General features: G+C 61.4%; 105 protein-coding genes (1 of these 105 only partly in view). 61 read left to right on the forward strand and 44 right to left on the reverse strand.

Annotated elements, in window-relative coordinates; genetic code table 11:
• Positions 1-339 precede the first annotated feature (339 nt).
• Complete coding sequence (gene rhtA / locus AC1Q9F_RS26215) at positions 340-1,227, forward strand: threonine/homoserine exporter RhtA (protein WP_207983505.1); 888 nt, start codon at positions 340-342, stop codon at positions 1,225-1,227.
• A gap of 168 nt (positions 1,228-1,395) precedes the next feature.
• Positions 1,396-1,677, forward strand: coding sequence for a hypothetical protein (locus AC1Q9F_RS26220; RefSeq protein WP_207983506.1), 282 nt, complete (start codon positions 1,396-1,398; stop codon positions 1,675-1,677).
• Positions 1,678-1,687: 10 nt separating this feature from the next.
• Here the strand turns inward: AC1Q9F_RS26220 and AC1Q9F_RS26225 are convergent, their stop codons facing one another.
• A complete protein-coding gene (locus AC1Q9F_RS26225; RefSeq protein WP_007955849.1) occupies positions 1,688-2,257 on the reverse strand; it encodes a TetR/AcrR family transcriptional regulator in 570 nt (189 codons plus the stop codon).
• 91 nt (positions 2,258-2,348) lie between these two features.
• Between AC1Q9F_RS26225 and AC1Q9F_RS26230 the strand changes: the two genes are divergently transcribed.
• Both AC1Q9F_RS26230 and AC1Q9F_RS26235 read left to right on the forward strand, forming a co-directional pair.
• On the forward strand, positions 2,349-3,077 hold the full coding sequence (locus tag AC1Q9F_RS26230; protein ID WP_492621304.1) for an SDR family oxidoreductase: 729 nt from the start codon (positions 2,349-2,351) through the stop codon (positions 3,075-3,077).
• 33 nt (positions 3,078-3,110) lie between these two features.
• On the forward strand, positions 3,111-3,701 hold the full coding sequence (locus AC1Q9F_RS26235) for a 2-hydroxychromene-2-carboxylate isomerase (protein ID WP_207983509.1): 591 nt from the start codon (positions 3,111-3,113) through the stop codon (positions 3,699-3,701).
• On the opposite strand, the gene AC1Q9F_RS26240 is transcribed toward AC1Q9F_RS26235, so the two are convergent.
• Positions 3,698-4,696 (reverse strand): zinc-dependent alcohol dehydrogenase family protein, encoded by a 999-nt coding sequence (locus AC1Q9F_RS26240; RefSeq protein ID WP_492621303.1) that lies wholly within the window; start codon positions 4,694-4,696, stop codon positions 3,698-3,700. The two genes, AC1Q9F_RS26235 and AC1Q9F_RS26240, sit on opposite strands and share 4 nt — an antisense overlap.
• Before the next feature lie 112 nt (positions 4,697-4,808).
• On the opposite strand from AC1Q9F_RS26240, the gene AC1Q9F_RS26245 reads away from it, so the two are divergent.
• The gene (locus AC1Q9F_RS26245; protein WP_492621302.1) at positions 4,809-5,717 is read left to right on the forward strand and encodes a LysR family transcriptional regulator; all 909 of its coding nucleotides are present in this window, start codon (positions 4,809-4,811) and stop codon (positions 5,715-5,717) included.
• Here AC1Q9F_RS26245 and AC1Q9F_RS26250 read toward each other — a convergent pair.
• The 4 genes from AC1Q9F_RS26250 to AC1Q9F_RS26265 form a co-directional block, all read right to left on the reverse strand.
• Positions 5,710-7,518 (reverse strand): aminopeptidase P family protein, encoded by a 1,809-nt coding sequence (locus AC1Q9F_RS26250; RefSeq protein ID WP_492621301.1) that lies wholly within the window; start codon positions 7,516-7,518, stop codon positions 5,710-5,712. The two genes, AC1Q9F_RS26245 and AC1Q9F_RS26250, sit on opposite strands and share 8 nt — an antisense overlap.
• Positions 7,519-7,575: 57 nt before the next feature.
• Positions 7,576-8,742 carry an aminotransferase class V-fold PLP-dependent enzyme gene (locus AC1Q9F_RS26255; RefSeq protein WP_492621300.1) on the reverse strand — a complete coding sequence of 389 codons (1,167 nt, stop codon included), beginning with the start codon at positions 8,740-8,742 and terminating at the stop codon, positions 7,576-7,578.
• 206 nt (positions 8,743-8,948) lie between these two features.
• Positions 8,949-9,563: a LysE family translocator gene (locus AC1Q9F_RS26260; RefSeq protein ID WP_007955835.1), complete on the reverse strand. Its 615-nt coding sequence runs from the start codon at positions 9,561-9,563 to the stop codon at positions 8,949-8,951.
• A 101-nt stretch (positions 9,564-9,664) separates the two neighbouring features.
• A complete protein-coding gene (locus tag AC1Q9F_RS26265; RefSeq protein WP_492621299.1) occupies positions 9,665-9,934 on the reverse strand; it encodes a hypothetical protein in 270 nt (89 codons plus the stop codon).
• 389 nt (positions 9,935-10,323) lie between these two features.
• On the opposite strand from AC1Q9F_RS26265, the gene msuE reads away from it, so the two are divergent.
• Genes msuE through AC1Q9F_RS26285 form a run of 4 tightly spaced genes read left to right on the forward strand, consistent with a single transcriptional unit; the run spans position 10,324 to position 14,368 of the window.
• The gene (gene msuE, locus AC1Q9F_RS26270; RefSeq protein WP_007955830.1) at positions 10,324-10,887 is read left to right on the forward strand and encodes an FMN reductase; all 564 of its coding nucleotides are present in this window, start codon (positions 10,324-10,326) and stop codon (positions 10,885-10,887) included.
• Positions 10,888-10,897: 10 nt separating this feature from the next.
• Positions 10,898-12,043 carry an FMNH2-dependent alkanesulfonate monooxygenase gene (ssuD, locus tag AC1Q9F_RS26275; protein WP_492621298.1) on the forward strand — a complete coding sequence of 382 codons (1,146 nt, stop codon included), beginning with the start codon at positions 10,898-10,900 and terminating at the stop codon, positions 12,041-12,043.
• 10 nt (positions 12,044-12,053) lie between these two features.
• Complete coding sequence (locus AC1Q9F_RS26280) at positions 12,054-13,241, forward strand: acyl-CoA dehydrogenase family protein (protein WP_007955826.1); 1,188 nt, start codon at positions 12,054-12,056, stop codon at positions 13,239-13,241.
• Between the two features lie 23 nt (positions 13,242-13,264).
• Positions 13,265-14,368, forward strand: a complete 1,104-nt coding sequence (locus AC1Q9F_RS26285) for a sigma-54 interaction domain-containing protein (RefSeq protein WP_007955824.1) — start codon at positions 13,265-13,267, stop codon at positions 14,366-14,368.
• On the opposite strand, the gene AC1Q9F_RS26290 is transcribed toward AC1Q9F_RS26285, so the two are convergent.
• Positions 14,365-14,730, reverse strand: a complete 366-nt coding sequence (locus tag AC1Q9F_RS26290) for an antibiotic biosynthesis monooxygenase (protein WP_492621297.1) — start codon at positions 14,728-14,730, stop codon at positions 14,365-14,367. The two genes, AC1Q9F_RS26285 and AC1Q9F_RS26290, sit on opposite strands and share 4 nt — an antisense overlap.
• 90 nt (positions 14,731-14,820) lie before the next feature.
• On the opposite strand from AC1Q9F_RS26290, the gene soxR reads away from it, so the two are divergent.
• Entirely contained in the window at positions 14,821-15,279 is a 459-nt protein-coding gene (soxR, locus tag AC1Q9F_RS26295) for a redox-sensitive transcriptional activator SoxR (protein ID WP_492621296.1), read from the forward strand.
• A 36-nt stretch (positions 15,280-15,315) separates the two neighbouring features.
• Here soxR and AC1Q9F_RS26300 read toward each other — a convergent pair whose 3' ends face one another.
• The 3 genes from AC1Q9F_RS26300 to AC1Q9F_RS26310 form a co-directional block, all read right to left on the reverse strand.
• On the reverse strand, positions 15,316-16,086 hold the full coding sequence (locus AC1Q9F_RS26300) for a MetQ/NlpA family ABC transporter substrate-binding protein (RefSeq protein WP_492621295.1): 771 nt from the start codon (positions 16,084-16,086) through the stop codon (positions 15,316-15,318).
• A 73-nt stretch (positions 16,087-16,159) separates the two neighbouring features.
• Positions 16,160-16,825 (reverse strand): methionine ABC transporter permease, encoded by a 666-nt coding sequence (locus tag AC1Q9F_RS26305; protein ID WP_007955819.1) that lies wholly within the window; start codon positions 16,823-16,825, stop codon positions 16,160-16,162.
• A 2-nt stretch (positions 16,826-16,827) separates the two neighbouring features.
• Complete coding sequence (locus AC1Q9F_RS26310; RefSeq protein WP_492621294.1) at positions 16,828-18,042, reverse strand: SfnB family sulfur acquisition oxidoreductase; 1,215 nt, start codon at positions 18,040-18,042, stop codon at positions 16,828-16,830.
• A gap of 283 nt (positions 18,043-18,325) precedes the next feature.
• On the opposite strand from AC1Q9F_RS26310, the gene AC1Q9F_RS26315 reads away from it, so the two are divergent.
• The 10 genes from AC1Q9F_RS26315 to AC1Q9F_RS26360 all read left to right on the forward strand — a co-directional run bounded on the left by AC1Q9F_RS26315 (position 18,326) and on the right by AC1Q9F_RS26360 (position 26,198).
• Positions 18,326-18,784: a VOC family protein gene (locus AC1Q9F_RS26315; protein ID WP_007955817.1), complete on the forward strand. Its 459-nt coding sequence runs from the start codon at positions 18,326-18,328 to the stop codon at positions 18,782-18,784.
• Positions 18,785-18,926: 142 nt separating this feature from the next.
• Positions 18,927-19,802, forward strand: coding sequence for an alpha/beta fold hydrolase (locus AC1Q9F_RS26320; protein WP_492621293.1), 876 nt, complete (start codon positions 18,927-18,929; stop codon positions 19,800-19,802).
• A 252-nt stretch (positions 19,803-20,054) separates the two neighbouring features.
• Positions 20,055-21,254: a PepSY-associated TM helix domain-containing protein gene (locus AC1Q9F_RS26325; RefSeq protein WP_492621292.1), complete on the forward strand. Its 1,200-nt coding sequence runs from the start codon at positions 20,055-20,057 to the stop codon at positions 21,252-21,254.
• Complete coding sequence (locus AC1Q9F_RS26330) at positions 21,251-21,793, forward strand: PA2404 family protein (RefSeq protein ID WP_492621291.1); 543 nt, start codon at positions 21,251-21,253, stop codon at positions 21,791-21,793. The genes AC1Q9F_RS26325 and AC1Q9F_RS26330 overlap by 4 nt, the downstream gene beginning before the upstream one ends.
• Entirely contained in the window at positions 21,790-22,131 is a 342-nt protein-coding gene (locus AC1Q9F_RS26335) for a hypothetical protein (RefSeq protein ID WP_179694222.1), read from the forward strand. The genes AC1Q9F_RS26330 and AC1Q9F_RS26335 overlap by 4 nt, the downstream gene beginning before the upstream one ends.
• Positions 22,128-22,694 carry a DUF6162 family protein gene (locus AC1Q9F_RS26340; RefSeq protein WP_492621290.1) on the forward strand — a complete coding sequence of 189 codons (567 nt, stop codon included), beginning with the start codon at positions 22,128-22,130 and terminating at the stop codon, positions 22,692-22,694. Before AC1Q9F_RS26335 ends, AC1Q9F_RS26340 begins: the two co-directional genes overlap by 4 nt.
• Positions 22,695-22,729: 35 nt before the next feature.
• Entirely contained in the window at positions 22,730-23,659 is a 930-nt protein-coding gene (locus tag AC1Q9F_RS26345; RefSeq protein ID WP_064598220.1) for a metal ABC transporter substrate-binding protein, read from the forward strand.
• Positions 23,656-24,399: a metal ABC transporter ATP-binding protein gene (locus AC1Q9F_RS26350; protein ID WP_207983521.1), complete on the forward strand. Its 744-nt coding sequence runs from the start codon at positions 23,656-23,658 to the stop codon at positions 24,397-24,399. Before AC1Q9F_RS26345 ends, AC1Q9F_RS26350 begins: the two co-directional genes overlap by 4 nt.
• Positions 24,399-25,298 carry a metal ABC transporter permease gene (locus AC1Q9F_RS26355; protein ID WP_033059198.1) on the forward strand — a complete coding sequence of 300 codons (900 nt, stop codon included), beginning with the start codon at positions 24,399-24,401 and terminating at the stop codon, positions 25,296-25,298. Before AC1Q9F_RS26350 ends, AC1Q9F_RS26355 begins: the two co-directional genes overlap by 1 nt.
• Complete coding sequence (locus tag AC1Q9F_RS26360; RefSeq protein WP_207983522.1) at positions 25,299-26,198, forward strand: metal ABC transporter substrate-binding protein; 900 nt, start codon at positions 25,299-25,301, stop codon at positions 26,196-26,198. It abuts the gene before it with no gap.
• Positions 26,199-26,403: 205 nt separating this feature from the next.
• On the opposite strand, the gene AC1Q9F_RS26365 is transcribed toward AC1Q9F_RS26360, so the two are convergent.
• The 5 genes from AC1Q9F_RS26365 to AC1Q9F_RS26385 form a co-directional block, all read right to left on the reverse strand.
• Positions 26,404-26,628 carry an MbtH family protein gene (locus tag AC1Q9F_RS26365; protein ID WP_007917715.1) on the reverse strand — a complete coding sequence of 75 codons (225 nt, stop codon included), beginning with the start codon at positions 26,626-26,628 and terminating at the stop codon, positions 26,404-26,406.
• An 83-nt stretch (positions 26,629-26,711) separates the two neighbouring features.
• A complete protein-coding gene (locus tag AC1Q9F_RS26370) occupies positions 26,712-28,124 on the reverse strand; it encodes an aspartate aminotransferase family protein (protein ID WP_207983524.1) in 1,413 nt (470 codons plus the stop codon).
• A 142-nt stretch (positions 28,125-28,266) separates the two neighbouring features.
• Positions 28,267-28,752: a GNAT family N-acetyltransferase gene (locus AC1Q9F_RS26375; protein WP_492621289.1), complete on the reverse strand. Its 486-nt coding sequence runs from the start codon at positions 28,750-28,752 to the stop codon at positions 28,267-28,269.
• A gap of 106 nt (positions 28,753-28,858) precedes the next feature.
• On the reverse strand, positions 28,859-30,181 hold the full coding sequence (locus tag AC1Q9F_RS26380) for an ATP-binding protein (protein ID WP_492621288.1): 1,323 nt from the start codon (positions 30,179-30,181) through the stop codon (positions 28,859-28,861).
• The gene (locus AC1Q9F_RS26385; RefSeq protein WP_492621287.1) at positions 30,181-30,861 is read right to left on the reverse strand and encodes a response regulator; all 681 of its coding nucleotides are present in this window, start codon (positions 30,859-30,861) and stop codon (positions 30,181-30,183) included. The genes AC1Q9F_RS26380 and AC1Q9F_RS26385 overlap by 1 nt, the downstream gene beginning before the upstream one ends.
• 302 nt (positions 30,862-31,163) lie before the next feature.
• Between AC1Q9F_RS26385 and AC1Q9F_RS26390 the strand changes: the two genes are divergently transcribed.
• The 4 genes from AC1Q9F_RS26390 (at position 31,164) to dsbG (ending at position 35,307) form a co-directional block, all read left to right on the forward strand.
• Positions 31,164-31,835 carry a hypothetical protein gene (locus tag AC1Q9F_RS26390; protein ID WP_207983525.1) on the forward strand — a complete coding sequence of 224 codons (672 nt, stop codon included), beginning with the start codon at positions 31,164-31,166 and terminating at the stop codon, positions 31,833-31,835.
• Positions 31,836-31,958: 123 nt separating this feature from the next.
• Positions 31,959-33,689 (forward strand): protein-disulfide reductase DsbD, encoded by a 1,731-nt coding sequence (gene dsbD, locus AC1Q9F_RS26395; RefSeq protein WP_492621286.1) that lies wholly within the window; start codon positions 31,959-31,961, stop codon positions 33,687-33,689.
• Positions 33,689-34,561: a TlpA disulfide reductase family protein gene (locus AC1Q9F_RS26400; RefSeq protein WP_179694213.1), complete on the forward strand. Its 873-nt coding sequence runs from the start codon at positions 33,689-33,691 to the stop codon at positions 34,559-34,561. Before dsbD ends, AC1Q9F_RS26400 begins: the two co-directional genes overlap by 1 nt.
• Positions 34,537-35,307 (forward strand): thiol:disulfide interchange protein DsbG, encoded by a 771-nt coding sequence (gene dsbG / locus AC1Q9F_RS26405; protein WP_492621285.1) that lies wholly within the window; start codon positions 34,537-34,539, stop codon positions 35,305-35,307. The genes AC1Q9F_RS26400 and dsbG overlap by 25 nt, the downstream gene beginning before the upstream one ends.
• 31 nt (positions 35,308-35,338) lie before the next feature.
• Here the strand turns inward: dsbG and AC1Q9F_RS26410 are convergent, their stop codons facing one another.
• Positions 35,339-36,151, reverse strand: coding sequence for an alpha/beta fold hydrolase (locus tag AC1Q9F_RS26410; protein WP_207983528.1), 813 nt, complete (start codon positions 36,149-36,151; stop codon positions 35,339-35,341).
• 149 nt (positions 36,152-36,300) lie between these two features.
• Positions 36,301-49,299 (reverse strand): non-ribosomal peptide synthetase, encoded by a 12,999-nt coding sequence (locus tag AC1Q9F_RS26415; protein WP_492621284.1) that lies wholly within the window; start codon positions 49,297-49,299, stop codon positions 36,301-36,303.
• Between the two features lie 379 nt (positions 49,300-49,678).
• On the opposite strand from AC1Q9F_RS26415, the gene AC1Q9F_RS26420 reads away from it, so the two are divergent.
• Positions 49,679-50,233 (forward strand): RNA polymerase factor sigma-70, encoded by a 555-nt coding sequence (locus AC1Q9F_RS26420; RefSeq protein ID WP_207983530.1) that lies wholly within the window; start codon positions 49,679-49,681, stop codon positions 50,231-50,233.
• Between the two features lie 84 nt (positions 50,234-50,317).
• Here AC1Q9F_RS26420 and AC1Q9F_RS26425 read toward each other — a convergent pair whose 3' ends face one another.
• The 3 genes from AC1Q9F_RS26425 to AC1Q9F_RS26435 all read right to left on the reverse strand — a co-directional run bounded on the left by AC1Q9F_RS26425 (position 50,318) and on the right by AC1Q9F_RS26435 (position 52,931).
• Positions 50,318-51,331 (reverse strand): GNAT family N-acetyltransferase, encoded by a 1,014-nt coding sequence (locus tag AC1Q9F_RS26425; RefSeq protein ID WP_492621283.1) that lies wholly within the window; start codon positions 51,329-51,331, stop codon positions 50,318-50,320.
• Positions 51,332-51,418: 87 nt separating this feature from the next.
• Positions 51,419-52,216 carry a substrate-binding periplasmic protein gene (locus AC1Q9F_RS26430; RefSeq protein ID WP_207983532.1) on the reverse strand — a complete coding sequence of 266 codons (798 nt, stop codon included), beginning with the start codon at positions 52,214-52,216 and terminating at the stop codon, positions 51,419-51,421.
• 91 nt (positions 52,217-52,307) lie between these two features.
• Positions 52,308-52,931, reverse strand: a complete 624-nt coding sequence (locus AC1Q9F_RS26435; RefSeq protein WP_207983533.1) for a TetR/AcrR family transcriptional regulator — start codon at positions 52,929-52,931, stop codon at positions 52,308-52,310.
• 194 nt (positions 52,932-53,125) lie between these two features.
• Here AC1Q9F_RS26435 and AC1Q9F_RS26440 point away from each other — a divergent pair, with 194 nt between their 5' ends.
• The 8 genes from AC1Q9F_RS26440 to ppnP all read left to right on the forward strand — a co-directional run bounded on the left by AC1Q9F_RS26440 (position 53,126) and on the right by ppnP (position 62,407).
• Entirely contained in the window at positions 53,126-54,916 is a 1,791-nt protein-coding gene (locus AC1Q9F_RS26440) for an acyclic terpene utilization AtuA family protein (RefSeq protein WP_492621282.1), read from the forward strand.
• Between the two features lie 12 nt (positions 54,917-54,928).
• Positions 54,929-55,798 carry an SDR family oxidoreductase gene (locus tag AC1Q9F_RS26445; protein ID WP_207983535.1) on the forward strand — a complete coding sequence of 290 codons (870 nt, stop codon included), beginning with the start codon at positions 54,929-54,931 and terminating at the stop codon, positions 55,796-55,798.
• 3 nt (positions 55,799-55,801) lie between these two features.
• Positions 55,802-57,418 carry a geranyl-CoA carboxylase subunit beta gene (atuC, locus tag AC1Q9F_RS26450; RefSeq protein ID WP_492621281.1) on the forward strand — a complete coding sequence of 539 codons (1,617 nt, stop codon included), beginning with the start codon at positions 55,802-55,804 and terminating at the stop codon, positions 57,416-57,418.
• Between the two features lie 29 nt (positions 57,419-57,447).
• Positions 57,448-58,605, forward strand: coding sequence for a citronellyl-CoA dehydrogenase (gene atuD, locus AC1Q9F_RS26455; RefSeq protein WP_085700109.1), 1,158 nt, complete (start codon positions 57,448-57,450; stop codon positions 58,603-58,605).
• A complete protein-coding gene (locus tag AC1Q9F_RS26460) occupies positions 58,602-59,399 on the forward strand; it encodes an enoyl-CoA hydratase/isomerase family protein (protein ID WP_492621280.1) in 798 nt (265 codons plus the stop codon). The genes atuD and AC1Q9F_RS26460 overlap by 4 nt, the downstream gene beginning before the upstream one ends.
• 67 nt (positions 59,400-59,466) lie before the next feature.
• On the forward strand, positions 59,467-61,428 hold the full coding sequence (locus tag AC1Q9F_RS26465; RefSeq protein WP_492621279.1) for an acetyl/propionyl/methylcrotonyl-CoA carboxylase subunit alpha: 1,962 nt from the start codon (positions 59,467-59,469) through the stop codon (positions 61,426-61,428).
• A gap of 69 nt (positions 61,429-61,497) precedes the next feature.
• Positions 61,498-62,040, forward strand: a complete 543-nt coding sequence (locus AC1Q9F_RS26470) for a 3'-5' exonuclease (RefSeq protein ID WP_207983540.1) — start codon at positions 61,498-61,500, stop codon at positions 62,038-62,040.
• 82 nt (positions 62,041-62,122) lie between these two features.
• On the forward strand, positions 62,123-62,407 hold the full coding sequence (ppnP, locus tag AC1Q9F_RS26475; protein ID WP_007940055.1) for a pyrimidine/purine nucleoside phosphorylase: 285 nt from the start codon (positions 62,123-62,125) through the stop codon (positions 62,405-62,407).
• A gap of 71 nt (positions 62,408-62,478) precedes the next feature.
• Here ppnP and AC1Q9F_RS26480 read toward each other — a convergent pair whose 3' ends face one another.
• Both AC1Q9F_RS26480 and AC1Q9F_RS26485 read right to left on the reverse strand, forming a co-directional pair.
• Complete coding sequence (locus AC1Q9F_RS26480) at positions 62,479-63,285, reverse strand: MOSC domain-containing protein (RefSeq protein WP_492621278.1); 807 nt, start codon at positions 63,283-63,285, stop codon at positions 62,479-62,481.
• A 90-nt stretch (positions 63,286-63,375) separates the two neighbouring features.
• Positions 63,376-64,311 carry a chemotaxis protein CheV gene (locus AC1Q9F_RS26485; RefSeq protein ID WP_034155209.1) on the reverse strand — a complete coding sequence of 312 codons (936 nt, stop codon included), beginning with the start codon at positions 64,309-64,311 and terminating at the stop codon, positions 63,376-63,378.
• 452 nt (positions 64,312-64,763) lie between these two features.
• Between AC1Q9F_RS26485 and AC1Q9F_RS26490 the strand changes: the two genes are divergently transcribed.
• From AC1Q9F_RS26490 to AC1Q9F_RS26500, 3 genes are all read left to right on the forward strand, one after another.
• Positions 64,764-65,234, forward strand: coding sequence for a hypothetical protein (locus tag AC1Q9F_RS26490; RefSeq protein ID WP_207983542.1), 471 nt, complete (start codon positions 64,764-64,766; stop codon positions 65,232-65,234).
• Between the two features lie 483 nt (positions 65,235-65,717).
• Positions 65,718-66,611 (forward strand): sensor histidine kinase, encoded by an 894-nt coding sequence (locus AC1Q9F_RS26495; RefSeq protein ID WP_007955752.1) that lies wholly within the window; start codon positions 65,718-65,720, stop codon positions 66,609-66,611.
• Positions 66,608-67,267 (forward strand): response regulator, encoded by a 660-nt coding sequence (locus AC1Q9F_RS26500; RefSeq protein ID WP_492621277.1) that lies wholly within the window; start codon positions 66,608-66,610, stop codon positions 67,265-67,267. The genes AC1Q9F_RS26495 and AC1Q9F_RS26500 overlap by 4 nt, the downstream gene beginning before the upstream one ends.
• Here AC1Q9F_RS26500 and yegS read toward each other — a convergent pair.
• Positions 67,251-68,168, reverse strand: coding sequence for a lipid kinase YegS (yegS, locus tag AC1Q9F_RS26505; RefSeq protein WP_492621276.1), 918 nt, complete (start codon positions 68,166-68,168; stop codon positions 67,251-67,253). The two genes, AC1Q9F_RS26500 and yegS, sit on opposite strands and share 17 nt — an antisense overlap.
• Before the next feature lie 314 nt (positions 68,169-68,482).
• Here yegS and AC1Q9F_RS26510 point away from each other — a divergent pair, with 314 nt between their 5' ends.
• Positions 68,483-68,791, forward strand: a complete 309-nt coding sequence (locus tag AC1Q9F_RS26510) for a hypothetical protein (RefSeq protein WP_207983544.1) — start codon at positions 68,483-68,485, stop codon at positions 68,789-68,791.
• Between the two features lie 55 nt (positions 68,792-68,846).
• Here the strand turns inward: AC1Q9F_RS26510 and AC1Q9F_RS26515 are convergent, their stop codons facing one another.
• Positions 68,847-70,073: a molybdopterin molybdotransferase MoeA gene (locus AC1Q9F_RS26515; RefSeq protein ID WP_492621275.1), complete on the reverse strand. Its 1,227-nt coding sequence runs from the start codon at positions 70,071-70,073 to the stop codon at positions 68,847-68,849.
• A complete protein-coding gene (gene moaB / locus AC1Q9F_RS26520; protein ID WP_007955742.1) occupies positions 70,057-70,596 on the reverse strand; it encodes a molybdenum cofactor biosynthesis protein B in 540 nt (179 codons plus the stop codon). The genes AC1Q9F_RS26515 and moaB overlap by 17 nt, the downstream gene beginning before the upstream one ends.
• Positions 70,597-70,677: 81 nt before the next feature.
• Here moaB and mobA point away from each other — a divergent pair, with 81 nt between their 5' ends.
• Together mobA and AC1Q9F_RS26530 are read left to right on the forward strand one after the other, a co-directional pair.
• Positions 70,678-71,280, forward strand: a complete 603-nt coding sequence (mobA, locus tag AC1Q9F_RS26525) for a molybdenum cofactor guanylyltransferase MobA (protein ID WP_492621274.1) — start codon at positions 70,678-70,680, stop codon at positions 71,278-71,280.
• Positions 71,281-71,358: 78 nt separating this feature from the next.
• A complete protein-coding gene (locus AC1Q9F_RS26530; protein WP_007955739.1) occupies positions 71,359-71,580 on the forward strand; it encodes a YgdI/YgdR family lipoprotein in 222 nt (73 codons plus the stop codon).
• Between the two features lie 83 nt (positions 71,581-71,663).
• Here AC1Q9F_RS26530 and AC1Q9F_RS26535 read toward each other — a convergent pair whose 3' ends face one another.
• The 3 genes from AC1Q9F_RS26535 to AC1Q9F_RS26545 form a co-directional block, all read right to left on the reverse strand.
• Positions 71,664-72,557 carry a pseudouridine synthase gene (locus AC1Q9F_RS26535; RefSeq protein ID WP_207983547.1) on the reverse strand — a complete coding sequence of 298 codons (894 nt, stop codon included), beginning with the start codon at positions 72,555-72,557 and terminating at the stop codon, positions 71,664-71,666.
• Positions 72,558-72,625: 68 nt separating this feature from the next.
• Complete coding sequence (locus tag AC1Q9F_RS26540) at positions 72,626-72,943, reverse strand: hypothetical protein (RefSeq protein ID WP_007955735.1); 318 nt, start codon at positions 72,941-72,943, stop codon at positions 72,626-72,628.
• A gap of 165 nt (positions 72,944-73,108) precedes the next feature.
• Complete coding sequence (locus AC1Q9F_RS26545) at positions 73,109-73,345, reverse strand: glutaredoxin family protein (RefSeq protein WP_007955734.1); 237 nt, start codon at positions 73,343-73,345, stop codon at positions 73,109-73,111.
• A gap of 190 nt (positions 73,346-73,535) precedes the next feature.
• Between AC1Q9F_RS26545 and AC1Q9F_RS26550 the strand changes: the two genes are divergently transcribed.
• Entirely contained in the window at positions 73,536-75,248 is a 1,713-nt protein-coding gene (locus AC1Q9F_RS26550; RefSeq protein WP_207983548.1) for a cation:proton antiporter, read from the forward strand.
• Here the strand turns inward: AC1Q9F_RS26550 and AC1Q9F_RS26555 are convergent.
• Positions 75,245-76,453, reverse strand: a complete 1,209-nt coding sequence (locus tag AC1Q9F_RS26555) for an ammonium transporter (protein WP_207983549.1) — start codon at positions 76,451-76,453, stop codon at positions 75,245-75,247. The two genes, AC1Q9F_RS26550 and AC1Q9F_RS26555, sit on opposite strands and share 4 nt — an antisense overlap.
• Positions 76,454-76,771: 318 nt before the next feature.
• Between AC1Q9F_RS26555 and AC1Q9F_RS26560 the strand changes: the two genes are divergently transcribed.
• The 8 genes from AC1Q9F_RS26560 to AC1Q9F_RS26595 all read left to right on the forward strand — a co-directional run bounded on the left by AC1Q9F_RS26560 (position 76,772) and on the right by AC1Q9F_RS26595 (position 88,122).
• Complete coding sequence (locus AC1Q9F_RS26560) at positions 76,772-77,086, forward strand: ElaB/YgaM/YqjD family protein (RefSeq protein ID WP_007955729.1); 315 nt, start codon at positions 76,772-76,774, stop codon at positions 77,084-77,086.
• A gap of 2 nt (positions 77,087-77,088) precedes the next feature.
• The gene (locus tag AC1Q9F_RS26565) at positions 77,089-77,475 is read left to right on the forward strand and encodes a phage holin family protein (protein WP_007955728.1); all 387 of its coding nucleotides are present in this window, start codon (positions 77,089-77,091) and stop codon (positions 77,473-77,475) included.
• Positions 77,472-77,810: a hypothetical protein gene (locus AC1Q9F_RS26570; protein WP_207983550.1), complete on the forward strand. Its 339-nt coding sequence runs from the start codon at positions 77,472-77,474 to the stop codon at positions 77,808-77,810. Before AC1Q9F_RS26565 ends, AC1Q9F_RS26570 begins: the two co-directional genes overlap by 4 nt.
• A gap of 122 nt (positions 77,811-77,932) precedes the next feature.
• Positions 77,933-79,096 (forward strand): EAL domain-containing protein, encoded by a 1,164-nt coding sequence (locus AC1Q9F_RS26575; RefSeq protein ID WP_207983551.1) that lies wholly within the window; start codon positions 77,933-77,935, stop codon positions 79,094-79,096.
• A 68-nt stretch (positions 79,097-79,164) separates the two neighbouring features.
• Entirely contained in the window at positions 79,165-80,493 is a 1,329-nt protein-coding gene (locus tag AC1Q9F_RS26580; RefSeq protein WP_207983552.1) for a deoxyguanosinetriphosphate triphosphohydrolase, read from the forward strand.
• Between the two features lie 358 nt (positions 80,494-80,851).
• The gene (locus tag AC1Q9F_RS26585; protein ID WP_011335284.1) at positions 80,852-81,478 is read left to right on the forward strand and encodes a response regulator transcription factor; all 627 of its coding nucleotides are present in this window, start codon (positions 80,852-80,854) and stop codon (positions 81,476-81,478) included.
• A gap of 8 nt (positions 81,479-81,486) precedes the next feature.
• Complete coding sequence (locus AC1Q9F_RS26590; protein WP_492621273.1) at positions 81,487-85,131, forward strand: transporter substrate-binding domain-containing protein; 3,645 nt, start codon at positions 81,487-81,489, stop codon at positions 85,129-85,131.
• Positions 85,132-85,179: 48 nt separating this feature from the next.
• Positions 85,180-88,122: an HD domain-containing phosphohydrolase gene (locus AC1Q9F_RS26595; RefSeq protein ID WP_492621272.1), complete on the forward strand. Its 2,943-nt coding sequence runs from the start codon at positions 85,180-85,182 to the stop codon at positions 88,120-88,122.
• On the opposite strand, the gene AC1Q9F_RS26600 is transcribed toward AC1Q9F_RS26595, so the two are convergent.
• On the reverse strand, positions 88,123-88,605 hold the full coding sequence (locus tag AC1Q9F_RS26600) for a GAF domain-containing protein (protein ID WP_007955717.1): 483 nt from the start codon (positions 88,603-88,605) through the stop codon (positions 88,123-88,125).
• The gene (locus tag AC1Q9F_RS26605) at positions 88,602-89,492 is read right to left on the reverse strand and encodes an ATP-binding protein (RefSeq protein ID WP_007955716.1); all 891 of its coding nucleotides are present in this window, start codon (positions 89,490-89,492) and stop codon (positions 88,602-88,604) included. The genes AC1Q9F_RS26600 and AC1Q9F_RS26605 overlap by 4 nt, the downstream gene beginning before the upstream one ends.
• 124 nt (positions 89,493-89,616) lie before the next feature.
• On the opposite strand from AC1Q9F_RS26605, the gene AC1Q9F_RS26610 reads away from it, so the two are divergent.
• Complete coding sequence (locus AC1Q9F_RS26610) at positions 89,617-91,980, forward strand: hybrid sensor histidine kinase/response regulator (protein ID WP_492621271.1); 2,364 nt, start codon at positions 89,617-89,619, stop codon at positions 91,978-91,980.
• Here the strand turns inward: AC1Q9F_RS26610 and AC1Q9F_RS26615 are convergent.
• The 3 genes from AC1Q9F_RS26615 to msrB all read right to left on the reverse strand — a co-directional run bounded on the left by AC1Q9F_RS26615 (position 91,964) and on the right by msrB (position 93,405).
• Positions 91,964-92,425, reverse strand: a complete 462-nt coding sequence (locus AC1Q9F_RS26615; protein ID WP_492621270.1) for a MarR family winged helix-turn-helix transcriptional regulator — start codon at positions 92,423-92,425, stop codon at positions 91,964-91,966. The two genes, AC1Q9F_RS26610 and AC1Q9F_RS26615, sit on opposite strands and share 17 nt — an antisense overlap.
• The gene (locus AC1Q9F_RS26620) at positions 92,422-92,907 is read right to left on the reverse strand and encodes a glutathione peroxidase (protein ID WP_207983557.1); all 486 of its coding nucleotides are present in this window, start codon (positions 92,905-92,907) and stop codon (positions 92,422-92,424) included. Before AC1Q9F_RS26620 ends, AC1Q9F_RS26615 begins: the two co-directional genes overlap by 4 nt.
• A gap of 102 nt (positions 92,908-93,009) precedes the next feature.
• Positions 93,010-93,405, reverse strand: coding sequence for a peptide-methionine (R)-S-oxide reductase MsrB (msrB, locus tag AC1Q9F_RS26625; RefSeq protein WP_011335291.1), 396 nt, complete (start codon positions 93,403-93,405; stop codon positions 93,010-93,012).
• Between the two features lie 225 nt (positions 93,406-93,630).
• Here msrB and AC1Q9F_RS26630 point away from each other — a divergent pair, with 225 nt between their 5' ends.
• On the forward strand, positions 93,631-94,842 hold the full coding sequence (locus tag AC1Q9F_RS26630; RefSeq protein WP_007955711.1) for a pyridoxal phosphate-dependent aminotransferase: 1,212 nt from the start codon (positions 93,631-93,633) through the stop codon (positions 94,840-94,842).
• Positions 94,843-95,145: 303 nt separating this feature from the next.
• Positions 95,146-96,033 (forward strand): protease HtpX, encoded by an 888-nt coding sequence (gene htpX / locus AC1Q9F_RS26635; RefSeq protein WP_007955710.1) that lies wholly within the window; start codon positions 95,146-95,148, stop codon positions 96,031-96,033.
• 59 nt (positions 96,034-96,092) lie between these two features.
• Here the strand turns inward: htpX and AC1Q9F_RS26640 are convergent, their stop codons facing one another.
• Positions 96,093-96,746 carry a thiopurine S-methyltransferase gene (locus tag AC1Q9F_RS26640; protein ID WP_492621269.1) on the reverse strand — a complete coding sequence of 218 codons (654 nt, stop codon included), beginning with the start codon at positions 96,744-96,746 and terminating at the stop codon, positions 96,093-96,095.
• 102 nt (positions 96,747-96,848) lie between these two features.
• On the opposite strand from AC1Q9F_RS26640, the gene AC1Q9F_RS26645 reads away from it, so the two are divergent.
• On the forward strand, positions 96,849-97,616 hold the full coding sequence (locus AC1Q9F_RS26645; protein ID WP_207983560.1) for a DODA-type extradiol aromatic ring-opening family dioxygenase: 768 nt from the start codon (positions 96,849-96,851) through the stop codon (positions 97,614-97,616).
• A gap of 77 nt (positions 97,617-97,693) precedes the next feature.
• On the opposite strand, the gene AC1Q9F_RS26650 is transcribed toward AC1Q9F_RS26645, so the two are convergent.
• A complete protein-coding gene (locus AC1Q9F_RS26650) occupies positions 97,694-99,367 on the reverse strand; it encodes a DEAD/DEAH box helicase (protein ID WP_007955707.1) in 1,674 nt (557 codons plus the stop codon).
• Positions 99,368-99,789: 422 nt separating this feature from the next.
• Here AC1Q9F_RS26650 and AC1Q9F_RS26655 point away from each other — a divergent pair, with 422 nt between their 5' ends.
• On the forward strand, positions 99,790-100,581 hold the full coding sequence (locus tag AC1Q9F_RS26655; RefSeq protein ID WP_492621268.1) for a crotonase/enoyl-CoA hydratase family protein: 792 nt from the start codon (positions 99,790-99,792) through the stop codon (positions 100,579-100,581).
• Positions 100,582-100,584: 3 nt separating this feature from the next.
• On the opposite strand, the gene AC1Q9F_RS26660 is transcribed toward AC1Q9F_RS26655, so the two are convergent.
• A complete protein-coding gene (locus tag AC1Q9F_RS26660; protein ID WP_085647568.1) occupies positions 100,585-101,340 on the reverse strand; it encodes a spermidine synthase in 756 nt (251 codons plus the stop codon).
• Positions 101,341-101,490: 150 nt separating this feature from the next.
• Here AC1Q9F_RS26660 and AC1Q9F_RS26665 point away from each other — a divergent pair, with 150 nt between their 5' ends.
• Entirely contained in the window at positions 101,491-102,837 is a 1,347-nt protein-coding gene (locus tag AC1Q9F_RS26665; protein WP_007955704.1) for a class II 3-deoxy-7-phosphoheptulonate synthase, read from the forward strand.
• Positions 102,838-102,854: 17 nt separating this feature from the next.
• Here the strand turns inward: AC1Q9F_RS26665 and AC1Q9F_RS26670 are convergent, their stop codons facing one another.
• Positions 102,855-104,075 carry a winged helix-turn-helix domain-containing protein gene (locus AC1Q9F_RS26670; protein WP_492621267.1) on the reverse strand — a complete coding sequence of 407 codons (1,221 nt, stop codon included), beginning with the start codon at positions 104,073-104,075 and terminating at the stop codon, positions 102,855-102,857.
• Positions 104,076-104,139: 64 nt separating this feature from the next.
• On the reverse strand, positions 104,140-104,355 hold the full coding sequence (locus AC1Q9F_RS26675; protein WP_085700039.1) for a DUF1127 domain-containing protein: 216 nt from the start codon (positions 104,353-104,355) through the stop codon (positions 104,140-104,142).
• Positions 104,356-104,452: 97 nt separating this feature from the next.
• Here AC1Q9F_RS26675 and AC1Q9F_RS26680 point away from each other — a divergent pair, with 97 nt between their 5' ends.
• Positions 104,453-105,307, forward strand: coding sequence for a LysR substrate-binding domain-containing protein (locus AC1Q9F_RS26680; RefSeq protein ID WP_007955701.1), 855 nt, complete (start codon positions 104,453-104,455; stop codon positions 105,305-105,307).
• Here AC1Q9F_RS26680 and AC1Q9F_RS26685 read toward each other — a convergent pair.
• A complete protein-coding gene (locus AC1Q9F_RS26685) occupies positions 105,297-106,046 on the reverse strand; it encodes a sulfite exporter TauE/SafE family protein (protein WP_085744971.1) in 750 nt (249 codons plus the stop codon). The genes AC1Q9F_RS26680 and AC1Q9F_RS26685 overlap by 11 nt on opposite strands.
• 112 nt (positions 106,047-106,158) lie before the next feature.
• Between AC1Q9F_RS26685 and AC1Q9F_RS26690 the strand changes: the two genes are divergently transcribed.
• The 4 genes from AC1Q9F_RS26690 to AC1Q9F_RS26705 all read left to right on the forward strand — a co-directional run bounded on the left by AC1Q9F_RS26690 (position 106,159) and on the right by AC1Q9F_RS26705 (position 109,402).
• Positions 106,159-107,115, forward strand: coding sequence for a LysR family transcriptional regulator (locus AC1Q9F_RS26690; RefSeq protein WP_492621266.1), 957 nt, complete (start codon positions 106,159-106,161; stop codon positions 107,113-107,115).
• Between the two features lie 83 nt (positions 107,116-107,198).
• Positions 107,199-107,663 carry a MarR family winged helix-turn-helix transcriptional regulator gene (locus AC1Q9F_RS26695; RefSeq protein WP_047295464.1) on the forward strand — a complete coding sequence of 155 codons (465 nt, stop codon included), beginning with the start codon at positions 107,199-107,201 and terminating at the stop codon, positions 107,661-107,663.
• Between the two features lie 272 nt (positions 107,664-107,935).
• Positions 107,936-108,355 carry an organic hydroperoxide resistance protein gene (locus tag AC1Q9F_RS26700; RefSeq protein ID WP_034155242.1) on the forward strand — a complete coding sequence of 140 codons (420 nt, stop codon included), beginning with the start codon at positions 107,936-107,938 and terminating at the stop codon, positions 108,353-108,355.
• A gap of 33 nt (positions 108,356-108,388) precedes the next feature.
• Complete coding sequence (locus AC1Q9F_RS26705; RefSeq protein ID WP_492621265.1) at positions 108,389-109,402, forward strand: alpha/beta hydrolase; 1,014 nt, start codon at positions 108,389-108,391, stop codon at positions 109,400-109,402.
• A 65-nt stretch (positions 109,403-109,467) separates the two neighbouring features.
• Here AC1Q9F_RS26705 and AC1Q9F_RS26710 read toward each other — a convergent pair whose 3' ends face one another.
• Both AC1Q9F_RS26710 and earP read right to left on the reverse strand, forming a co-directional pair.
• Positions 109,468-110,037, reverse strand: coding sequence for an elongation factor P (locus AC1Q9F_RS26710; RefSeq protein ID WP_007955690.1), 570 nt, complete (start codon positions 110,035-110,037; stop codon positions 109,468-109,470).
• Positions 110,038-110,085: 48 nt separating this feature from the next.
• Positions 110,086-111,228 carry an elongation factor P maturation arginine rhamnosyltransferase EarP gene (gene earP, locus AC1Q9F_RS26715; RefSeq protein ID WP_492621264.1) on the reverse strand — a complete coding sequence of 381 codons (1,143 nt, stop codon included), beginning with the start codon at positions 111,226-111,228 and terminating at the stop codon, positions 110,086-110,088.
• A 124-nt stretch (positions 111,229-111,352) separates the two neighbouring features.
• On the opposite strand from earP, the gene AC1Q9F_RS26720 reads away from it, so the two are divergent.
• The gene (locus AC1Q9F_RS26720) at positions 111,353-111,760 is read left to right on the forward strand and encodes a hypothetical protein (RefSeq protein WP_492621263.1); all 408 of its coding nucleotides are present in this window, start codon (positions 111,353-111,355) and stop codon (positions 111,758-111,760) included.
• A 2-nt stretch (positions 111,761-111,762) separates the two neighbouring features.
• Complete coding sequence (locus tag AC1Q9F_RS26725) at positions 111,763-112,245, forward strand: GreA/GreB family elongation factor (RefSeq protein ID WP_074687988.1); 483 nt, start codon at positions 111,763-111,765, stop codon at positions 112,243-112,245.
• Positions 112,246-112,253: 8 nt separating this feature from the next.
• Here AC1Q9F_RS26725 and cysB read toward each other — a convergent pair whose 3' ends face one another.
• Both cysB and AC1Q9F_RS26735 read right to left on the reverse strand, forming a co-directional pair.
• Positions 112,254-113,228 (reverse strand): HTH-type transcriptional regulator CysB, encoded by a 975-nt coding sequence (cysB, locus tag AC1Q9F_RS26730; protein WP_007955684.1) that lies wholly within the window; start codon positions 113,226-113,228, stop codon positions 112,254-112,256.
• Between the two features lie 113 nt (positions 113,229-113,341).
• Positions 113,342-113,604 carry the 3' portion of a universal stress protein gene (locus AC1Q9F_RS26735; RefSeq protein ID WP_007955683.1) on the reverse strand. It continues 241 nt past the right edge of the window, so only the last 263 of its 504 coding nucleotides appear in the window; its start codon lies off the right edge, out of view; it ends in the stop codon at positions 113,342-113,344.

Genomic DNA, 113,604 nt, shown 5'->3' on the forward strand with positions numbered 1-113,604 from the left:
TACACGCTGCTGTCAACACCTCTTTTTCTCCGCTTTCGACCGAGAAGATCGAACCGTTGAAAGCGCCAAGTAAACCGACATTTTCAACTCCTTCCAGGCTTCGATGAACTGAAGCGACCCGCCCTCGAAACCTACTTAACTCATTGAATCTCAAGGAGCTTTCCGTTTCGACTGCGCCGGAAGTGGGGCGAATTATAGAGACTCAGAACCTGCCGTCAACCCCTAATTTGCGTTTTCTATCAAGAGAGGGAAAAAGGCCGCTTCTATATAGACGCGAACGCACCGAGTGCGCACTATATTGCCCAACACACCAGCTACCTCTTCGGATGATGCCGCGCAATGAACGACCAACCTCGCAGTCTTGCCTCAACCCTGTTCCCGGTTGGCCTTCTATTAATAGCCATGGCATCAATCCAGTCCGGCGCCTCGCTGGCTAAAAGCATGTTCCCCATCGTTGGCGCTCAAGGCACTACCACCCTGCGCCTGATCTTCGCCAGCTTGATCATGCTGTTATTGCTCAAACCCTGGAGAGCGAAGCTGACAGCCAAGTCGCTGCGCACAGTGATTGTCTACGGGATGGCGCTGGGAGGGATGAACTTCCTCTTCTATATGTCGTTACGCACTGTTCCGCTCGGCATCGCAGTCGCCCTGGAGTTCACCGGACCGCTGGCAGTCGCCATCTATGCCTCGCGTCGCGCGATCGACTTTCTCTGGATCGCCCTGGCTGCCATCGGCTTGTTGCTGTTGATACCGACCGGCGCTACGACAGCGGGTATCGATCTGGTCGGTGCAGGCTATGCACTGGGAGCCGGCGTTTGCTGGGCGCTATACATTCTGTTCGGCCAGAAGGCCGGCGCAGATAACGGCGTGACCACCGCAGCGCTTGGCGTGATGATCGCAGCCCTGTTCGTCGCCCCCATTGGTATCGTCCACGCCGGCAGCGCATTGCTGACTCCGGCACTGATCCCGATCGCTATCGGCGTCGCGATCCTGTCCACCGCCCTCCCCTACACACTGGAGATGGTCGCCCTCACCCGCATGCCAGCCCGCACCTTCGGTACGCTGATGAGCATCGAACCGGCCTTTGGCGCACTGTCGGGCCTGCTATTCCTTCAGGAATACCTTTCTTTGTCACAATGGATGGCGATTCTGTGCATTATTCTGGCCTCCGTCGGTGCAACCATGACCATGGGCAGCACTGCCAAACCCGCCATCGCGGCGGATTGAAAGGGGATTGAACGAAGCTCTGGCATTTGGCGCTCATTTAGGCCATGTTTAGCCTCGCAACCCAATGCCAGACATGGATTTTTTCGGATAGGGACATCGGAACGCGTCAAGCGAGAGCGCATACAGGCAGACCCGAGCGCCAGACTCGAGGCCGCCATAAGGACGGTAATGAAACGAATTTTGGTACTGATCGCCATACTCGCCGTTGCAGGCTGCGCGGCGACGTCGAAGACCCAGGTCAAGCATGGCAAGAAAGGGCTGCACATCAACTGTTCGGGGCTGTCCTCATCTTGGGACAAGTGCTACACCAGCGCCGCGAACTCTTGCGCGCCGAAGGGCTACAAGGTCATCGCAAAATCAGGCGATACCGTGGAAGAACCGGGTGATTACCCCTTCGGTCTCAACCCAGCCGGCTATACCAGCCGCAGCATGATCGTGATCTGCAAATAAACCATCGCCGCTACTGCACTCGCGAAGCGGCGAGCTGGTGTCCGATCTCTTCATGACAGGAGTTCAGCACCCGCTGCTGAATCTTCGGTGACGCCAACATACGCGCCACCACCAATGCCCCGACACATTGCGACAGAATGGCCCAAGCCAGACTGTCGCTCTCCAGAATCTGCGCCCAGCTTTCCTGAAGCTTACAAATCCACAGCTCGGCCTGCTCCCGCACAACAATATCCGACCGCGCTATCTCGGCGCCCAGTGCAGGCAATGCGCAGCCCAGCTCAGGCTGCTCGACATGGGCCATGTTCAGATACAGCTTCAGGCACCGCTCCAGCCGTTCACGATCCTGCGTACCCTGCCCGCCCAAGCGTTCAAGACTCTGGCACAACTCGCGCTCGACGATAGCCGCGAACAAAGCGTCCTTGGACGAGAAATGACTGTAGAACGCCGCCCCGCTCAAGCCGATCGCCTTCATCAGGCCATCGACGCCCATTGATGAAAACCCGGTCTTTTTCGCAGACAGCGAGCTGCTTTGCAGGAGCTTTTCTTTGGTTTCCAGCTTGTGACCGGCGGAGTACCGCATGTATTTGTCCTCACATTGAGTGCCTTGACGCTGATCGAATCCTAGCATAACGTTCGTTCACTTAACGATCGTTTACTAAAGGGATCCACCCATGAATAACAAGAAGGTCGTATTGGTTGTCGGTGCAGGTGATGCCACGGGCGGCGCGATCGCCAAGCGGTTCGCCAAGGAAGGTTTCGTCGCGTGCGTCACGCGGCGCAGCGCCGATAAATTGCAGCCGTTGGTGGAAGCCATTCAGGTGGACGGCGGCGAAGCCCACGGTTTTGCCTGCGACGCACGCAAGGAAGAAGACGTGATAGCGCTGATCGAAGACATTGAAACTCGGCTCGGCCCAATTGAAGCACTCGTTTTCAACATCGGCGCCAATGTGCCCTGCAGCATCCTCGAAGAAACCGCACGCAAGTATTTCAAGATCTGGGAAATGGCCTGCTTCTCCGGATTCCTCAATGCCCGTGAAGTCGCCAAACGGATGGTGACCCGTAGCCGCGGCACGATCCTGTTTACGGGTGCCACCGCTGGATTGCGCGGTGCCTCAGGCTTTGCCGCATTCGCCGGAGCCAAACACGGGATCCGGGCTCTGGCACAGAGCATGGCCAGAGAGCTTGGCCCGATGAATATCCACGTTGCCCACGTCGTGGTCGACGGCGCCATCGATACCGATTTCATCCGCGACAACTTCCCTGACAAATACGCCACCAAGGACCAGGACGGCATTCTCAATCCAGAGCACATCGCCGAGAACTACTGGTATCTGCATAGCCAGCCACGGGACGCCTGGACGTTCGAACTGGATCTGCGTCCGTGGAACGAGCGCTGGTAATCCCCCCAATAACAAAAACAGAGTGCAGCGAACATGAGCAAAACCGTGGAGTTCTATTTCGATCTCGGCAGCCCCGCCACTTATTTGGCGTACACCCAACTACCGAAAATCTGCGCCGAAACCGGCAGCCAGTTGATCTACATTCCGATGTTGCTGGGCGGCGTCTTCAAAGCCACCGGCAACGCGTCGCCCGCAATGATCCCGGCCAAGGGGCGTTACATGTTTCAGGACCTGGACCGCTACGCAAAACGCTACGGCGTGCCCCTTAAATTCAACCCGCATTTCCCGATCAACACCCTGATGTTGATGCGGGCAGTCACCGGCATTCAGCTGCGTCATCCGGATCGCTTTCAGGCGTTCATCGATTGCCTGTTCAAAGCGCTGTGGGTTGAAGGCCGCCCCCTCGATGAGCCGGCAGCGGTTGCCGCCGTGCTGACCGAACATGGCTTCAATCCTGAAGAGGTACTGGCATTGACCAACGATGAAGCAGTCAAGGCTGCGCTCAAGGGCAACACAGAAACCGCCGTGAAGCGTGGCGTCTTCGGTGCACCGAGCATGTTCATCGACAACCAGTTGTTCTTCGGCCAGGACCGGCTCGACTTCGTGGTGGAAGCCCTTCGCTAAATCTCCACGACCAAACGCCCCTGAGCTGCTTTCGTCGCCAGCAGCTCATGGGCCTCCCCGGCGGTTTCCAGCGTGAACCGATGCGGATCAAGCAGCGGTCGCAGCTGGCTGGACTCGATCAGAGCGGCAGCCTGTCGCAAAATCTCGCCATGATGCTCACAGCCTCTGCCGGTCAATAACGGCAACAAGGTGAACACTCCCGAATACGTCGCACCACGAAACGATAACGGCGCAAGGCTGTGCTGGCCCCAACCGAGGCAACTGAGTACATGCCCGCTGTAGATCCGTGCAGCTTTGAACGAGGTGTCCAGCGTCTCGCCCCCGACCGTGTCATAGACAATGTCGAACCCCTTCCCCGCAGTGAACTCGGCGACATAGTCCTCCACCGAGCTCTCTCGATAATCAATGAACGTCGCACCGTAACCCTCGATGATCGAGCGTTGTCCCGCAGAACCCGTTGCATACACTTCAGCGCCGAACGCACGGGCCAGTTGCACAGCCACATGCCCGACGCCGCCCGCGCCGCCGTGAATCAATACTTTATGCCCCACACCCACTCGAGCCCGATCCACCAGGCCTTCCCACGCCGTGATCAATATCAATGGCAGGCTCGCGGCTTCGCGCGGGCTCAGGTTCAACGGCTTTCGTGCCAGCAGTCGCGCGTCCACCACTGCAAACTCGGCCAGCGAACCTTGCGCGCCACCAATGCCCGTGGCCAACGCATACACCTCATCGCCCGGCGCCCAATCCTGCACGCCCTCACCCACCGCTTCGATCACACCCGCCAGATCCAGCCCCAACACCGCCGGCAACGGTTGCCGGGCATGGGCAGCCTGCCCCGCTCGGATTTTCAGATCCAGCGGATTCACACCGCTGGCCTTGATTCGCACCAATACCTGCCCGGCCTCTGCCACGGGGCGCTCCAGGGAAACCAAGCGTAACGGCCCGTTAGCGGTGTCCACTATCAGGGCATTCATGTGCAGTGAGTCAGTCATTTCGGTCATTCCTGTGGGAGAAAGTGAAGCCATGTTCCCGCAGCAGATCCATGCCGATAAGACGTCAAATGACTATAGTGAGCATGCCAAAACGGCATGAATGAGGCGCTTCATGGACAAGCTCAACGCGATGGCCATCTTTGTCCGGGTAGTCGAACGCGGCAGTTTTTCCGCCGTTGCCCGGGAACTGCACACCACCCAGCCGACCATCAGCAAAGTCCTGCGCACCCTTGAGAATGATTTGGGCGGCAAGCTGATTGCCCGCAGCACACGCAAGTTGTCACTGACCGATGAAGGTCAGCGGTACTACAACGAATGTCGAAATATCCTCGCTGCCGTGGATGCCGCCGAGCACAGCTTCCAGTCCGGCAGGGAAACCGTAGCCGGACCTTTGCGGATCGGCTCCTCCGTCAGTTTCGGCCGTTTGCAGATCGCCTCGCGGCTGGCGGAATTTCTGCAGCGCTTCCCACAGGTGCAGGTCGACCTGCAACTGAGCGATCAGAATCTGGATCTGGTCAGCGAAGGCCTTGACGTCAGCCTGCGCATCGGCGAGTTGAACGACAGCGGCATGATCGCCCGGCGCATTGGCACCACCCACCGGCTCACGGTGGCGACGCCCGATTACCTGCAACGGCACGGTCACCCACAATCACCTCAGGATCTTGCGCAGCACAACTGCCTGCAATTCAACTTGCTCAGCACTCAGAACCTGTGGACCTACGAGAAGGATGGCCAACATCACGACGTACGCATCCAAGGCAACGCCCAGAGCAACAACTCCGAAGCGATCCGCGAAATGGTCTTGGGAGGATTGGGGATTTCGCTGTCACCGGTCTGGCTGTTCAGCGAGGATTTGAAGGCCGGTCGAGTGGTCGCCCTGTTGCAGGACTACCAGACTCGATCATTGCCAATACACGCCGTGTCCCCGGCGAACCGTCGCCAGTCCGCCAGGGTCAACGCGTTTGTCGATTTCATGACCCAGGCGCTGGCTGCAGCGCCCGAGCTTCAACCGATCAGATAGCGGCAGTACGCGTGTTCAGCCATTCCAGTGCCGCGCCCTCAAGCAACGGGCTCAGACGCTCACGCACTTCGGCGTGATAGGCGTTGAACCACTGCTTCTCTTCCTGCGTCAGCAACGACGGTTCCAGGCAGCGAGTGTCGATCGGACACAGGGTCAGGGTTTCGAACTTGAGGAACTCGCCGAATTCGCTGCTTCCCGCTTCAACGTTCATCGCCAGGTTTTCGATCCGCACACCCCAGCGGCCCGGACGATAAGTGCCCGGCTCGATGGAAGTGATCATCCCCGGTTGCATGGCGGTTTGAGGCGCCGGCGCCGCCTGATAGGCGATCACCTGCGGACCTTCGTGAACATTGAGGAAGTAACCCACGCCATGGCCGGTGCCATGACCATAGTCGACGTTCTCGGCCCAGATCGGCGCGCGGGCAATCGCATCCAGCAGCGGCGACAGAATGCCTTTCGGGAAATGTGCGCGGGACAAGGCAATCACGCCTTTCAGCACACGAGTGCAATCGCGCTTCTGCTCTTCGGTTGGCGTACCAACAGCCACCATGCGCGTAATGTCGGTAGTGCCGCCCAGGTATTGACCACCGGAATCGATCAACAACAAGCCATCACCCTCGATCACCGCGTGTTCTTCCGGGGTGGCGTGGTAATGCGGCATCGCGCCGTTGGCGTTGTACGCAGCGATGGTGTTGAAACTCAGCGACACATAATCCGGACGACGCTCACGAGCCGCTGTGAGTTTTTCGTCAATGGTCAGTTCGGTAATGCGCTCACGACCCCAGGCCGACTCCAGCCAGGTGAAAAATTCGCACAGCGCCGCGCCATCCTGCTCCATCGCCTGACGGATGTGCCCGGCATCCGCCAGGCTCTTCTGCGACTTGGCCAGTGTGGTCGGGTTCAGGACTTCGACCAGTTTCACGCCAGTGTCGAGGTTATCCAACAGACCGCTGGTGACCCGCGCCGGATCCACCAGAAGACTCGCGCCACTCGGAATCGCACGCAAGGCGTCGGCGACTTCGCTGTAGTCACGCAGGGTCACGCCGTCTTTTTCCAGCACGGCACGCAGCTCAGCATCGACCTTGCTCAAAGCCACGAACAGCGTGGCTTGCTGCTGGCTGATCAGGGCGAAGGAAACGAACACCGGGTTGAACGACACATCGCCGCCGCGCAGGTTGAACAGCCAGGCGATGTCGTCGAGGGTGGCGATGAAGTGCCAGTCGGCACCGCGCTCCTGCAGGGTTTCGCGCAGCTTGGCGAGTTTCTCGCCACGGCTGACAGTCGCCTGCGGCGGCAGGTGCTGGTAGATCGGCGCGTTTGGCAACGCCGGGCGATCGCTCCAGACTTCTTTCAACAAGTCGATGTCGGTACGCAGACTGGCGCCCCGCGCTTCGAGCTTGCCGCCCAGCGTACGCGCCGATGCGACAGCCATCACTGCGCCGTCGACCGCGACCACGCCACCTTCCGGCGTCTGCTCGGCCAGCCAGTCCAGCGGGCTAGGCTGACCCGGTTGCAGTTTCACCAGTTCAATGCCGCTGCCCTTGAGTTCCTTGGTCGCCTGCTCCCAGTAGCGACTGTCGGCCCAGACCCCGGCGAAATCGGTGGTCACAATCAATGTGCCCACCGAGCCATGGAAACCCGACAGCCATTGCCGGCCCTGCCAGTAACCCGGCAAGTATTCCGACAGGTGCGGGTCGGCGGACGGCACCAGCAACGCGTGGATACCTTCGCGACGCATCAGTTCACGGGTGTGCGCGAGGCGCTGGGGAACCGTTCCTTCGGTCAAAGTCTGGGTACTCATCATGTCTCCTGCCAATCACTTCATCGTTATTGTTCGGTGCCGTTCGAAGCCGGCTCGTTAAATCCCTGTCGCCCAGAATGCCGGAGCACTGGCGCAGGCGGTCTTGATCAGTTCTACAGCCTTGTCGATGTCTTCGGCGGTGGTGAAACGGCCGAGGCTCAGGCGAATGGTGCGACCCGCCAGGTGGGCGTCGTGCCCCAGTGCCAGCAACACGTGGGACGGTGTGTTGCTCGCGGAATTGCAGGCCGAGGTCGCGGAAAACGCGATCGAATGGCTCAGCGCCGCCGGGTTGAACTCGCCTTCACTGAAGGTCAGGCTCAAGGTATGCGGGATACGTTGGGTGCTGCTGCCGTTGAGGCGTACACCGGGCAGGCTCAAGAGTTGTTCGAGCAGTCGCTCGCGCAGCGCGACGATGGTTTTCTTCTCGTCATCAAAAGCCTCGGCGGCCAAGGCGAATGCCGAGCCCATGGCAGCAATCTGGTGAGTCGCCAGCGTACCGGAGCGCAAACCGCCCTCGTGGCCACCACCGTGAATCTGCGCCTGCAAGCGCTGCTGCGCACGCGGACCGACGTACAGCGCACCGATGCCTTTGGGGCCGTAGAGCTTGTGCGCCGAGAACGACATCAGGTCCACCGGCCATTGCGCCAGATCGATCGCGACCTTGCCGGCGCCTTGGGCCGCATCGACATGGAACAACGCTCCACGCCCACGCACCACTTCGCCGATGGCCGGGATGTCATTGACGGTGCCGAGTTCGTTGTTGACCAGCATCAGCGACACCAGAAAGGTGTCATCGCGCATCGCTTCGCTGACCGCTTGCGGGGTGATCAGACCTTCGGCGTCCGGCACCAGATAAGTCACGGCGACACCCGCGTCCTGCAATTGCCGGGCGGTGTCGAGGATGGCCTTGTGTTCGATCTGACTGGTGATGATGTGGCCGCCGGACACACCACGGGCCTGGGCCACGCCTTTAAGGGCGAGGTTGTTGGATTCTGTAGCGCCGGAGGTCCAGACGATCTGCTGCGCCTGGGCGCCGACCAGTTCGGCGACTTGCCGGCGAGCGTTCTCGACCGTTTGCCGGGCCTGCTGGCCGAAGGCGTGGGAACTGGAGGCCGGGTTGCCGAAGTTACCGTTGAAACCCAGACACTCGATCATCACCTGGATGACCCGCTCGTCCACCGGGGTGGTGGCGGCGTAATCGAAATACAGCGGACGTGTGTTCATAAAAAGACTCGCAGAGCGTGTTCCGGGATCAGGAAGCTCGTGTCTACAAACGGCACGACGCAGCCTTGTGAGCTGCGTCCGGGTTCGAGAGCGTCATCAATACCTGATCGGATGCCGTTAAAGAAGAACAACTTCATTTAAAAGTGCGTAGGAACGCTCCTGAACGCGACTTTAACAGGCATCGGGCCGGCGGTTGTAGCACTGCGTCAGCTAAAGCTTTCAAGGAGTAACGGATACAGCGAAATCACCAGCAGCGCTGCCATGCCCCAGTTGAACACCCGCAACCAGCGGCGATCCTTGAGCACGTTGCGCAGCAAGGTCCCGCACGCCGCCCAGACGCCGACGCTCGGCAGGTTGATGATGGCGAACACCGCCGCAATCACGATCACGTTGGTGAAATAACCCTGCATCGGCGTATAGGTGCTGATGGCACCGATGGCCATGATCCAGGCCTTGGGATTGACCCACTGAAAAGCAGCAGCGCCGAGATAGCTGATCGGTTTCGCCTCGCCCTGCTCGCTGTCGCCGACCGGGCCGGAATGGGCGATTTTCCACGCCAGGTACAGCAAGTACGCCGCGCCGACGTAACGCAGAACCGTATAAAGCAGCGGATACGTCTGGAACACCGCGCCCAGGCCAAAACCCACCGCCACTACCAGCACGAAGAAACCGCAGGTAATGCCGAGCATATGGGGGATGGTGCGGTTAAAGCCGAAGTTCACGCCCGATGCCAGCAACATGGTGTTGTTCGGCCCCGGTGTGATCGAGGTGACAAGGGCAAACAGGGCAAAGCCCAGCAGCAGGTCGAGCGAGAGGGTCATGGCAGGCAGTCCGTCAGGGTCATTCAGGTGTTGACCCTATCCCACAGCGCCGCGCAAACCCACGGACAGTTAGGTAAAACTTCGAGCAGTACAGTTACGGATCAGCTAGGACGGCCGTGCAGCTGTACGGCCCGCTCAGCGCTCATTTCACCCTTGTTGTCGAAACCGAAAGTCTTCTGTGGCTGGCCGAGCAGTTGGGCTTTCTTCGCGTGGTATTCCTCGAACGATAAGCCGCTGCGGTTCAGGGTTTCCAGCGCCAGTTCGCGGGTTTCTTCCGCCGTGTAAGGGCGCAGTTCCGGGGAAACGTGGCTCGCGCAACCGGCGAGAACGGAGAGAGCGAGCATCAGCGAAACAGTCAGTAAACGATTCATGGGAGCGTCCTGGCGAGCAGTGTGGGTCGATGGAGAAAGGCTACGCCCGGGCACGTTCCGGCAGAAATCAACGCTCTCAATAGTGGCTATCAGAATTCGGGCAGGGTTCGCCCTTTATATTTCCAAAAGACCTATCAATATCAATTAACAGTCTTTTACGGAATAACAGTCAGCCTTTATAAATCCTTCATCGCGTTCGGCACTGTTGCTCCAGCAACTGTTTCCCAGGCAACAGCGGTTCAACAAACCGGCCTGAAAGTCACATGAGTACAGCCACCAAAAACGCTCAAAGCCCCGGAATACGGGCCTTACAGGAATTGGTACAGCGCTTGCTCTGCTCCGGTGACTATTCACTGCTCGCCGAGCAACTGTTGAAAAAGGAACTGATCATGTCGCGTCCACTGAAAGTCGTCGCCCTGTCCGGCGGAACCTGGCGTCCGTCCCGCACCCTGGTGCTGACCCAGGCCCTGCTGGCCGAATTGTCCGGGCACCTGCCGGTCGAGAGTCACCTGATCGAACTCGGTGACATCGCCCGCCCGCTGGGCGCTGCACTGTCCCGTCAGGAACTGCCGGCCGAGATCGAAGCCGAGCTGCAGGCCATCGAACAGGCTGATCTGTTGATCGTCGCCGCGCCGGTGTATCGCGGCTCTTATCCGGGACTGCTCAAGCATTTGTTCGACCTGATCGACCTCAATGCGCTGATCGACACCCCTGTGCTGCTCGCCGCCACCGGCGGCAGTGAGCGCCATGCGTTGGTCCTCGATCATCAGTTGCGCCCACTGTTCAGTTTCTTCCAGGCCGTGACCCTGCCGATCGGCGTATACGCCACCGAAGCCGATTTCGCCGACTACCAGATCACCAGCGAACCGCTAAAAGCGCGCATCCGCCTGGCCGCCGAACGCGCCGCGCCGCTGTTCGGTACTCACATCAAACCATTGCTGAAGATCGCTTAAGGAGCTGTTCATGGATGTTTTCTGGTTCCTGCCGACCCACGGCGACGGTCACTATCTGGGCACCACCCAAGGCGCGCGCCCGGTCACCCTCAATTACCTGAAACAAGTGGCGCAAGCTGCCGACAGCCTCGGCTACCACGGCGTGCTGATTCCCACCGGGCGTTCCTGCGAAGATTCGTGGGTGATTGCCTCGGCCCTGGTGCCGCTGACCGAACGCCTGCGTTATCTGGTGGCGATCCGTCCGGGGATCATTTCGCCGACCGTCTCGGCGCGTATGGCCGCGACCCTGGATCGACTGTCCAATGGCCGCCTGTTGATCAACGTCGTGACCGGCGGTGATCCCGACGAAAACCGTGGCGACGGCAGTTTCCTCAGCCACAGCGAGCGCTACGAAGTCACCGACGAATTCCTCAAGATCTGGCGCCGCGTGTTGCAAGGCGAAGCAGTGGATTTCGAAGGCAAACACCTGAAGGTGCAGAACGCCAAGGCCCTGTATCCGCCGGTGCAGAAACCCTATCCGCCACTGTACTTCGGCGGGTCCTCCGACGCGGCCCACGATCTGGCCGCCGAGCAGGTCGACGTGTACCTGACCTGGGGCGAACCACCCGCCGCCGTCGCTGAGAAACTCGCCGATGTACGCGAACGCGCCGCGCGTCACGGGCGCAAGGTGAAGTTCGGCATTCGTCTGCACGTGATCGTGCGCGAGACCGCCGAAGAAGCCTGGAAAGCCGCCGACAAACTGATCGAGCACATCAGCGACGAAACCATCGAGGCCGCGCAGAAATCCTTTTCCCGTTTCGACTCCGAAGGCCAGCGGCGCATGGCCGCCCTGCACGACGGGCGCCGCGACAACCTGGAAATCGCCCCCAACCTGTGGGCCGGCGTCGGCCTGGTGCGCGGCGGTGCCGGTACTGCACTGGTCGGCGATCCGCAGCAGGTCGCGGCGCGGATCAAGGAGTACGCGGATCTGGGCATCGAGAGCTTCATCTTCTCCGGCTACCCGCATCTGGAAGAGGCCTACCGCTTTGCCGAGCTGGTGTTCCCGCTGTTGCCCGAGCCGTATGCGAGCCTGGCCGGACGCGGCGTGACCAACCTCACCGGGCCGTTCGGCGAAATGATCGCCAACGATGTACCGCCCGCCAAAGCCAACGCCTGAGGAAGACCGAGTGACTGCCAAACCGCAAAGCACCCTGCTCTCCCCCTTGCAGACCGCCCGACAACTGGCCGCCGAATTCGCCCTGACCGCCGTCGAGCGCGACGAACGCGGCGGTACGCCGAAAGCCGAACGCGACGCCCTGCGCGACAGCGGGCTGCTGGCCCTGAGCATTCCCACCCGTTACGGCGGCCTCGGCGCGCGCTGGAGCGAAACCCTGGAAGTCGTGCGCGAGTTCGCCAAGGTCGACAGCTCGATCGCCCACGTCTTCGGTTTTCATCATTTGATGCTCGCCACCGTCCGGTTGTTTTCCCGCCCGGAACAATGGCAGCCGTGGTTCGAACAGACCGCGCGGCAGAACTGGTTCTGGGGCAACGCGCTCAATCCGCTGGACACCCGCACCGTGGTCAAGGATCTGGGCGGCTGGCGCGAGTTTTCCGGCAAGAAGAGCTTCTGCTCCGGCGCCAGCGATTCGCAGATGCTGATTGCCTCGGCCGTGGATGAAAGCAACGGCGGCAAACTGCTGATCGCGGCGATCCCCAGCGGTCGCAGCGGCATCACCCTGCACAACGACTGGAACAACATCGGCCAGCGCCAGACCGACAGCGGCAGCGCGACGTTCGAACGCGTGCGGGTCGAAGAATCGGAACTGCTGCTGGATCCGGGGCCGCTGAGCACACCGTTCGCCTGCTTGCGCCCGTTGATTGCACAACTGACGTTCACCCACATGTTCCTCGGCATCGCCGAAGGGGCCTTTGAAGAGGCGCGGCAATACACCCTGAGCGAAACCCGTGTCTGGCACAAATCCTCGGTGCGCGAGGTGCGTGAAGATCCTTATGTGCTGGCCCACTACGGCGAGTTCTGGGTCGCCCTCGAAGGCATCCGATTGCTGGTGGAACGCGCCGCTGCGTTGCTCGACGAGGCCTGGGCCAAAGGCCCGAACCTAAGCGCCGAAGAACGCGGTCACCTGGCCACGGCGATTGCCACGGCCAAGGTCGCCGCCAGTCGCCAGGGGCTGGAGATTTGTAGCCGACTGTTCGAAGTCACCGGCGCCCGTTCGACCCATGCGTCGCTGCGCCTCGACCGACACTGGCGCAACCTGCGCACGCAAACCCTGCACGACCCGCTGGATTACAAACTCCACGAGCTGGGCGACTGGGCGCTGAACCAGTCCCTGCCGGTGCCGACGTTCTATTCCTGATTTCCTTTCGTGGAGCGAGACCCATGCAACTGCTGACCCTGCCGCCCTCACCCGCCCTGGCCACGTCGATCCGCGCTACCGCCCAGGTGTTCGAAGACCCGAAATCCCAGGCCCTGCTCGCGCATCTGCAACAAGTCGCGCCGAGCGAAGCCAGCGTGCTGATCATCGGCGAAACCGGCACTGGCAAGGAGCTGGTGGCGCGGCACATCCACAACCTGAGCAACCGGCGCAACCGGCCGTTCATTGCGGTGAACTGCGGCGCGTTTTCCGAATCGCTGGTGGAAGCCGAACTGTTCGGCCACGAAAAAGGCGCCTTCACCGGCGCCCTCAGCGCCAAGGCCGGGTGGTTCGAAGAGGCGGACGGCGGCACTTTGTTCCTCGATGAAATCGGCGATCTGCCGATGGCCATCCAGGTCAAATTGCTGCGGGTGTTGCAGGAACGTGAAGTGGTGCGCCTGGGTTCGCGCAAGAGCATCCCCATCGATGTGCGAGTGCTGGCGGCGACCAACGTGCAACTGGAGAAAGCCATCAACGCCGGGCACTTTCGTGAGGATCTGTATTACCGGCTGAACGTGGTCAATCTGGAGCTGAGCCCGTTGCGCGATCGGCCCGGCGACATCCTGCCGCTGACCCGGCACTTCATCGAGGCCTACAGTCAGCGCCTGGGCTACGGACGCATCACCATCAGCCCCGGCGCCGAACACAAGCTGCGCGGCTACAGTTGGCCGGGCAACATCCGCGAACTGGAAAACGTCATCCATCACACGCTGTTGATCTGCCGTAACGGCGTGATCGAACGCGACGATCTGCGCCTGTCGAACCTGCGCATTGATCGTCCCGACGATCAGCACGCGACCGCCGACGACTCACCGGAAGCGCTGCTGGAACGCGCCTTCCAGAAACTCTTCGAGCAACAGGCTGGCGCCCTGCATGAAAAAGTCGAAGACGCGTTACTGCGCGCGGCCTATCGCTTCTGCCATTACAACCAGGTGCACACCGCGTCCCTGCTCGGCCTGAGCCGCAACGTCACCCGCACGCGGCTGATAAAGATCGGCGAACTGGCAGTGAACAAGCGCCGGCCCACGGAAAACCTGCAAGGCGAGCGCTTGATTCAGCTGTCGATCTAGCCGACCAGTTGGCAGTGCAAGCCGTCGTCGTGACTGCGGGCGATGCTGTTCAGTACCTGGAATGAACCGAAGGTCACGGTGCGCGCCTGGTGGGTGCGGATCAGTTGCCAGAAATCCTGCTCACCGGTTTCGAAACTCTGGAACGCCGCCTCCCCCGCCTCGCGGGACTGCCATTGCAGAAAGCTCAACACTCGCCGGCCATCGTCGCTGGCCTGGACGCTCGCGCTGACGAAACCGGCGTAACGCTGGGCCAGACGTTCGGTCTGCACCGCCAGCGCAGAGACCAGCGCCGGTTGCTGGCCGGGTTCGATTTCAAATTCGATCAATTGGGTAAAGCTGCGGTTTTTCGCTGGTGCTTGCATGACATCCCCACTCTGTCAGACGAATCTTGCGATTCGAAGGCCTGCAGGGTAAAACCTCGACTTAACTAGAGGTCAAGGGGCAATTTGCAAATGATCACTGCGGAAAATGTGCACAAGCAACTGACCGTCGGCGAAGTCGCGGCCCGCAGCGGCGTGGCAGTCACCGCCCTGCACTTTTATGAATCCAAGGGTTTGATCAAGAGCCAGCGCAATGCCGGCAACCAGCGGCGTTATCCACGGGAAGTGCTGCGGCGGGTCGCGTTGATCAAGGTGGCGCAACGGCTGGGCATTCCGCTGGCAGAAATCGGCGAGGCGTTGAAACAGCTACCGGACAACCGCGCGCCAACGACAGCGGACTGGAAAGTGTTGTCGGAGCAGTGGCGGCGTGAGCTGGACGAGCGGATCAATCAGTTGATGCTGCTGCGGGATCGACTGACCGGTTGCATCGGTTGCGGATGCCTGTCGATGGAAGCCTGCCCGCTGCGCAATCAGGGCGATGTGCTGGGCGAGCAAGGGCCGGGAGCGCACTTTCTCGACGTACCCAAGTGAGGGCTCCCATCCCACGGGAACCCTCAGTTCGATCCATCAGAAGCCCGGCGCAATCTGCCCTTTGTAGCGAGTCAGAATGAACTGACGCACTTCATCGGAATTCAACGCCTTGGCCAGTTTCTGCAGGCCCGGGTCATTGATGTTGTCGGGACGCGCGACCAGAAACTCGATGTACAGGCTCTTGCCCTTCTCGACGATCAACGCACTTTTGGTGTCGATTCCGGCTTCCAGCGCGTAGTTGGCGAACACGAACGCCAGATCCACCTGACTCACTGAACGTGCCAGCAACGCGCCTTCCAGTTCACGGATTTTCAGGTGTTTGGGGTTTTCGACGATGTCGCGCTGGGTCGCCAGTGTGTTGCTCGGATCCTTGAGCTTGATCAGCCCAGCTTCGTGCAGCAGCACCAGGGCGCGACCGGTGTTTACCGGGTCATTCGGGATCGACACGCTGGCGCCGTCCTTCAGCTCCGAGATGTTTTTGATCTTGGTCGAGTAAGCACCGAACGGTTCGATGTGCACGCCGACCACCGGCACCAGATCGGTGTGGCGAGTCTTGTTGAAATCATCGAGAAACGGCCGGTACTGGTAATAGTTGGCGTCGAGGTTTTTCAGCGCCAGTTGCTGGTTGGGCTGGATGAAGTCGGTGAAGACCTTGATGTCCAGATCCACGCCTTCCTTGGCCAGGGTCGGTTTGACGAACTCGAGGATTTCCGCGTGCGGCACCGGGGTGGCTCCGACGATCAGTTTTTCGTTGGCGTGAGCGCCGAACGACAGAACGGCAGCCAGTACGGCCAGGGTCTTTTTCATGCTGTGCTCCAAGGCAGATTTGAGTGGCCGTCGTGGGGTGAACGTGGGGCCTTTATGGGTTGAACTTGTTTTTTCAGCGTCGGCTGTAGTGCGCCACCAGACGATCGCCGGTCATTTGCAGGGCCTGCACCAGAATCAGCAACAACACCACGGTGACCACCATCACGTCAGTCTGAAAGCGCTGATAGCCGTAGCGGATCGCCAGATCGCCGAGCCCGCCGCCACCGATCACGCCGGCCATCGCCGTGTAATCCACCAGCACGATGGCGGTGACCGTCACCGCCGCCAGCAACCCGCCACGGGCTTCCGGCAGCAGGGTGTGGCGGATAATTTGCCAGGTGTTGGCGCCCATCGCCTGGGTCGCCTCGACCACGCCGCGATCGACTTCGCGCAATGCGGTTTCCACCAGCCGCGCAAAGAACGGTGTGCAACCGACCACCAGCGGCGGAATGGTCCCGGGCACGCCCAGCGATGTGCCCACCAGCAACGTGGTCAGCGGAATCAGCACGATCAGCAAAATGATGAACGGCAGCGAACGCAGCATGTTCACGATCACCGACAGCACCCGGTACAGGCCGACCGTTTCATGCAACTGGCGCTTGCCGGTGAGAAACAACAGCAGCCCCAGCGGCAAGCCCAGCAACACCGTGAACAGCAGCGCCGCGCCGAGCATGCTCAGGGTGTCGAGACAGGCCTGGGCGATGTCGGCCCAGTAAATGTGTTTGAACCACTCGGCCATGATCAGGACCAGTCGTGGCGCGGTGGTTTGACGCCGTTGAGCAGCCAGTTGCCGACCACGTGGTATTTCCAGCGCACCGGGTCATGCAGGGTGTGAACCCGGGCGTTGCGCCAGTGGCGATCGAAGTTGTGCTTCTTCAGGGTCGAACGAGTGCCACCGAGTTCGAACAGTTTGTTGCTGGCCTCGATGGCAATTTCGGTGGTCAGCACTTTGGCCTTGGCCACGGCCAGGGACGCCAGCGCGACGTTGTCTTCATCGGGCGCCGGACGTGCGGCGTCGAGCGCCCAACCCGCGCGTTCGAGCAAGGCTTCGGCGGCTTCCAGACGGATTTCCAGCGCGCCGATCTGAATGATCGTCAACGGATCTTCGCTGGCCTTTTCCACACCCGCATCGATCCATGGCCGGGCAAACTGGCGGACGAATTCCACGGTATCGCGCAAGGCTGCCCGGGCGATGCCGGCGTCGATTGCAGCGGTGGTCAACTGAGCGAACGGCCCGGCCAGGGTCGGGCTCTCGTAGGAACGGTACGTCGGAAACAGATTGAAAGGTGCCACCTGTAAATCCTGCGCCAGCACCGTGCCGCTGGACGTGGTGCGCTGGCCGATGCTGTCCCAGTCATCGACGATCACCAGCCCTTTCGTGCCGCGCTCGACGAACGCCAACTGCCCCTTCTGTTCTTCATCCAGTGCCAGCACCGCCAGCCAGTGGGCGTAGAGCGAACCGGTGCAGTAGCCCTTGCGACCGTTGATCATGAAACCGTCGCCATAACGGCGGATGGTCGCCTGAATATCCTGCACGTTCTTGCCGCCGGTTTCCGACAGCGCGTTGGCGAAACGATGACCTTGCAGCGCCAGCTCAAAGAAATGCGCCTGCTGCGCCGGGGTGCCTTGCAGGCGGATGTCTTCGAGCAGGCAGTAATGGTTTTGCGGGATCTGCCCGAGGGACGGATCGGCGGCGGAAATGATCGCGATCACCTGCGCCAGCACCGCGTAGGACACCTGCGCGCCGCCGAACTCCTTCGGCACGGTGATGCCCCACAGGCCACTGTTGGAATACAGATCGACGATCTCGGCGGGCACTTCGCGGCTGCGGTCACGCTCGGCGGCGTGTTCCTGCAAGACGGCGGCGACCTGTGCAGCCACGCGCAAGGCTTCGGCGTCGTCGGCGATCCGGTGGGCGGCCGGCGGGTTGATCGGATAAACGGCAGATTCAGACATGGATGACTCTCGGTATCGGTGTTGTACCGGGTCATTGCAGCTTCTGTGCCTGACTGACAGGCCTTGTTTTTCGGGGGTTGCAGCGGATATCCAGGGTTTGCGGCGATGAAAACCCGCGCATTCTGTTGCTTCACTGTCGATGGCTGAACAGTGCGGTGGCTGCTCGTCGGCTACTCGGCCATGGCGGCGGCACGGATCTATAGTTGAGCGACCGGCAAACCCGGCGAAGGCACACCTTCAACCTCTAATAAAAACCAGGCAACAAAAAACAGGGAGTACCGCCATGAGCGTCAAACCCATTCCCGAGGGGTATCACAGCATTACCCCGTACCTCGGCATTCACAAAGCTGCCGAAGCCATCGACTTCTATAAAAAGGCGTTCGGTGCCACCGAAGTCATGCGCCTGAGCATGCCCGACGGCGGCATCGGCCACGCCGAACTGCGCATCGGCGACAGCGCGATCATGCTCGGCTCGCCATGCGATCAAGGGCCGTTGAGCAATCCGGACAAAGCGGTGTCGGTCGGTCTGCATCTGTATGTGACCGATGTCGACAAATCCTTTCAACGCGCACTGGAGGCCGGCGCCACCTCGGTGTCCGAGGTCAAGGATCAGTTCTACGGCGACCGCAGCGGGACATTGAAAGATCCGTACGGGCATCTGTGGTTCCTGGCCACGCGCAAGGAAGACCTGACCCAGGAACAGATCGAGCAGCGGGCGAAGGAGATGTTTCAGCAGGGTTAGCAATGCCGGGTTGTCCATTCCCGCGCAGCGCGCGGGGATGGGCGAACACGATTCATGAACCGTCGAACCACGCTTCACGTCTTGTCATGAACGCCCGGCGATTTCAGGATGCAGGCCACTCGCCTGAATAAAGGATCACCCGATGTTTGCCGGATTCGTCAAAGACCAGCGCCACGTCAACGGTGTGGACATCAGCTACCGCCTCAAAGGCAGCGGCCCGGGCCTGCTGCTGTTGCACGGGCACCCGCAGACCCACGTCATCTGGCACAAGATCGCCGAGCAACTGGCGGAGCACTTCACGGTGATCGCCGCCGACCTGCGCGGTTATGGCGACAGCAGTCGTCCGCCGGCCGATGAGGCTCATCTCAATTACTCCAAGCGCGAGATGGCCCGCGACGGCGTGCAATTGATGAAGGCGTTGGGTTTCGAGCAGTTCTCGATCCTTGCCCACGACCGTGGTGCGCGGGTCGCCCATCGCCTGGCGCTCGATCATCCCGAGGTTGTGCAGCGCATGGTCCTGCTCGACATCGCACCGACCCTGGCGATGTACAGCCAGACCAATGAAGCCTTTGCCCGCGCCTACTGGCACTGGTTCTTCCTGATCCGCCCGGCGCCATTGCCGGAAACCCTGATCGAAGCCGATCCCGAAGGTTATCTGCGCAGTGTCATGGGCAGCCGCAGCGCCGGGCTCGCGCCCTTCACCGATGAGGCCTTCAGCGAATACCGGCGTTGCCTGGAACGTCCCGGCAGTGCTCGGGGGATCTGCGAGGATTACCGCGCCAGTGCCGGCATCGACCTGGAACATGATCGCGCCGATCTCGCGGCCGGTCGCCACCTGAACCTGCCGTTGCTGGTGCTGTGGGGCGCCGAGGGCACTGTCGGTCGCTGCTTCGATCCGCTCAAGGAATGGCAACAGGTTGCCACCGACGTACGGGGCAAGGCCCTGCCAGCCGGGCATTACCTTGCCGAAGAGGTCCCCGAACTGTTGCTGGCCGAAGCGCTCGACTTTCTCCGCTGATTCCCTTCCTTCAATCCGGCGGCATGCGCCGTCGGACTGCTTCGCTCCCCCGCAGAAATCCGACCACGCGACGGCAACATGCAATCGCGAAACATTTACTTTCATATCGTTTATCGGGATTTGCTTCGGTCATCCGTCTTATAGAGATGCGGGCCGGTCGCGTAGGCAAAAGCCACGACCGGCCTTTCAGGGGACTGCCGTGCTGCGAAGCCCGTAGTACCGCTCCCTCTCACCGAATCAAGACCCGTCATCATGTCGAAGAAATCCCGCTCGAAACTGTGGTTCCTGGTACACAGCTGGCTGGCATTGCCGATCTGGTTTTTCGTTCTGATCGTCTGCGTCACCGGCACCCTGGCGGTGGTCAGTCAGGAAATCGTCTGGCTGGCCAACCCGCAGATGCGCGCCAGCGCGCCATCGGACGATGCACCGCGCCTGAGTTACGACCAGATCCTCGCCGAAATCAAAAAAGCCGAACCGCAGACGGTGGTGCAAAGCATCAATCGTCCGGACGAGTCGCACTTTGCCCTCGACGTCGACGTCAGCTACCCCGACGGTCGCTCGTTGACGGTCTACGTCAACCCGTACACCGGCGTGATCCAGGGCACGGCGCCGAGCTTCAACTTCAAGGCGTTCACCCGCGCACTGCATGGCTGGTGGCTGGTGCCGTTCACCAACGGTTTCAGCTGGGGCTGGTACCTGGTGTCGTTTCTCGGCCTGCCGATGCTGGCTTCGCTGGTGACCGGGCTGGTGGTGTACAAGCGCTTCTGGAAAGGCTTTTTCCGCCCGACCCTGCGCATTCGCCACGGTGCGCGGATTTTCTGGGGCGACTTTCACCGCCTCAGCGGCATCTGGTCGATCTGGTTCATCGCGGTGATTTCGATCACCGGCACCTGGTTCCTGATTCAGGCGCTGCTGTTCGACAACCAGATTTCCATTTCCAGCGAGCCGATCATTCCGGCCATGTCCCGCGAAGCCGTGCCGCAGTCGAACGATGGTTCGCCACCGCCGCGTATCAGCCTGGATCGCGCCATCGAAATCGCCCAGACAAAAATCCCCGGCTTCGAAGCCAGCTTCATCAGCCTGCCGGGCAATGCCTACGCGCACCTGGATATCGGCGGGCGCGGCTGGTATCCGCTGATGTACCAGACCGCCACGCTCAACCCCTACAGCGGTGACGTGGCAGCTTCGCGTTTATTGTCCGATCGCACGTCGCTGGAGTTCGTCACCGAATCCATGCGCCCGCTGCACACCGGTGATTTCGGCGGTCTGTGGATCAAGCTGATCTGGTTCTTCTTCGGCCTGCTGCTGAGCATGATGGTCCTCAGCGGCCTGCTGATCTGGACCAAGCGCACCGCGCTGGCCACCGCCAACGCTCTCAAGCGCGAGCACAAGAAACAGCGCGTGCAGGCGCAACCGGCCCTGCACCGTGAAACGTCGGAGGCCAACCTGTGAGCAAGTCCACTACCGTGGCTCAGCCTTCACGGCTGAGCGTGATCTGGCACAAATGGCGCTTCCACATCAACGTGCTGTTGCTGCTGATCCCATTGGGCTTCATGCCCAAATACTTCGCCGACGCCTCGCTGTTTCGCGGCGACAGCGGACTGGGTGAACGGGAGATCGGCGAAATCCAGGTCGGTCCCTGGAGCCTGCGACTGGCCGAACTGCGCAATGAGGCACCGATCCTGAGCGGCCCCGCCGGCTACATGAAAGATTTCAACGCCGCCCTTTGCGATGCCTGTGTCGACCACGTCAAGGCGACGTACCTGCGCATCGGCAAACCTCGCAGCCTGCGCGCGGCCGGGGTGATTTTCTTCGGCACGCCGTACCGCATGGGCACCCAGTTGTCGGTGCCGGAAAAGACCGCCGCCGACGCCGAACTGTGGATCACCATGGAAGGCTGGGACGGCAGCATGCACCAGGCCTCGATCCCGCTGAGCCAGGCCTCGCCTGCCACCCTCGCCTGGCTGAACAAACAAGGAGCCAAACCATGAGCCATGCCCAACGCCCCTTTCGCCTGCACCTGAGCGCTGCTTTGCTGATGCTGTCTGCCGGTTTCAGCGCCGGCGCCCTGGCCCACAACCCGATGTGCGAGTGCAAGGCCATCGATGCCGAGCAGATCAAATGCACCGGCGGCTTCTCCGACGGCAGCGGCGCGCCGGGGGTGACCCTCGATGTGATCGGCTACGACGAAACCATTCTGGTGCCGGGCAAGCTCGGCGCCGATTCGACCCTGACCTTCAAGAAACCCGGCGCCGAGTTCTACGTGCTGTTCGACGCCGGCCCAGGCCACGTGGTCGAAATCGACCAAGCGGATATCGAAGCCCCATGACCACGCCGACCACCCAGGTTGTACGCCCGGCCGGTGCCGGGCACGAAACCCTCAATGTGCTGCTGATATGCCTGTTGATCCTTGCAGTCGCCGGATCAGTAGTCGCATGGCGCGGCGTCTCCCACGAGCCGGAGCCGGTTTCCAGCCATCAGTTGGATGCCCGTCGCGATCTCGGCGCCAGCGAGCAAGGCATCTACGCCGACTTGCGAGTGACCCTCGACGAGATCCACCTGTTGCGCGAAGAACAACAGGCACTGCCAACCCCGCAGAATCTGGCCGATGAAGGCTTTGCTCCGTTTGCCCAGGATGCCAGTTCGGTCAGTCGTGGCGGTCACGTCTGGCAGTTGCTGGCCGACCGCGCCTACTTCGGCCACAGCCAGGCACCGGCAGTGGCCGGTTCGTTTCTGATGCGCCTGAACGACGCCGCACCGGACATCTGGCTCAACCGCGCCACCGACCTGCAAGCGCCGGCAGACCTGTCCGACGCAGCGCTGTCCGCCGCTGGCTGGAAACAGATCGTCGCGCAATTCGATGCCGGGGTGACCCGCGAACATCGTCATTGAACCCTCGCCTTCATTCGAGAGAAGACCGCTTGCCCATGCCTAGTTCATCTCAACGCCGTCCTTTCCTGCGCCTGCTGCTGATCGGCCTGTGCGCCTGCCTGCTGAGCCCGCTGGCCAGCGCCGATCAGGCCAAGCGCCTGCGCATCGGCATCACCCTGCATCCGTATTACAGCTATGTGGCGAACATCGTCGGCGACAAGGCCGAGGTCGTGCCGCTGATTCCCGCCGGCTTCAACCCGCACGCCTACGAGCCGCGCGCCGAAGACATCAAACGCATCAGCGGGCTGGACGTGATCGTGCTCAACGGCGTCGGCCATGACGACTTCGCCGACCGCATGATCGCCGCCAGCGAAACGCCGAACATCAAGACCATCGAAGCCAACGAAAACGTACCGTTGCTGGCCGCCACCGGGGTTGCCGCGCGTGGTGCCGGCAAAGTGGTGAACCCGCACACGTTCCTGTCGATCAGCGCCTCGATTGCTCAGGTCAACAACATCGCCCGGGAACTGGGCAAGCTCGATCCGGATAACGCCAAGACCTACACCCAGAACGCCCGCGCCTACGGCAAACGCCTGCGGCAGATGCGCGCCGACGCCCTGGCCAAACTGACCCAGGCGCCGAACGCCGAACTGCGGGTGGCCACGGTGCACGCCGCTTACGACTATCTGCTGCGTGAGTTCGGTCTGGAAGTCACCGCCGTGGTCGAACCCGCCCACGGCATCGAGCCGAGCCCGAGCCAGTTGAAGAAAACCATCGACCAACTGCGCGAGCTGGACGTGAAAGTGATCTTCTCCGAGATGGATTTCCCCTCCACCTACGTCGAAACCATCCAGCGTGAATCCGGTGTGAAGCTGTACCCGCTGTCGCACATTTCCTACGGCGAATACACCGCCGACAAATACGAAAAGGAAATGACCGGCAACCTCAACACCGTGGTTCGGGCGATTCAGGAGTCCGGCGCATGACGGTTCAGGAAAACCTCTCAATCACCCATAACGGCCCGACCCTGGATTTCGCCGACGTCAGCCTGACCCTCGGCCGCACGACGATTCTGGACAAGGTCACCTTTCAAGTTCAGCCCGGAAGCGTACATGCGCTGGTCGGCCCCAACGGCGGCGGCAAGAGCTCGCTGATCAAGACCCTGCTCGGGCAGATGCCTCATCAGGGCCGGCTCAGTCTGCAATGGCCCGGCGAGCCTGGCACCATCGGCTACGTGCCGCAGGCGCTGGAGTTCGATCGTGGTCTGCCAATGACCGTCGACGACTTCATGGCTGCCATGTGTCAGCGTCGCCCGGCGTTTCTCGGCTTGAGCAAACATTACGCCGGCGCCATCGGGGAAGCGCTGGAGCGGGTCGGCATGCAGGACAAGCGCAAGCGCCGGATGGGTGCGCTGTCCGGTGGCGAACGCCAGCGGGTACTGCTTGCCCAGGGCCTGATTCCGGCCCCGCAATTGCTGGTGCTGGATGAGCCGATGTCGGCCCTTGACGAAGCCGGGATCCAGGTGTTCGAGCGCCTGCTCGGCGACTGGCGTGCGGCAGGCATCACGGTGCTGTGGATCGAGCACGATCTGGAAGCGGTCGGGCGTCTGGCCAATCGCGTCACCGGCCTCAACCGCCGCGTGCTGTTCGACGCCACGCCGCAACAGGCCCTGACCCCGGAACGTCTGCTGACCCTGTTCTCGACCCATCCACGGAGCGCTGCCTGATGAGTTACGAAGCCTTTCGTTTGATGGTGCAAGGCTGGGCCTCCTCCGGTTATCTGCCGGAAGCCCTGGCCTATGGGTTTGTGGTCAACGCCCTGCTGGCCGGTCTGTTGATCGGCCCGGTACTCGGTGGCCTCGGCACGCTGGTGGTGGTCAAGCGCTTCGCGTTTTTCTCCGAGGCGGTGGGCCACGCGGCGTTGACCGGCGTGGCCATCGGCATTCTGCTCGGCGAACCCTACACCGGCCCGTACGGCAGCCTGTTCGGCTACTGCCTGCTGTTCGGCATTTTGCTCAACTACTTGCGCAACCGCACCGGCCTGGCTCCGGACACATTGATTGGCGTTTTCCTGTCGGTGTCCCTCGCCTTGGGCGCCAGCCTGCTGCTGATTCTGGCGGGCAAGATCAACGTGCACATTCTGGAAAACGTGCTGTTCGGCTCGGTGCTGACGGTCAACGGTAACGACCTGCTGGTGCTGGCGATTGTCGGCTCGCTGGTCATGGCTCTGGCCCTGCCGCTGTACAACCGGATCATGCTGGCCAGCTTCAACCCGCAGCTGGCGGCGGTTCGCGGCGTCGCGGTGAAGACCCTGGATTACCTGTTCGTGATTCTGGTGACGCTGATTACGGTTGCTGCAGTGAAAGTCATCGGTGCGATTCTGGTCGGTGCGCTGCTGGTGATTCCGGCGGCGGCAGCGCGTCTGCTCAGCCAGTCGCTCAAGGGCTTTTTCTGGTGTTCGGTGCTGATTGCCACGATCAGTACGCTGTGCGGGATTCTCGCGCCGATCGTGTTCGACCTGCCGATTCCGTCCGGCGCCGCGATCATTCTGGTCGCCGGTATCGCCTTCGCCCTCGCCGCGATTGCCCGGGGCGTCGTCCCCAGTCTGAAAGGGAACCTTGGATAAATGGCTTTTTCATTGCGACAACTGACCCTGGCCATCGCCCTGAGTGGTGCGGTTTCGAGCCCTCTGCTGGCTGCCGAGAAACCGTTGCGAGTGCTGGCCTCGTTGCCCATCACTTATGGCCTGGGCGAAGTCCTGCTCAAGGGCACCGACATCAGCCTCGAACGTGCAGCGCCGGCGAATCTGCCGGGCAGCCGCCAGACCGCCTACTTCACCGGTCGCGGCGCCCCGGCGCTGAGCAAACTGGCCACTGGCGCCGATGCGGTGATCGGCGTGCGCTCGCTGTGGGCCGATGATCCGCTGTATCCAATCGCACGGCGCAGCAACATCCGCATCGTCGAGGTCGACGCGGCCCGTCCGGTGGACGGCGCCCTGCCCGGCATTGCCGTGCAACCGGGGCTCAATGTCGACGGCCTCAACAGTCAACCGTGGCTGGCGAGCAACAACATGGGACGCATGGCCGACGTGATGGCGGCGGATCTGGTGCGCCTGGCGCCGAAGGACAAACCGAAGATCGAAGCCAATCTGGCGGCACTGAAGCAGCGCCTGCTGAAACTCAGTGCCGACAGCGAGGCGCGTCTGGCCAGTGCCGACAACCTGAGCGTGATGAGCCTGAGCGATCACTTCGGTTACCTGATCGGCAGCCTTAATCTGGATTTGATCGGACAGGATGCCCGCGCGGATGCCGAATGGACGCCGGAGGATCTGAAAAAACTCACCGCCACCCTGAAAGACAATGACGTGGCAGTGGTGCTGCACCATCGGCAGCCGTCGGATGCGGTAAAAGCGGCGATTGCCGAATCGGGCAGTCATCTGCTGGTGCTGAGCACCGATGCGGCGGATCCGGTGGCAGAGCTGGAAGGCAATGTGGATGTGCTGCTCAAGGGCCTGAGCGGCGCGTAACACCAACTGCCCCCCCGTTGATCGTTCCCACGCTCCGCGTGGGAATGCAGCCCAGGACGCTCCGCGTCCCTTCCGAAGCGGACGCGGAGCGTCCAATGAGGCATTCCCACGCAGAGCGTGGGAGCGATCATCAAGGCCGATCTTCCAGACATGAAGAAACCCGCAGACTGTTTCCAGTCCAGCGGGTTTCTTTTTGCCTGAAGACTTACTGGGCAGCCGCTTGCGCTTCCATCTTCTGGCGCAGGCTCAGCGGGCGCATGTCGGTCCAGACTTCTTCGATGTAGGCCAGGCATTCCTTTTTCAGGCCACTCTTGCCGACGGTGCGCCAGCCTTCCGGCACGGCCTTGTAGTCCGGCCAGATCGAGTACTGCTCTTCGTGGTTGACCACGACTTGAAAGAGGATGTCCTCGCGGTCGAATACTGACGTCATGCTGTGTCTCCATCGCTGTAAGGGTGGGCTGCACGACGGGTGCAGCCGGGTATATAGAAAGAACGTTCGACGCGGCGAAAAATTTACAGGCCGGCGGTCGCGGCGCTCAACGCACGGCCGAAGATCTCGGCGACGCGATCGACTTCGGCGGCGGTGATCACCAGTGGCGGCAGGAATCGCACCACCGCGCCATGCCGACCGCCCAACTCCAGAATCAGCCCGCGCTTGAGGCATTCGCGCTGAACCAGCGGCGCCAGACGTGCGAAGGCCGGCGGATGGCCCAAGGCATCCGGCGTGCCGTTCGGATCGACCAGCTCGACACCGAGCATCAGGCCACGACCACGAATGTCGCCCAGTTGCGGGAAATCACGCTGCAGAATGTGCAAGTGCTCGCTCAGGCGCTCGCCCATGGCGGCGGCGTGTTCGCAGACCTTGTGCTCGACCAGATAACGCATCACCGCAGAACCGGCGGCCATCGCCATCTGGTTGCCACGGAACGTACCGGCGTGGGCGCCCGGCTGCCAGGTGTCGAGCCAGTCGCGATAGACCACCACCGCCAGCGGCAGGCTACCGCCGATGGCTTTGGACAGCACCACCACGTCCGGAGTGATGCCGGCGTGTTCGAAGGCAAACATCTTGCCGGTACGGGCGAAACCGCTCTGGATTTCGTCGATGATCAGCGCCACGCCGGCCTTTTCGGTGATGCGGCGCAGACCGCGCAGCCATTCGATGTCAGCCGGAATCACACCGCCCTCGCCCTGCACCGCCTCGACGATGACTGCGGCCGGCAATTGCACGCCGGCCTCGGGATCATTGAGCAGGTTTTCCAGATAACTCAGGTTGGCCTTCACACCCGCCGCGCCACCGAGGCCGAACGGGCAACGGTAGTCGTACGGGAACGGCATGAATTGCACGCCGTTGCTGAGCAATGCGCCCAACGGTTTCTTCGGACCGAGGCTGCCCATCAGGCTCAAGGCCCCCTGGCTCATGCCGTGGTAACCGCCGGTAAACGACAGCACGGTGCTGCGCCCGGTGGCGGTGCGCACCAGTTTCAGCGCAGCTTCCACCGCGTCGGTGCCGGTCGGGCCGCAGAACTGGATTTTCGCTTCCTTCGCCAATGCCGGCGGTAGCAGGCCGAACAGGTCCTGAACGAACTGATCCTTAACCGGCGTGGTCAGGTCCAGGGTGTGCAGTGGCAGTTCATCGGCCAGCACCTGCTGGATCGCTTCGATCACCACCGGGTGGTTATGCCCCAACGCCAAGGTGCCGGCACCCGCCAGGCAATCGATGAAGGTACGACCTTCGACGTCTTCGACGTACAGACCTTTGGCACGTTTGAGTGCCAGCGGAATCCGGCGCGGGTAGCTGCGGGCATTGGATTCCTGCTGGCTCTGCCGGGCCAGCAACGGTGATTCATTGAACTGATACAGCGTTTCAGCCGGCGCGGAGGCGATCCGGGCCGACGACTCTTCGATAAGGCTGGTGGCGACTGACATCTCTCGACCCCTCAATACGCTATGGATAGTGACCAAAACTGCACACCGGGCAGGTGCGCGTTCCGGTCGCGGGGCGCACATGCAGGTTTTCCTGTTCTGGAAACGCACCAGCGTGTCGAGGATTTACACCCTTGATCGAATGTCAGGCCGACAATGCCAGCGGCTTGTGCATCGGCAGGCTCAAAACGCCGTGATGTGTGAAGGCAGACGCCGCTTCGCGATAACCCAGGCGCCGGTAGAACGCCTCGCCGGTTCGCGTGCTGGCGAGCGTGACGCAAGGCTGGCCACGAATCCTCAACCAGCCCTCGAGATCGCCCATCAACGCGCGGCCCGCACCTCGGCGAAACCACTCCGGCTGCACATGACAGAACGTAATCTCGCCATTGGCTGCGGCCATGCCGACCCCGACCGGTTTGTCCTGCAGCAGCGCGATATTCAGATAGAGATACGGATCAGCGATCCAGCCGCTGATGTGTTCCGCCGATTGTCGGCGGACCCAGCGATCGACCAGTTGGGGATCGTTGCGATGGTCGAGCGCGCAACCGACGCGGATCGAGCGTTCGAGGATCCGGCTGATGATGCCGGCGTCGGCGGGTGTGGCGGGACAGATGTGGATGGGTGCTTCCATGGCGCTGTTTCCCTCAATCCATTGAGTCAAAGGCTGGGGCGACAATAACGTCGCGGCCGGCGGATGACTAATGGAGAGAGGTTACATTTGATGTGCCTGGCAAATGTCAGACCGGTTGCAGCGGCATGGTCAGCTCGACCCGCAAACCATCCGGGCGGCTGTCGAAATGCAGGGTGCAGGCGCAGCGCTGAACGATGGCCTGAACAATCGCCAGCCCCAGTCCGCAGCCGGTGCTCTGGCCGTTGCGCCAGAAGCGCTGGGTCAGATGTTGCAGATCGTCCGGGGCAATCCCCGGCCCGTGATCGCGGACCACAAAACGCACGTGAGTGGCGGAGGTTTCCAGGCTCAGCTCCACCGCGCCGTCGGTTGGTGTATGACGCAGGGCATTGTCCAACAGATTGCGCAAGGCTGCGATCGACAGGACCGCCGGCATTTGCAGGGGTGCACCGGACAAGCGCTCAGGCAGGTGCAGCCTGATGCGCTGGCGCTGGTCGCTGGCCGAGTCCTGAATCGCCAGTTTCGCCACCTGTTCGGCACTGCATTGCACACCGTCGTCGAACGACAGACTGCCCTCGACCCGGGCCAGCAACAGCAATTGCTCGAGGGTCCGGTGCAGGCGATCGGCGCCCTCCTCGGCCCGAGCCAGGGACTGATCGCGGGCGTTGCCTTCGGTCATGCGCGCCACTTGCAGGTGGGTCTTGATCGCCGTCAGCGGGCTGCGCAATTCATGGGCGGCATCGCCGGTCAGGCGACGTTCGCGTTCGATGGTCTTGCCGATGCGCTGGAACAGCTGGTTCTGGGTTTCGAGCAGCGGTTTCAGTTCACTGGGGAATGACTGCAACTGCAACGGCTCCAGCGAGTCGGCGTTGCGGCGCATCAAGGCTTCACGCAAGCGGTTGAGCGGCGCCAGGCCCTGGCCGATCCCCAGCCACAACAGGCACAGGCAGCCGAGCAGTGCCACGCCCACCGGCACCGAAGCCGCCAGCAGGATCGACATGTTCAGGGCTTCGCGTTCGATCACCCGGTCGGCGGTGGTGATCCGAACATCGCCCCGGGCCAGGGTGAACGTACGCCATGGCGCGCCATCGATCATCTGATCGTGGAAGCCCATCTTCTGGGCTTCCAGCGCCTGTTCCGGATTGTTGTGGCTGCGGGCGAGAATTTCCCCGCGCAACGAGCTGACCTGACAGGCCATGCCGCCGGGAATGTTCAGTTGTTCGGCGCTGAAGTGAGTGCCTTCGCCTTTGCTCGGGATGGCCGGCAATTGCTCCAGCAACCCGGCGACCATCCGCGCCGACGCCACCAGGCGCTGGTCGAGGGAAAACATCATCTGGTTGCGCAAGTCGCTGAGCATCCAGGCAGCCGCCAGTGCCCAGATCAGCGCGAACGCGGCGCCGAGGGTCAGGCTCAGGCGCAGGCGCAGACTCATCACTTCTCAGGTTCTCCACCATCGGCCGGGCCCAGGCGATAGCCCAGACCGCGCACGGTTTCGACGATGCCTTTACCCAGTTTGCTGCGCAGGTGATGGATGTGCACGTTCAGCGCGTTGCTCTCCAGCTCATCGTTGAAACCGTAGACGCTGTCCTTCAACTGCTCGGTGGACAGCACCCGGCCACGGTTGTGCAGCAAGGCCTGCAGCAGGGATTGTTCGCGACGGGACAGGTCTACCGAACGGCCCGCGAGCGTGGTTTCCCGACTGCTCGGGTCGTAGGTCAGCGCGCCATGCTCGATCAGGTTGACGCTGCGCCCGGCTACCCGGCGCAACAGGGTTTGCAGACGGGCGAACAATTCGCGCAGGTCGAAAGGCTTGAGCAGATAGTCGTCGGCACCGGACTGCAAACCGTCGACACGGTCGGTGACCGAGTCCCGCGCAGTGAGGATCAGCACCGGAATTTCCAGCCCCTGCTGGCGCAGTTGCTGCAGCAGTTTGAGGCCATCTTCGTCCGGCAAGCCGAGATCGAGCACCATCACGTCGAATTCGGCAACCTTGAGGATCGCCCGCGCCTTGGAGGCGGTGTTGACGTGCTCGACCGTCAGGCCTTGTGCCGTCAGCCCGGCGACGATCCCGCTGGCGATCAACTCATCGTCTTCGCAAACCAGTACGTGCATGGGAGCTCCATGAGAAAAAACGCGATTCAAGCAGGAGAGGATTAAGCGGCAATTATGGACACTGCCCGCGCCAAGGAAAAGCACGATCCCGATGTATACGACTGCGGGCGATGACGTTTACAACGCCGACAGTTGTAACGACAACTAAAAAGTTAGCAAGCAGCAATTCAGAAAGTTCCATTCGACACAAACAGCAATCACAAAACCAGTGCGAAAAAGTTACTCGCCGCGATAGTCTCAAATCGCAAAACATACAACTACCAAACAAAACAAACAACTACGTCTTACAAAAGGAAAAACCCATGTCCAAACTCAACAACTTTGTCGCTATCGACTGGCGCTCCGGCCCTGACCGGATTTACTTTTTCTTCAAAGATACCGACACCTTTTCCCGCTACAACAATGGCGACGAAAAGGTACCGGATGATTATCCAAAACCAATCAAGGGGTACTGGGAAGGGTTCGATGCCTATGCCAGGCACCTGCGCTTCGGATTCACCCAAACAAGGGCAGCCGACAAGGACATTGCCTGGTTGTTCTTTTACAACGGCGATCGCCCGTGGGTTTGCGCCTACAACCAGGACACTGACAAGGCTGACGCCTTTTACGATCTTTCCAACTCTCTCTGGGCGCCGATCCTGCCCTACTTCGACAGAATCATTGCCGGCACCTGGCTGGAAGCAATCGGACACAAATACCTGTTTCGTTTCCTGTTGAATGACGGAACTCATCTGACATTCCATACTGCAACGCAACAAATAAACCACCAACCCAATGCAGTATTGCCAGGACTTGCACCTTATAAGCATCGCCTTGTTACTGCCGCTCAAATCGATCCCACTTTCAGCGATAACCTCTGGTGCATCTTCCTGACCGATGATCAGTTCGTGATTTACAACATGCAAAAAGGCCGAGTCGAGGGAGGCGTGCGCAATGTCAGTGGCACATTCGCCGGGTTGACCCGGGCTCTCTGACTCCCCCACTCACTTGCAAGCTGCAGCGTCTCGCAGGTTCGACGCCTGGATATGTCCGGTTAATCATCGGTTAATCACTGCCCGCCATTGTGCCCCTCAATTGCACAGGGACAAGGCTCCTCCATGCGTCATTTTTTTCTGTTTTTTGCATTGTTGATTTCGAGTCTGGCCCAGGCGGGGAATGATCCCTTTGCGTCAAAACCGGAGTTCCTGCCGGTCGACAAGGCATTCGTGCTGACCTCGGAGCGTCTGGAATCCGGCGAAACCCAACTGTTCTGGCAAATCGCCGACGGCTACTACCTGTACCAGAAGCGTTTGAAGTTCGACGGGCTCGCGCCGCAAAACATCCCGGCCCTGCCCGACGGCGAGTCCCACAGCGACGAGTATTTCGGCGAACAACCGGTTTATCGCCAAGGCCTCGAGCTGAAAATCCCGGCAGCCGCACAGGGCCAGATCAAGGTCAGTTATCAGGGCTGCGCCGACGCCGGCCTTTGCTATCCGCCACAAACCCGAGTGATCGACCTCGGCGGCAAAGCCGCAGCAACGACGGATGAAGCGCCGGATCAGGCACTGGCCAGCGGTCTGCAACAGCATTCGCTGGGCTGGAGTCTGCTGGTGTTCTTCGGCCTCGGTCTGTTGCTGGCGTTTGCGCCGTGTTCGTTGCCGATGCTGCCGATTCTGGCGGGCATGGTGGTCGGCAGCGGCGCCACGCCGCGTCGCGGTTTCGCGCTGGCCGGCAGTTATGTGGTTTGCATGGCGCTGGTGTATGCGGCGATGGGCGTCATCGCTGCGCTGCTGGGGGCGAATCTCCAGGCGTGGTTGCAGAACCCGTGGTTGCTCGGGACGTTCGCGGCGGTATTTGTGGTTCTGGCGCTGCCGATGTTCGGCTTCTTCGAGCTGCAATTGCCGGTGGCCTTGCGGGATCGACTGGAACACGCCTCGCGCAGTCAGCGCGGTGGCAGTCTGGTCGGCGCGGGCGTATTGGGCGCGCTATCCGGTTTACTGGTCGGCCCGTGCATGACCGCACCGCTGGCCGGCGCCCTGCTCTACATCGCACAAAGCGGCAACGCACTGCACGGTGGACTGATCTTGTTTGCCCTAGGCATCGGCATCGGCGTGCCGCTGCTGTTGCTGGTGACGGTCGGCAATCGCTTCCTGCCCAAGCCCGGCGCGTGGATGAACCTGCTCAAGGGCGTATTCGGTTTCCTGTTTCTCGCCACGGCGCTGCTGATGCTGCGACCGGTGCTGGATCCGTCGCTGTGGCTGGGTCTGTGCGGCGCGCTGCTGTTGATCGCCGCTTACAGTGCCTGGAAACAGTCCGAAGGTTTTGGTCGCGTGGCGCAGTTGTTCGGTGCCGGTTCGCTGTTGCTGGGCTTGTGGGGCAGTCTGCTGGTGGTCGGTGCGGCGGGCGGCAGTGACGATCCGTATCAGCCGTTGCAGGTGTACAGCGCCGGCCGCGTCGGATCTACGGCGCCCAGCGGCCACGAAGCCTTCACGACGATCAAGGATCCGGGCGCCCTGCAACGCGAGCTCGACGCCGCCAAAGCGCAAGGGCAATGGGTATTACTCGATTACTACGCCGACTGGTGCACGTCGTGCAAAGTCATGGAGAAACAGGTGTTCGGCCAGGCGCGGGTGATGCAGGCCCTGAGCGATGTGCGCTTGCTCCGACTCGACGTCACCGCCGACAATGCCGCCAGCCGCGAACTGCTCGGCCGTTATAAAGTGCCGGGGCCACCGAGTTTCGTGTGGATCGGCGCCGACGGTGAAGAGCGCCGCAGCCAGCGCATCACCGGCGAGGTCGATGCCGATACTTTCCTGCAACGCTGGACCACCACCCGAGACGCCCGTTAATGCTGACCTTCACCCTCGGCACCTTTGCCATCGCACTCAACCACCTGCTGCTGATCAGCGCGCTGGCGCTGGCGACCTTCGTCGGCTGGCGGGTGGCCAAGCGCGGCGGTGACAACCCCGAGTCGGCGCTGTTCAGCCTGTTTCTGCTCGGCATGCTGGCGGCGCGCATTGCGTTTGTCGCTGTGTACTGGGGCCACTATCGCAACGATCTGTGGCAGATCATCGACCTGCGCGACGGTGGTTTTCTCGCCTGGCCGGGGGTGATCGTGCTGTTGCTCGCGGCGCTGTATCGCGGCTGGCGCCGGCCGGGTTTGCGTCGACCGCTGGGGTTCGGCGTGGTCAGCGGCGTGGCGTTCTGGGTGCTGGCGACCCTGTCGCTGAACATCTATGAACAAGGCACGCGCCTGCCGGACATCACCTTGCGCAACGCCGCCGGGGAAACCGTGAAACTCACCGACTATCAGGGCGGGCCGCTGGTGATCAACCTGTGGGCCACCTGGTGCCCGCCATGCCGCCGGGAAATGCCGGTGCTGGAAAACGCCCAGCAACAACGTCCGGACCTGACGTTCCTGTTCGTCAACCAGGCCGAAAGCATGCAAAGCGTCGCCACGTTTCTCGAAACCCAGGGCTTGAGCCTGAACAACGTGCTGTTCGATCGCAGCGGACGCCTCGGCCAGGCCGTGGGTTCCATGGCCCTGCCGACTACGCTGTTCTATAGCCCGGACGGTCGCCTGCTGGGCAGCCATCTGGGCGAGTTGTCGAACGCCAGCCTGGCCCGCGCCCTGGAAAACTTCGACACCCCGGCTTCCAGCCCGAATCCGGCCACCTCTTCTTCAAGGAAACTGCCATGCCCCGCCTCCGCCACCTGCTGACGCTGACCATGAGCGCAGCCCTGCTGCACTTGCCGTCGGTCCAGGCCGCCGAAGAACTGCCTGAAGCGATCAAGAAGATCGAAGCCAAGGGCGCCAAGATCGTCGGCCAGTTCGACGCGCCGGACGGCTTGCGCGGTTACGCCGCGCAATACCAGAACCGCGGCATGGCGCTGTACCTGACGCCGGACGGCAAGCACGTGCTGCTGGGCAATCTGTACGACGCCGACGGCAACGACCTGAGCAGCGCGCCGCTGCAAAAACTGGTCTACGCGCCGATGGCCAAGGAAGTCTGGGCCAAGTTCGAGGCCAGCAACTGGATTCAGGACGGCAACAAGGAAGCACCACGCACCGTGTACCTGTTCAGCGACCCGAATTGCCCGTACTGCAACATGTTCTGGGAGCAGGCCCGCCCATGGGTCAAGGCCGGTAAGGTGCAACTGCGGCACATCATGGTCGGCATCATCCGCGAAGACAGCCCGGCCAAATCCGCCGCCCTGCTCGCCGCCAAGGACCCGAGCAAAGCCCTGGAAGATCACGAGAAAGCCGGCAAGGCCAGCACCCTCAAGGCCTTGAAGGACATTCCGGTCGCCGTGCAGACCAAACTCGCGGCAAACATGCAGTTGATGGAAGACCTGGACTTGCAGGCCACCCCGGCGATCTTCTACATGGACGACAAAGGCGAGCTGCAACAACAGCAAGGCGCGCCGACGCCGGACAAGCTGGCGAAGATTCTCGGCCCGAAATAAAAAACGCCCACGCAATGCGTGGGCGTTTTCGTTACTTCAGCTCAGCCAGAAACTTCAGCAGCGTGTCGGTCACAAACGGCGGATTCTCCAGATTGGAGATATGCCCCGCCTCCGGCACCAGCACACACGGGCAGCCAATCAGCTCAGCCATTTCCCGTGCTTCCGACGGCGGGCGTGGTTTGTCTTGATCGCCGCAGACTACCAGCGTGGTCGCCGCGTTCAACTCGCGCAGACGCGGCAACAGATCGTCACGGCCAAAGGTGATCCGCCCCATCGGCACGATGCTCTCGCGCAGGCGGTCAGCTGAATAGCCGGCCAGTTTTGCGCGGAAGTCCTGATACAGCGCCGACTCTCGATCAATGCCCGGGCGGAAGAAGATCGGCACCACGATATCCAGCAATTGCTCGGAGATCCCGCCGCTTTCCTCGATTTGTTTGAACAGCGAGAAATAGTACTGGCGGGTTGGATCCGGCTCGACGCCGACGTAAGTGTCCATCAGCACCAGACCGTTGAGCCGCTGCGGCGCCGACAACGCCAGACGCACGCCCCACATGCCGCCGACCGACAACCCGACCAGCGTTACCCGATCGATATCCAGATGATCGAGCAAGGCCAGTGCCTGACGGGCGATGTCGTCCAGCGAAGCGGTGCCTTCAGGCAAGCGCCCGGATTCGCCATGGCCCCACAGATCCAGTGCAATCACCCGATAGTGCGGCGACAGCGCAGCGATCTGCGGCGCCCACATGGCCTGGTCCCACAGGTAGCTGCCGGCCAGCAACACCGCCGGGCCCGTGCCTTGATCAATGTAGTGAAGCGCCTGTCCGTCAACCGTGAAAAAAGGCATCGATAACCCCCGTGGCAAAGAAACTGGAGCCCGAAGACTGAGCGGGCCGGCCTCGGCAGTCAATGATATGAAAGGATTACAAACCCCGAACTGCGACAACGACTACAGAGAAAAACATGTTTTCTGTAGCCGTTGTCGCGGACCGTTTTTTACAGACCCTCCAGCTCCGCCATCAGATCATTGAGACGATCAACCTTCTCCTCGGTAATGTCACTGGCCGCCAGTCCTTCGATGTACCCGGCCAGTTCCTCCACCGTGCTGCACTCGAACATCGCTCGCAGCGGCACGTCCCGTTGCAGAGATTTCTGCACCCGCGAGGCGATCTGCGTGGCGAGCAGGGAGTGGCCGCCGAGTTCGAAGAAGTTGTCACGTACCCCGACCTTCTCGACCTTCAGCACCTGGGCCCAGATATCGGCCAGGGTTTGCTCCAGCTCGTTGCGCGGCGCCAGGTAATCCTGGCTTTGCAACTGGCCGATCTCCAGCGCCGGCAAGGCCTTGCGATCGAGTTTGCCGTTGGCGTTGAGCGGCAACCGGTCGAGCCACAACCAGTGCAGCGGCACCATGTATTCCGGCAGCTCGGCGCGCAGGCGCTGCTTGATCCGCTCCAGACGCTCGCTCTGATTCAGTGCGGAATCTGCGGCCACCAGGTAGCCCACCAGATGCTTGCCGTTGACACCTTCCTGCACACCCACCGCCCCGTCACGGACTTCCGGCTGCTCGTGCAGACGTGCCTCGATTTCACCCAACTCGATCCGGTAACCGCGAATCTTCACCTGATGGTCGACCCGGCCGACGTACTCCAGCACCCCGTCACTGCGGCGGCGCGCCAGGTCACCGGTGCGGTACAGACGCTCGCCCGGTGCACCGAACGGATTCGGCACAAACACCGGCGCGGTGCGCAGCGGATCGCTGACATAACCACGACCGACCCCGGTGCCCGCCACACACAACTCGCCCACCGCACCCAACGGCACCAGATCCAGCGCGCCATCGAGCAAGTACAGCAAGTTGTTGTCGGTCGGCGTACCGATCGGCAGGTAACTGCCGCGAGTCGAGGCCAGGTCGACGCGGAAGAACGCCACGTCGTCCGAGCATTCCGCCGGGCCATAGGCGTTGACCAGACCGATCTCCGGATAACGCAGCAGCCACTGGTGCGCCAGTTCCGGCGGCATTGCTTCACCGGTCGGCAGCATCCAGCGCAGCCCGTCGAGGCTCAGACGATCCGAGGCGAGCATGCCCTGAATCAGCGACGGCACACTCTCCAGCACGGTGATGCCCTGTTGTTGCACATGCACCAGCAAACCTTGCGGATCGTGGGCGATGGTGTTCGGCACGATGTCCACCCGCGCCCCGAACAACGGCGCGGCGAGGAACTGCCAGACCGAAATGTCGAAGCTTTGCGAAGCGGTCTGGGCGATCACATCGGCGTCGCTCAGGTTCAGGTACGGCACCTTGCTCAACTGGTTGTTGAGCATGCCGCGCTGCTCGACCATCACGCCTTTCGGCAACCCGGTGGAGCCCGAGGTGTAGATCACGTAGGCCAGGTTGTCCGGGCCGCTGAAGATGCCCGGATTCGCCGACGACACCGCGCCGGCCTGCACCTCTTCCCACACCAGCAAGCGTGGACGATTGGCGCAGCTGAACTCATCCAGCAAGGTCGTCGCCTGTTCACGGCAAGCTTCGGTGCACACCAGCACCGGCGTGCGACTGAGCTCGATAATGTGTTGCAGACGCTGGCTCGGCAGGCCCGGATCCAGCGGCAGGTAACCGGCACCGGCCTTGAAGCTGCCGATGATTATGCCCAGCAGATCCAGATTACGTTCGCCCAGCAGCGCCACCGGTTGATCCATCTGCACCCCGGCCGCGACCAGTGCATGGCCGAGACGGTTGGCGTTCTGGTTCAGCTCGGCATAGCTCAACTGCTGATCAAGGCAACTGGCGGCAATGCGTTGCGGATGTTGTGCGACCTGCGCTTCGAACAGTTCGACGTAGCTCTGCTCCAGCGGATAGTCGTGCTCACTCTGGTTGCAGCCGTGGAGCAGGAAGTCCTGTTCCTCTTGGCCCAGCAGCGGCAGGTCGGCCATGTCGCCATGGAAGCCATCGACCAACGCCAGCAACAGACGCTTGAACTCGCCGAGCATGCGCTCGATGGTCGACTCGTCGAAGTAACGCTGGTCGTAAGACAGGTGCAGACCGAGGTCGTCGCCCGGGTAGCACACGGCTGTCAGCGGGAAGTTGGTGTGGGTACGGCCCGAGTCCGAGGTCGCGTTGAGGCTCTGCGCACGGTCCAGTACCGAGACTTCCACCGGGGCGTTTTCGAACACGAACAGGCTGTCGAACAGTGGCTGGCCTTTCGGCAGTTCGCTTTGTTCCTGAATGTTCACCAGAGGCAGGTATTCGTACTCGCGCAGTTGCATGTTGCTGTCGAGCAGACCGCTCAGCCACTGACGCACGCTGGCGCGCTGATCGTCCGCCGGGATCTGCACCCGCAACGCAATACTGTTGATGAAAAGGCCGACGGTGCGCTGCATCTCCGGCATTTCCACCGGACGCCCGGCCACGGTCACGCCGAACAGCACGTCGCGATCACCGCTCATGCGGCGCAGCACCAGTGCCCACGCCGCTTGGGCGAAGGTGTTGATGGTCAGTTGATGGGCCTGGGCCAGTTCGCGCAGACGAGCGCCATCCTCGACATTCAGTCGGGTGTAACGGTCGCCGACGATCATGCCGCCGCTTTCGCCGGCGTGTTCACGCAGGAACGGGCGGTCGCTCGGGATCGGCGTGGTGCGCTCGAAGCCTTGCAGATTCTGCTGCCACCACTGGCGCGCTTCGGCCAGGCTCTGGCGTTGCAGCCAGCCGATGTAATCGCGGTAACGCGGCGGCACTGCCAATTGTGCTTCGCGACCTTCGCCCAGCGCGGTGTAGATCTCGAAGAAATCATTCATCAGCAGCGAGCGGCACCAGGCATCGATCAGGATGTGGTGGTTGCTCATCATGAACCAGTAACGCGCCGCACCGACCTTGATCAGGCGCAGGTGGAACGGTGCCTGATTGAGCAGATCGAACCCGGCCTCGCGTTCGGCTTTGAGCAGCGCTTGCAGCTTCGGCTCCTGCTCGGCGTCAGCGATGGCGCTCCAGTCCAGGTACTCGATCGGCGTGCGACCCGGTGTGTGGATCACTTGCAGCATGTCTTCGCCGACGTTCCAGCAGAACGACGCACGCAGCGCTTCATGTCGGGCGACCACCGCTTGCCACGCCTGGGCGAAACGCTCGGGATCGAGTTCGCTGTTGATGCGGTAGCGATCCTGCATGTAGTACAGACCGGTGCCCGGTTCGAGCAAGGTGTGCAGCAGCATGCCTTCCTGCATCGGGGTCAGCGGGTACACGTCTTCGATGTGCGCCGCCGGCACCGGCAGTGCGTCAAGTTGCGCCTGGGTCAGTTTCGCCAGCGGGAAGTCCGACGGCGTCAGACCACCGGCCTCGTCCTGCAGGCAATGTTCGATCAGGCTCTGCAACTCGCCGACATAGGCGTATGCCAGCTCGTTGATGGTCTGCGCGTCGTACCGTTCGGCGCTGAAGGTCCAGCGCAGCAGCAGTTCCCCGCCGTACACCTGACTGTCGACGCTCAACTCGTTCGGCAGCGGTGCGTGCGGATCGTGGGCCGCGCCGACCGATTCATCCAGCGGACGGAACAGCGCGTCACTGCCGAAGCTCTGGTCGAACTGGCCGAGGTAGTTGAAGGTAATCGGTGCGTTCGGCAACGCCGCCATGCTTTGACGGCTGGCGTCATCGGCGAGATAACGCAGCACGCCATAGCCCAGACCTTTGTGCGGCACGGCGCGCAGTTGTTCCTTGATCGCCTTGATCGAAGCGCCCTGCCCGGCAGCCTCTTCGATATTGTGCGGGGTCAGGCGCAGCGGATAAGCGCTGGTGAACCAGCCGACGGTGCGGGTCAGGTCGATCTCGTCGAACAGGGTTTCGCGGCCGTGGCCTTCCAGTTGAATCAGTGCCGACGGCTGACCGCTCCAGCGGCACAGCACGCGGGCCAACGCGGTCAGCAACAGATCGTTGACCTGCGTGCGATAGGCGCTCGGTGCCTGTTGCAGCAGTTGCCTGGTGCGCTCGGCATCCAGACGCACGCTGACGGTTTGCGCATGGCGATTCTCGCGACCGCCCTCAGGACGTTCGCACGGCAAATCAGCAGTCGGGCCGGCCAGTTGCGCTTGCCACCAGCTCAGTTCTTCACGCAGGGATTCGCTGCCGGCGTAAGCCTGCAAACGCGCCGCCCAGTCCTTGAAGGCGCTGGTTTTCGCCGGCAGTTTCACCGACTGATCGGCGTCGAGTTGGCGATACACGGTTTGCAGATCGTCGAGCAGAACCCGCCACGACACACCGTCCACCACCAGGTGATGGATCGCGATGAACAGTCGTTGCTGAGCGTCCGGCCCATCGACCAGTACGGCGCGCAGCAGCGGGCCTTGGGCTAGGTCGAGGCTGCGCTGGGCATCGGCGAACAGCGCGGCGCACTTGTCCATCGACGGCACGCGAACCTGCCACAGCACGGCGGCATCGGTGACCGGTTGATGGGTCGCCTGCCATGCGCCATTGGACTCGGTGAAGCGCAGACGCAGGGCGTCATGCTGCTCGATCACCGCCAACAGAGCTTGCTCCAGACGATGAGGTTCCAGCGCAACCGTCGGCTCCAGTAGTAACGCCTGGTTCCAGTGCTGACGCTCGGGAATCTCGGTGTCGAAGAACCAGTGCTGGATCGGTGTCAGACGCGATTCGCCCGTCACCAGACCTTGCTCGGCGGTCACGGTTTCACTGCGGCTGGCGACAGCGGCCAGGGTCTGCACGGTCTGGTGCTGGAACAGATCGCGCGGACTGAAGTGAATGCCCTGCTGCCGCGCCCGGCTGACCACTTGAATCGACAGGATCGAGTCGCCGCCCAGTTCGAAGAAGTTGTCGTTCAGACCCACCTGCTCGACGTTGAGCACTTCGCACCAGATCTGCGCCAGGGTCTGCTCCAGCTCGTTGCTTGGCGCCACGTAATCCTGACGATTGAGCTCCGGATCCGGCGCCGGCAAGGCGCGGCGATCGAGCTTGCCGTTGGCGGTCAGCGGCATGCTCGCCAGCAGGATCAGATGGGTCGGCACCATGTAGTCCGGCAGTTGCGTCTTCAGGTGCGCCTTGAGAGCTTCGCGCAGTTCGGCTTGCTCGGCTTCGCTTCGCGAAGCGACCTCGGTCACCAGATAGCCGACCAGTTGCTTGCCGCTTGGCGCATCCAGCGCCAGCACCACCGCTTCGCGGATCGAGTCGTGATCGAGCAGGCGGGTTTCGATCTCGCCCAGTTCGATGCGGAAACCACGGATCTTCACCTGATGGTCGATCCGCCCGAGGTATTCCACCAGACCATCGGCGCGCTGGCGCACCAGGTCGCCGGTGCGGTACATGCGCCCGCCATCGGCGGCAAACGGGTCGGCGATGAAACGTTCGGCAGTGATGCCTGCACGCTCGTGATACCCCACCGCCAGACCGGCGCCGCCGACGAACAATTCACCGGTCGCGCCTTGCGGCACCAGCGCCAGATCAGCGTCGAGGATGTACGCCACGCGATCACCGATCACGCTGCCGATCGGCACACTGCCGGCGCCCTCCTCCAATACTTCCGGCGCGAGACTGGCCAGCGGCATGACCACGGTTTCGGTCGGGCCGTAGGCGTTGAAAAACAGGCTCGGTTTGAACGCTGCGCGAATCCGTTGCAGGTGTTCGCCGGTCAGCGCTTCGCCGCCGGTGATGATCATGCGCACCGGCAGGATGTCGTTTTGCGTCGCGAGGAACTGCGCCAACTGGCTGCCGTAGCTCGGGGTGAAACCGAGAATATTGATGTGATGCTCGCGGATCAGGCCGCAGATTTCCTCCGCGTCCCACTGACCCTGCGCACGCAACACCACCTGCGCACCGCTGAGAAGCGGCACCAGCAGACGCTCGGTGGCGGCGTCGAAGTTGATCGAATAGAAGTGCAGTTCGCAGTCGTCCGGACGCATGCCGAAGCGTTCGATCACAGCCTGGCAGTGCATGGCGATTTCACCGTGGGACACCACCACACCTTTCGGCTTGCCGGTGGACCCCGAGGTATAGATCAGGTACGCCTGATGCTGCGGCAGGCTGATGAACGGCAGCTCGGTGGCCGGGTAATCGGCCAGCGCGGCGCTGTCGTCTTCCAGGCACCAGCGCGCCACGTTCGACGGCAGTTCGCCGAGGGCTTTGAACATCGCCCGGTCGCTGAGCAGCAGGCCGACGCCGCTGTCTTCGATCATGTAATGCAGGCGGTCGAGCGGATATTCCGGGTCCAGCGGCACGTAGGCGCCGCCGGCCTTGAGAATCGCCAGCAGGCCGACGACCATTTCCAGCGAGCGCTCCAGCGCCAGACCGACCCGCACTTGCGGGCCGACACCGCGTTCACGCAGAGCCCAGGCCAGACGGTTGGCGCGGGCATCGAGTTCGGCGTAGCTCAGGGTCTGCCCGGCGAAGGTCAGGGCCGGTGCGTCTTTGCGCGCCAGCGCCTGCTCGGCGAACAGGTGATGAATGCACTGGTCGAGACGACGCTCGCCCGGCTCGACGCCAAGGCTGTCGAGCAATTGCTGTTGCTCAGGCGCATCGAGCAGCGGCAGTTCGCTGAGGCGTTGCTGCGGGTTGGCGATCAGCGCTTCCAAAAGGTTGCGCCAGTGCTTGGCCATACGCGCAATCGTCGGCTCGTCGAACAGATCAGTGCTGTAGGTCAGGCAGCAACCAAGGCGATGGTCGAGGTCGGTGACTTCCAGGTTGAGGTCGAACTTGGTCGCCCGCGCATCGTTGGCCAGGTACTCGACAGTCATGCCGGCGAGCATGCGGCTCTGCTGGAATTCCCAGCGCTGCACGTTGCACATCACCTGGAACAACGGGTTGTAAGCGGCACTGCGCGGTGGTTGCAGCGCTTCAACCAGATGATCGAACGGCAGATCCTGATGGGACTGGCCTTCAATCACGGTGTGGCGCACCTGCTCGAACAACTCGCCGACCGACATTTGGCCTTCGAGCTGGCAACGCAGCACTTGGGTATTAAGGAACGCACCGATCAGCCCTTCGCTTTCCGGACGGATACGGTTGGCCACCGGCGCGCCGATGCGCAGATCGGTCTGGCCGCTGTAGCGGTAAAGCAAGGTCGCGAGGGCGGCGGTCATGGTCATGAACAGGGTCAGACCGTTCTGCGCGTTGAACGCCCGGACCCGTGCGGCAAGGTCATCGCTCAGGTCGAAACGGAACAGCTCGCCCTGGTGACTTTGCACCGGTGGACGCGGACGGTCGCCCGGCAGTTCCAGCAGCGGATGTTCGCGGCCCAGTTGCGCGGTCCAGTAGTCGAGCTGACGCTGACGCTCGCCGGACTCCAGCCAGTTGCGCTGCCACACGCTGTAGTCGAGGTACTGCACCGGCAGCGGTTCCAGCGGCGACTCACGATCGTCGACGAACGCTTCATACAGCGCGCTGAGTTCACGGGCGAAGATGTCCATCGCCCAGCCTTCGGTGACGATGTGATGCAGGGTCAGAACAAAGTAGTGCTCCTGCTCGGCGGTCTTGACCAGGCAGGCGCGCAGCAGCGGGCCGGTCTCCAGATCGAACGGCAGGTGCGCTTCGTCGTCAGCCAGTTGCTGGACTTTCTGCTCGCGCACATCGGCGGCGAGTTTCGAGAAATCCTTCCAGTCCATGCGCACGCCGGTCTCGGCATGCACCTGCTGACGGGCCACGCCGTCGACACTCGGGAACGTGGTGCGCAGGGTTTCATGGCGCAGGATCAGCGCTTGCAGCGCCGCCTCGAAACGCCCGACATCCAGCACGCCCCGCAGGCGCGCCATGCCGCCGACGTTGTACGCCGGGCTGTCCGGCTCCATCTGCCAGAGGAACCACATGCGCTGCTGCGAGTAGGACAGCGGCACCGGTTTGCTGCGATCAACCTTGTCGATCGGCGGCTGTTTGTTGGTGCGGCCGCTGGCCTGGATCTGGCGGATCTGTTCGGCGAAATCACCGAGCTCGCTGTGTTCGAACAAGGCACGCAGCGGCAACTCGACGTCACAGGCCTGACGGGTGCGGGAAATGATTTGCGTGGCCAGCAGCGAGTGACCGCCGAGGGCGAAGAAATCGTCGCGCAGGCCGACCTGTTTCAGGCCCAGCACTTCGCGCCAGATTGCAGCGATCTGTTGTTCCAGTTCAGTCACTGGTTCGACGTGTTCACGCACCTGCCATTGCGGCTCGGGCAAGGCGCGGCGGTCGAGTTTGCCGCTCGGGCTCAGGGGCATTGCGTCCAGGCGCATCAGTTGCGCCGGGACCATGTATTCCGGCAGCTCGGCAGCCAGTGCGGTTTTCAGGCGCGAGATCTGCGCGTCCTGATCTTCACTGGCATCAGTGGCGGTGAAGTAGCCGATCAGTTGCGGACCAGCGACGGTTTCGCGCACCAGCACGGCGGCCTGCGCCACGCCGTCCTGAGCCAGCAGACGCGCTTCGATTTCTTCCGGCTCGACGCGGAAGCCGCGCAGTTTGACCTGCTGATCGAGACGGCCGAGGTATTCGATCACGCCATCATTCGTCCAGCGTGCGCGGTCACCGGTGCGGTACAGACGCGCGCCCTGCTCGCCCAGCGGATCGACCACGAAACGCTCGGCGGTCAGCGCCGGACGGCCGAGGTAACCACGAGCCAGACCGATGCCGCTGATGCACAGTTCACCCGGCACACCGGCCGGCACTGGGTTGAGATCGCTGTCGAGCACGCGGCAGACCACGTTGCCCAGCGGACGGCCAATCGGCGAACGCTCGCCATCCGCCACGCTGCAATGCCAGTGAGTGACGTTGATCGCGGTTTCGGTCGGGCCATAACGGTTGTGCAACTGCACCGCCGGCAGTTGCGCCAGTACGCGGTTACGCAATTCCGCCGGCAGCGCTTCACCGCCGGAGAACACGCGCCGCAGGCTGGTGCATTCGGCGCTCAAAGGCTCGTCGATAAACAGCGAAAGCAGCGGCGGCACGAAGTGCAGCGTGGTCACGCCGTACTGCTGAACCAGCTGCGCGATGCGGTGCGGATCGCGGTGTTCGCCGGGGCCGGCGATCAGCAGGCGCGCACCGGTGATCAGCGGCCAGAAGCATTCCCACACCGACACGTCGAAACTGATCGGTGCCTTTTGCATCAGCACGTCGGTGTCGTTCAGGCGGTAGGTGTTCTGCATCCATTGCAGACGTTCGGCCAGTGCCGCGTGAGTGTTGCCCACGCCTTTCGGCTGGCCGGTGGAGCCGGAGGTGTAAATCACGTAGGCGAGATTGTCGCCGTGCAGGTGCAGGCCCGGTGCCTGGCTCGGCCAGTTCTCCAGGTGCAGGGTGTCCATGGCGATCACGCTGACGCCTTCGCTGGCCGGCAGACGATCCAGCAATGCAGTCTCGGTCAGCAGCAGTTCGACGCCGCTGTCGTTGAGCATGTAGGCCAGACGATCGGCCGGGTAATCCGGGTCCAGCGGCACGTAGGCGCCACCGGCCTTGATGATCGCCAGCAGACCGATCAGCAGTTGCGGCGAACGCTCGGCGGCGATGGCCACGCACACGTCCGGGCCGACGCCTTTGTCGCGCAGGTAATGGGCGAGACGGTTGGCCTGGGCGTGCAGTTCGGCGAAGTCGAGGCTGCCGCCGTCCCACACCAGCGCGGTGCGATCAGGGGGCTGTCGTGCTTGTTCATTCAGCAGTTCCGGCAGCCATTGTTGCGCCGGTGTGCACGGGGCGACGCTCCATTCGTTTTGCTGAGTGTGTTCGGCGGCGGTCAGCAGTTGCAGGTCGCCGATGGTTTGCTCCGGGCACTCGCAGACTGCACGCAGCAGGTTGCTGAAATGCTCGGCGAGGCGCTCGATGGTCGCGGCGTCGAACAGCTCATCGGCGTAGTCGAAGGACAGCGTCAGGCGACCGTTTCGGTCTTCCTCACTGTGCAGTTGCAGATCGAACTTGGCCTCGCGGCTGTGCCACGGCAGTTCTTCGGCGAGCAGACCCGGCAGACGTTTGAGTGCGCTCAAGTCACGCTGCTGGTGGTTGAACATGACCTGGAACAGACCTTGTTCGCGGGCCTGCGGGAAGGCTTCGAGCAGTTGTTCGAACGGCAGGTCCTGATTCGCCTGGGCACCGAGTGCCGCCTGACGGGTTTGCGCCAGCAGCTCGGTGAACGGCAGACGCGAATCGACGTCGGCGCGCAGCACCTGGGTGTTGATGAAGAAGCCGATCAGGCCTTGGGTTTCCAGACGCGGACGGTTGGCGTTCGGCACACCGATGCGGATGTCGCGCTGGCCGCTGTAGCGATGCAGCAAACTCTGGAAGGCCGAGAGCAACAGCATGAACGGCGTGGATTGATAGGCCTGGGCCGTCTGGCGAATGGCATCGCTGAGGCTGATACCCAGGCGAACGCTGTGGCGGGCGGCACTGTGTTTTTGCTTGGCAGAACGCGGATGGTCAGTCGCCAGTTCCAGGGTGGGATGCTCATCACCCAACTGCGCTTTCCAGTAAGCCAGTTGCCGTTCGCCCTCGCCTTGCGCCAGCCATTGGCGCTGCCAGCTGCCGTAGTCGGCGTATTGGGTTGGCAGCGGCGCCAGTTCCGCGCGCTGGCCTTGGGAAGCGGCGGCGTACAGGCGCGAGAACTCGTCGATCAGCACGTTCAGCGACCAGCCGTCGGCGATGATGTGGTGCATGGTCACCAGCAACTGGTGGTCTTCGTCGTCGAGGCGAATCAGCGTCACCCACAGCAGCGGACCTTTCTCCAGATCGAACTGGGTGCGGGCTTCGTCTTCGCGGATCTGTTGTGCGCGGGCTTCACGTTCGCTGGCCGGCAGGTCGCTGATGTCGATCAGTTGCAGGTTGAACTCACCCGCCGCTTCGACCTGTTGCAGCGCCACGCCGTTGCGTTCGAAGAAGCGCGTACGCAGGGATTCGTGGCGCTCGATCAGTTGCTGGAAACTGGCGCGCAGGGCGTCTTCGTCCAGTTCGCCACGCAGACGCAGGGCGCCGGGAATGTTGTAGGCGCTGCTCTGTGGGTCGAGCTGCCAGGTGATCCACAGACGGTTTTGCGCCAGGGATTGCGGTAGTGCTTCGTTGCGCGACAGTGCGGTGATTTCGCCTTGGGCGCTGCCGCCGTCCTGTTGCTGTTGCGCCACGGCGGCGGCGAATGCGGACAGGGTCGGTGCTTCGAACAGCAGACGCAGGTTCAGCTCCAGGCTCAGCTCTTCGCGAACCTTGGCAATCACTTGGGCGGCGGCAATCGAGTTGCCACCTAGCAGGAAGAAATGGTCGTCGGCGTTGACCTGTTTGACGTTGAGTTGCTCGGCCCAGATCTTGCCGATCAACGCTTCCAGTTCGGAGGCGGACGCGGTCGACTCGCTGGTTTCAGCGGTGGCCGAAGGGAACACCGCGTAGCTGTCGAGGCTGCCGTCGGCCAGACGATTGCGGCAGGCCGAACGCTGCAACTTGCCGCTGGAGGTCTTCGGCAGCGCGCCCGGATTGAGCAACACAACCACGCTCGGTGCTTCCTGATACGCCTCGGCCACGGCCTGGCGAATGGCTTTGATCAATGCTTCAGGCGGGAGGATTTTCTGCACGCTGCGGCTGATTTCCGCAGCGATGCCGATGCCTTCTTCGCCATTCTGATTGACCGCGAACGCGGCGACGCGGCCCTTGCGCACCACCTCAACTTCGTTCTCGACCGTTTTCTCGAGATCCTGCGGATAGAGGTTGTGGCCGCGCACGATCAGCATGTCTTTCAGGCGACCGGTGATGAACAGTTCACCGTCGCGGATGAAGCCCAGGTCACCGGTGCGCAGCCAGGTCTGGCCGGCGTGCTGGACGAAGGTCTTGGCGCTGGCCTCGGGGTTGCGCCAGTAGCCGAGGGCGATGCTCGGGCCGGTGGCCCAGACTTCACCGACGGCGTTGTCGGCCAGTTCTTCGAGGGTGTTCGGCTCGACGACCAGCACCGCATGATCGGGCTGGCTGATACCGCAGCTCATGATCGAGCTGCCCTCGCCCGCTTCGGCGCGATTCTGTGCCAGGGCCTGATCGTCGACGCGCAGTGCTGGAATCCCTTTGCCACGCGGTGTACCGGCGACGAACAGGGTCGCTTCGGCCAGACCGTAGGACGCCATGAAACTGCTTTCGCTGAAACCGCACGCGGTGAACTTCTCGGCGAAGCGCTCCAGGGTGTCGAGACGGATCGGTTCGGAGCCGGAATAGGCGACGCGCCAGCGGCTCAGGTCGAGACGCTCCAGCGCCGACTCGCTGACCCGCTCGCTGCACAGACGGTAGGCAAAGTCAGGCCCACCGCTGATGGTGCCGCCGTACTGGCTGATCGCTTCAAGCCAGCGCAACGGCCGGCCGAGGAAGTACGCCGGCGACATCAGGATGCACGGCACGCCGCTGAAGATCGGTTGCAGCAGACCGCCGATCAGGCCCATGTCGTGGTACAGCGGCAGCCAGCTGACGATCACGTCGTCCGGGTTCACGTCGATGCCGAAGCCGTGACGGATCAGCAGTTCGTTGGCCACCAGATTGCCGTGGCTGACCTGCACGCCCTTGGGCAGCGCGGTGGAGCCGGAGGTGTATTGCAGGAAGGCGATGTGGTCTTGCGGCAAGGTCGGTTCGACCCAGCGTTCGGCCAGCGAAGCGTCGAGGGTATCGACGCACAACAGCGGCGGCGCGCCTTCGATTTGCTGCAAGGCGTCGCGCAGGTCGGCGCTGGTCAGCAGCAGACGCGGCTCGGCGTCGGCGATAATCGACAGCAGGCGTTCCTGATGGTGACGCTTGGCGGATTCCGGCGGGTAAGCCGGCACCGCGATCACGCCCGCGTACAGGCAACCGAAGAAGGCCGCGACGTAATCCGGGCCACTCGGGAACAGCAATACCGCGCGATCACCGAATCCGGCCTCGGCCTGCAACGCAGCGGCAATCATGCGCGCGCGCTGATCGAGTTCGCGATAACTGAGCACCACAGCCTGTTCCTCGGTTTCGGCGAGAAAGCGCAAGGCCAGCCGATCCGGCGTCAGGGCCGCGCGGCGCTGGAGGGCTTGGACCAGAGTGCTGGGGAGTTCGAACGCGTCGGTCATGAGGTTTCCTGCCTGAATTCGGCTTGCTGGTGGAATCGGGTTGGCTGCGGCATGCCCGTGCAAGGCATGCGGGACACGGTCTTCGCCGACCGTGCAAGGCATTGGAATGCGGTAGGTCCGGGGCTGCGTACCCGGATCCATTCACCAATGAGAACGGATGACGTCTTGAAATAATTAGTCGGCAGGCTGGATCGCCAACGGGGCTGGGCGCTTGGGCGAGTGCGGCGGCGTGTCGCAGTTCTCAGATCGCACTGTTATGGATCATTAGTTCTCTTTCTCAATTGACAATCATTATCATTCAACATAATTTGTCGCTCGATGTGTAGGACGGCCCCGTCCCCAGGCGTCCCACTAACCTATTGGCAGCAAGGTGATTTCCATGACGGAACAAGTATCCACAAGCAGGTGCGATTCACCGCTACTTCAGGCATTCGTCGACAATCGACTGATTCTGGTCAAGATTGCAGCCCGCATTACCGGCTGCCGGTCACGCGCCGAAGATGTGGTGCAGGATGCGTTCTTCCGACTGCAATCGGCCCCGCCGATCACGTCGTCGATCAAGGCCCAGCTGAGTTATCTGTTCCAGATCGTGCGTAATCTGGCGATCGATCACTACCGCAAACAGGCGCTGGAGCAGAAGTACGCCGGCCCCGAGGAGGAAGGGTTGAACGTGGTCATTCAGGGCGCTTCGCCGGAAACCTCGCACATCAACTTCTCGACCCTGGAACACATCGCCGATGCGCTGACCGAGCTACCGGTCCGCACCCGCTATGCGTTCGAGATGTACCGTCTGCACGGCGTGCCGCAGAAAGACATCGCCAAGGAGCTCGGCGTTTCGCCAACGCTGGTCAACTTCATGATTCGTGATGCGCTGGTGCACTGCCGCAAGGTATCCGGCAGCCGCGCTGATTCCGTGTCCGCGAACCGTCGCTGAACCAAAACAGGGCTTAAGCAGAACCAAAAAAAAGATCGCAGCCTTCGTTGAAGGGCTGCGATCTTTTTTGTTTTCAGCGAAATATCACACCAGCGTGCAGTGATCGAAGAAGCGCTCGCGCCCGAGGATCATCAGCGCCGCGCGCTTGTGCGGGAAGTCGAATTCCTTCTCGCAGTGGAAGCACTGGTTGTGCATGTGGCCGATCATCTTCGCGTTATCGGCACGCGGTTCGGCGACCACACGTTGAGTACGCGGATCATCCAGGAACAGGTAGTGCACCAGCGCCGACAACCAGCTCGCCACCTTGTGCGGGCCGCGATGGTCTTCTTCCCCGACCAGCATGTGAATGCCGCGATCGTAATTGTCGGCATCGTAGAACGGTGCGATGCGATCTTCCTTGGCCCAGTAGGCTTCGAAATAGGCGAACGGCTGATCGTCAAAACAGCCAATCAACGTCAGGGTGTGCGGATCGGTGTCGAGCTTGCTCAGGTATTCGCGATGCTGTTCGAGGCTGCCCTCTTCCTGCCAGAAACTGGCGACGCGCGGGCTGTTCTGCCAGCGATTGAAACGCGCCAGATCCTGTTCGATTTCCACCGTGCGCAGGGAAATCCAGGCACCGAGACGCGCATCGAAACGGCGATAAACCTCACCGCGAGGTTTCACCGGTCGCAGCGGGTGGCGCTTGCCGTTGCTGATGACCATCTGCTGCGGATAACTGCCCGTCAGCGAGGTCCCGAGCCACGGTTGCGGCAGTTGCCAGAACAGCGTGCGCTCGCAGCGGTATTCACCCGCCACTTCAGTGGCCACCAGCAAACCGCTCAGCAAGGCTTCGGTTGGCGATTGGTCCAGTTGCCAGATCAATTGCTGACGCGCCGGATCACGGGCAAACAGCCAATAACAGGCCGCCCACAGCGCCTGGCCTGGCGGTAGTGCATAGCGTTCATCGATCTGGATCGGCCCCTGGCCTTCACGATCAAGACGCAGGCGAATCAGCGGTTGCCCGTCCAGGCTCAGGCTCAGACGGCTTTCGGTGGCATCGGCTAGCAGTTGGCTGCCCGAAGGCAGGGCCAGGGCAGTCAGGTCATTCAGATTGGACATGGGTCGGGCTCACGATAATCGTCGACAGTTCAACGATGGGACGTGAGCCGGGGCGGGAAATTTAGGCCATTCGGCAAAAACCGCCGGTCACTGATGCGGCACCGGCACCACTGCAATCTTGTACGGATCGAAGATCTTCAGCATCTGCCCGCTGTCGCGCAGGCCTTGCAGCAACTTGCCGAACGCTTCGCCGGTGATCGGCGCCTTCGGACTGAGAATCGCGTAGTGGTGGTAGATCTGGTCGATGCGCTGGGACACCAGCAACTCGTCGCGCACCTTTTCGTTGCGCAGCAGGTAATCGAACAGGTACGAGCGGGTTACCAACGCAATGTCTGCGCGCCCGCGCAAGACCATCAGCAGGTTGCTGTCGTGGGAATAAGTCAGCGTGGCGCTGTAGGTTTCAGCGAGGTACTTGGGATCGGCGTTGAAGTTGGCGAATTCGTAGTGATAGCCGCTGTACAGCGCCAGCCGTTTGCCCTTGAGATCGGCGAAGTAGTTCTGCTGGCGACCGGGCTTGTTCTGCGCGACGAAAATCTCCGCGTCCTCCAGGCCCATGTCGACGGTGACGTGGGGAATGTCTTTCCAGCCCCACTCCGGGTTTTCGAAGATCGCCATGTCGGTGCGGCCGTCCTTGAAATCGCCGAACCGGCGAGGAATCGAGGTGGGCACCAGTTCGAAACGATAGTCGCTCTGGGCGCTGTTCAGGGCCGCGACCAGCTCCGGCAGCAGGCCGGTGTCGGCGCCGTTTTCCGGGCGAATGGTGTAGGGCGGAAAATGCGCCGCGCCCACCCGAACCACTTGCGCCGCCGGAGCAGGCAATACCCATAATGCAGCCAGCGCTGCGAGCATCAGCCCGGCGGCCGTCCGAATTGGCGAAGACTTCAAAACACCCCACTCCCCGAAAAAGTACCGATCATTGCATTCAAGCTAGGCGGTTTCGCCCAGTTAGCCAGTTTCCCGAACTGATAGAAAGCGCCTAGCGCTCTTCGAGCACCAGAATCAGCGCTTCTTCGGCCAGTTGATCCAGGCTCAGGCTGCCGCCGGCACGGAACCAGGTGGTGGTCCAGGACAACGCGCCCGTGAGAAAACGTCGGGTAATGAACACGTCGCCACGGATGAATCCCGCCTCTTTGGCTTCGCCCAGCACTTGCAGCCAGAGGTCTTCGTAGATGTCGCGCAGCGCCAGCACCTTGGCCTGACCGTCTTCGGACAGCGAGCGCCATTCATACACCAGCACCGCCATCGCCTCGCCGCTGCCGCCCATGATCGACTGCAATTCGCAGCGGATCAGCGCCAGCACCCGCTCGCGCACATCGGCCGCATCGGCCAGGGCTGCGCGCATCAGCGCAGTGTTGTAGCAGATGGTTTCTTCCATCACCGCCCGCAGGATTTCATCCTTGCTCTTGAAGTGATGAAAGATGCTGCCCGACTGAATCCCCACGGCACCGGCCAGATCGCGAACCGTGGTGCGCTCGTAGCCTTTGTTGCGGAACAGGTGGGCCGCCACTTGCAGCAGTTTGCCGCGAGCGCTGTCCGGATCGGTCAACTGGCCGGCATCGACCAGTTCACGCATGACCCTCAGGGCTTTTTGCTCGTCCACCCGTTCTCTCCTACAGTCGATCAGTCAAATGCGCCGTACGCCGCAGAAACGGCGGGGTTGCGCGGGCAATTTAAGCCGCCGGCGGTGACCAAGCAAGCGCTTGGGCAGAAGATAATTCCAGGCGTTTACAAACCAAGCGCTTGCTTGGTAGTCTCGATGCACTTCTGTCACAGGTTCCTGAGTCGGAGATCAAAATGCCCACCACGGTTCGCATCGGATGCGCCAGCGCATTCTGGGGAGACACCTCGACCGCCGCCGCGCAGCTTGTGGCCGGAGGACAGCTGGATTATCTGGTCTTCGACTACCTCGCCGAAATCACCATGTCGATCATGGCCGGCGCACGCATGAAGGACCCGCAGGCCGGGTTCGCAGGAGACTTCATTGAAGTCCTCGCACCCCTGCTGCCGCATCTGGCCGAACAGAACATTCGCGTCATCAGCAATGCCGGCGGAGTCAATCCAAAAGCCTGCGCCGCTGCGCTGCAAGCGGCCTGCGACAAGGCCGGCGTGGCACTGAAAATCGCCGTGCTGTCGGGCGATGACCTGCAACCCCACTTCAAACAACTCGCCTCCCAAGGCATCACGGAAATGTTCAGCGGCGCCCCGCTGCCGCCGATGTGCGTGTCGACCAACGCCTACCTCGGCGCGCCGGGCATCGTCGAAGCACTGCGTCTGGGCGCCGACATCGTGATCACCGGCCGGGTGGTCGACAGCGCAGTGGTCAGCGCTGCGCTGGTGCATGAATTCGGTTGGTCGTGGCACGACTACGACAAACTCGCGCAAGCGGCCCTGGCCGGGCACATCATCGAATGCGGTGCGCAGTGCACCGGCGGCAACTTCACCGACTGGCGCGACGTGCCGGATTACGAACACATCGGTTTCCCGATCGTCGAAGTCAGCGCCGACGGCCGGTTCATCGTCAGCAAAACCGAAGGCTCCGGCGGACTGGTCACACCGCTGACGGTCGGCGAGCAGATGCTCTACGAAATCGGCGATCCACAGGCCTATCTGTTGCCCGATGTGGTCTGCGATTTCAGCCAGGTCAAGCTTCAGCAGCAAGGCAAAAACGCAGTCCGGGTCCACGGTGCCAAAGGCCTGCCGCCCAGCGACCAATACAAGGTAAGCGCAACGTATCCGGACGGTTTCCGTTGCACCGCCAGTTGCCTGATCGCCGGCATCGATGCCGTGGACAAAGCCCGGCGCGTCAGCCAGGCGATCCTCGACAAAACCTCGGAGATGCTCGACCAGAAAGGTCTCGGCCCCTACACCGAAACCCACGTCGAACTGCTCGGCAGCGAAGCCACCTACGGCCCTCACGGCCAGCGCCGCGACAGCCGCGAAGTGGTGATCAAACTCGCCGTGCGCCACCCAAACAAACAAGCGTTGATCCTGTTCTCCCGGGAGATCGCCCAGGCCGCCACCGGCATGGCGCCAGGGCTGACCGGGATCGTTGGCGGGCGGCCGACGGTGTATCCGCTGATCCGGCTGTTCTCGTTCCTGATCGACAAAAGCGCCTGCACATTGCAGATCGACATCGCTGGCGAATCTCACCCGTTCGCCCTGCCCGCCCCCGCCACCCTCGACAGCCAGGATCTGCCCCTGCCCCACGAAACACCCAAACCCCAAGGCCGCGCCGACGCCAGCGTGCCGCTGGTGAAATTGGCCGTGGCGCGCTCCGGCGACAAAGGCAATCACAGCAACATTGGCGTGATGCCGCGTCGTCCGGAATACCTGCCGTGGATCGCCGAAGCGCTGACTCCGGCGGTAGTCGTTGACTGGATGAGCCATGTCCTCGACCCGATACACGGCCGGGTCGAACGTTGGTATCTGCCCGGCACCCACAGCCTCAACTTCCTGCTGGAAAACGCCCTCGGTGGCGGCGGCGTGGCGAGCCTGCGCATCGACCCGCAAGGCAAGGCCTTCGCCCAACAACTACTGGAAATCCAGATCCCGGTGCCGCAGAGCATCGCCGAACAGTTCGACTAGAGGATTGGCACCATGGCGTTCGAATCGATTTTCAGGGCTGATCTGTTCAGCGGCCAGACCGTCATCGTCACCGGAGGCGGCAGTGGCATCGGGCGTTGCACCGCCCATGAACTGGCGGCGCTCGGGGCCACCGTGGTGCTGGTCGGGCGCAAACCGGAAAAGCTGCAAACCGTCGCCGCCGAAATTGCCGAGGACAGCGGTCGCGTTCACTGGAAGGCCTGCGATATCCGTGACGAAGAGGCGGTGAAGGCGCTGGTCAGCGAACTGATCCGCGAACACGGGCCGATCCACGGGCTGGTCAACAATGCCGGTGGCCAGTACCCGTCGCCCCTGGCCTCGATCAATCAGAAAGGTTTCGAAACCGTACTGCGCACCAATCTGGTCGGCGGTTTCCTGATGGCCCGGGAAGTGTTCAACCAGTCGATGAGCAAACACGGCGGCAACATCGTCAACATGCTCGCCGACATGTGGGGCGGCATGCCCGGCATGGGCCACTCCGGCGCTGCGCGTTCGGGCATGGACAACTTCACTAAAACAGCGGCGTTCGAATGGGGTTATGCCGGGGTGCGGGTGAATGCGGTAGCTCCGGGATGGATCGCTTCCAGCGGCATGGACACTTATGAAGGCGCGTTCAAGGCCGTGATCCCGACCTTGCGCGAACACGTGCCGCTCAAGCGCATCGGCACCGAATCCGAGGTCAGCGCGGCGATCGTGTTTCTGCTCAGCCCGGCTGCCGCGTTCATCAGCGGCAGCACCTTGCGCATCGACGGCGCAGCCAGCCTGGGCAGTCGCGCCTGGCCGTTGCACAAGGCGACCCACAGCGAATCGTTCAACGGTTTTCACCGGGCCTACATGCCGGACGTCTTGAAGGACAAGGAGTAAGCCATGCCGGTCATTCAATCCCAACTCGACCCGCACAGCGAAGCCTTCGCCCGCAACCGAGCGACCATGCTCGCCGCCATCGAGCAAGTCCAGCAACTCGAACAAAACCTGCTGAACAAGGCTGCCGAGGCCAAACCGAAATTCGACAAACGCGGACAATTGCTGCCCCGTGAGCGTCTGAATCTGCTGCTCGACCCCGGCGCGCCATTTCTCGAACTGGCGAGCCTGGCCGGCTACAAACTGCACGACGACAAGGACGGCAGCTCGGCCGGTGGCGGCTTGATCGCCGGCATTGGTTACGTGTCCGGCGTGCGCGCCTTGATCGTGGCGAACAACAGCGCGATCAAGGGCGGGACGATTTCCCCGTCGGGTCTGAAAAAATCCCTGCGCCTGCAACAGATCGCCCAGGAGAACAAACTGCCGGTTATCACCCTCGCCGAAAGTGGCGGCGCCAACCTCAATTACGCGGCGGAGATTTTCGTCGAAGGCGCACGCAGCTTTGCCAATCAGGCGCGGATGTCGGCCATGGGGCTGCCGCAGATCACCGTGGTGCACGGTTCGGCCACGGCCGGCGGCGCGTATCAGCCGGGGCTGTCGGATTACGTGGTGGTGGTGCGCGGCAAAGCCAAGCTGTTTCTTGCCGGCCCGCCGTTGCTTAAAGCAGCGACCGGCGAAGTCGCCACCGACGAAGAATTGGGCGGCGCCGAGATGCACGCGCAAGTCGCCGGCACCGCCGAATACCTGGCCGAAAACGATGCCGACGGCGTGCGTCAGGCGCGGGAAATTGTCAGTCTGCTGAACTGGAACGAGCAAATTCCGTGGCTGCCCCAACCACAATTCAAAGAGCCGTTGTACCCCATCGACGAACTGCTGGGCCTGATCCCGGACGACCCGAAAAAACCCTACGACGTGCGCGAGATCATTGCGCGGATCGCCGACGAATCGCGCTTCCTGGAGTTCAAGGGCGAGTTCGATCAGCAGACCATTTGTGGCCACCTGAAAATTCAGGGGCGCGCCTGCGGTTTCATCGGCAACAACGGCCCGATCACGCCCAACGGCGCGAGCAAAGCGGCGCAGTTCATTCAGCTCTGCGATCAGAGCCAGACGCCGCTGCTGTTTTTCCACAACACCACCGGGTTCATGGTCGGCACCGAATCGGAACAGCACGGCGTGATCAAGCACGGCTCGAAACTGATCCAGGCCGTGGCCAATGCGCGGGTGCCGAAACTGACGATCGTGGTCGGCGGCTCCTACGGCGCAGGCAACTACGCGATGTGCGGACGCGGGCTCGATCCGCGCTTCATTTTCGCCTGGCCCAACAGCCGCACCGCCGTGATGGGTGGCGCCCAGGCCGGCAAGGTGTTGCGCATCGTCACCGAAGCCAAACAGCTCAAGGACGGCCTGGTGCCCGACCCGAAAATGCTCGACATGCTGGAGCAGGTCACCGCGCAGAAACTCGACAGCCAGTCCACCGCGCTCTACGGCAGCGCCAACCTGTGGGACGACGGGCTGATCGATCCGCGCGACACCCGCACCCTGCTCGGTTACCTGCTGGACATCTGCCACGAAGCCGACATCCGCACGTTGCAACCCAACAGCTTCGGCGTCAGCCGGTTCTGATCGCCACGGATTAAAGGAGAACAATAAAAATGATTTTCACCCCGGAACACGAAGCACTGCGCCGTACCGTCCGCCAGTTCGTCGAGCACGAGATCAACCCGCACGTCGATGAATGGGAAAAGGCCGGGCGCTTTCCGATCCACGAGATTTTCCGCAAGGCCGGCGACCTCGGATTGCTGGGGATTTCCAAGCCGGAAAAATTCGGCGGCATGGGCCTGGATTACAGCTATTCGATCGTCGCCGCCGAAGAGTTCGGCACCATCCACTGCGGCGGTATTCCGATGTCGATCGGCGTGCAGACCGACATGTGCACCCCGGCCCTCGCCCGCTTCGGCTCCGATGAATTGCGCGAAGAGTTTCTGCGCCCGGCCATCACCGGCGAGCAGGTCGGCTGCATCGGCGTCTCGGAAGTCGGCGCCGGCTCCGATGTCGCCGGGCTCAAGACCACCGCGCGCAAGGACGGCGACGACTACGTGATCAACGGCAGCAAGATGTGGATCACCAACTCGCCGAGCGCCGACTTCATCTGCCTGCTGGCCAACACCTCGGACGACAAGCCGCACGTCAACAAGTCGCTGATCATGGTGCCGATGAACACGCCGGGCATCAGCCTCAGTTCGCATCTGGACAAGCTCGGCATGCGCAGTTCGGAAACCGCCCAGGTGTTTTTCGACAACGTGCGCGTGCCCCAACGCAATCGCATCGGCCACGAAGGCGCCGGGTTCATGATGCAGATGCTGCAGTTCCAGGAGGAACGCCTGTTCGGCGCGGCCAACATGATCAAGGGCCTGGAATACTGCGTCGACAGCACCATCGAGTACTGCAAGGAACGCAAAACCTTCGGCAACGCGCTGATCGACAATCAGGTGATCCACTTCCGCCTCGCCGAACTACAGACCGAAATCGAATGCCTGCGGGCGCTGGTCTATCAGGCCACCGAGCAATACGTGAAAGGCCAGGACGTGACTCGACTGGCCTCGATGGCCAAGCTCAAGGCCGGTCGCCTCGGCCGCGAAGTCAGCGACAGTTGCCTGCAATATTGGGGCGGCATGGGCTTCATGTGGGACAACCCGGTGGCCCGCGCTTACCGCGACGTGCGCCTGGTATCGATTGGCGGTGGTGCCGACGAAATCATGCTGGGGATCATCTGCAAACTGATGGGCATCCTGCCGGGGAAAAAGAAATGAGCGCCCTGCCCGATTGCCAGACGCTGCTGCTGGAACGGCACAACGGCGTGTTGCACATCACCCTCAATCGCCCGGAAAGCCGCAACGCCATGAGCCTGCAAATGGTCGCCGAGTTGCGCGCCGTGCTGACAGAGGTGCGCGATGACCGCAGCGTTCGCGCGCTGGTGCTCAGCGGTGCCGGCGGGCATTTCTGCGCCGGCGGCGACATCAAGGACATGGCCAACGCCCGCGCTCAGGGCAGCGATGCCTATAGCGAGTTGAACCGTGCCTTCGGGTCGTTGCTGGAAGAAGCGCAGCACACGCCGCAAGTGCTGATCACCGTGTTGCAGGGCGCGGTGCTCGGGGGCGGGTTCGGGCTGGCCTGTGTCAGCGATATCGCCATCGCCGATCATCAAGCGCAATTTGGCTTGCCGGAAACCAGCCTCGGCCTGCTGCCGGCGCAGATCGCGCCGTTTGTGGTGCAGCGCATCGGGCTCACTGAAACCCGTCGCCTCGCGCTGACTGCTGCCCGTTTCGATGGTCATCAGGCCCGGCGCCTGGGGCTGGTGCATTTTGTCGAGCAGGATCCACAGGCGCTCGCCGAGCGACTGGATGAGGTGCTCGACCATGTCTTGTGTTGCGCCCCCGAGGCGAATGCGGTGACGAAAAAACTGCTGCTGGCCAGCGCCGGCCAGCCGTCGAGTGAATTGCTGGACGAAGCCGCGCAGTGGTTCAGCGCAGCGGTGACGGGTTCCGAAGGGATCGAAGGCACGATGGCGTTTGTGCAAAAGCGCAAACCCGGATGGAGCACCTGACCCTGTGGGAGCGGGCTTGCCCGCGATGAGGCCCTTCAATCCACCGCCAACATTCAGGAAAAACACCATGCCCGCCCTTCACAAAATCCTGATCGCCAACCGCGGTGAAATCGCCTGCCGCATCCAGCGCACCGCCCAGGCCCTCGGCTATCGCACGGTCGCCATCTTCAGCGACGCCGACGCCGATGCACTGCACGTGCAAATGGCCGATCAAGCGGTGAACATCGGCCCGGCGCCGGTGCAGCAGTCCTACCTGAACATCACGGCGATCCTCGACGCCGCCCGGCGCAGCGGTGCCGACGCGATCCATCCCGGCTACGGCTTCCTTTCGGAAAATGCCGAATTCGCCCGCGCCTGCGAACAGGCCGGCCTGACGTTTATCGGCCCCAGCGTCGAAGCCATCGAACTGATGGGCAGCAAACGCCAATCGAAAATCGCCATGCTCACCGCCGGCGTCCCGTGCATCGCCGGCTATCAGGGCGCCGAGCAGGGCGACGCAACCCTGACCCGTGAAGCCGAGCGCATTGGTTACCCGTTGATGATCAAGGCCAGCGCCGGCGGCGGCGGACGCGGCATGCGGTTGGTACACAGCGCCGAGGAACTGCCGGCGCAATTGCGCACGGCGCGCTCCGAAGCCTTGAACGGTTTCGGCAGCGATGAACTGATCCTCGAACAGGCGCTGATCGAACCGCGCCATGTCGAAGTGCAGCTGTTCGGCGATCACCATGGCAACCTGATCTACCTCGGCGAGCGCGACTGTTCGATTCAGCGCCGCCACCAGAAAGTCATCGAGGAAGCGCCGTGCCCGGTGATGACCGAAGAACTGCGTCAGGCGATGGGCGAAGCGGCGCTCAAGGCCGGGCGTGCGGTGAACTATGTCGGCGCCGGCACCGTGGAGTTTTTGCTTGAGGCCGATGGTCGGTTCTACTTTCTGGAGATGAACACCCGGTTGCAGGTCGAGCATCCGGTGACTGAACTGATTACCGGGCTGGATCTGGTGGCGTGGCAACTGGCGGTCGCCGAGGGCCAGCCGCTACCGCTGACCCAGGCGCAGGTGAAACTAGATGGCCACGCGATGGAAGTACGCCTCTACGCCGAAGATCCGGCCCAGGGTTTTCTTCCGCAGACCGGGCGTGTCGAAGCCTGGGCGCCGGCACTGGATCGCGGTGCGCGGATCGATCACGGCCTGATCGAAGGGCAATCGATCTCACCGTTCTACGACCCGATGCTCGGCAAACTGATCGCCCACGGCGCAACCCGCGAGGAGGCCCGGCGCAAACTGCTGTGCGCGGTGCAGGACAGCGTGTTGCTGGGCGTGCAGAGCAATCAACGGTTGCTCGCCAGCCTGTTGCAGCATCCGCAGTTCATCAGCGGGGAGTTCGGCACTGGCTTTATCCCTCAACACTTCGCTGATCACGATTGCCTACACGCCTATTCGCCCGGTGCCGAAGAGCTGGCCATCGCGGCGCTGCTGTTTTACCAATCCGCCGCACAGCGACACCGCGCCCCGTTGTCCGGATGGCGCAACAATGCCGGTGCGCCGTTGCTTTATCGCATCGGCCTCGACGCCCGCGACTGGAACGTACAACTGCGCGTCAGCCCGGACAACACATTTGAAGTGCAGGTCGCGGAGCGCGTCATCGAACTCAAACTCATCGAACACACCACCGCGGCCGTGACGCTGGAAATCGATGGCCTGCGCCAGCGCCATGCCTATCGCCTGCGCGACGAGCAGCTCTGGCTGTTCACCCACCCCGGCAGCCTGCACCTGGTGGATCGAACTCACGCGGTGATCGACAGTCAGACCAGCGTCAGTTCCGGCACGTTGAAAGCCCCGATGGATGGCGCCATCATCGATGTGCTTGTCAGCGAAGGCAGCCCGGTCAGCAAGGGCCAACTGCTGGTGGTGCTGGAAGCGATGAAAATGGAGCACCCGCTCAAGGCCGGCATCGACGGCGTGCTCAAGCGGGTGCAGGTCAAGGTCGGCGATCAGGTAAAAAATCGTCAGGTTCTGTTGCAGGTCGAGTAGTCGCCGCGCGCATCCGCAAGGTTTGACTACGCTCTGAATAATCAGGACGCGGAAATCAGGAACCCTGCGATGCCCCATTGGCTGGTCATAGATCTGGAAGCCACCACCGATGAGGGTGGCTGGCCGGTTACGGAAATGGAGATCATCGAGATCGGCGCGACCCTGGTGGATCGCGCCGGTCGCGAGCAGGATCACTTTCAGCGCTTCGTCAAACCGACGCGGCGCCCCTTGTTGACGGCTTTTTGCCGCGAACTCACGCACATCACCCAGGCCAACATCGACGCGGCACAGCCGCTGAGCGAAGTGTGGCCTGCGTTCGAGCGCTGGCTCGGTCAGCACCAGACACGCCTTGAAGGCTGGGCCAGCTGGGGCGACTACGACCGCAAGCAGTTGCTTCAGGAATGGCAGCGCCTGCAACTCGACAGCGCCCTGAGCCGGGTGCCGCACATGAACCTCAAACAGCGCTTTGCCAAGGCCCGGCGCCTCGAACGCCCGCTGGGCCTCAATGGCGCGCTGCAACTGGCGGGCATGCAATTCACCGGTCAACAACACCGGGCGCTGGAAGATGCGCGCAATACCGCCCGATTATTGCCATTGGTGCTGCCGCTCTAGCGCAGGTGACGGCGCCATGAGCCTTGTGCATACTGGCCGACCTTTTTGACCCTTTTTAAGCCCTTTTCGAGAGGAATCGCCCATGTTTAAAGTCAACGAGTACTTCGACGGCACCGTCAAGTCGATCGCTTTTGGCACCGCTGAAGGCCCTGCGACCATCGGCGTCATGGCCCCGGGCGAGTACGAATTCGGCACCAGCCAGCGCGAAATCATGCACGTGGTTTCGGGCGCCCTGACCGTCAAACTGCCGGACAGCAGCGACTGGGAAACCTTCGCCGCCGGCAGCCAGTTCAACGTGCCAGCCAACAGCAAGTTCCAGCTGAAAGTGGCCGTCGACACCGCTTACCTGTGCGAATACCGCGGCTGAAACCCCGGTTTCCTACGGCAATAAAAAATGCCCGTGTCCAAGGACACGGGCATTTTTCGTTTCAGGGCGGGTTATTCGAGAATTTCCACCGGCATGCCGACTTCAAGCCGGCCGTTGCCGTCGTTGACCAGGTTCTGGCCAAACATCGCGCCGTCGGCCTGGGCGCGAGTCTTCTGCAAGGTCGCCAGCGGTTCACGGTCAGCGCTGCGCTCTCCGGTCTGCGGATCGATCGTGGTGAGAATGCACCGCGAGCAGGACTTGACCACGCGGAACTCGACATCGCCGATTCGAATCCGCTTCCAGCCATCCTCGGCGTAAGCATCACTGCCTTCGATCACCAGATTCGGCCGGAACCGCAGCATTTCCAGCGGACGCCCGACTTCCTGCGACAGGTGTTGCAGCGAGGCCTCACCAATCAGCAGCAGCGGGAAACCATCGGCGAACGCCACTTGGTCGTCATCGTTGCCGTACCCGGCCTGGGTCGTCCGGGCGCGATCCAGCGGCACTTGCACCAGTCGGGTGGGCTTGCCGATGAATTCGCTGACCCAGCGGGCCGCCTCCTCACCGGCATCCGGCACACGCAGGGTGTCACGCCAGATCGTCACACCACGCAGGTCGTCGTCGCTGCCGGGCAAGGCGACATCGATTGCCGAATGCCCCGGCGCGCTGAGCGTCAGACCACCGCTGACATTCCACAACGCCGACAGCTGGCTCATCTTGGCTTCGGCACGCTGGGTCAGGAATCGCCCGCTGGCCTCGTCCACCAGCATCCAGCGTCGGTCGCCCTCAAGCCCCAGTTTGTCCAGGCCGATCCCTTGCAGGACCTCACCCTTGGCGGATTTCAACGGGTAACGATAAAGCGCGCTCAGACGCAGCATGGCCAGCTCCCTGGTGGGTCAAAAACGCCACCCTATACGAGCTTTGTCAGCGAATCAAAGGCTGACGCAGGGTCAGCCTCGACAGCTTGATCAGGCCGGCACTTCGTCGAGCATCAGACGCTGGCGCACCACATCGACCAGTTTGTCCGGCTGGAACTTGGAGAGGAAGTTGTCGCAACCGACCTTCTTCACCATCGAGTCGTTGAAACTGCCGGACAGCGAAGTGTGCAACACCACGTACAGGCCACGCAGGCGCGGGTCGTTGCGGATTTCGGTGGTCAGGCGATAGCCGTCCATTTCCGGCATTTCAGCGTCGGTGAAGATCATCAACAGCTTGTCGGTCATGTTCACCCCGGTGTCCGCCCAGGCCTTGAGCATGTTCAGGGCTTTCAGGCCGTCACTGGCGATGTGCATCTTCACGCCCAACTGGCCGAGGGTGTCGCGCAATTGCGAGAGCGCCACGTTGGAGTCGTCTACCAGCAATACTTCGCGGCCACGGGCGCGTTCGAGCACCGGATCGTCCAGTTTGTCGCGCGAAACCTTGGCGTTGTACGGAACGATTTCGGCGAGGACTTTCTCGACGTCGATGATTTCCACCAGTTGATCGTCAACCTTGCTGATGGCGGTCAGGTAATGCTGGCGACCGGCGCTGGTCGGCGGCGGCAGGATGGCTTCCCAGTTCATGTTGACGATGCGGTCCACGCCGCCAACGAGGAACGCCTGCACCGAACGGTTGTACTCGGTGACGATGATCGTGCTGTTCGGGCCCGGCACCAGCGGGCGCATGCCGATCGCCTGGGACAGGTCGATCACCGGCAGCGTCTGCCCGCGCAGGTTGACCACACCGCAGACAAACGGGTGACGCTGGGGCATCAGGGTCAGTTTCGGCAACTGCAGGACTTCCTGAACCTTGAACACGTTGATCGCGAACAATTGGCGCCCGGCCAGTCGAAACATGAGAATTTCCAGGCGATTCTCACCCACCAGTTGCGTGCGTTGGTCTACCGTGTCGAGAATGCCGGCCATCAATGACTCCTGGGCTTGTTCTGATGAATTCACTATTGGGGGTTATCGGCTGAATCTGGCGGATCTTGATCCCGTCACAAATCACCAACAAAATGCCATGAGCAGGCATTGATGTCACATTAACATCATGCTTTACTGGCCCGGTGAAATCATCTGCTACATTCTCTTCGGCGCGACCTCGATTTGCGCGACAGGTTCCCGTGCCTAAGGGAATCCCCTAGTAACAATCAGGCCCAACCTGATATTCGCGATATCCAATAGCCATTAATGTGACGCCATTCTCATTGCATGAACGGAGTCAGGCTATTGTGTGCGATCGCAGTTCAGTGGAAACACATCCTCTTGAAACCCCAGGTCTGTGCCAATGCACACCGGGGCGCGGTCTCGCGACGGTTCATGATCGTCGACACACACGGCATTCCCTCATCAGACATGACGTGGTGGAGATAAGCATGCCGAACGACCGTAGTGACTGGGCGCAGCGGTTCCCCGAATTCCTTGTCGAGGCTGAAACGCTCCTGGCCAAGTCTGAAGAATGCCTCAGCCACTTGCAGCTGATCAGCAATGACAAGGACGCCATCGACTGCATGCTCAGTACCCTCCTCAAGCTGGCGAACAAGGCTGATGCCCTGGCGCTGGGGGCAGTGTCCGAATTCTCCCTGCACCTGCATGGCCTGCTCACTCAGGTTCAGGATCACGTGGATTTGCATGCGCAGGCCCTGGAAGCACTGAAAGACTGCTTCACCCTGATGGCCTGGCAACTGGAGCTGGTTGACCCAAGCACCGGCCAATTGGGCCTCGATGAAAGCGAGCAGGTGTCGCTGATCGAAGCCTTTGCCTGCCAGGTCGGACAGAATCACTTTCAAATGCCGCTCAATGGCAAGCCGATGTCCCTCGTCTCCTGGTCGGAGCGCCAAGCGTAACCGGGCACACAGTGGGCTGTTCGGGCCCGTCAGTTCTCGCCCTCGAATGTCGCAATTGAATAGTTCATGCCTGCCTGCGACACCTTCCAATAAATAATTACGAGCGATGAATGCAGACTATCCTCTGCGGATGTCAGGGTTTTCCTGTGTAAAAGAAAACTTGCGGTTGCATCGATAATTATCGAGTCAGGTACTTCAACTTTTCCATTATGGAACCCTCGTCCAACATGGTCTGTTTCCTGACTCTTTGGACATATAGGGCAAACGCGACCAACGGTATGTTAAGTGGTATTATGCCGCCCGTTAGTTGTTTCAGTTAATGGCATTGTGACTTCTATGAGCAGTCACCACCGAAGTTGGCGCTCAATTATCGATCACTGAACCGTTTTGAAATCAACAACCTGAATGACAGTTTTCCAGACAGAGACCGCCAGCCCTTCTGACCGGTCTGCCCGCAGCGAACATCCATTGGCTCCATCCGCTATGTACGCCAGCCTCAAGTCAATTACCACATGGCCTCCCTCCCGAGAAAATGCCCGCAGGTTCACACTCCTGCTGTGCACGGCTTCGGCTTTGGGCAGTCTGTTGAGCTATGGGGTCTCCGCGCCGTTGTCGCTCGGCCTGCTGCTGATCAACGTGGCGGCTGCCGGTTGCGTCTGGACACAACATCGTCTGTCGCGCAAATCCATCAAGTTCCAGCCTCAGGAACTCGCCGACCGTTTGCTGGAAGTCCAGGAAAACGAGCGCCATCGCCTGAGTCGTGAGCTGCATGACGATATCGGCCAACTGCTGACCGCCGCCAAGCTGCAAAGCGAATGGCTCAAGCGTCGCTTGCCCGCGGACATGCAGGAACACTGTTCAGTACTTTGCGAGACCCTCGAAGAAACCCTCAACAAGGTTCGCGACGTTTCGGCCATTCTCAACCCGCGGCAACTGACCAGCCTTGGCCTGGAAGCGAGCCTGCGTGCACATTTGCTCAAGGTATTGACCAATACTTCGGTGCACTGGAGTCTGGACTGCCAGCAGCGCCTGAACGGAATCCCCGAAGAAATGGCCGTCGCTGCCTTTCGTATCACTCAGGAAGCGGTGACCAACATCCTTCGCCATGCGCAGGCCAAAAACCTGTTGATTCGCGTACAACGCCTGCCGCAGGGCCTGACTCTGCTGATCAGCGATGATGGGCTGGGTTTTTCCCCGGCGGCGAATCCGGGTCGCGAAGGACAGCGGGGCATGGCCGGGATGGCCGAACGCATCGAGCAACTGGGCGGCACACTGAGCGTGACCAGCGAGCCGGGCAAAGGTACTCAAATCGAAGCACTATTCCCCTGGGCGCCCCGTGCACTCGAGCGGGCCAGTACGAATAAGGTTATGCGTTGACTTGTAACTTACTTCTGGTGGATGACCACTCGCTGATCAGGGCCGGCGTGCGCGCCCTGGTGCTGGATATTCCCGGTTATGCGGTTATCGGCGAGGCCAATGACGGCTCGCAGTTGCTCGAGATGGTCGAGCTGCTGTCTCCCGATATCGTATTGCTGGACATTTCCATGAAAGAAACCGGCGGTCTGGAAGCCCTGCAGCGGCTCAGACGCGTACGCCCGCACGCCAAAGTGCTGATTCTGTCGATGCACACCGATCCCGCGCTGATCATGCAGGCGCTGGAGTCCGGTGCGCACGGTTACCTGCTCAAGGACACCACGGCCACCGAGCTCGAACATGCACTGGAAGCGCTGCGCAACAACGAACGCTATCTGAGCCCTGCCATCGCCCATACCGTGATCAATCAGGCGCTGACCCGCAACCTCAAGCAGCAGCCGGAAATCGCCGAGTCGCACAACCTGACGGCACGCCAGCTGGAAATCCTGCGCCTGATCGTGCGTGGCAAATCCACGCGGGAAATCGCCAATGGTCTGGGCTTGAGCATCAAGACGGTCGAAACCCACCGGTCGCAGATCATGAAACGCCTGCAGATCTACGATGTGGCGGGCCTGGTGCTGTTTGCCGTGCGGGAACAGATCATCAGTCTGGACGACTGAGCCGGGGCGTTGTGCTCAACAACGGCGAGTCCTTGGGCAAATGCACACGCAAGGCTCCGGGGCGCGCCGCAAACCGCAGACTGTCGCCTTCCAGTGGCTCACCATCAAGATTGATGCAAAGCCCTTCGGCAACCTTGATTTCAACCCACGGCAAACGCGTGCGCACGAACATGTTGTCGATGCCGAACCCGTCGCTGAGCAGATTTTTCAGCGTGCCAACCAGCTCCTGCGGGGCTGGCAGAATACTGATATCCAGAAGACCGTCGTCCACCAGCGCTTCCGGGCACAACACGTGCCCGCCACCAGCCTGACGGCCATTGCCGATCCCCAGCGCCAGCAGCTCGCCCCGCCAGTGAAAATCCGGCCCCTGCAATTCGCCATAGGCGGCATGTAGCTCGCTGAAGCGCGATAAACCGGTGAACAGATAGGCCGCGCCGCCCAGCACTTTTTTCAAATCTTCCGATGTGTTGGCGGTCACTTGGCTGCCGAATCCCCCGGTGGCCATGTTCAGGAAGATCTGCCCGCCGACTTCCCCCAGATCAATGTCATGGGCGGGCGCTTCGAGCAACTCAAGCGCCTCGGCCGGCTCCAGCGGAATAACCGCCGCGCGGGAAAAATCGTTGGCTGTTCCCAGCGGCAACAGCACCAGACTGGCCTTGCCCGGATGCGCCGCCAGTGCTTCGGCGATGTCGCGCAGGGTGCCATCTCCACCACCGGCGATGATCTTACGGTATCCCGCCGCCAGCGCCTCCTCCACCAGCCGCTGCGCATCCCCGGCCTCCCAGGTCAGGCGCACAGCCAGTTCCCAGCCCTGCTTGCGTTTGTTCTCGACAGCGGCACGAACCGCCTCGTTGAGTGCCTGCTTGCCATGCAGAATCAACAATGCCTTGCGTTCACTCATTGCGGCTACTCCCGGAATTGAATCAGTACGGGACATCTTGACCCTCAAGACCGGCAAAAAAGTCGCACGTCTTCTGATTAATTCCTGTTGCCCGTCTGGCCCATCCTACATATCGGTAATTTTTCGTACAGAACGTAAGGAATCGGCTCAATTGACCCAGCCCCGCCGTTGGTACAACGTGTGTCGGCGTTAGCGATCTTCAATTCAATTACACAAGGATGTGCATGTAATGAGTGGATACAGTTTCAGGACTTTCGATACTTTGCATACCGGCATTTGCCAACTGCCCCCAATGACCGCAGGCGGGCGTTTCCATGCAAAGCCATGAAGCAAGAGTATCCGTGAGTCCGGTTGCCTCTCTTTCCGAAAGTCGCGCCAGTCTTAAAGACGAATTCAAATGCAGCGCCAGAAACACTGGAGAAAACGATATGGAACCGCGTGTCACCGAGCTGGAAACCCATCTCAAGTACATTCGACGCGATATGGACGAGGTCAGAGGGGACGTCAAAGCCATCAAGCATCGCCTTGCCTATTCGGCAGGGGCGACAGCGATGGTGCTCGGACTGTTGGGCTGGATTGCCAACAGCCGGTTCGATCAGCTCGTCACACTGCTCAGCCGTTGACCCGCTGAAAGGCAGGCATCGTGTAGCGACTGTGCCTGCCTTTCAATGCCTGCAATCAACCGAGCAGCTCGCTGAGTGGAATGAATGGCACCTGATCACCCTCTGCCAAGACTCGCCCCTCCTGCACTTCCACCAGCCCCTCGGCCCAGGCAGCGCTGCGCAGTACGCCCGAACTCTGGTTACGGTAGATAATCGCTTGCCCCTGCTCCAGACGTCCGCGCAGAAATTCACGACGGTTACCGGCCTGAGGCCAGACAAATCCTGCGGGCACCGAAAACTTCAGCGGCTCGACATCCTGAACGCCCTGGCGACGCAACAGATAAGGTCGGGTCAACAAGGCAAAAGTCACCAGTGTCGAGGCAGGATTCCCCGGCAATCCAATCACCGGGACACCACGGAAATGCCCGACCGTCAGCGGCTTGCCGGGTTTGATTGCGAGCTTCCAGAGTGTCAGCTCGCCTTCTTCCCTCAATGCGATTCCGAGGAAATCCGCTTCCCCGACCGATACACCACCGGTTGAAAGAATCAGGTCTACATCCTGAAGCTCCCCAAGTCGCGTACGGGTGGTAGGCAGGTCATCAGGCAGAATACCGGCATCCACCACTTCACATCCGAGGCGCTGCAACCAGCTGCACAACAACACCCGGTTGCTGTTGTAGATCTGTCCCGGTCCCAATGCTGTTCCCGGCTCGACCAGTTCATCCCCCGTGGACAGCACCGCCACACGAACGCGGCGAATCACCTCAAGCCCTGCGCAACCCAGCGATGCGGCCAGTCCCTGCTCGATCGGACCGAGCCGGGTTCCGGCGGCCAGGACCAACTCACCGACTGTCGTTTCCTGGCCTTGCGGGCGAATGTTCTGCCCGGCCACCATCGCCTCGATGAAGCTCACGCGCTCACCGGCATGAATCTCGGCGTTTTCCTGCATCTCGACACAATCGGCACCTGCAGGTACCGGCGCACCGGTAAAGATCCGTGCACAGGTGCCCGGTTTCAAAGGTTCCGGTGCCTGTCCGGCGAAGATTTTCTGACTGACCGGCAACGGTTCGCCGGTCCAGTCGGCCAGATTCAAGGCATAACCGTCCATGGCACTGTTCGGCCACGGCGGCAGATCCAGCGTCGAAATCAGATCCTGCGCCAGCACCCGCCCCTGAACCTGGGCCAGTGGCAAAAACTCGCACTCGACAATCCGCGAGGCCTCGGCCATTTCCAGCAAACGCGCCAATGCCTCTTCGACGGGCATCAGGCTGCCGGTCTTGCCCGGCTTACCCACGGGATTCACAAGGCGCCGCCTGTTTCAAATGAGTGACGAAATTGCACGGGCGGTGGCGTGAGTCCAGTTGCTCGGCGAGGATGCCATCCCAACCGGTGCGCACCGCGTTGGTCGAGCCTGGCAGGCAGCAGACCAGCGTTCCATTGGCCAGCCCCGCCAAAGCCCGGGATTGCACGGTGGAGGTGCCGATGTCGGCGACCGAGATCTGGCGAAACAGCTCGCCAAAACCATCGACCTGCTTGTCCAGCAGGCAAGCGACGGCTTCCGGGGTGCTATCGCGGCCGGTAAAACCGGTGCCGCCGGTAATCAGCACGACTTGCACGACGTCTTCGGCGATCCAGTGGGCGACTTGCGCACGGATCTTGTACAAGTCATCTTTGAGCAGCACTCGCTGCGCCAGATGGTGACCCGCGGCCGTCAGCCGGTCGACGAAGACCTGGCCGGAGGTATCGGTTTCCAGGGTTCGGGTGTCGCTGACCGTCAGCACCGCGATATTGAGCGGCACGAAAGGTACATCAGCCTTGGCTTTCATAGGCTCGTCCAGTTGTAGGAGAAACAGCCCGGTGTTATATCACAGCGCCCCCTTTTTTCGCCGCCCCTGCGGAGAGCTGCCATGACTTCGAACACGCCATTACCACCCTGCTCCATTCTGTTGCTGGCCGGTGGACGCGGCCAGCGGATGGGCGGCCAGGACAAGGGACTTGTGGAATGGCACGGTGAACCACTGATCGCACATCTGCATCGCAAGGTTCGGCCGTTGACGGATGATTTGATCATCTCCTGCAACCGCAATCGTGAACGCTATGCGCCGTTCGCCGACCAATTGGTGAGCGATGACGAGGAGGATTTTCCCGGCCCGTTGGCTGGTATTCGTGCCGGCTTGAAAGCCGCGCGCCACACCCATCTGGTGGTATTGCCCTGTGATGTTCCGCGCATCGATCTTGCATTGCTGCACAGCATGCGTGAGGCGGCCGGTCTGAATTCTGAAAAACCTTTAATGTTGCGTCATGACGATCACTGGGAACCGCTGCTTTGCGTGATCCCGGTGGCACTCCTGCCGGCATTCGAAAACGCCTGGAGCGCAGGAGAACGCAGCCCCGGCCGGGTGATGCGCAACCTTGATGCCCAGGCCCTGGTTTGCCCTGACAACGATCCACGTCTGGCCAATCTCAACACCCCTGAACTGTTGAGTTCGCACAACACTGTGTCAGACTGACAGCATTCAAGGAACTTGCACGCCTTGTATACGTCTCAAGCTCAGTAACCAAAAGAATTCCCCTTCGGAGACACACTCATGACTCAACGGACCCTCGCCACTTTCATGCTCGCACTGGGCCTTGCCACCCTCGCCGGTTGCGCTTCGCCAACAGTGATCACCTTGAATGACGGTCGCGAAATCCAGGCTGTCGACGCCCCCAAGTATGATGAAGATTCGGGCTTCTACGAGTTCGAACAACTGGACGGCAAACACACCCGTATCAACAAGGATCAGATCCGCACTGTCAAAGAGCTGTAAGTCTTCAGTTCGACAGCGGATACAGAAAAGCCCGCAATATGCGGGCTTTTTCGTGTCTGACAGAAAAGGGTCGATACACGGGATCACCAGTCCAGCGTGATCCGGCTTTCAAATTCGCGCACCTGCCCTGTGACCGGATCGATGAATCGCAACCCCTGCGCCAGCAGCTTGAGCGGATTGGCGTAATCATCCTCAACGTCTTTGAGCACTTCAGGGTAGAACGGATCATTGCAGATGCTCGCCCCCAGCGCCGTCATGTGTACCCGCAGCTGATGCTTCTTGCCGGTCACCGGATACAAGCCGTAGCGCCAGAGTTCGCCGTTCTTTTCACGAACCTCAACCGCCGTTTCGGTGTTGCTTACACCCGGACCTTCCTGCATGCGAAAAAAGGGTTCACCGTCGATCATGCGACTCTTGTGCACCAACGGAAAGTCCAGCCCGGGCAGCGCGGCAGCAATGGCTTCATAGCGTTTTTCGATTTGCCGTGTCGGGAACAGCGACTGATACGCCGACCGAGTCTGTGGATTGGCAGAGAAAATCACCAGCCCGGCCGTGTGCCGGTCAATCCGGTGCAACGGCACCAGATGGGGATTGTCCAGGCGCCGGATCAATCGGCGAAGCAGCGTCTGTTCGACGTACTCGCCTGCCGGGGTCACCGGAAGGAAATGCGGCTTGTCCGCCACCACCAGATGCTCGTCCGCATACAGGATCGACTCGACCACAGGGATCGGCTTTTCATCCGGCACTTCACGAAAATAGTGAATGCGCAGCCCTTCCTTGTAGGGTAAGTCCAGCGCAATCGGCTGACCCTGGCCATCCAGCACGCGGCCCCGGGCGATTCGATCCAGCCATTGATCGCGCCCGATGGCACTGAAATGCTCACACAGGCAGTCGAGCACTGTCCGCCAGCTACCGGGGGGCAGATACAGCGTGCTGGCCTGATTCTGTGCGGCGGAAAACGTTGATGTGCTGGACATACGGAAACTCTAACCTTCAAAGCAGAGCGGCATTATCCAACACCGGGCGCAGCAGACCTAGCGCGGAATCAGGCGGGGATCGATTTGAGCGCCGCCGCCTCGGTGAACTCCTTGAGCCAGCGCAACACATCCACGGCGTCCCAACGGCCCGGATCGTACAAGGCGTACAACAATCCCTGATAACCGACCACATCCAGTTGCTTGTGATAGCCGGCGCGCTGGAACAAGGCCTCGATCTCGGCAAAGCACGTATTGAAATGCAGCTTGTTGAAGGGGGTCTTGCCTTCCGTGACCAGACCGTCCAGGCGCAATTCGTGGACGGCCTCGCGCACCACGTCAACCGACATCCCGTTCACGCTGCTTTTCAACTGTTCGACATTGACCACGGTGGCTCCCTCTGACATCCGGCTTGCCCTGACGAATGCCCGGAAACGGCATGGCAGGCCAACCCAATTACTGTATGCGCATACAGTAACCGAATAACCCGAAAAGTGCCAAGCCGTGATTGAGCGAAGGTGACGAGCGCCATCAACGCAGAAGGGAAAAGACCGCTAACGCAGGAATGCCACCACCTGATCGGCGCTGAAGGGCCACCCCAGTTCCGCGCCGGTATCGACTCTGCGCAGGACAGGGATCCGCAGGCTGTAGGCCTCGAACCACGATTCGTCGTCAGCAATATCCACCAGTTCCACCAGCAGACCATGCTCGACAAACGGCATCAGTTCGGCCTCCGCGACTTCACACAAATGGCACCCCAGGGTGCCGAACAACTGGCATTCAGGAAGCATGTGCGCTCAACCCCAAAAATCGAGTGATCATTCTAGGCCTGCCCGCAAAGCCCGTCGACCCACCCACCGGGTTCGAACCCGCGCCTCGTAAAACCCTGATGTAAATCAGCCCACAAAATCGCCTTTTACGCGATGCTCCGGTGTTTTTTACCTCTACGCTTGAAGAGCCTGACCTGTCCCGGAGTGTCTTGTGTTTGCCAATCTGCTGATCATTCTGGCGTCGTCCCTGGTGATGATTGCCCTGTTCCGTCGCCTGCGCCTGCCGCCTGTGCTGGGCTACTTGTGCGTGGGCTTGATGGTCGGGCCGAAGGCATTCGACTGGATCAATGAAAGCGAACATCTGCCGGATCTTGCCGAATTGGGCGTGGTGTTTCTGCTGTTTTCCCTGGGGCTGGAATTCTCCCTGTCAAAAATGATTGCCCTGCGCCAGGTGGTTTTCCGTCTGGGCAGCCAGCAGGTGCTGATCACCACATTCCTGCTGGGAGGTGTGCTGATGTTGCTGGGCATGCCCGTCACACCGGCCTTGCTGCTGGGTGCCGGACTGTCGCTCTCATCCACGGCGATTGTGACCAAAGAGCTGGGCAGTCTCGGCGAAATCTTCAGCAGCCACGGCCAGAACGCGGTAGGCGTCCTGTTGTTTCAGGACGTGGTGGCCGTGTTGCTGCTGACGCTGGTGCCGGTGTTCGCCGGCAGCAGTGATCAGGCCTGGTACTGGGCGCTGCCCCTGACCTTGTTGAAGACCGTATTGCTGTTCTTCGGTTTGTTGCTGGCCAGCCGCTGGCTGCTGCCCCGCCTGTTCCAGGAAGTCGCGGCGTCCCGCTCGGCGGAGTTGTTCGTGCTGCTGGCGCTGGTGATCGTGTTGCTGACAGCCTGGCTCACTCATTTGCTGGGCCTGTCTCCGGCCCTCGGCGCCTTCCTCGCGGGCATGCTGCTCGGCGAGAGCCATTACCGGCATCAGATCGAGGCCGATATCCGGCCGTTTCGAGACATTCTGCTGGGACTGTTTTTCGTCAGCATCGGCATGCTGATCGACCTGCAGCTGTTCGCCAGCCACAGCCTGCTGATTATCGGCATGACCCTGGGTTTATTGGTGATCAAAGGGCTGGTGGTGGCGCTGCTGGTGAAATGGCGCGGTAGCGACAGTGAAACGGCCTGGCGCAGCGGTCTCGCCCTCGCCCAGGGCGGTGAATTCTGCTTCGCCCTGATGGCGCAGATGCAGCAGAGCCGGTTGCTCCCCGCCGAGCTCGGCGCCCTGTTGCTCGCCGCCACCTTCTGCTCGATGCTGCTGACACCCCTGCTGTTACGCGCCGCACCGCGCATCGCCGCCGCCCTGCACCGCAAACCCAATCAGGAAGCGCAGATCGAGGAAATCAGCGCCCTCAATGCCGGGCTCGACGGGCATGTGGTGATCTGTGGCTACGGCCGTGTCGGTCAGTCGATCGGGCGCTTCATGCGCAATGCCGGGCAATCCTACATCGCGCTGGACAACGACCCGGTGCGGATTCAGGAAGCCGCCACCGCCGAACGCGACGTCCATTACGGCGATTCAACCCGTGGCGATCTGCTGACCGCCGTCGGTTTGCTGCGCGCCAGGCTGCTGGTGATTGCCGTGGATCAAGCCGATGTAGCCTTGCGGGTTCTCAAGGAGGCCCGACGCCTCAATCCGACGGTGCCGATCCTGGTGCGCACCCGGGACGACAGCCAGTCGGCCGAGCTGAAGGCAGCCGGCGCCAGCGAAGTGGTACCGGAACTGCTGGAGTCGAGCCTGATGCTCGGCTCCCATGCCCTGATCCTGCTGGGGTTTCCTGCGCACCGGGTGCAGGAGAAAGTCGATCAGGTGCGCATCGATCGTTATCGCCTGCTTCACGGCTTTTACCCCGGAGCCGACGATGAGGAGACCTAGTCCTGGCTCACCGCGCCGATCTTGTGCAGCGACAGGTCAGCGCCGTAGTACTCCTGTTCCTGGCTCAGGCGCAGACCATGCAGCGCCTTGATCGATCCATACACAGCGAAACCGCCGATCAGCGCCACCGCCACACCGAGGGCGGTGCCGATCAACTGGCTGATCAGGCTGACGCCACCGAGTCCGCCCAACGCGGTCGAGCCGAAGATCCCGCAGGCAATGCCGCCCCACACGCCACACAGACCGTGCAACGGCCAGACACCCAGCACGTCGTCGATGCGCCATTTGACCTGCGCCGCCGTGAAGCACCAGACAAACAGGGCTCCGGCAATCGCGCCGGTCACCAGCGCGCCGACCGGATGCATCAGGTCGGAACCGGCACACACCGCCACCAGTCCGGCCAAAGGACCGTTGTGCAGAAAGCCCGGGTCGTTGCGCCCGACAATCAACGCCGCCACCGTGCCGCCAACCATCGCCATCAGCGAGTTGACTGCGACCAGTCCGCTGACCCCTTGCAGGGTTTGCGCGCTCATTACGTTGAAGCCAAACCAGCCGACGATCAGGATCCACGAACCCAACGCAAGAAAAGGAATGCTCGACGGCGCGAACGCCACCAGCTTGCCATCGCGATAGCGCCCATTGCGCGGCCCGAGCAGCAACACCGCCGCCAGCGCCAGCCAGCCGCCCATGGCATGCACTACCACCGAACCGGCAAAGTCATGGAAAGGGGCACCGAACTGTGCCGTCAGCCAGGCTTGCAGACCGTAGTTGCCGTTCCAGATCATGCCTTCGAAAAACGGGTAGATGAACGCCACGATCAGCGCCGTGGCGCACAGTTGCGGCACAAACCGCGCCCGCTCGGCGATGCCGCCGGAGATGATCGCCGGGATCGCCGCCGCAAAGGTCAGCAGGAAGAAAAACTTCACCAGTCCATAACCATGATCGGCACTGAGCACCGCCGCCGGTTGCAGGAAGGTCACTCCATACGAAAGCCAGTAGCCTATAAAGAAATAGGCCAGTGTCGACACCGCAAAGTCGCTGAGAATCTTCGACAGCGCATTGACCTGGTTTTTCTGGCGAACCGTTCCGACCTCCAGAAACGCGAACCCGGCGTGCATGGCCAGCACCATGACCGCACCGATCAGAATGAACAACGTGTTGGAACTGTGAACCAGCGTGTCCACAGCGCTTTGCAGATTTTCCATGAGGAGGCAGACCCAAGGCTGAAAAAGGCACCAAAGCGGTTCATGCGCACATTTCATGCACCAAGTTGCGACTGTGCGGTCACTGATCCGGTGGTCCGGTGAACCGCTTTGGCGCACAAGGTCGATGGGCTGACATGAACCCTCATCATCCGGGCCTTGCTTTGCCCGGTTTCGCGCCCGGCAACAGCGCACTGCCACCGATCGACGCACCACGACACAGCAAAAGTTGTACCAGCCATTTGCACTGAACCTTCACACTTGGCTCATACTCGAACGCTTCAGAACACCGCTTCAGAACGCCACTTACGGAGATCCCCCATGGCCAGCATCAAGGCAAAGACTGCTCAAGAAATCCTGATGAACGACTTCCAGACTCTGGTCAGCGACACTGAACGCTTGCTGGAACACACCGCCACGCTGGCCGGTGATCAGGCTGACGAGCTGCGCGAACAGATCCACGAAAGCCTGCTGCGCGCACGGGAAACCCTGAAGCTGACCGAGGACACCCTGCGCGAGCGCGGTCAGGCTGCGGTCACCGCCACCGAGGAATATGTATCGGCCAACCCGTGGCAATCGGTGGGTATCGCCGCCGGCGTCGGCTTTCTGATCGGCCTGCTGGCCACGCGGCGCTGATCATGTCGATCGGTGAATCCGGCCCGGACTCGGGCACCGCCTCCTCCACGCGTCGTCTGGGTGCTGCCGTTCTCGGTTTGCTGCACAGCCACGTCGAACTGTTCGGCATCGAACTGCAGGAACAAAAAGCACGCACCGTCAGCCTGTTGCTGTTCGCCGGCCTGGCGCTGGTGTTTGCGCTGCTGTTGCTGGTCGGCCTGTCGACCCTCGTACTGATCGTGTTCTGGGACACCTATCGCCTCGCCGCAATCATTGGGCTGTGCGTGTTCTACACCCTGGCGGCAATCTTTTGCGCGCTGCGTCTCAAGGCCGCGATCTTCGATGAATCCTCGCCCTTCCACGGCACGCTGGAAGAACTGGCCAATGACCGGGAGCGCCTGCTGCCATGAGCCTGCCTGAACTTCCGCACAACAGCTCACGCCGGGAAATGCGCAAGGCACTGATCCGTCTGCGCATGGAAATGCATCGTCAGGAAATCCGCCACGAAACCGGCCAGGTCCTGCAACCTCTGCAACGCATGCGTGGCATGACGCAAAACCTGCAGGGCGGTTTCGGCATCAAGCACGCGCCGTTGTGGGGCGTAGCCGCCGTGACACTGCTGGGTTTCATCACAGGTAAAGGGGCCAAGAGCGGTGGCGTCGGCGGCGTGACCCGACTGATCCGCCTGGGCACCAGCCTTGCTCCGCTGATCAAGCTGGTCATGCAGAGTTCGAGCAAGCGCTGATCCCTCGCATCTGGCTGCATTCTTGCAATACCGGCGGGATTGAATCTCTTATCCGGAGGTTCAATCCCGCTTGCCTATCCGGCCGGCAGAATTCGCCAGAACAAAAACGACAAGGAGGCCCCGTGATCGACGGGCAACCGCTCGCCTGCTTTCAACCTTTCATCGATACCGCCACCGGACGCATTGCAGGGGTCGAGGCACTGGGCCGTCTGCGCCAGGCCGATGGCCAACTGGCGTCGGTCGGACCGTTGTTCGCCGATCCGCGCACCCCGGCCATCGCGCTGCGCCGAATGGACCGGCAGATTCGCGACAACGCGCTAAGTCGACTGCACGAAGCACCGCCGGACTGGTTTCTCAGCCTGAACATGTCACCGCGCTGGATCAGTCGATTACGTGCCGACCAGGCACTGCCGAGCCTGAAACAACTCGCCCGGCATGGCATCGACCCGCAACGGATTGTTTTCGAAATCACCGAGCTTGGCGGTAACAGCCAGCGCCTGACCGAAGTCGTGGCGCGCTATCGCGATGCCGGCGCCCGGATCGCCATCGACGATTTCGGCGCCGGTTATTCGCAGCTTGATCGCGTGCTGGCCCTGCAACCGGACATTCTCAAACTCGATATGCGCCTGTTCCAGGCCGCCGCACTGGGCGGGCCGAGCAGTGACGTGGTCAAGGCCCTCGCGCAAATGGCCGAAAAGACCGGCTGCTGGATCATTGCCGAAGGCGTGGAAACCGCGGCGCAACTGAATTTCGCGCTGGAATGTGGATCGCGTTACGTGCAGGGTTTTCTGTTCGCCCGCGCACAGGAGGCGCTTTTCGGTACGGATGACTTCGTCGAGCGTTTTGCCGAGCTGCGCCAATCCTACGTACGTCAGAAACTGGCCGAACGCAGCAAGCTGATGTTTATGCGCCAGCAGCTCAGCGAACTCATGACCATCCTGCAAACCTGGGCCCAGGCCCGCGCTCCACTCAGCGCTCTGCCACAGCTCGACGCCTTCCCGTGGCTGCTGCGCTTTTACCAATGCGACCGTCACGGCACTCAGCTGACGCCGAACCTGGAATGGCGACAAAGCGGCTGGGTGGCCGACAACCGCTACCTGGGCCACAACTGGTCGTGGCGTCCGTACTTCTATCACCTGCTGGCCGAAGGCTGGGAGGAACGGCGCCTGACCCTTTCCAATACCTATCGCGACGCCACCAGCAACCAGTATTGCCTGACCGCCGGACAGTTTTTCGATAACGGCGAGCGCCTGCTGTTGATCGACATCGATGCGGCGGGCTTGTAGTTGCGCTTGCAGATGCCAGCCTGAACCGGGAAGCTAGGGAATCAGTCACCAGACGGAGAGAATCAGCCTTGGATTGGCATACCCTGCTCAACCGCGAACGTCTCGGCAAACCGCTGCACAGCCCGCAGGAACTTGGCCGTAGCCCGTTCCATAAAGACCATGACCGCATCATCTTCTCCGGCGCCTTCCGCCGCCTGGGGCGCAAGACCCAGGTGCATCCGGTGTCGAGCAACGACCACATTCACACACGCCTGACCCACTCGCTGGAAGTCAGTTGCGTCGGTCGCTCGCTGGGCATGCGTGTCGGCGAAACCCTGCGCCGCGCTCTGCCCGAATGGTGCGAGCCGAGCGATCTGGGCATGGTGGTTCAATCGGCCTGCCTGGCGCACGATATCGGCAATCCGCCGTTCGGCCACTCCGGCGAAGACGCGATCCGTCATTGGTTCCAGCAGGCTGCCGGGCGCGGCTGGCTGGACGCGATGAGCGACGCCGAACGCGGCGACTTCCTGAACTTCGAAGGCAATGCCCAGGGTTTCCGGGTGCTCACGCAACTGGAGTATCACCAGTTCGACGGCGGCACCCGGCTGACCTACGCCACCCTCGGCACTTACCTGAAGTACCCGTGGACCGCCCGTCACGCCGACTCCCTCGGCTACAAAAAGCACAAGTTCGGTTGCTACCAGAGCGAACTGCCGTTGCTCGAACAGATCGCTCACAAGCTGGGTCTGCCGCAGCTCGAAGAACAGCGCTGGGCGCGCCATCCGCTGGTGTATCTGATGGAGGCGGCGGACGACATCTGTTACGCCTTGATCGATCTGGAGGATGGCCTGGAAATGGAGTTGCTGGAGTACGCCGAAGTCGAGTCGCTGCTGCTCGGTCTGGTCGGTGATGACCTGCCGGAAACCTATCGCCAGCTCGGCCCGCAGGATTCGCGTCGGCGCAAACTGGCGATCCTGCGCGGCAAGGCCATCGAGCACCTGACCAACGCCGCCGCCCGGGCCTTCGTCGAGCAACAAGATGCGCTGCTGGCCGGTACGCTACACGGGGATCTCGTGGAGCACATGCACGGCCCGGCCAAGCGTTGCGTGTTGAACGCCAAGGACATCGCCCGCAAGAAAATCTTCCAGGACAAGCGCAAGACCCTGCACGAGATCGGCGCCTACACGACCCTGGAGATTCTGCTCAACGCCTTCTGCGGTGCTGCCCTGGAACAGCACAACGGCCGCACGCCGTCGTTCAAGAGCCGCCGGATTCTCGATCTGCTAGGCAACAACGCGCCGGATCCGCACGGCCCACTGCACGCATCGTTCCTGCGCATGATCGACTTCATAGCCGGCATGACCGACAGCTACGCCAGTGACATGGCGCTGGAAATGACCGGACGTTCCAGTCATTGACGCCTGCCGCCCGACCGATCTGCAATGGATCGGTCGGGTCTGACGCAGTAACGGTGAAAAGACAAACCCTTCCGTTTGTACAGGCTTGAGAAGGGCAAAAACAAATCGGTAACCAACAACGACAATCATTGCAGCCTTGACCGCATAAACTTTTTATGTGCACCTGCAAACTTAATCTATAACAACCCTTGAACATCTCACGCCTCTACCTACGTCAAACCTAGTTAACACGTAGTCTGATTCTCGTTTGTTTGTAGGACTTCTCCTAGATTGCCGCTGACGCCCTGTCAGTTCATGCGAGTGTTCATTCATCTGAGCTAAGGTTCGCCCTTTATTTGCGCTCGTATGGGATTTGATTATGAACTCCGTTTTTATTGTCGACGATCACCCGGTCATCCGCCTTGCCGTTCGAATGTTGCTGGAACATGAGGGTTATAAAGTCGTCGGAGAAACCGATAACGGTGTCGATGCCATGCAGATGGTTCGCGAATGCATGCCCGACCTGATCATTCTCGACATCAGCATTCCCAAGCTTGATGGCCTGGAAGTGCTGGCCCGCTTCAACGCCATGAGCTCGCCATTCAAGACACTGGTATTGACTGCGCAATGCCCGACCCTGTTCGGTATTCGTTGTATGCAGTCAGGTGCATCGGGTTATGTGTGCAAACAGGAAGATCTGAGTGAACTGGTCAGTGCAATAAAAGCCGTACTGTCCGGTTACAACTATTTCCCCAGCCAGGCTTTGAATCCGGTTCGTCACGATGATGTGCGCTATGCAGAACTTGAACTTTTCAAATCCGTCAATGATCGGGAATTGATGGTACTGCAATTATTTGCCCAAGGCCGAACTAACAAGGAAATTGCCAAAGGCATGTTTCTCAGCAACAAGACCGTCAGCACTTACAAAAAACGCCTGATGCAAAAACTCAAAGCCAAGTCCCTTGTAGAACTTATCGAAATGGCCAAACGTAACGCACTCGTGTGAGAGCCAACATGCCCAGTTGCTTAAAGAGTTTTCTGATTGCATTGAGTGCATGCCTGAGTCTCAGCGCGCCTGTCACGGTTGCATCGCCTGTTTTTCAGGACTTTGCTCTACTCGCGCGCTCGACCGATCGATCGCTACCGGTCTTGTTCGAGCCATCACAAGCGGCGTGGCTGCACACTCGCAATGAGTTGATTCTGGGAGCTTCTGCTCCCGACTATCCGCCCTTCGACATGACCACCAGCGGGCACGACCTTGAGGGATTCACGGCGGACTACGCCGGGCTGGTGGGCCAGGCCACAGGTTTACCGGTCAAGGTCAGGCGCTTCGCTTCGCGAGAAGCCGCGATTCGGGCATTGATCGACGGCAGCATCGACATGCTCGGTACATCCAACGGGTTCGAAGCGGAAAACCCCGACATCGTTCTGTCACGCCCCTATGCGGTCGATCAACCGGTGCTGGTGACACGCGAAGGCGAAACCCGCTCGCTGACCGAAGGCCTGGCCGGTCTGCGGCTGAGCATGCTCTATCACTATCTGCCGCTGGATGAGGTCAAGGCGATGTATCCCAAAGCCCTCATCACGTCCTATCCGTCCTACCAGAACGCAATCAACGCGGTCGCATTCGATCAGGCGGACGTATTTCTCGGCGACACCATCTCCACCCATTACATGATCAGCAAGGGTTACCTGAACAACATCCGCATGGCCAATTTCGGCAAGCACGAGGCCCATGGTTTCAGCTTCGCCGTGCATCGCAACAACACGCAGTTGACCGGCATCATCGACACCGTGCTCAAGGCTGTTCCGGGCAGCGAACGCGAAAACATCGCCAAACGCTGGAGCGTCGGCAGCGACACATTGCTCACCGACCAGAAGCTGCAACTGACCAAGCGTGAAGAACAATGGCTGAAAAGGAATCCGGTGGTGAGCGTGGTCGTCAACGAGGCCTTCGCACCGCTGACGTTCTTCGACAGTGATGGCAATTTTCGCGGCATCAGTGCGGACCTGCTCGAACTCATCCGTTTACGCACCGGTCTGCGTTTCGACATCCGCCGCAGCCGCAGCGATGTCGAGATGATCAGGCAGGTTGAAAACCACCAGGCCGACCTGATCGCCGCCCTGCTGCCCACCATACAACGCGAAGAAAAACTCACCTTCAGCCGTCCTTACCTGGAAAACTCCTACGTGCTGTTGACCCGAAAAGCGGCCGACAGCCCGACACATCTGGGCCAGCTCAAACGCAAACGACTGGCGATCGCCCAAGGCAATCCGATGATCGAATACCTGCGCGCCGAATTTCCACGTATCCAGCTGATCGAAACGCCGGACACCTTCAGCGCCGTGGCGTTGCTCGACGAAGGTCAGGTCGAGGGCGCGGTGAACTCGCTGGTCATCGCCAACTACTTCATCACATCACGCATTTTCGAACAGCCACTGCAGATCACCACCACCATCGGCACGCGTCAGGCGGCTTTCTCGCTGGCAACCGCCCGGGACAACACGGAACTGGGCTCGATCATCGACAAGACACTGATGAGCATCACCCCCGAAGAACTGGGCATCATCAATGGGCGCTGGCGGGGTTACTCGAGCGTTTCGCAAGGTACCTGGCGTCAATACCAACGCTTTTTCTATCAGGTGATCGGCGGCGCCTGCCTGCTGTTGCTGCTGTCGCTGTTCTGGAACGCCTACATGCGTCGCCAGATCAAACAGCGCAAGGCGGCCGAACGGGCCTTGAACGACCAGCTGGAATTCATGGGTTCACTGGTCAACGGCACGCCCCACCCGATCTACGTACGTGACCGACAGGGTCTTCTGCAAAGCTGCAATGACAGCTATCTCCAGGCGTTCAATGCCCGGCGTGAAGACGTCATTGGCAAAAGCGTGATGCAGGGTGCATTGAACAATGCTTTCGAGGCCCAGACCTATCAGGCCGACTATCAGCGGGTGGTGGCCGAGGGCAGACCGCTGGTGCTCGACCGGCCGCTGCAGATCGGCAACCGGCGCCTGACGATCTATCACTGGATCCTGCCGTACCGGGACTCCAGTGGTGAAGTGCGGGGGATCATCGGCGGCTGGATCGACATCAGTGAGCGTCGCGAGCTGCTCGACGAACTGCGCTCGGCCAAGGAGCGGGCGGACGATGCAAACCGGGCCAAAAGTACGTTTCTGGCGACCATGAGCCACGAGATCCGCACCCCGATGAACGCAGTGATCGGCATGCTCGAATTGACACTCAAGCGCATGGATCAGGCTCACCCGGATCGCTCCGGAATCGAAACGGCCTACCATTCCGCCAAGGATCTGTTGGGTCTGATCGGCGATATTCTGGACATTGCACGCATCGAATCCGGACGATTGAGCCTGAACCCCGAGCGCATCAACCTGATCGATACCGTGGGCTCTGTGGTCAGAATCTTCGAAGGTCTCGCCCGGCAGAAACAGCTGTCACTGACAGTGACCCTCTCTCCCCCTGAATTGAATGTCGATGTGCACCTCGATCCTCTGCGCTTCAAGCAGGTGCTGTCGAACCTGATCAGCAATGCCATCAAGTTCACCGATGCAGGACACATCAGAATCACGCTGGATGTTCTACCCACCGATGATCCCGATCGCTCGATGGTGCAGTTGACCGTACAGGACAGCGGCATCGGGATCTCGACGCAGGATCAGTTGCGGCTGTTCGAACCTTTTGCCCAGGCAGACAACGGCGGACATAGAACCGTCAGCGGCGCAGGCCTTGGACTGGTCATCAGCCGCAACCTGTGCGAGATGATGGGTGGAAAACTGCGGTTGAGCAGCCTGGCCGGAATCGGCACCCAGGTCAGTCTGTTGCTGCCGCTGGCCATCTTGCCTGCGCAAGTGACAAGAACTGAAGACGAGCCACAAGTTCAGGTGTCTCTTACCCCGCTGACAGTTCTGGTGGTCGATGACCATCCGGCCAATCGGCTGCTGATGTGCCAGCAGCTGGAATACCTCGGCCATCGATTCTCTATCGCCGAAGATGGCCTGCGCGGGCTGGAACAATGGAAGAACGGCGAATTCGATCTGGTCATCGCCGATTGCAACATGCCCGTCATGAACGGTTACGAGCTGACCCGGGCCATTCGTCAGCACGAAAAACTCATCTGTCGCCCGGCGTGCACGGTGCTCGGGTTCACCGCCAATGCCCAGCCGGAAGAAATCCTGCGCTGCAAACAGGCAGGCATGAACGACTGCCTGTTCAAGCCACTGAGTCTGAACAGCCTGAGTCAATGGGTCGACAGTGTTCAGCCGTTGTTCCGTGCGCCGGTGTTCAATCTGCAGGGGCTGACGCTGCTGACCGGCGGCAACGCTTCCCAGACTCACCGTCTGCTGGCAGAACTGCTCAACAGCAGTCGCCTTGACCGGCAGGAATTGCAGGCACTCTCCCTCACCCGGGATCCTCCTGCGCTGGCCGTCATCGCACACAAGATCAAGGGCGCCGCGCGCATTGCCCAAGCCTCGCGCCTGATCGACAGTTGCGATGCGCTTGAGCAGGCATGCCTGCAAGCGCTGCCGGGGGATGAGATCGAGCGTTGCTGCCAGGCCAGCCGCCTCGCCATCCTGGAGCTGGAGCAAGCACTGGAACAGCAACTGGCCCGAATCGCTCAGAGCAAAGTGATCGGGGCTTAACTATGCTTGGACGCTGAGCAGTGTGCTTACCTACACGGAGAGTCCGCAATGCCCAGCCCACTGCGCCCGGAACAACGCCGGTTTCCGCTGCATGTGCACATCAGCGTCATGTTCACCTTTTTGCTGTTGCTCACCGGGGTAGTGCTGGGGCTGTTCAACTATCGACAGACCACACAGATCATCCTGTCGAGCAGCGAAAAACTGTTCAACCGCATCGAGCAGGATGTGCGCCTCGATCTGCAGGCCACTTATGCACCGATCCGGCACTTGCTGAGCCTGCTGGCGGACACCCCCGCCGCCCGGTCTTCCGGCCTCGAACAGCGTCTGGCGCTGCTCAAGCCGTTCAGTCAGTCCCTGACGGACAATCCGGATCTGGCCTCGCTGTACCTGGGTTATGGCAACGGCGATTTCTTCATGGTTCGTCCCTTGCGCACGCCGGCGCTGAAAACCCTGCTCAAGGCACCGGACGCAGCGGCATTTCAGGTCTGGAGCATCGAACGCGACGCCGCCGGTCAGGCGCATTCGCAGTCGCTGTTCTTCGACCAGGCCCTGTCCCCGGCCGGTCGGCAGGACAACCCCGACGATCCTTATGATCCCCGCAGCCGGGCGTGGTACATCAACGCGCGGCAACAGACCGAACAGATCACCACCGAACCCTACATCTTTTTCTCCACTCACAACGTCGGCACAACGCTGGCCCGGCGCAGCGGTGAAGACGCCGTGATCGGCGCCGACCTGACCCTCGACGCACTCTCCGCAACCCTGATCAAACACGTGGTGACACCGGCCACGGAAATCGTCCTGTTCGACGCCGAAGGCAACGCCGTGGCCTATCCCGACAGCAGCCGGCTGATCGTCGATGACCGAACGGCGCGTCTGGCCAAGGCTGCCGACTTGAGCCCTGCCCTGCATGCCTTGTTGTCCGGTCACCAGGGCAACCGGCTCAAGGCCGACGGCCGGCAATGGATTGTCGCCCGCAGCCAGTTGCAGGAAGGCGGGCCGAAAGGTTTGCACATGGCGCTGCTGGTGCCTGAGGACGAGTTGCTGGTCGACGCCTATCGCATGCGCTGGCAAGGCGCTCTGATTACCTTGGCCACCCTGCTTTTGTGCCTGCCGCTCGGCTGGCTGATCTCGCGAATTCTGGTCAAGCCGCTGCATGCGCTCGTCAAGGAAGCCGATGCGATTCGCAGTTTCGATTTCAATTTTCCCGTGACCCGCCGCTCACCGGTGCTGGAGGTCGACCAGTTGAGTCTGTCGATGGCCCGCATGAAAGACACCCTGGCCAGTTTCTTCCGAATCACCGACAGCCTGACCGCCGAAACCCGCTTCGCCCCGCTGCTGCAACGGGTGCTGTTCGAGACCGTGCAGATCGCGCAGGCCCAGGCGGGCCTGATTTATCTGCGCGAAAATGATGGCAATCGCATGGAGCCCTACGGACTGGTGGTCGACGGCGCGTCACAAGCCCTGGCCGCGTTCGATATTCAGGGGCGCAATCTTGACGCCACTCAGGGCCCTGAATGGTTCCGGCAGCTGGCGAACGCCAACACGGTGGTGAGCAATCTGGGTTTCGAACAGGCCACCGACCTGCAGAAAGTGCTGCTGGCCATGGAGTCGCCGAGGGTGCATCTGATCGGTATCCGCCTGCATAACCGGCACAACGAAACTGTCGGCCTGCTGGTGCTGCTGATCAATGACAGCGGCACGGCGGGTGATCTGGAGAGACTTCGGCCCGATCGCATTGCTTTTCTGCAAGCAGTGTCCGGGGCCGCAGCGGTGAGTATCGAGAGCCAGCGCCTGCAAGCCCGACAGAAACAACTGCTGGATGCTTTCATTCAACTGCTGGCCGGCGCCATCGATGCCAAGAGCCCTTATACCGGCGGGCATTGCCAGCGGGTGCCGGAGCTGACCCTGATGCTCGCCCATGCTGCCGCGGCCAGTGAGGCGCCGGCCTTCAGCGATTACCAGCCGAACGAAGACGAATGGGAGGCCCTGCACATCGCCGCCTGGCTGCACGATTGCGGCAAGGTCACGACCCCGGAATACGTGGTCGACAAAGCCACCAAACTGGAAACCCTGAACGATCGCCTGCACGAAATCCGCACCCGCTTCGAAGTCCTCAAGCGCGATGCCTGGGTCAGCTACTGGCAAGCCCTGGCCATGGGCGGCGAAGAACGGCAACTGGCCGAGCTGCGCGACTCGACCCTGACAGCACTGGATGATGATTTTGCATTCGTCGCCCACTGCAATCTGGGCAGTGAAGCGATGGCCGAGGCCGACCTGCAACGTCTGCAAGGCATCGCGCAACGCACCTGGACACGTACGCTGGATGACCGGCTGGGCCTGTCATGGGAAGAGAACCGGCGTCAGTCACGCACCCCGGCACCGACCTTGCCGGTCACCGAACCGTTGCTGGCAGACAAGCCGGAGCATCTGCTGGAACGCGCCGAAAGCGAGTTGATTCCAGAGGACAACCCGTGGGGCTTCAAGCTCGATGTGCCACCCTACAAATACAACCGCGGCGAGCTGTACAACCTCAGCATTCCCCGGGGCACGCTGACCCGCGAGGAACGCTACATCATCAACCACCACATGGTGCAGACGATCCTGATGCTCAGCCACCTGCCCTTCCCCGGGCATTTGAACAGCGTCGCGGAAATCGCCGGCGGGCATCACGAAAAGATGGATGGCACCGGTTATCCCAAGCGCCTGAAGCGCGAAGACATGAGCCTGCCGGCGCGCATGATGGCGATTGCCGATATTTTCGAAGCCCTGACCGCCGCCGACCGCCCGTACAAAAAGGCCAAGAGTCTCAGCGAAGCCTTGGGAATCATGGCCACCATGTGCCGCGAGGCGCACATCGATGCCGAGCTGTTCGGGCTGTTCATCCGCGATGGCGTGTATTTGCAGTACGCCACGCGGTTTCTCGATCCACGGCAGATCGATGCCGTGGACCCGGCGGCCGTGCTGCTCAAGGCAGGCCTTACGGCGTGATCAGCAGTCGGTCAGACGCAGGAAGATCGACGCCAGTTGTTCGATCCCGGCCTGATCGTCGGCACCGAAACGCGCGAGCTTCGGGCTGTCGAGGTCGAGCACGCCGATCAGGCGACCGTCCTTGACCAACGGCACGACCAGCTCGCTGTTCGACGCGCTGTCGCAGGCGATATGGCCGGGAAATGCGTGAACGTCCTCGACCCGTTGCGTCTGCAGGCTGGCAGCCGCCGCGCCGCACACACCGCGACCGAACGGAATGCGCACGCAGGCGATCTGGCCCTGGAACGGGCCGAGCACCAGCTCTTCGTTGCGATTGAGGTAGAAACCGGCCCAGTTCAGGTCATCGAGCTGGTTGAACAGGAACGCCGAAAACTGCGCGGCGTTGGCGATGAAATCGCGCTCGTCCGCCAGCAGCGATTCCAGTTGCGCGGCCAACATGCCGTAGCCTTCGAGGCCCTGGCCGCTCTGTTGCAAATCAATCATGCCTTGTGCTCCAACAATTTCAGTCCCACCCAGTAACGGGCGAATTGGTACGCGCAACGTCCGTTGCGGTTGCCACGGCCGGTCGCCCAGCGCACGGCGAGAATGTCCAGTTGTTCGTCGCGCTCCCAGCTCAGGCCGGCCTTGGCGGCCAATTGGCCGATCCAGTGCTCGACGACGTTGAGGAAATGTTCCTGGGTGAACGGATAGAACGACAGCCACAGGCCGAAGCGATCCGACAGCGCGATCTTGTCTTCTACCGCCTCGCTCGGATGCAGCTCGCCATCGACGCGCTTCCAGTTTTCGTTGTCGCTTTCCTTTTCCGGCACCAGATGGCGACGGTTGGAGGTGGCGTACAACAACACGTTGTCGGGCGCCTGTTCGAGCGAGCCGTCCAGCACGCTTTTCAGCACGCGATAGTCGCCTTCGCCGGACTCGAACGACAGGTCATCGCAGAACAGCACGAAGCGCTGCGGCAGCTTGGCGATCTGCTCTACCACCCGTGGCAGGTCCGCCAGGTGATCGCGCTCGATTTCGATCAGACGCAAACCGGCCTTGGCATGCTCTGCCAGCAGCGCCCGTACCAGCGACGATTTACCGGTGCCACGCGACCCCCACAGCAACGCATGGTTGGCCGGCATGCCGTCGAGGAATTGCTGAGTGTTGCGGCCCAGTTGCTCCAGTTGCCGGTCGACGCCGATCAGGTCCGACAGGCGCATGTCGAGGCTGACTTCCAGCGGCAGCAGATAACCGCTGCGGCCGTCACGCTGCCAGCGTGCGGCCAGGCAAGTGCCCCAGTCGATGACCGGGCGTGGAGCCGGCAGCAGCGGTTCGATTCGCGCCAGAACCGACTCGGCGCGCTCAAGAAAAGCATTCAATCGGGAATCCACGTCTTTTCCTCGGGCTCGTTCACAGTAATGATGGCGATGCAGCGATGACAGACAGCGTCCGAAACCTGTCCCGGGCCTTGTTACAAGGCGCTTCGGGAACCCCGGAATCCGTGCATGATCGACTATGCTTGAGCAGCGAAGGGAAACGGAAGTGGTTCAACACCCCATGGATATCAAATTCACCCACCGGCTGTCGTACAAACAGGCCCGGCTTACCGTGCTGGTCGGGTTCATTCTGGGCACGCTGCTCAGCCTGCTGCAAATCGGCATCGATTATGCCAGTGAAGACGCGTCCATCAACCGTGAAATCCTGTCTTTGCTGGAAATCAGTCACAACCCGGCCTCGCGCATCGCCTACAACATCGATGCCGAACTGGCGCAGGAACTGACCCTGGGGCTGTTGCGGTCGCCGGCGATCATTTCCGCACGACTGACCGACAACAACCAGACGGTGCTGGCCAACGTCAAACGACCGGAGCTGCAAAGCGGCTACCGGATGATCAGCGACTTCCTGTTCGGCGCCAAACGCCAGTTCGAAGATCGCCTCTATCTCGATCACTTGCCCAACGAATCCCTCGGCACCCTGAGCCTGGAAGTCGACACTTACGCGTTCGGCAGCCGCTTCCTGCGCCGGGCCGAGGTCACGCTGCTCAACGGTTTCGCCCGCAGCCTGATTCTCACCGGGATCCTGCTCGCGCTGTTCTACGTGATGCTGACCAAACCGCTGGTGCGGGTGATCCGCGAACTCAGCGGCCGCGATCCGCGCAGTGCCGAGCCGACCACCCTGGAATGTCCGGGCGGGCACGCCAACGACGAGATCGGCGTGCTGGTCAAGGTTGCCAACCAGCAGTTCGAAAACATCGCCACGGAAATCCAGCAGCGGCGCAACGCGGAAAACCGCCTCACCGACTACCTCGCACAACTCGAAGACATCGTGTCGGCGCGGACCGCCGAGCTCAAGGCGATCAACGCGCGGCTCAGCCAGTCCAACCAGGAACTCGAAGTGGCCCGCAGCACCGCACTGGACATGGCCGAAGCGCGTTCGGCCTTTCTCGCCAACATGAGCCACGAGATCCGCACCCCGCTCAACGGCCTGCTGGGGATGATCGCCCTGTCGCTCGACGGCCCGCTCAACGCCGAACAGCAGCAGCAACTGTCGATCGCCCACGACTCGGGCAAGGTATTGGTGGAGCTGCTCAACGATATTCTCGACCTGTCGAAATTCGATGCCGGGCAACTCGAGCTGGAACACATTCCGTTCGATCTCGGCTCGCTGATCGAAGACACCGCCAACCTGCTGTCGCAGAACGCGGCGCCGAGCGTCGAGCTGACCTGCCTGATCGATCCGTACTTCCCGGCGCTGGTGCTCGGCGATCCGACCCGGGTCAGGCAGATCGTCAGCAACCTGTTGTCCAACGCCCTGAAATTCACTCGTTTCGGCCGGGTCGATGTGCGTTTGTCCACCTGGAAGGACGGCGTCCGGATCGAAGTCTGCGACACCGGTATCGGCATCGCCCAGGAAGCGCAGGTGAAGATTTTCCAGCCGTTCACCCAGGCGGGTGCCGGCATCACCCGCCAGTACGGCGGCACCGGGCTCGGGCTGGCATTGACCTACAACCTGTGCGAAGCCATGCAGGGGCGCCTGACCATCAGTTCCGAAGTGGGTTTTGGCAGTCAGTTCTGCGCCGAACTGCCACTGCCCTGCCACACCCGCGCGGTGATTCCGCCACCGTTGCACGGCAAGGTGCTGGCGATCACCAACGCGGTCAGCGGGTTGGCGGAACTGCTGGAAAGTCTGCTGCCGGTCTGGGGGCTCACCTACGAACAGCGAACCCTCGACGACCCGCTGCTCGGTCTGTCCCCCGACGTCATCATCACCGACTGCCCCGAATGCCTGTTCGGCCTGCGCCCAGCGATGACGGCTCCGATTCTGCTGGTGACCGCCTACGGCAGCTTCATGCCGGGTGAGGAAGCTGCCGCCCTCGCCCCTTTGCAGCAGCAGGCACGACCGCTGGCTCGCAACGCGCTGTATCAGAATCTGCGTCGGACGCTGTTGCCGGACCTCACTACCATCGACCGCGCACGCCTCGAAAGCGTACCGTCGCAACGGCGCGGTCGGGTGCTGCTGGTGGAGGACAACCCGGTCAACCAGTTGGTCGCCAAAGGCATGCTGGGCAAACTCGGCTGCGACGTAGTGGTCGCCGCCCATGGCGTGGAAGCGCTGGATCAGCTGGAACACGACGAGTTCGATCTGGTGCTGATGGACTGCAACATGCCGGTGATGGACGGCTACGAAGCCAGCCGTCAAATCCGCCAGAGCGGACGCTGGCCGCACCTGCCGATTGTTGCCCTGACCGCCAACGCCATGTCCGAGGAGCGCGAACGCTGTCGGGCGGCGGGCATGAGCGACTACCTGGCCAAGCCGTTCCGTCGAGAAGAATTGGCAGCGCTGCTGGACCAGTGGATTCCGACTACGACAGTGCTTTGATCTGCCCCAGCAAGTGATCGAGACCGTCGCGCAAGTCATTGAGCCGGTCCAGATCCACCCCGCTGTCGCACAACAGACTCGCCTTCAACGGCCCGACCTGTTCACGCAGCGCCTGCCCCTGCGGCGTGAGGCTCAGATGAACCTCACGCTCGTCCCGGGCCGAGCGCTGACGCTGGACCAGTTGCAGTTGCTCAAGACGCTTGAGCAACGGCGTCAGCGTGCCGGAATCCAGCGCCAGACGTTCACCCAGCGCCTTGACCGTCGGTTGCTCCGGCACGGTTTGCTGCCATTCCCACAACACCAGCATTGCCAGGTATTGCGGGTAGGTCAGGCCCAACTGATCGAGCATCGGTTTGTAGGCACGGATCACCGCCCGCGACGCGGCATACAACTTGAAGCAAAGCTGACTGTCGAGCTTCAGCGAATCGGCGGGCATGCTGTTCATTTGAGCAGGGCTTCGATCTCGCGGCTCAGATCCTGCGGCTTGGTGGCCGGGGCGAAGCGCTTGACCAACTGGCCGTCCTTGCCGATCAGGAACTTGGTGAAATTCCACTTGATGCCCTGGGAGCCCAGCACGCCCGGCGCGCGTTTCTTCAATTGCACGAACAGCGGGTGTGCGCCGTTACCGTTGACATCGATCTTCTTGAACAGCGGGAAGCTGACACCGTAGTTCAGCTCGCAGAACTCGCTGATGGCGCCCTCGTTGCCCGGCTCCTGCTTGCCGAACTGGTTGCACGGAAAGCCCAGCACCACCAGGCCCTGATCCTTGTAGGTCTGCCACAGCTCCTCAAGGCCTTTGTACTGCGGCGTGAAACCGCATTTGCTGGCGGTATTGACCACCAGCACTGCCTTGCCGGCGAAATCGGCGAGGGTCTTTTGCTCGCCTTTGATGGTGGTGCACGGAATGTTCAGCAGGTTATCGCTCATGGTGCGCACTCTTGAAAAATGGGTAGACGGCAAAAATAGCGAGCAATTGAATTGTGTGCAATTTAATTATTCGAAAGGCGACCCGTGGATCGCCCGTATCAGTTACTCGCGCGGCACCAGGTCCAGGCACACCGAGTTGATGCAGTAACGCAGGCCGGTCGGCGGCGGACCGTCAGGGAATACGTGGCCCAGGTGCGCATCGCACTTGGCGCATTTCACTTCGGTGCGGATCATGCCGTGGCTGGTGTCACGGATTTCGGTCATGGCGTTGTCGCCGATCGGCGCGTAGAAACTCGGCCAGCCGCAGCCGGAGTCGAATTTGGTCTTGGAATCAAACAACGGCTCATTGCAGCAGATGCAGTGGTAGACGCCATCGGTCTTGGTGGCGTTGTACTTGCCAGAGAACGGCCGCTCGGTGGCGCTCAGGCGGCACACGTTGAACTGCTCGGGGTCGAGCATCGCCCGCCATTCTTCCAGGGTCTTTTCAATCTTTTCCATCATCACACCTCAGCGGCTGAAAAAGCCCGATCTGTACCTTTTCCACGGATCGGGCGGCACGTATGATTGCGCCTCGTCACACGCCAGTCTGGCAGCGGGTTCCTGCGCATTCAAACGGATTGTTGGAAACCGCCGCTCGAGACACTTGCCTGTGTGAAGACGCAGGATTCCCAGCACGGTTGTCCACCCGCCGCCTGGATCGTTCATTTTCGGGATCACATCGCCATGCAGTTCAGCAAATCGAACAAGCTCGCCAACGTCTGCTACGACATTCGCGGCCCGGTGCTCAAGCACGCCAAACGCCTGGAAGAGGAAGGCCATCGCATCCTCAAGCTGAACATCGGCAACCCGGCGCCCTTTGGTTTCGAAGCGCCGGACGAAATTCTTCAGGATGTGATCCGCAACCTGCCGACCGCCCAGGGCTACAGCGATTCCAAAGGCCTGTTCAGCGCGCGCAAGGCGGTGATGCAGTACTACCAGCAGAAGCAGGTCGAAGGTGTCGGCATCGAAGACATCTACCTGGGCAACGGCGTGTCCGAGCTGATCGTGATGTCGCTGCAGGCGCTGCTCAACAACGGCGACGAAGTGCTGGTGCCGGCGCCGGACTACCCGCTGTGGACCGCAGCCGTGAGCCTGGCCGGCGGTAACGCGGTGCATTACCTGTGCGACGAGGGCGCCGACTGGTTCCCGGACCTGGCCGACATCAAGGCCAAGATCACCCCGAACACCAAGGCGATGGTGATCATCAACCCGAACAACCCGACCGGCGCGGTGTATTCGAAGGAAGTATTGCTGGGCATGCTCGAGCTGGCCCGCCAGCACAACCTGGTGGTGTTCTCCGACGAAATCTACGACAAGATCCTCTACGACGACGCCGTGCACATCTGCACCGCTTCGCTGGCCCCGGATCTGCTGTGCCTGACCTTCAACGGTCTGTCGAAGTCGTATCGCGTGGCCGGTTTCCGTTCCGGCTGGATCGCCATTTCCGGGCCGAAACACAACGCCCACAGCTACATCGAAGGCATCGACATGCTGGCCAACATGCGCCTGTGCGCCAACGTGCCGAGCCAGCATGCGATCCAGACCGCTCTGGGTGGCTATCAGAGCATCAATGATCTGGTGCTGCCGCAAGGTCGCTTGCTGGAACAACGCAACCGCACATGGGAGCTGCTTAACGACATTCCCGGCGTGAGCTGCGTGAAGCCGATGGGCGCGCTGTACGCGTTCCCGAAGATCGACCCGAAAGTCTGCCCGATCCACAACGACGAGAAGTTCGTGCTCGACCTGCTGCTCTCCGAGAAGCTGCTGGTGGTGCAAGGCACGGCGTTCAACTGGCCGTGGCCTGACCACTTCCGCGTGGTCACCCTGCCGCGGGTCGACGACCTGGACATGGCCATCGGTCGCATCGGCAACTTCCTCAAGTCCTACCGCCAGTAACCGGCGCTCAGTGCGCAACGGCCCGAACGTTGCGCACTGTCTGATTCAGCAACACTTCTGCTCCGCCCCTCCTCCAGCACCTTCTACACTTTCGACTCATACCAATCATGCGTGCCTGACGCAATGAGACCGGGTGCCGTGTGCCTGTCATCCATACCGGATTCGGCAGTGGGAAATCTCCCATGTCCGACGAATCCGGTGTAGGACACAGTTTGAAATAGTCACTCGGTTGAATCGCCAGGTGCAGCACCTTATATACCCCGCAGTACGCTACATCTTTAGCTTGAGGAGACTTCTACAACCATGATGCGCATCCTGCTGTTTTTGGCCACTAACCTGGCGGTCGTGCTGATAGCCAGCATCACCCTGAGCCTTTTCGGCTTCAACGGGTTCATGGCGGCCAACGGGGTTGATCTCAACCTCAGTCAGCTGCTGGTTTTCTGTGCCGTCTTTGGTTTCGCCGGTTCCCTGTTCTCGCTGTTCATCTCCAAGTGGATGGCGAAGATGAGCACCAGCACCCAGATCATCACCCAGCCACGCACTCGCCACGAGCAATGGCTGCTGCAAACCGTCGAGCAACTGTCCCGGGAAGCCGGGATCAAGATGCCCGAAGTCGGGATTTTCCCGGCCTACGAAGCGAACGCCTTCGCCACTGGCTGGAACAAGAACGACGCACTGGTCGCGGTCAGCCAGGGCTTGCTCGAGCGTTTCAAGGAAGATGAAGTGCGGGCCGTGCTGGCCCACGAGATCGGCCACGTAGCCAACGGCGACATGGTCACCCTGGCGCTGATACAGGGCGTGGTGAACACCTTCGTGATGTTCTTCGCACGGATCATCGGCAACTTCGTCGACAAGGTGATCTTCAAGAACGAAGAAGGCCAGGGCATGGCCTACTACATCGCGACCATCTTCGCCGAACTGGTGCTGGGCATTCTGGCCAGCGCTATCGTGATGTGGTTCTCGCGCAAACGCGAGTTCCGTGCCGACGATGCCGGTGCCCGCCTGGCCGGTACCGGCGCGATGATCAACGCCTTGCAACGCCTGCGCGCCGAACAGGGCCTGCCGGTGCACATGCCGGACACCCTGAACGCCTTCGGCATCAACGGTGGCATCAAACAAGGGTTCGCCCGTATGTTCATGAGCCACCCGCCGCTGGAAGAGCGTATCGACGCCCTGCGTCGTCGCGGTTGATCAAACCGGCGCACCAACGAAAAGGCCCGCAGTGATGCGGGCCTTTTTTTGCCTGTCGATTACTCCACGGAAATCCGGTACACCCGCTCTTCCAGCCGAGTTACGCCGGCCTGCACGAACTTCCAGCTGTCACCGAGTACATCCTGCACTTCCAGCATCTCGACGCGCCAGGTACTGCCCAGTAATCGCTGCACTTCGGCATCGTCTACGGAAAATGGCGGCCCGGGCATCTGCGACTGGTCATAATCCAGCGTCACCAACAGCCCTCGGCATATCGGCAAAAGTCCCTGCAAGTGCGCCGCATAACACTCGCGCATTGCTGGCGGCAAGGCAATCACTGCCGCCCGGTCGTACAGCGCGGTGCAACCCGCCACGTCAGCCGCCGTCAGCGAGAAGAAATCCCCGCACCACAACTCGATCACCCCGGCGCGATACACCTTGAAGTCGCCCTGCTCGCTCACCTGCGGCTGTAATTGCTGCTCGAGGAAGAAATCTTCCACAGCCTTCTCCGACAGCTCGACGCCGAGCACCTGATGACCACGGCCGGCGAGCCACAGCAGATCCAGGCTTTTCCCGCACAATGGCACCAGTACACGCGCCTGCGCCGGGATGGCCAGATCGGGCCAATGCCGCTGCAAATACGGGTTCACCTCAGGCTGGTGAAAGCCGATCTGGTTCGATTCCCACTTCTTGTGCCAAAACTCCGGCTGCATGCATCCTCCTAAGAATTCGATCAAAAGGCGTTAAAACTTATATTGGAATTAGATCAATGAACTGACTGAAGATGAGCCATCTTAACGCTCAGGAACCCTTCCATGTTTCCCAGCCTGTTTATCTCTCACGGCTCGCCCATGCTGGCGCTGGAGCCCGGCGCCAGTGGCCCGGCACTGGCGCGACTGGCAGCCGAACTGCCACGCCCGAAAGCCATCGTCATCGTTTCCGCCCACTGGGAAAGCCATGAGCTGCTGGTCAGCAGCCATGCGCAACCGGAAACCTGGCACGACTTCGGCGGTTTCCCGCGCGCGCTGTTTGAAGTGCAGTATCCGGCACCGGGCAATCCACAACTGGCCCACGAGGTTGCCGACCTGTTGACCGCCAACAACCTGCCGGCGCGTCTTGATCCGCAACGACCGTTCGATCACGGCGTTTGGGTGCCGTTGTCGCTGATGTACCCGCAGGCCGATATCCCGGTGGTTCAGGTTTCCCTGCCCAGCCGTGGCGGCCCGGCGTTGCAGAACCGCGTCGGCCAGGCGTTGGCCAGTTTGCGCGAACAGGGCATTCTGTTGATCGGCTCCGGCAGCATCACCCACAACCTGCGGGAACTGGACTGGCACGCCGGCCCGGAAAGCGTCGAGCCGTGGGCCCGGGATTTCCGCGACTGGATAGTCGACAAACTCGCTGCCAACGACGAAACCGCCTTGCACGATTACCGCCAGCAGGCACCGAACGCCGTGCGCAGCCATCCAAGTGACGAGCATCTGTTGCCGCTGTACTTTGCCCGCGGCGCTGGCGGTGACTTCAGCATTGCGCATCAAGGTTTCACCATGGGTGCGCTGGGCATGGACATCTACCGTTTCGGCTGATGCCCAAATCGCAGGCAAAAAAAATCCCCGAACAAGTCGGGGATTTTTTATGTTCGATCAATCAGCCCAAGGGCGGATCAATCTTCGCGGTAGCGACGCAGCTTCAACTGCTTACCGGCAACGCGAGTGTCCTTCAGCTTGGTCAGGAGTTTGTCCAGACCATCTTCCGGCAGCTCGACGAGGCTGAAGCTGTCACGCACCTGGATGCGACCAATGGCCTCACGTGCCAGACCACCTTCGTTGAGGATGGCGCCCAGCAGGTTTTTCGCCGCGATACCGTCACGCGCGCCCAGCGCGGTACGGCAACGGGCACGGCCTTCGCCCAAAGGCATTGGCGCACGACGCTCGCGGTCACCACGGTCCGGACGATCACCGGAACGCTCAGGACGGTCGCCACGTGGAGCGCTGTTCGGCACCAGTGGACGTTCCTTCTCGATCGCTGCCAGGTTCAGCGCCTGACCATTGGTGGCCTTGCGCAGCAGTGCGGCAGCCAGGGCGCGTGGGGTGCAACCGATGTCGGCAGTCAGGCGATCCAGCAGATCACCATGAGTCGATTCGGCGTCAGCCACCAGCGGCGACAGGCTGTTAGTCAGCTTCTTGATGCGGGCATCGAGAACGGCCTGGGCGTCCGGCAGACGTACTTCGGCAACTTTCTGACCGGTCACACGCTCGATTACCTGCAGCATGCGGCGCTCACGCGGAGTCACCAGCAGCAGCGCGCGGCCTTCGCGACCGGCACGGCCGGTACGACCGATACGGTGCACGTAGGATTCCGGATCGTACGGCATGTCCACGTTGAATACGTGGGTGATGCGCGGAACGTCCAGACCACGGGCGGCAACGTCGGTCGCTACAACGATGTCCAGACGGCCATCTTTCAGCGAGTCGATCACGCGCTCACGCTGGTTCTGGGCGATGTCGCCGTTCAACGCGGCGGCTTTGTAGCCTTTGGCGTCGAGGGCGCTGGCCAGATCCAGGGTCGCTTGCTTGGTGCGCACGAACATGATCAGAGCGTCGAAATCTTCCACTTCCAGCAAGCTGAGAACGGCAGAGGTCTTCTGGTCAGCGTGAACCAACAGGTGAGCCTGTTCGATCGCGGTAACGGTCTGGGTCTTGCTCTGGATCTTCACGTGCTTTGGATCGCGCAGGTGACGCTCGGCGATGGCACGGATCGATTGCGGCAGGGTCGCCGAGAACAATACGGTCTGACGGGTTTCCGGCATGGCCTTGAAGATGACTTCGAGGTCGTCCATGAAGCCCAGTTTGAGCATTTCGTCTGCTTCGTCGAGAACCAGGTGGTTCACGGTCTGCAGTACTTTTTCGTCGCGACGCAGGTGGTCGCACAGACGGCCCGGAGTGGCGACAACGATCTGTGCGCCATTACGGATTGCTTTCAATTGTGGGCCCATCGGCGCGCCGCCGTAGACAGCCACAACAGTCACGCCCGGCATTTGCTTGGCGTAGGTTTCGAAAGCGGTTGCAACTTGCAGCGCCAACTCACGAGTTGGGGCCAGGATCAGAGCTTGCGGCTCGCGCTTGGACGGATCAATGCGGTGCAGGATAGGCAGGGCAAAGGCAGCGGTTTTACCGGTACCGGTTTGCGCCTGGCCAATCATATCGTGACCGGCGAGGATGATCGGGATCGACTGCTGCTGAATGGCCGAAGGCTCTTCATAGCCGGTAGCGACTACTGCAGCGACAATATTGGGATGAAGTTCAAGAGCGGCGAAGCCGCCGATTTCCTGGGTCATGGGTCTGCCTCTAAGTGCATCCGCAAAGACCCATGCTCCAAAGCTGCACATGCCGTGTTGAGACTCAAGAGTCGCCCTGGCAGCTTTGTCGGCGGGGATTTGCGAAAACGAATGAATGAAAAAGAATCGTCAAGGAAGAGCCCGCAGTGCGGACGTGCAGCCGAAGCTGACTTCGGGGAATTGCGCTACCTAAACGCGGCCCGGTTAAAGGCCGGCGCGCACTATACCGGAATTTGCCCAAAAAGGGAGCTTTTTTTATCGGCGAAATACAGTTGTCACCGCTGTGTAACGGGGTTTTGCGGATAATCGGGCAAAGGTCTATTTTTCAAAGACCCCGGCCCTGCGGGCGATGGCGCTTAAACGATTCACCGACGTGCGGCATCTGGTCGCTGCACCCTTTCTTCCCCTGCGAGGAAACACCCATGAATCAGCCCTGCCCCGGCCGCGTGAGCCGTGCGCGCCACGGTCATGTGCATTTGATCGGCCTGGACCGCGCCGCCAAGCGCAATGCCTTCGACCTCGAACTGCTCAACGACCTGGCCCTGGCCTACGGTGAATTCGAGGCCGACAGCGACGCGCGGGTAGCGGTGGTGTTCGGGCATGGCGAGCATTTCACCGCCGGGCTTGATCTGGTGAATGCCAGTTCCGCCCTCGCCCAAGGCTGGCAGGTGCCGCCCGGCGGTTGCGATCCATGGGGCGTGTTCGTCGGGCCACGGGTCAGCAAACCGGTGATTGTGGCCGCGCAGGGTTATTGCCTGACCATCGGTATCGAGCTGATGCTCGCGGCCGACATCAACCTGTGCGCGAGCAACACCCGCTTCGCGCAGATGGAAGTGCAGCGCGGGATCTTTCCGTTCGGCGGTGCGACGTTGCGCTTTCATCAGATTGCCGGCTGGGGCAATGCGATGCGCTGGTTGCTGACCGGTGACGAGTTCGATGCTCATGATGCGTTACGCCTGGGCCTGGTACAGGAAGTCATGGCCAGTGAAGATTTGCTGCCGCGCGCCATCGAACTGGCCGAGCGCATCGCCCGGCAGGCACCGCTTGGCGTGCAGGCGACGCTGATGTCGGCGCGTCAGGCGCGCTATGAAGGAGAAACTGCGGCGGCTAAGAGCTTGCCGCCACTGGTGAAGAAGTTGCTGGCCACTGAAGACGCCAAGGAAGGTGTGCGCTCGCTGGTGGAGCGGCGACCTGGCGTTTTCAAAGGCCTTTGAAGATCAGGTCGCCGGACGGATGCAGTTGATCAACGACTGCAACGAGTACCCCAGCTTCGGCGCCAGCGCTTCAGCCCGTGCAGTCAGCGCCTGCATGTCCAGCACCTGATCAAGATCCGCCGGTACGATCAGAATCACGTTGCCCTCCTTCACCGGCAGTTCCCAGTAATGCCGGTGATAGAGCCCGCGCAGCAGCGCCGCGCCCAAGGGTTTGCCGTCATCGGTGGCCCATTGGTTGATCACCAGCCAGCCGCCAGGATTCAGACGTTTCTGACAGTCACCGAGGAAATTCCACGCAAGGTGTCCGGCGCCGGGGCCGACATCGGTATAGAGGTCGACGAAGATCAGATCCGCAGGTTCTGCCGTCGGCAACAGTTCGAGGGCATCGCCGACGCGGATGTACAGCCGTGGATCGTCATCCAGCCCGAGGTATTCGATGGCCAGACGCGGCACGTCCGGGCGCAGCTCGATGGCTTCGACATCTTCCAGCGGCAGGAACTTGAGGCAGGCCTGGGTCAGCGTCCCAGCGCCCAGCCCGAGGAACAGCGCACTCTCCGGTTGCTCATGGCACAGCGCGCCGATCAGCATCGCCCGGGTGTAGTCGTACTCCAGCCAGCTCGGGTCGGCAGTAAACACGCAGCTTTGCTCGATCGCATCGCCGAACTCCAGAAAGCGGTAGTCGGCCACTTCCAGCACGCGAATCACGCCGAACTCATCCTGTACCTCGGCGAGCAACAGCTCGACGCGCTCCTCAGTCATTTCGTCTCCTGGTGGTCACCGGGCGCGGTGACGCGATGGCACCGCTGTGGTGCCGTGGCAAAGCGGCGATTGTCGGCGAAGCGGCGGGAGCAGGTCACGCACTAATTGCTGCTAACATGGCCGTCCGTGCGTAGAACCTTAGAGACCGTGATGAGCCAACCCTGGAGCCCTGACAGCTGGCGCGCCCTGCCGATCCAGCAACAACCCCAATACCCCGACGCCGCGCATCTGCGCCAGGTCGAGCAGACGCTGGCCAGCTACCCGCCGCTGGTGTTTGCCGGCGAAGCGCGCGAGCTGCGTCGTCAGTTTGCCGAAGTCACTCAGGGCCGGGCGTTCCTGCTGCAAGGCGGTGACTGCGCCGAAAGCTTCGCCGAGTTCTCCGCCGCGAAGATCCGCGACACCTTTAAAGTGTTGCTGCAAATGGCGATCGTCATGACCTTCGCCGCCGGTTGCCCGGTGGTCAAGGTCGGGCGCATGGCCGGCCAGTTCGCCAAGCCGCGCTCGGCCAACGACGAGACCATCGACGGCGTGACCCTGCCGGCCTACCGGGGCGACATCGTCAACGGCATCGGTTTCGACTCGGCCAGCCGCGTACCGGATCCGGAGCGTCTGCTGCAGTCGTATCACCAGTCCACCGCCACCCTCAACCTGCTGCGCGCCTTCGCCCAGGGCGGTTTTGCCGACCTGCATCAGGTGCACAAGTGGAACCTGGACTTCATCGCCAACTCGGCGCTGGCGGAGAAGTACAGCCACCTCGCCGACCGCATCGATGAAACCCTGGCGTTCATGCGTGCCTGCGGCATGGACAGCTCGCCGCAACTGCGTGAGACCAGCTTCTTCACCGCCCACGAAGCGCTGCTGCTGAACTACGAAGAAGCCTTCGTGCGCCGCGACAGCCTGACCAACGATTACTACGATTGCTCGGCGCACATGCTGTGGATCGGCGACCGCACCCGTCAGCTCGACGGCGCCCACGTTGAGTTCCTGCGTGGCGTGAACAATCCGATCGGGGTGAAAGTCGGCCCGAGCATGAACCCCGACGACCTGATCCGCCTGATCGACGTGCTCAACCCGGACAACGATCCGGGCCGCCTCAACCTGATCGCGCGAATGGGCGCGAACAAGGTCGGCGATCACCTGCCGGCGCTGATCCGTGCGGTGCAGCGCGAAGGCAAGCAGGTGCTGTGGAGCTCCGACCCGATGCACGGCAACACGATCAAGGCCAGCAGCGGCTACAAGACCCGCGACTTCGCGCAGATTCTTGGCGAGGTGAAGCAGTTCTTCCAGGTCCACGAAGCGGAAGGCAGCTACGCCGGCGGCATCCACATCGAGATGACCGGGCAGAACGTCACCGAATGCATCGGTGGCGCGCGGCCGATCACTGAAGATGGCCTGTCGGATCGCTATCACACCCACTGCGACCCGCGGATGAATGCCGATCAGTCGCTGGAACTGGCGTTCTTGATTGCCGAGACGCTGAAACAGGTCAAACGCTAAATCGCGAGGGCGCTGGCTCAGTCAATTTGAGCCAGCGCCATCCGCAACCTCCCTGCACTTTCCCGCTGACAATTGAGCTGCACCTGCTCAAGCCCCAACCAGTCCGCCATGCGCCGCAAATTCAGCGCCAGCGCCAGCATCCCCGCGTCATCCAGTCCGGTTTCTTCCTCGTGCACCGCATGCACGGCCAGTCGCCCCGCCGCTCGTTCGGCGCGCAGGTCAACTCGCGCAGCGATCCGTTCATTGTGCAGGAACGGCAACACGTAATAGCCGTAGACCCGTTTATCCTGCGGCGTGTAGATCTCCAGCCGATAGCGGAAATCGAACAGCCGCTCGGTTCGGCTGCGCTCCCAGATCAGTGAGTCGAACGGCGACAGCAATGCACTGGCCTCGACCTTGCGCGGAATTTTCTGCTCGGGCTGGCAATAAGCGATCTGGCGCCAACCGGCGACTTCGCAGGTCAGCAGTTGCCCGTCCTCGACCAGTTCCGCCAGACGCGGGCGGGCATCGGAAGGATTCAGGCGGAAGTAATCACGCAGGTCTTTTTCCGTGCCGACGCCCAGTGCCTGCGCTGCATGCAGCAGCAAACCGCGCTGTGCCTCGGCTTCATCGGGCAATGGCTGTTGCAGCACGGAAGCCGGAATCACCCGCTCGGGCAAGTCATACAAACGCTCGAAACCACGGCGTCCGGCCACGGTCACTTCGCCAGCGGCGAACAACCATTCCAGCGCGTGCTTTTCCGCACTCCAGTCCCACCACGGCCCGGCCTTTTCCTCGCGGGTCGACAGGCTGCCGGCGCCCAGCGCGCCCTGCTCTTCGACCGACGCCAGCACTCGGCGAATGGTGTCCTGTTGCTCGCGACCGAACCGCGCCAGTTGCTGATAAATGTCTTCACCGCGCCTGGCCCGCTGCATGCGCCAGCCCATCAACGGGTACATCGACAGCGGCAGCAACGACGCCTCATGGCCCCAGTATTCGAACAGCGAACGGCGTCGCCCCGAACTCCAGGCAGCCTGGTCGAGCAAATCGGAAGAATAGGAACCGAGACGGGAGAACAGCGGCAGGTAGTGCGAGCGCACCACGGCGTTGACGGAGTCGATCTGCAACAGGCCGAGACGTTCGATCAGCCGGTTGAGGTGCATCGCCTTGACAGCCGGCGGCTGGCGCCCGTGAAACCCTTGGGCAGCCAGTGCCAGACGTCGAGCCTGTTTAAGGGAAAAGGACAATGTCGCGGGCATGTGTACCTCCATGTCTGCTCGCAACCTACCTCACTACAAAGGGGTTTGTGTAGCGATGGCCTCATCATTTATGCATCGGATCGTCCCAGAACGGCCGCACCGATTCATGTTCGACGTCGGCACGGCTGACCCCGATGTCCTTCAACGCTTCGTCGCTCAGACTGGCAAGCAACTCGCGTTCGCGGTGAAGTTCGTACCAGCGGCTAAACTTGTGCAGCAGATCGGAAATCAGATGGACCGGCACTCTGTCATCGCTCACATACACTTTTTGACCTTTCATCGTATTGCCCTCCTTTAGGGATGGCTCAAGTCTCGCGCCGGCGCTACGATCAATCCAACGAATGTTTCTGATGGCATGCATCACGGAGATTCATCAATTGTCGGCGTACCCGAGTATCGATACTGATGTCCTGCGCACCTTTGTCGCGATTGCCGATCAGGGCGGCTTCACCCGCGCCGGCGAAATGGTCAACCGCACCCAATCGGCGGTGAGCATGCAGATGAAGCGTCTGGAAGAGGACGTGTTGCAGCGCCAGTTGTTCGAGCGCGACGGGCGTCAGGTGCGCCTGACTGCCGAGGGCCAGGTGTTGCTTGGCTACGCGCGGCGCATCCTGAAACTGCACAGCGAAGTGTTCAATACCCTGCGCGAGCCGCACATGGTCGGCACGGTGCGGATCGGCACGCCGGACGATTACGTAATGCGGTTCTTGCCGGGGATCCTGTCACGCTTTGCCCAGTTCTATCCGCTGATCCAGATCGAAGTGCATTGCGAGTCGACCAAACAATTGCTGCAACGCACGGATCTGGATCTGTCGATCGTCACCCGCGAGCCGGGCAACGAAATTGGCCAGTTGCTGCGCAAGGAGCGCTTCGTCTGGGCCGAGGCGCAGAATTTCAGCGCCCACGAACAGACGCCGTTGCCGCTGGCGATGTTCAACAGTGATTGCTTCTGCCGCCTGTGGGCCTGCAACGCGCTCGACGCGATGGGCCGCGAATACCGGATCGCCTACAACAGCACCAGCCTGTCGGCGTTGATGGCTGTGGTGAGCGCAGGCCTGGCGATCACCGCGCAGCTGGAAAGCCTGATCACCCCGGATCTGCGGATTCTCGGCGCCGCCGAAGATCTGCCGCTATTGCCCGAGGCCAGCATCATGCTGATCCGCAACCTCAACAATCCGTCGCCGATCACTGAATGCCTGGCCGAGCACATCGTCGAAGGCTTCAAACTTTAAAGGCGAGCATCACTGCGCACAGCACCAAAAACCCGCAGAACAGCCCGCGCAGGAGTTTTTCCGGCATCGCGTGGGCCACTTTCACGCCCCAACTGATGCTGGCCAGACCGCCGATGGCCAGCGGCAGGCCAATCATCCAGTCCACTTCGTGGTGTACCGCATACGTCACCAGCGTGACGCCGGTGCTCGGCAATGCCAGCGCCAGCGACAGGCCCTGAGCGACCACTTGAGTAGTGCCGAACAGACTGGTCAGCACCGGCGTCGCCACCACCGCCCCGCCGACTCCGAACAAGCCGCCCATGGTGCCCGACGCCGCGCCGAGCACGCCCAGCCATGGCCATGAATAACGCATCTCGGATGTCGCTGCCGGACGCGCGCCAAACATGCGCACCAGGTTGTAGGCCGACAATGCCACGAGGAACGCGACAAAACCGATGCGCATGGTTTGCGCGTCGATACCCACGGCCCAGATCGAGCCGATCCACGCAAAGCAGAATCCCATCACCGCCAGCGGCAACGCATGGCGGAGTTCGATGCGATTGCGCTGGTGATAACGCCACAACGCCAGCATCACGTTCGGTACCACCATCACCAGCGCCGTGCCTTGAGCGATCTGCTGATCGAGCCCGAACCACACGCCCAGCAGCGGAATGGCGATCAGCCCGCCGCCGATGCCGAAGATCCCACCCAATGTGCCGAGGGCAGCGCCAAACAGCAGGTACAGCAAAAACTCGATCACAGCAGAATTCCTCATACGTCAGGTGACTCATCCTACGCAGTCGGCGCTGGCACGGAAACGCACAGCAACGCACAATGGCTATGCCAAATCCGCATAGGCGCTGAGCCGACTCATGAATCCCAATCAATTGACCGAACAACTCGGGCTGTTTCTCGATGTACTGGAGAGCGGCAGTTTTTCTGCGGCTTCACGCCGACATCCGCTGACGCCCTCCGCCGTTGCCCGGCGCATCGACAGTCTGGAAAGCGCTGTCGGCAGCCAGTTGTTTATCCGCAGTACTCACGCGGTGCGCGCCACGCCGGCCGGCCTGGCGTTTGCCGAACGGGCGCGACGGATCGTTGCCGAGCTGCAACTGGCCCGGGCGGAAGCGGTGTCCCTGAGCAGCGCGCCGGAGGGTCTGATTCGGGTGGATGCGCCGGCGGCCTTCGGGCGGCGGCATCTGGCGCCGGTGATTGCCGATTTTCTGGTGCTGTATCCGGGACTGGACGTGCAATTGCATCTGATCGACAGCTTCGTCGACATGGACGGTTCAAACCTGGGCAAGGTCGATCTGGTGTTGCGCGCCGGGCAAATGGCCGACACCCGACTGGTCGCCACACCATTGGCGAGCATGGTGCGCATCGCCTGCGCCAGCCCCGACTATCTCAAGCGCCGGGGCGTGCCGAGCGAGCCAGCTCAACTGGGCGAACACGACGGCCTCGATTGGGACGGCCTCGCCCCGCCCTTCGCCTGGCGCTTCGAACAGAACGGGCAGATGCAATTGCACCGCCCGGCGCGGGTGCGCATGAGCGCCAACAACGCCGAGGCTCTGGTTTGCGGTGCGCTTGCGGGACTAGGGATCGCGCATCTGCCGACCTGGCTGGCCAGCGAATACCTGTTGCGCGGCGAGTTGCTGCCGCTGTTCTGTGAAAACGGCCTGCCAAAACCGGAGAGCACCGGCATCTATGCGCTGCGACTGGAGCAACAGGCCAGCTCCCGCAGCCGCCTGCTGCTGGAATACCTCAAGACCCGGTTCAGCCCCGTGCCGCCGTGGGATCTGGCCCTGCAACGTGAGTTGGGCCGGCATTGACCGACCTGCCACCGGGCACAATTGTCTGGCGCATTAAAGATTCGAGCGCTAGATTCATCTGCATCACCGTTCAAGGCACCGACATGACCACCGACCGCGACACCACCGATCACTGCGAAGACCTGCTGCTCGACAATCAGGCCTGCTTCGCCCTGCATTCCACTTCGCTGATGATGACCAAGGTCTACAAGCCGCTGCTGCAAGCGCTCGGCCTGACGTATCCGCAATACTTGGCGATGATGGTGCTGTGGGAAAAGGATGGTTTGACCGTCGGAGAAATCAGCACGCGTCTGCTGACCGATCCGGGCTCGCTGACTCCGCTGCTCAAGCGCCTGGAAGGTGAAGGTTTGCTCAGCCGAACCCGCAGCCGTGAGGATGAGCGTGTGGTGATCGTCGAATTGACCGCGCAGGGCCGCGCCTTGAAAGACAAGGCTCGAACCGTTCCACAGTGCATCCTGGGGGCCAGTGGCTTCACCCTGGAACGTCTGCAAAATCTGCAAGCTGAGTTGCAGGCCTTGCGCGGTCATTTGCAGGACAGCCTCGCTTAACACTTCCCCCTTCCCTGTGGGCGCAGCCTTGCGCCTGCGGGCGAATCGCACCGTCACCGCTGATCCCCGAAAAAATTTTCCTCTCGTCTTACATTAAAAAAACCTTCTATATCAAAAGCTTGAGATCACGACCCTGCCCGATTCAAGTGCCGATTCGCGCTTTCTTCAAAAATTTATCTTGCGCGCTAAATATTAGCGAAGTACATTTACTTCGCACTTAGTTAGCGCGCAAACAATTAGCGCAACCAACCACACTCAATGAGGCTCACACCATGCAAACTCTCTACACCGCAATCGCAACCTCCACTGGCGGCCGTGACGGTCGTGCGATCTCCAGCGACAACATCCTCGACGTCAAACTGGCCACCCCGAAAGAACTCGGCGGTGCCGGCGGCGCGGCTACCAACCCTGAGCAACTGTTTGCCGCCGGCTACTCGGCCTGCTTCATCGGCGCCCTGAAATTCGTCGCCAGCCAGACCAAACGCAAAATCCCGGACGACGCTTCGATCACCGCTCACGTCGGCATCGGCCAGATTCCTGGCGGTTTCGGTCTGGACATCGACCTGCACATCAGCCTGCCGGGCCTGGAACAGGCTGACGCACAAAGCCTGGTCGACGCTGCCCACCAGGTCTGCCCGTACTCCAACGCCACTCGCGGCAACGTCGATGTGCGTCTGCACGTCACCGTGTAATCACTGACACTCAGGCCCGTACAGGAAATGAACATGAACACTTTCAGCAAAGTCTTGACCGGTACCCTTCTCGCCCTGTCCATCCACAGCGCATTTGCCGGGGAGGTTGAACACAACACCCAGGCGTTTCTCGATGTGCTGAATGCCGGCACCGGCAAACCGATGGAACAGCTGACACCCAAGGATGCCCGCGCCGTTCTGACCGGCGCGCAGTCCGGGGTCAAACTGACGCTGCCCAAGGCAGACGTCAGCGAGAAGACCATCCAGGTCGATGGCCAACCGTTGAGCCTGACCATCGTCCGGCCGGCCGGGGTCAAGGGCGAGCTGCCGGTGTTCATGTTCTTCCACGGCGGCGGCTGGGTGCTGGGAGATTTCCCGACCCACGAACGTCTGGTGCGGGATCTGGTGGTCGGCTCGGGTGCGGCGGCGGTGTTCGTCAACTACACCCCTTCGCCGGAAGCGCATTACCCGGTGGCGATCAACCAGGCTTACGTCGCGACCAAATGGGTGGCCGAACACGGCAAAGAGATCAACGTCGACGGCAAGCGTCTGGCGGTGGCGGGCAACAGCGTCGGCGGCAACATGGCGGCAGTCGTCGCCTTGATGGCCAAAGACAAAGGCACCCCGGCGATCAAGTTCCAGGTACTGCTGTGGCCGGTGACCGATGCCAATTTCGACACCGGTTCGTATAACCAGTACGCCGAGGGGCACTTCCTCACCCGCAACATGATGAAGTGGTTCTGGGACAACTACACCACCGACGCCAACCAGCGGAACGAGATCTACGCCTCGCCGCTGCGGGCCACGACCGCGCAGTTGAAAGGTCTGCCGCCTGCACTGGTGCAGACCGCCGGGGCCGACGTACTGCGTGACGAAGGTGAAGCCTACGCCCGCAAACTCGACGAAGCCGGCGTGCCGGTGACCTCGGTGCGCTACAACGGCATGATCCACGACTACGGTTTGCTCAACGTGGTCAGCCAGGTGCCGGCAGTGCGTTCGGCGATGCTGCAGGCCTCGGAAGAACTGAAGCAGCACCTGAAGAAGTAATTTTCATCAAGCACAAAAAAGCCCGACTCAATGGTCGGGCTTTTTCTTTCCGCAAAAAGCAGTGCTTATTTGGCACGGCCTTTGTAGGAACCGCCTTCGCGGGTATCGATCTCGATCATGTCGCCGATTTCGATGAAGTCAGCAACCGACAGCTCGGTACCGTTCTTCAGTTTGGCAGGCTTCATCACCTTGCCGGAAGTGTCGCCGCGAGCGGAACCTTCGGTGTAGTCAACCTGACGCACGATGGTGGTCGGCAGCTCTACGGAAACCAGACGGCCTTCGAAGAATACGGCTTCGCAAACGTCGGTCATGCCTTCTTCCACGAATGGCAGAACGCTTTCGATGTCTTCGGCGTTCAGCTCGTACATGGTGTAGTCGGTGGTGTCCATGAACGTGTAGGAGTCACCGCTGATGAAGGACAGAGTCGCTTCTTTGCGATCCAGGATCACGTCGTCCAGCTTGTCGTCCGCACCGTAAACGGTTTCGGTCTTGTAACCGGTCAGCAGGTTCTTCAGCTTGGTCTTCATGATCGCGCTGTTACGGCCCGATTTGGTGAATTCAGCTTTCTGAACCAGCCAAGGATCGTTGTCGATACGGATCACGGTACCGGGTTTGAGTTCTTTACCAGTTTTCATTGCGAATATCCGAATTTGGATGGGATTTACAAAAATCTAGGCCGCGTATCATATCCAATTTCGGTAAAACTGTACCAGCGCCGTCGCAAGATCCGCCTGCAAGGCCTGTTCCAGACACCACGCGCGGGCATTTTCCTGCAGTTCGGGCCAGTGTTTGCGGGCCTCAAGCCAGTGGTCGCCGATAGGCTGCCCGGCACTCCAGGCACGCCAGAGACCGTTCATCGCCTCGGCGGCAGCCGGCGAGAGGCGTTTTGTATAGAGCGCAAGGAAGGCGTCGAGCTTGTCGAGATGGATGTCTTCGTCCTGCTGATAGATGTGCCACAGCATCGGCCGCCCCGCCCATTGCGCCCGGACAAACGAGTCCTCGCCGCGCACCGCGTTGAAATCGCAGCACCAGAGCAATTGATCGTATTGATCCTGACGGACGAACGGCAGCACCTGTACGGTTAGCGCCTGACGATCATGTGTGTCCCCGACCGCCAGCGACTCGACCCCGAGCCAACGAGCGACATCGCCGAGAATCCGTCCTTCCGGCACCAGCAGATGAGTGGGTGTCGAGTCCGCCGCCAGCACATCCAGCCAGCTGGCGAGTCCGGCATTCTCGTAGGCAAACAGCGAAATCAGCTGCGCATCGGGTGCAGGAACGATCCCCAGACCGTGCAGGAATTGTCGCTGAGCCTCGGGATCCTGCTGAAATTGCTGACGCCGCTCCAGCAAACCGCGTTCACGCAACAAGCCACCGGTCCCCGGCTGAAATCCCGGAAAGAAAAAGTACTTCTGCACCGACTTGTACTTCACCGAAGGCAACCCGTGGCAGCCGACCACCCAGTCTTCCGCGCTGAGGTAGTCGAGGTTCATCCACAACGGCAGTTTCTCCCGCGCGGCCATGGCGTCCATGTAGACGCTCGGCAACTGGCAGGCAAACGCAGCGATCACCACATCGGCCGCGTCTGCCTCCGGCCATTCGGTCGGCCAGTGCCGGACTTCGACGCCCTGCTGCCATTGCTGATCGAAGCCGATGTCGATTTCGGGGCAAAGTCGCTCGAAGGCGCGCAGGTCATCGACCCACAGCCGCACCGTCATCGCATGCTCGCTGACCAGTTGCCGGGCCAGACGCCAGGTCACGCCAATGTCGCCGTAGTTGTCGACGACCGTACAAAAAATGTCCCAGCGGGTGTTCAGTGGCGGCATTCAAGGCTCCCGTTGGCAAAAGCGCCAATTGTCCGCATAAATGTCTCCATGCAGAAGAGCCGACGGCAATTAATCTTCGTGCGACAATCGCCACTCGCCCGCATTCATCCGCCAGGAGGCACCCATGCCCTATCGTCCCAACCCGCGTCGCCCCTTGCCTGTTCAGCTTAGCGCGCTGCAATTGACCGGTAGCATTGCCTTGGGTCTGTGGCTGGGTTTCCTGGCCATTGCGCTGACGTGCTGGCTCGCTTCACGCTTTTACTTCAATGAACAACTGGCGCCGGTTGCCCAGGCCGTGCAGCAACTGGCCAATCCACCCGCCGTCCGAGTGGTGCCGGACATTCCGCCGCAGAGTCCGTTGTTCGAGCAGTACGAAGAAAACCTGCGCAAGAACGAGCAACAGGCACGCCTGGATCAGGCCCGTGGCAGCACACGTAATCTGTCGAACCCCAAATGCCAGTTCTGGCTGCAACAGGATCAGACGGCCCCGAGCGAAAAAAGCCGCGCCAACGTCCTGCAATTCTGCGATTGATCATGAATAAACAGACGGTTCACCAACTGATTCTCGACAAGTTGCGCGTCGACCTCGACATCGCCGAACGCGCGGCGCAAACCGCTTACGAAACCGCGACCCACGAAGAGAACATCGCCGAAAACAAGTACGACACTCTGGGTCTTGAGGCGTCGTATCTGGCGGCGGGCCAGGCGAAACGGGTCGAGGAAATTCGTCAGTCACTGGCGCTGTGCCAGAACCTGACGCTGCGCGCCTATGACGATCAGCGGGGGATTGAAATCGGCGCCCTGCTCGGTCTGGAAGACGAAAAGGGTCGCGAACAATGGCTGTTTCTGGCGCCGGATGCGGCGGGTCTGAAAGTCGACGTGGTGGGTCAGCCGATTACCGTCATCACCCCGCGCTCGCCGCTGGGCAAAAGCCTGCTGGGCAAGTTCGAGGGTGACGAGGTGGAGATTCTGGTGGCGGGCACCCGGCAACAGTTTGCTGTCACCGAGGTGCTGTAGACAGGGGCTTAGTGAACCGGCAGTTCGACGCCTTCGAACAGCTCTTCCAGTTCCTGCTTGTTGTGGCACTGAATGGCCTTGGCCATGACTTCGCGGGTCAGGTGCGGCGCGAACTTCTCGATGAAGTCGCACATGAAGCCGCGCAGGAAGGTGCCGCGACGGAAACCGATCTTGGTCACGCTGGACTCGAACAGCTCGCTGGCGTCGAGCACCACCAGATCGTTATCCAGTTTGGTGTCGACCGCCATTTTCGCCACGATGCCAACACCCAGACCCAGACGCACGTAGGTTTTGATCACGTCGGCGTCGGCAGCGGTGAACACCACTTTCGGCGTCAGGCCGCGATGGCTGAAGGCTTCGTCGAGTTTCGAACGGCCGGTGAAACCGAACACGTAAGTCACGATCGGGTATTCGGCCAGCGCTTCGAGGGTCAGCTTCGGCAGCTTGGTCAGCGGGTGGCCCTGAGGCACGACCACGCAACGGTTCCAGCGGTAGCACGGCATCATTACCAGATCGCCGAACAGCTCCAGCGCTTCGGTGGCGATGGCGAAATCGACGGTGCCGTCAGCGGCCATCTCGGCGATCTGCATCGGCGAACCCTGGTGCATGTGCAGCGCCACGTCAGGGTATTGCTTGATGAAGTTGCTGATCACCGGCGGCAGTGCATAACGTGCCTGGGTGTGGGTGGTGGCGATCGACAGGGTGCCCTTCTTCTCGTTGGAGAACTCCTGGGCGATCTGCTTGATGCTTTCGACCTTGCGCAGAATCTCACCGGCAGTGGTGATGATGCGCTCGCCGGCCGGAGTGACGCGGGTCAGGTGCTTGCCGCTGCGGGCGAACACTTCGACGCCCAGTTCGTCTTCCAGCAGGCGGATCTGTTTACTGATGCCCGGTTGCGAGGTGTAGAGGCTTTGGGCTGTAGCGGAAACGTTGAGGTCGTGGTGCGCCACTTCCCAGATGTAGCGCAATTGTTGAAGCTTCATATGAATCCCTCAAAGCAGGTAGACGCCACGGGCATCAGCGACGGTATATAACTATATTAATGGTTTGAAGAATAAATCTAGAACTTTTTTATCAAAGTGCCATTATTCCTGCCTCAGCGATCCTCCCGACGCCGACGCTCCACCAGCGGCACCAGATAAACCGGCACCTTGGACAATTGCAGCAGCCGGGCTGCCGTTCGCCCCAAAGGTGTTTCCGCCCCGACCCCGTGGCTGTGACTTCCTACGATCAGCAAATCGACAGAGAGTTTCTGTACCTGATCGAGAATCACCTGTGACGGATCGCCCTGCAGCACCCGCACCGCGCGTATCCGCTGCAGGTCCTGCTCGCCCTCGTCCCCCAGCTCTTCACGAAAAC

The organism is Pseudomonas sp. GW823-FHT04A03 (genome assembly GCF_058796615.1).

Bases quoted from the DNA above. Each gene is read 5' to 3' on its own strand.
- rhtA (WP_207983505.1), top strand. From the start codon at position 340: ATGAACGACCAACCTCGCAGTCTTGCCTCAACCCTGTTCCCGGTTGGC.
- AC1Q9F_RS26220 (WP_207983506.1), top strand. From the start codon at position 1,396: ATGAAACGAATTTTGGTACTGATCGCCATACTCGCCGTTGCAGGCTGC.
- AC1Q9F_RS26225 (WP_007955849.1), bottom strand. From the start codon at position 2,257: ATGCGGTACTCCGCCGGTCACAAGCTGGAAACCAAAGAAAAGCTCCTG.
- AC1Q9F_RS26230 (WP_492621304.1), top strand. From the start codon at position 2,349: ATGAATAACAAGAAGGTCGTATTGGTTGTCGGTGCAGGTGATGCCACG.
- AC1Q9F_RS26235 (WP_207983509.1), top strand. From the start codon at position 3,111: ATGAGCAAAACCGTGGAGTTCTATTTCGATCTCGGCAGCCCCGCCACT.
- AC1Q9F_RS26240 (WP_492621303.1), bottom strand. From the start codon at position 4,696: ATGACTGACTCACTGCACATGAATGCCCTGATAGTGGACACCGCTAAC.
- AC1Q9F_RS26245 (WP_492621302.1), top strand. From the start codon at position 4,809: ATGGACAAGCTCAACGCGATGGCCATCTTTGTCCGGGTAGTCGAACGC.
- AC1Q9F_RS26250 (WP_492621301.1), bottom strand. From the start codon at position 7,518: ATGAGTACCCAGACTTTGACCGAAGGAACGGTTCCCCAGCGCCTCGCG.
- AC1Q9F_RS26255 (WP_492621300.1), bottom strand. From the start codon at position 8,742: ATGAACACACGTCCGCTGTATTTCGATTACGCCGCCACCACCCCGGTG.
- AC1Q9F_RS26260 (WP_007955835.1), bottom strand. From the start codon at position 9,563: ATGACCCTCTCGCTCGACCTGCTGCTGGGCTTTGCCCTGTTTGCCCTT.
- AC1Q9F_RS26265 (WP_492621299.1), bottom strand. From the start codon at position 9,934: ATGAATCGTTTACTGACTGTTTCGCTGATGCTCGCTCTCTCCGTTCTC.
- msuE (WP_007955830.1), top strand. From the start codon at position 10,324: ATGTCGCGTCCACTGAAAGTCGTCGCCCTGTCCGGCGGAACCTGGCGT.
- ssuD (WP_492621298.1), top strand. From the start codon at position 10,898: ATGGATGTTTTCTGGTTCCTGCCGACCCACGGCGACGGTCACTATCTG.
- AC1Q9F_RS26285 (WP_007955824.1), top strand. From the start codon at position 13,265: ATGCAACTGCTGACCCTGCCGCCCTCACCCGCCCTGGCCACGTCGATC.
- AC1Q9F_RS26290 (WP_492621297.1), bottom strand. From the start codon at position 14,730: ATGCAAGCACCAGCGAAAAACCGCAGCTTTACCCAATTGATCGAATTT.
- soxR (WP_492621296.1), top strand. From the start codon at position 14,821: ATGATCACTGCGGAAAATGTGCACAAGCAACTGACCGTCGGCGAAGTC.
- AC1Q9F_RS26300 (WP_492621295.1), bottom strand. From the start codon at position 16,086: ATGAAAAAGACCCTGGCCGTACTGGCTGCCGTTCTGTCGTTCGGCGCT.
- AC1Q9F_RS26305 (WP_007955819.1), bottom strand. From the start codon at position 16,825: ATGGCCGAGTGGTTCAAACACATTTACTGGGCCGACATCGCCCAGGCC.
- AC1Q9F_RS26310 (WP_492621294.1), bottom strand. From the start codon at position 18,042: ATGTCTGAATCTGCCGTTTATCCGATCAACCCGCCGGCCGCCCACCGG.
- AC1Q9F_RS26315 (WP_007955817.1), top strand. From the start codon at position 18,326: ATGAGCGTCAAACCCATTCCCGAGGGGTATCACAGCATTACCCCGTAC.
- AC1Q9F_RS26320 (WP_492621293.1), top strand. From the start codon at position 18,927: ATGTTTGCCGGATTCGTCAAAGACCAGCGCCACGTCAACGGTGTGGAC.
- AC1Q9F_RS26325 (WP_492621292.1), top strand. From the start codon at position 20,055: ATGTCGAAGAAATCCCGCTCGAAACTGTGGTTCCTGGTACACAGCTGG.
- AC1Q9F_RS26335 (WP_179694222.1), top strand. From the start codon at position 21,790: ATGAGCCATGCCCAACGCCCCTTTCGCCTGCACCTGAGCGCTGCTTTG.
- AC1Q9F_RS26340 (WP_492621290.1), top strand. From the start codon at position 22,128: ATGACCACGCCGACCACCCAGGTTGTACGCCCGGCCGGTGCCGGGCAC.
- AC1Q9F_RS26345 (WP_064598220.1), top strand. From the start codon at position 22,730: ATGCCTAGTTCATCTCAACGCCGTCCTTTCCTGCGCCTGCTGCTGATC.
- AC1Q9F_RS26350 (WP_207983521.1), top strand. From the start codon at position 23,656: ATGACGGTTCAGGAAAACCTCTCAATCACCCATAACGGCCCGACCCTG.
- AC1Q9F_RS26355 (WP_033059198.1), top strand. From the start codon at position 24,399: ATGAGTTACGAAGCCTTTCGTTTGATGGTGCAAGGCTGGGCCTCCTCC.
- AC1Q9F_RS26360 (WP_207983522.1), top strand. From the start codon at position 25,299: ATGGCTTTTTCATTGCGACAACTGACCCTGGCCATCGCCCTGAGTGGT.
- AC1Q9F_RS26365 (WP_007917715.1), bottom strand. From the start codon at position 26,628: ATGACGTCAGTATTCGACCGCGAGGACATCCTCTTTCAAGTCGTGGTC.
- AC1Q9F_RS26370 (WP_207983524.1), bottom strand. From the start codon at position 28,124: ATGTCAGTCGCCACCAGCCTTATCGAAGAGTCGTCGGCCCGGATCGCC.
- AC1Q9F_RS26375 (WP_492621289.1), bottom strand. From the start codon at position 28,752: ATGGAAGCACCCATCCACATCTGTCCCGCCACACCCGCCGACGCCGGC.
- AC1Q9F_RS26380 (WP_492621288.1), bottom strand. From the start codon at position 30,181: ATGAGTCTGCGCCTGCGCCTGAGCCTGACCCTCGGCGCCGCGTTCGCG.
- AC1Q9F_RS26385 (WP_492621287.1), bottom strand. From the start codon at position 30,861: ATGCACGTACTGGTTTGCGAAGACGATGAGTTGATCGCCAGCGGGATC.
- AC1Q9F_RS26390 (WP_207983525.1), top strand. From the start codon at position 31,164: ATGTCCAAACTCAACAACTTTGTCGCTATCGACTGGCGCTCCGGCCCT.
- dsbD (WP_492621286.1), top strand. From the start codon at position 31,959: ATGCGTCATTTTTTTCTGTTTTTTGCATTGTTGATTTCGAGTCTGGCC.
- AC1Q9F_RS26400 (WP_179694213.1), top strand. From the start codon at position 33,689: ATGCTGACCTTCACCCTCGGCACCTTTGCCATCGCACTCAACCACCTG.
- dsbG (WP_492621285.1), top strand. From the start codon at position 34,537: ATGCCCCGCCTCCGCCACCTGCTGACGCTGACCATGAGCGCAGCCCTG.
- AC1Q9F_RS26410 (WP_207983528.1), bottom strand. From the start codon at position 36,151: ATGCCTTTTTTCACGGTTGACGGACAGGCGCTTCACTACATTGATCAA.
- AC1Q9F_RS26415 (WP_492621284.1), bottom strand. From the start codon at position 49,299: ATGACCGACGCGTTCGAACTCCCCAGCACTCTGGTCCAAGCCCTCCAG.
- AC1Q9F_RS26420 (WP_207983530.1), top strand. From the start codon at position 49,679: ATGACGGAACAAGTATCCACAAGCAGGTGCGATTCACCGCTACTTCAG.
- AC1Q9F_RS26425 (WP_492621283.1), bottom strand. From the start codon at position 51,331: ATGTCCAATCTGAATGACCTGACTGCCCTGGCCCTGCCTTCGGGCAGC.
- AC1Q9F_RS26440 (WP_492621282.1), top strand. From the start codon at position 53,126: ATGCCCACCACGGTTCGCATCGGATGCGCCAGCGCATTCTGGGGAGAC.
- AC1Q9F_RS26445 (WP_207983535.1), top strand. From the start codon at position 54,929: ATGGCGTTCGAATCGATTTTCAGGGCTGATCTGTTCAGCGGCCAGACC.
- atuC (WP_492621281.1), top strand. From the start codon at position 55,802: ATGCCGGTCATTCAATCCCAACTCGACCCGCACAGCGAAGCCTTCGCC.
- atuD (WP_085700109.1), top strand. From the start codon at position 57,448: ATGATTTTCACCCCGGAACACGAAGCACTGCGCCGTACCGTCCGCCAG.
- AC1Q9F_RS26460 (WP_492621280.1), top strand. From the start codon at position 58,602: ATGAGCGCCCTGCCCGATTGCCAGACGCTGCTGCTGGAACGGCACAAC.
- AC1Q9F_RS26465 (WP_492621279.1), top strand. From the start codon at position 59,467: ATGCCCGCCCTTCACAAAATCCTGATCGCCAACCGCGGTGAAATCGCC.
- AC1Q9F_RS26470 (WP_207983540.1), top strand. From the start codon at position 61,498: ATGCCCCATTGGCTGGTCATAGATCTGGAAGCCACCACCGATGAGGGT.
- ppnP (WP_007940055.1), top strand. From the start codon at position 62,123: ATGTTTAAAGTCAACGAGTACTTCGACGGCACCGTCAAGTCGATCGCT.
- AC1Q9F_RS26480 (WP_492621278.1), bottom strand. From the start codon at position 63,285: ATGCTGCGTCTGAGCGCGCTTTATCGTTACCCGTTGAAATCCGCCAAG.
- AC1Q9F_RS26485 (WP_034155209.1), bottom strand. From the start codon at position 64,311: ATGGCCGGCATTCTCGACACGGTAGACCAACGCACGCAACTGGTGGGT.
- AC1Q9F_RS26490 (WP_207983542.1), top strand. From the start codon at position 64,764: ATGCCGAACGACCGTAGTGACTGGGCGCAGCGGTTCCCCGAATTCCTT.
- AC1Q9F_RS26495 (WP_007955752.1), top strand. From the start codon at position 65,718: ATGTACGCCAGCCTCAAGTCAATTACCACATGGCCTCCCTCCCGAGAA.
- yegS (WP_492621276.1), bottom strand. From the start codon at position 68,168: ATGAGTGAACGCAAGGCATTGTTGATTCTGCATGGCAAGCAGGCACTC.
- AC1Q9F_RS26510 (WP_207983544.1), top strand. From the start codon at position 68,483: ATGCAAAGCCATGAAGCAAGAGTATCCGTGAGTCCGGTTGCCTCTCTT.
- moaB (WP_007955742.1), bottom strand. From the start codon at position 70,596: ATGAAAGCCAAGGCTGATGTACCTTTCGTGCCGCTCAATATCGCGGTG.
- mobA (WP_492621274.1), top strand. From the start codon at position 70,678: ATGACTTCGAACACGCCATTACCACCCTGCTCCATTCTGTTGCTGGCC.
- AC1Q9F_RS26530 (WP_007955739.1), top strand. From the start codon at position 71,359: ATGACTCAACGGACCCTCGCCACTTTCATGCTCGCACTGGGCCTTGCC.
- AC1Q9F_RS26535 (WP_207983547.1), bottom strand. From the start codon at position 72,557: ATGTCCAGCACATCAACGTTTTCCGCCGCACAGAATCAGGCCAGCACG.
- AC1Q9F_RS26545 (WP_007955734.1), bottom strand. From the start codon at position 73,345: ATGCTTCCTGAATGCCAGTTGTTCGGCACCCTGGGGTGCCATTTGTGT.
- AC1Q9F_RS26555 (WP_207983549.1), bottom strand. From the start codon at position 76,453: ATGGAAAATCTGCAAAGCGCTGTGGACACGCTGGTTCACAGTTCCAAC.
- AC1Q9F_RS26560 (WP_007955729.1), top strand. From the start codon at position 76,772: ATGGCCAGCATCAAGGCAAAGACTGCTCAAGAAATCCTGATGAACGAC.
- AC1Q9F_RS26565 (WP_007955728.1), top strand. From the start codon at position 77,089: ATGTCGATCGGTGAATCCGGCCCGGACTCGGGCACCGCCTCCTCCACG.
- AC1Q9F_RS26570 (WP_207983550.1), top strand. From the start codon at position 77,472: ATGAGCCTGCCTGAACTTCCGCACAACAGCTCACGCCGGGAAATGCGC.
- AC1Q9F_RS26585 (WP_011335284.1), top strand. From the start codon at position 80,852: ATGAACTCCGTTTTTATTGTCGACGATCACCCGGTCATCCGCCTTGCC.
- AC1Q9F_RS26590 (WP_492621273.1), top strand. From the start codon at position 81,487: ATGCCCAGTTGCTTAAAGAGTTTTCTGATTGCATTGAGTGCATGCCTG.
- AC1Q9F_RS26595 (WP_492621272.1), top strand. From the start codon at position 85,180: ATGCCCAGCCCACTGCGCCCGGAACAACGCCGGTTTCCGCTGCATGTG.
- AC1Q9F_RS26600 (WP_007955717.1), bottom strand. From the start codon at position 88,605: ATGATTGATTTGCAACAGAGCGGCCAGGGCCTCGAAGGCTACGGCATG.
- AC1Q9F_RS26610 (WP_492621271.1), top strand. From the start codon at position 89,617: ATGCTTGAGCAGCGAAGGGAAACGGAAGTGGTTCAACACCCCATGGAT.
- AC1Q9F_RS26615 (WP_492621270.1), bottom strand. From the start codon at position 92,425: ATGAACAGCATGCCCGCCGATTCGCTGAAGCTCGACAGTCAGCTTTGC.
- AC1Q9F_RS26620 (WP_207983557.1), bottom strand. From the start codon at position 92,907: ATGAGCGATAACCTGCTGAACATTCCGTGCACCACCATCAAAGGCGAG.
- msrB (WP_011335291.1), bottom strand. From the start codon at position 93,405: ATGGAAAAGATTGAAAAGACCCTGGAAGAATGGCGGGCGATGCTCGAC.
- AC1Q9F_RS26630 (WP_007955711.1), top strand. From the start codon at position 93,631: ATGCAGTTCAGCAAATCGAACAAGCTCGCCAACGTCTGCTACGACATT.
- htpX (WP_007955710.1), top strand. From the start codon at position 95,146: ATGATGCGCATCCTGCTGTTTTTGGCCACTAACCTGGCGGTCGTGCTG.
- AC1Q9F_RS26640 (WP_492621269.1), bottom strand. From the start codon at position 96,746: ATGCAGCCGGAGTTTTGGCACAAGAAGTGGGAATCGAACCAGATCGGC.
- AC1Q9F_RS26645 (WP_207983560.1), top strand. From the start codon at position 96,849: ATGTTTCCCAGCCTGTTTATCTCTCACGGCTCGCCCATGCTGGCGCTG.
- AC1Q9F_RS26650 (WP_007955707.1), bottom strand. From the start codon at position 99,367: ATGACCCAGGAAATCGGCGGCTTCGCCGCTCTTGAACTTCATCCCAAT.
- AC1Q9F_RS26655 (WP_492621268.1), top strand. From the start codon at position 99,790: ATGAATCAGCCCTGCCCCGGCCGCGTGAGCCGTGCGCGCCACGGTCAT.
- AC1Q9F_RS26660 (WP_085647568.1), bottom strand. From the start codon at position 101,340: ATGACTGAGGAGCGCGTCGAGCTGTTGCTCGCCGAGGTACAGGATGAG.
- AC1Q9F_RS26665 (WP_007955704.1), top strand. From the start codon at position 101,491: ATGAGCCAACCCTGGAGCCCTGACAGCTGGCGCGCCCTGCCGATCCAG.
- AC1Q9F_RS26670 (WP_492621267.1), bottom strand. From the start codon at position 104,075: ATGCCCGCGACATTGTCCTTTTCCCTTAAACAGGCTCGACGTCTGGCA.
- AC1Q9F_RS26675 (WP_085700039.1), bottom strand. From the start codon at position 104,355: ATGAAAGGTCAAAAAGTGTATGTGAGCGATGACAGAGTGCCGGTCCAT.
- AC1Q9F_RS26690 (WP_492621266.1), top strand. From the start codon at position 106,159: ATGAATCCCAATCAATTGACCGAACAACTCGGGCTGTTTCTCGATGTA.
- AC1Q9F_RS26695 (WP_047295464.1), top strand. From the start codon at position 107,199: ATGACCACCGACCGCGACACCACCGATCACTGCGAAGACCTGCTGCTC.
- AC1Q9F_RS26700 (WP_034155242.1), top strand. From the start codon at position 107,936: ATGCAAACTCTCTACACCGCAATCGCAACCTCCACTGGCGGCCGTGAC.
- AC1Q9F_RS26705 (WP_492621265.1), top strand. From the start codon at position 108,389: ATGAACACTTTCAGCAAAGTCTTGACCGGTACCCTTCTCGCCCTGTCC.
- AC1Q9F_RS26710 (WP_007955690.1), bottom strand. From the start codon at position 110,037: ATGAAAACTGGTAAAGAACTCAAACCCGGTACCGTGATCCGTATCGAC.
- earP (WP_492621264.1), bottom strand. From the start codon at position 111,228: ATGCCGCCACTGAACACCCGCTGGGACATTTTTTGTACGGTCGTCGAC.
- AC1Q9F_RS26720 (WP_492621263.1), top strand. From the start codon at position 111,353: ATGCCCTATCGTCCCAACCCGCGTCGCCCCTTGCCTGTTCAGCTTAGC.
- AC1Q9F_RS26725 (WP_074687988.1), top strand. From the start codon at position 111,763: ATGAATAAACAGACGGTTCACCAACTGATTCTCGACAAGTTGCGCGTC.
- cysB (WP_007955684.1), bottom strand. From the start codon at position 113,228: ATGAAGCTTCAACAATTGCGCTACATCTGGGAAGTGGCGCACCACGAC.